This is a genomic window from Cytobacillus sp. FSL R7-0680 (genome assembly GCF_038009245.1).
Lineage (GTDB): Bacteria > Bacillota > Bacilli > Bacillales > Cytobacillaceae > Cytobacillus > Cytobacillus kochii.
The window spans coordinates 689,800-805,142 of record NZ_JBBPAO010000001.1; the positions used below are offsets into that span (position 1 = coordinate 689,800).

At 37.1% G+C, this 115,343-nt stretch carries 115 protein-coding genes and 1 other annotated feature (1 of these 116 running past the window's edge); of the genes, 105 read left to right on the forward strand and 10 right to left on the reverse strand.

All coding sequences use genetic code 11. The features are described from left to right. Positions 1–187: 187 nt before the first annotated feature. From coxB to MKY26_RS03625, 7 genes are all read left to right on the forward strand, one after another. Positions 188–1,246: a cytochrome c oxidase subunit II gene (coxB, locus tag MKY26_RS03595; RefSeq protein ID WP_095369654.1), complete on the forward strand. Its 1,059-nt coding sequence runs from the start codon at positions 188–190 to the stop codon at positions 1,244–1,246. Between the two features lie 34 nt (positions 1,247–1,280). After that, a complete protein-coding gene (gene ctaD, locus MKY26_RS03600; RefSeq protein WP_322909201.1) occupies positions 1,281–3,146 on the forward strand; it encodes a cytochrome c oxidase subunit I in 1,866 nt (621 codons plus the stop codon). Continuing rightward, on the forward strand, positions 3,146–3,775 hold the full coding sequence (locus MKY26_RS03605) for a cytochrome (ubi)quinol oxidase subunit III (protein ID WP_095369652.1): 630 nt from the start codon (positions 3,146–3,148) through the stop codon (positions 3,773–3,775). The genes ctaD and MKY26_RS03605 overlap by 1 nt, the downstream gene beginning before the upstream one ends. A gap of 3 nt (positions 3,776–3,778) precedes the next feature. Further along, positions 3,779–4,111 (forward strand): cytochrome c oxidase subunit IVB, encoded by a 333-nt coding sequence (gene ctaF / locus MKY26_RS03610; protein WP_095369651.1) that lies wholly within the window; start codon positions 3,779–3,781, stop codon positions 4,109–4,111. 268 nt (positions 4,112–4,379) lie between these two features. After that, entirely contained in the window at positions 4,380–5,282 is a 903-nt protein-coding gene (ctaG, locus tag MKY26_RS03615; RefSeq protein WP_095369650.1) for a cytochrome c oxidase assembly factor CtaG, read from the forward strand. A gap of 184 nt (positions 5,283–5,466) precedes the next feature. Next, complete coding sequence (locus tag MKY26_RS03620; protein WP_095369649.1) at positions 5,467–5,934, forward strand: DUF420 domain-containing protein; 468 nt, start codon at positions 5,467–5,469, stop codon at positions 5,932–5,934. A 309-nt stretch (positions 5,935–6,243) separates the two neighbouring features. Next, entirely contained in the window at positions 6,244–6,573 is a 330-nt protein-coding gene (locus MKY26_RS03625; protein WP_095369648.1) for a hypothetical protein, read from the forward strand. A gap of 26 nt (positions 6,574–6,599) precedes the next feature. Here MKY26_RS03625 and MKY26_RS03630 read toward each other — a convergent pair whose 3' ends face one another. Then, a complete protein-coding gene (locus tag MKY26_RS03630; RefSeq protein ID WP_095369647.1) occupies positions 6,600–6,959 on the reverse strand; it encodes a YugN family protein in 360 nt (119 codons plus the stop codon). A gap of 495 nt (positions 6,960–7,454) precedes the next feature. On the opposite strand from MKY26_RS03630, the gene MKY26_RS03635 reads away from it, so the two are divergent. Beyond that, positions 7,455–8,537: a CAP domain-containing protein gene (locus MKY26_RS03635; RefSeq protein WP_307314618.1), complete on the forward strand. Its 1,083-nt coding sequence runs from the start codon at positions 7,455–7,457 to the stop codon at positions 8,535–8,537. Between the two features lie 46 nt (positions 8,538–8,583). Here MKY26_RS03635 and MKY26_RS03640 read toward each other — a convergent pair whose 3' ends face one another. After that, positions 8,584–9,072 carry a PaaI family thioesterase gene (locus MKY26_RS03640; RefSeq protein WP_095369645.1) on the reverse strand — a complete coding sequence of 163 codons (489 nt, stop codon included), beginning with the start codon at positions 9,070–9,072 and terminating at the stop codon, positions 8,584–8,586. A 202-nt stretch (positions 9,073–9,274) separates the two neighbouring features. Here MKY26_RS03640 and MKY26_RS03645 point away from each other — a divergent pair, with 202 nt between their 5' ends. From MKY26_RS03645 to MKY26_RS03665, 5 genes are all read left to right on the forward strand, one after another. Continuing rightward, a complete protein-coding gene (locus tag MKY26_RS03645) occupies positions 9,275–9,679 on the forward strand; it encodes a YlbD family protein (RefSeq protein ID WP_095369644.1) in 405 nt (134 codons plus the stop codon). A 15-nt stretch (positions 9,680–9,694) separates the two neighbouring features. Next, a complete protein-coding gene (locus tag MKY26_RS03650) occupies positions 9,695–9,934 on the forward strand; it encodes a YlbE-like family protein (RefSeq protein ID WP_191812444.1) in 240 nt (79 codons plus the stop codon). 89 nt (positions 9,935–10,023) lie between these two features. Then, the gene (locus MKY26_RS03655; RefSeq protein WP_095369643.1) at positions 10,024–10,455 is read left to right on the forward strand and encodes a hypothetical protein; all 432 of its coding nucleotides are present in this window, start codon (positions 10,024–10,026) and stop codon (positions 10,453–10,455) included. 65 nt (positions 10,456–10,520) lie between these two features. After that, entirely contained in the window at positions 10,521–10,961 is a 441-nt protein-coding gene (locus tag MKY26_RS03660) for a YlbF family regulator (protein ID WP_095369642.1), read from the forward strand. Positions 10,962–11,083: 122 nt separating this feature from the next. After that, positions 11,084–11,359, forward strand: coding sequence for a YlbG family protein (locus MKY26_RS03665; protein ID WP_095369641.1), 276 nt, complete (start codon positions 11,084–11,086; stop codon positions 11,357–11,359). A 50-nt stretch (positions 11,360–11,409) separates the two neighbouring features. Here the strand turns inward: MKY26_RS03665 and MKY26_RS03670 are convergent, their stop codons facing one another. Next, on the reverse strand, positions 11,410–11,799 hold the full coding sequence (locus MKY26_RS03670; protein WP_095369640.1) for a DUF7147 family protein: 390 nt from the start codon (positions 11,797–11,799) through the stop codon (positions 11,410–11,412). A 131-nt stretch (positions 11,800–11,930) separates the two neighbouring features. Between MKY26_RS03670 and MKY26_RS03675 the strand changes: the two genes are divergently transcribed. From MKY26_RS03675 to coaD, 3 genes are all read left to right on the forward strand, one after another. Further along, positions 11,931–13,271 carry a hypothetical protein gene (locus tag MKY26_RS03675; protein WP_341092129.1) on the forward strand — a complete coding sequence of 447 codons (1,341 nt, stop codon included), beginning with the start codon at positions 11,931–11,933 and terminating at the stop codon, positions 13,269–13,271. A 398-nt stretch (positions 13,272–13,669) separates the two neighbouring features. Continuing rightward, positions 13,670–14,233, forward strand: a complete 564-nt coding sequence (rsmD, locus tag MKY26_RS03680) for a 16S rRNA (guanine(966)-N(2))-methyltransferase RsmD (protein ID WP_095369638.1) — start codon at positions 13,670–13,672, stop codon at positions 14,231–14,233. A 23-nt stretch (positions 14,234–14,256) separates the two neighbouring features. Next, complete coding sequence (coaD, locus tag MKY26_RS03685; RefSeq protein WP_322909204.1) at positions 14,257–14,739, forward strand: pantetheine-phosphate adenylyltransferase; 483 nt, start codon at positions 14,257–14,259, stop codon at positions 14,737–14,739. Positions 14,740–14,810: 71 nt separating this feature from the next. Here coaD and ylbJ read toward each other — a convergent pair whose 3' ends face one another. Next, on the reverse strand, positions 14,811–16,025 hold the full coding sequence (ylbJ, locus tag MKY26_RS03690; protein ID WP_322909205.1) for a sporulation integral membrane protein YlbJ: 1,215 nt from the start codon (positions 16,023–16,025) through the stop codon (positions 14,811–14,813). Between the two features lie 312 nt (positions 16,026–16,337). Here ylbJ and MKY26_RS03695 point away from each other — a divergent pair, with 312 nt between their 5' ends. From MKY26_RS03695 to MKY26_RS03705, 3 genes are all read left to right on the forward strand, one after another. Further along, positions 16,338–17,126 (forward strand): patatin-like phospholipase family protein, encoded by a 789-nt coding sequence (locus MKY26_RS03695; protein WP_322909206.1) that lies wholly within the window; start codon positions 16,338–16,340, stop codon positions 17,124–17,126. Further along, a complete protein-coding gene (locus tag MKY26_RS03700; RefSeq protein WP_340974422.1) occupies positions 17,123–18,142 on the forward strand; it encodes a SepM family pheromone-processing serine protease in 1,020 nt (339 codons plus the stop codon). Before MKY26_RS03695 ends, MKY26_RS03700 begins: the two co-directional genes overlap by 4 nt. Positions 18,143–18,315: 173 nt before the next feature. Then, positions 18,316–18,549, forward strand: coding sequence for a hypothetical protein (locus MKY26_RS03705; protein WP_095369633.1), 234 nt, complete (start codon positions 18,316–18,318; stop codon positions 18,547–18,549). Positions 18,550–18,638: 89 nt separating this feature from the next. Here MKY26_RS03705 and MKY26_RS03710 read toward each other — a convergent pair whose 3' ends face one another. Further along, complete coding sequence (locus MKY26_RS03710) at positions 18,639–19,853, reverse strand: nucleotidyltransferase (RefSeq protein ID WP_307314596.1); 1,215 nt, start codon at positions 19,851–19,853, stop codon at positions 18,639–18,641. Positions 19,854–20,083: 230 nt separating this feature from the next. On the opposite strand from MKY26_RS03710, the gene MKY26_RS03715 reads away from it, so the two are divergent. The 4 genes from MKY26_RS03715 to MKY26_RS03730 all read left to right on the forward strand — a co-directional run bounded on the left by MKY26_RS03715 (position 20,084) and on the right by MKY26_RS03730 (position 22,704). After that, on the forward strand, positions 20,084–20,605 hold the full coding sequence (locus tag MKY26_RS03715; protein ID WP_095369632.1) for a YceD family protein: 522 nt from the start codon (positions 20,084–20,086) through the stop codon (positions 20,603–20,605). Positions 20,606–20,754: 149 nt separating this feature from the next. Next, positions 20,755–20,928: a 50S ribosomal protein L32 gene (gene rpmF / locus MKY26_RS03720; protein ID WP_095369631.1), complete on the forward strand. Its 174-nt coding sequence runs from the start codon at positions 20,755–20,757 to the stop codon at positions 20,926–20,928. Positions 20,929–21,265: 337 nt separating this feature from the next. Continuing rightward, complete coding sequence (locus tag MKY26_RS03725) at positions 21,266–22,027, forward strand: enoyl-CoA hydratase/isomerase family protein (protein ID WP_307314590.1); 762 nt, start codon at positions 21,266–21,268, stop codon at positions 22,025–22,027. Between the two features lie 92 nt (positions 22,028–22,119). Next, a complete protein-coding gene (locus tag MKY26_RS03730; protein ID WP_095369629.1) occupies positions 22,120–22,704 on the forward strand; it encodes an RsfA family transcriptional regulator in 585 nt (194 codons plus the stop codon). Positions 22,705–22,816: 112 nt separating this feature from the next. Here the strand turns inward: MKY26_RS03730 and MKY26_RS03735 are convergent, their stop codons facing one another. Then, positions 22,817–23,302 carry an N-acetyltransferase gene (locus tag MKY26_RS03735; protein ID WP_095369628.1) on the reverse strand — a complete coding sequence of 162 codons (486 nt, stop codon included), beginning with the start codon at positions 23,300–23,302 and terminating at the stop codon, positions 22,817–22,819. A 264-nt stretch (positions 23,303–23,566) separates the two neighbouring features. On the opposite strand from MKY26_RS03735, the gene MKY26_RS03740 reads away from it, so the two are divergent. From MKY26_RS03740 to MKY26_RS03750, 3 genes are read left to right on the forward strand one after another with little or no spacing between them, the layout of a single operon-like run. Beyond that, positions 23,567–24,913 carry an acetyl-CoA carboxylase biotin carboxylase subunit gene (locus tag MKY26_RS03740; RefSeq protein ID WP_095369627.1) on the forward strand — a complete coding sequence of 449 codons (1,347 nt, stop codon included), beginning with the start codon at positions 23,567–23,569 and terminating at the stop codon, positions 24,911–24,913. A 23-nt stretch (positions 24,914–24,936) separates the two neighbouring features. Continuing rightward, positions 24,937–25,149, forward strand: a complete 213-nt coding sequence (locus MKY26_RS03745; RefSeq protein WP_095369626.1) for a biotin/lipoyl-binding carrier protein — start codon at positions 24,937–24,939, stop codon at positions 25,147–25,149. Positions 25,150–25,162: 13 nt separating this feature from the next. Further along, entirely contained in the window at positions 25,163–26,704 is a 1,542-nt protein-coding gene (locus MKY26_RS03750; RefSeq protein WP_341092134.1) for an acyl-CoA carboxylase subunit beta, read from the forward strand. A gap of 87 nt (positions 26,705–26,791) precedes the next feature. Here the strand turns inward: MKY26_RS03750 and MKY26_RS03755 are convergent, their stop codons facing one another. Continuing rightward, entirely contained in the window at positions 26,792–27,238 is a 447-nt protein-coding gene (locus MKY26_RS03755) for a PH domain-containing protein (protein WP_095369625.1), read from the reverse strand. A gap of 287 nt (positions 27,239–27,525) precedes the next feature. Here MKY26_RS03755 and MKY26_RS03760 point away from each other — a divergent pair, with 287 nt between their 5' ends. The 44 genes from MKY26_RS03760 to pyrE all read left to right on the forward strand — a co-directional run bounded on the left by MKY26_RS03760 (position 27,526) and on the right by pyrE (position 75,153). After that, positions 27,526–28,440 (forward strand): 2-dehydropantoate 2-reductase, encoded by a 915-nt coding sequence (locus tag MKY26_RS03760; protein ID WP_341055233.1) that lies wholly within the window; start codon positions 27,526–27,528, stop codon positions 28,438–28,440. After that, positions 28,437–28,826 (forward strand): DUF3397 domain-containing protein, encoded by a 390-nt coding sequence (locus MKY26_RS03765; RefSeq protein WP_095369623.1) that lies wholly within the window; start codon positions 28,437–28,439, stop codon positions 28,824–28,826. The genes MKY26_RS03760 and MKY26_RS03765 overlap by 4 nt, the downstream gene beginning before the upstream one ends. Positions 28,827–28,991: 165 nt before the next feature. Then, on the forward strand, positions 28,992–30,626 hold the full coding sequence (bshC, locus tag MKY26_RS03770) for a bacillithiol biosynthesis cysteine-adding enzyme BshC (protein ID WP_341092138.1): 1,635 nt from the start codon (positions 28,992–28,994) through the stop codon (positions 30,624–30,626). Between the two features lie 393 nt (positions 30,627–31,019). Beyond that, positions 31,020–31,451 (forward strand): division/cell wall cluster transcriptional repressor MraZ, encoded by a 432-nt coding sequence (mraZ, locus tag MKY26_RS03775; RefSeq protein ID WP_095373480.1) that lies wholly within the window; start codon positions 31,020–31,022, stop codon positions 31,449–31,451. A gap of 72 nt (positions 31,452–31,523) precedes the next feature. After that, complete coding sequence (rsmH, locus tag MKY26_RS03780; RefSeq protein WP_341092141.1) at positions 31,524–32,456, forward strand: 16S rRNA (cytosine(1402)-N(4))-methyltransferase RsmH; 933 nt, start codon at positions 31,524–31,526, stop codon at positions 32,454–32,456. A gap of 30 nt (positions 32,457–32,486) precedes the next feature. Then, complete coding sequence (gene ftsL / locus MKY26_RS03785; RefSeq protein ID WP_095369620.1) at positions 32,487–32,849, forward strand: cell division protein FtsL; 363 nt, start codon at positions 32,487–32,489, stop codon at positions 32,847–32,849. Further along, complete coding sequence (locus MKY26_RS03790; RefSeq protein WP_095369619.1) at positions 32,849–35,086, forward strand: penicillin-binding protein; 2,238 nt, start codon at positions 32,849–32,851, stop codon at positions 35,084–35,086. Before ftsL ends, MKY26_RS03790 begins: the two co-directional genes overlap by 1 nt. An 86-nt stretch (positions 35,087–35,172) precedes the next feature. Continuing rightward, complete coding sequence (locus tag MKY26_RS03795; RefSeq protein WP_095369618.1) at positions 35,173–37,119, forward strand: stage V sporulation protein D; 1,947 nt, start codon at positions 35,173–35,175, stop codon at positions 37,117–37,119. Positions 37,120–37,424: 305 nt separating this feature from the next. Further along, a complete protein-coding gene (locus MKY26_RS03800) occupies positions 37,425–38,903 on the forward strand; it encodes a UDP-N-acetylmuramoyl-L-alanyl-D-glutamate--2,6-diaminopimelate ligase (protein ID WP_307314562.1) in 1,479 nt (492 codons plus the stop codon). Between the two features lie 113 nt (positions 38,904–39,016). Continuing rightward, positions 39,017–39,991: a phospho-N-acetylmuramoyl-pentapeptide-transferase gene (mraY, locus tag MKY26_RS03805; protein WP_095369616.1), complete on the forward strand. Its 975-nt coding sequence runs from the start codon at positions 39,017–39,019 to the stop codon at positions 39,989–39,991. Next, positions 39,991–41,343 (forward strand): UDP-N-acetylmuramoyl-L-alanine--D-glutamate ligase, encoded by a 1,353-nt coding sequence (gene murD / locus MKY26_RS03810; protein ID WP_340974450.1) that lies wholly within the window; start codon positions 39,991–39,993, stop codon positions 41,341–41,343. The genes mraY and murD overlap by 1 nt, the downstream gene beginning before the upstream one ends. A gap of 110 nt (positions 41,344–41,453) precedes the next feature. Further along, entirely contained in the window at positions 41,454–42,554 is a 1,101-nt protein-coding gene (spoVE, locus tag MKY26_RS03815; protein ID WP_095369615.1) for a stage V sporulation protein E, read from the forward strand. 276 nt (positions 42,555–42,830) lie between these two features. Continuing rightward, positions 42,831–43,928 carry an undecaprenyldiphospho-muramoylpentapeptide beta-N-acetylglucosaminyltransferase gene (murG, locus tag MKY26_RS03820; RefSeq protein ID WP_095369614.1) on the forward strand — a complete coding sequence of 366 codons (1,098 nt, stop codon included), beginning with the start codon at positions 42,831–42,833 and terminating at the stop codon, positions 43,926–43,928. Positions 43,929–43,993: 65 nt separating this feature from the next. Beyond that, positions 43,994–44,902 carry a UDP-N-acetylmuramate dehydrogenase gene (gene murB / locus MKY26_RS03825; protein ID WP_341092145.1) on the forward strand — a complete coding sequence of 303 codons (909 nt, stop codon included), beginning with the start codon at positions 43,994–43,996 and terminating at the stop codon, positions 44,900–44,902. Between the two features lie 159 nt (positions 44,903–45,061). Then, complete coding sequence (locus tag MKY26_RS03830) at positions 45,062–45,865, forward strand: cell division protein FtsQ/DivIB (protein WP_341092147.1); 804 nt, start codon at positions 45,062–45,064, stop codon at positions 45,863–45,865. Beyond that, positions 45,831–46,544, forward strand: a complete 714-nt coding sequence (locus MKY26_RS03835) for a DUF881 domain-containing protein (RefSeq protein WP_095373479.1) — start codon at positions 45,831–45,833, stop codon at positions 46,542–46,544. Before MKY26_RS03830 ends, MKY26_RS03835 begins: the two co-directional genes overlap by 35 nt. Before the next feature lie 57 nt (positions 46,545–46,601). Continuing rightward, complete coding sequence (locus MKY26_RS03840; protein ID WP_307314552.1) at positions 46,602–47,333, forward strand: DUF881 domain-containing protein; 732 nt, start codon at positions 46,602–46,604, stop codon at positions 47,331–47,333. Beyond that, complete coding sequence (locus MKY26_RS03845) at positions 47,333–47,695, forward strand: small basic family protein (protein ID WP_095369611.1); 363 nt, start codon at positions 47,333–47,335, stop codon at positions 47,693–47,695. Before MKY26_RS03840 ends, MKY26_RS03845 begins: the two co-directional genes overlap by 1 nt. A 148-nt stretch (positions 47,696–47,843) precedes the next feature. Then, positions 47,844–49,127, forward strand: coding sequence for a cell division protein FtsA (gene ftsA / locus MKY26_RS03850; RefSeq protein ID WP_095369610.1), 1,284 nt, complete (start codon positions 47,844–47,846; stop codon positions 49,125–49,127). Positions 49,128–49,283: 156 nt separating this feature from the next. Further along, positions 49,284–50,450, forward strand: a complete 1,167-nt coding sequence (gene ftsZ, locus MKY26_RS03855; RefSeq protein ID WP_095369609.1) for a cell division protein FtsZ — start codon at positions 49,284–49,286, stop codon at positions 50,448–50,450. A gap of 370 nt (positions 50,451–50,820) precedes the next feature. Next, positions 50,821–51,741, forward strand: a complete 921-nt coding sequence (spoIIGA, locus tag MKY26_RS03860) for a sigma-E processing peptidase SpoIIGA (protein ID WP_095369608.1) — start codon at positions 50,821–50,823, stop codon at positions 51,739–51,741. A 38-nt stretch (positions 51,742–51,779) separates the two neighbouring features. Beyond that, positions 51,780–52,499: an RNA polymerase sporulation sigma factor SigE gene (sigE, locus tag MKY26_RS03865; protein WP_095369607.1), complete on the forward strand. Its 720-nt coding sequence runs from the start codon at positions 51,780–51,782 to the stop codon at positions 52,497–52,499. 145 nt (positions 52,500–52,644) lie between these two features. Then, positions 52,645–53,424 (forward strand): RNA polymerase sporulation sigma factor SigG, encoded by a 780-nt coding sequence (sigG, locus tag MKY26_RS03870; protein ID WP_095369606.1) that lies wholly within the window; start codon positions 52,645–52,647, stop codon positions 53,422–53,424. A 354-nt stretch (positions 53,425–53,778) separates the two neighbouring features. Beyond that, positions 53,779–54,057, forward strand: a complete 279-nt coding sequence (locus MKY26_RS03875; protein ID WP_341092150.1) for a YlmC/YmxH family sporulation protein — start codon at positions 53,779–53,781, stop codon at positions 54,055–54,057. Positions 54,058–54,116: 59 nt separating this feature from the next. Continuing rightward, on the forward strand, positions 54,117–54,935 hold the full coding sequence (gene pgeF, locus MKY26_RS03880; RefSeq protein WP_341092152.1) for a peptidoglycan editing factor PgeF: 819 nt from the start codon (positions 54,117–54,119) through the stop codon (positions 54,933–54,935). A 4-nt stretch (positions 54,936–54,939) separates the two neighbouring features. After that, entirely contained in the window at positions 54,940–55,617 is a 678-nt protein-coding gene (locus MKY26_RS03885; RefSeq protein ID WP_095369603.1) for a YggS family pyridoxal phosphate-dependent enzyme, read from the forward strand. A gap of 15 nt (positions 55,618–55,632) precedes the next feature. Continuing rightward, on the forward strand, positions 55,633–56,124 hold the full coding sequence (locus MKY26_RS03890; protein WP_095369602.1) for a cell division protein SepF: 492 nt from the start codon (positions 55,633–55,635) through the stop codon (positions 56,122–56,124). Between the two features lie 7 nt (positions 56,125–56,131). Further along, on the forward strand, positions 56,132–56,398 hold the full coding sequence (locus tag MKY26_RS03895) for a YggT family protein (RefSeq protein ID WP_095369601.1): 267 nt from the start codon (positions 56,132–56,134) through the stop codon (positions 56,396–56,398). A 177-nt stretch (positions 56,399–56,575) separates the two neighbouring features. Further along, positions 56,576–57,352 carry a YlmH family RNA-binding protein gene (locus MKY26_RS03900; RefSeq protein ID WP_341092155.1) on the forward strand — a complete coding sequence of 259 codons (777 nt, stop codon included), beginning with the start codon at positions 56,576–56,578 and terminating at the stop codon, positions 57,350–57,352. A 144-nt stretch (positions 57,353–57,496) separates the two neighbouring features. Next, positions 57,497–58,012 carry a DivIVA domain-containing protein gene (locus MKY26_RS03905; protein WP_095369599.1) on the forward strand — a complete coding sequence of 172 codons (516 nt, stop codon included), beginning with the start codon at positions 57,497–57,499 and terminating at the stop codon, positions 58,010–58,012. Positions 58,013–58,086: 74 nt separating this feature from the next. Further along, positions 58,087–58,338 (forward strand) — a binding site (T-box leader). A gap of 97 nt (positions 58,339–58,435) precedes the next feature. Further along, positions 58,436–61,207 carry an isoleucine--tRNA ligase gene (ileS, locus tag MKY26_RS03910; RefSeq protein ID WP_095369598.1) on the forward strand — a complete coding sequence of 924 codons (2,772 nt, stop codon included), beginning with the start codon at positions 58,436–58,438 and terminating at the stop codon, positions 61,205–61,207. Positions 61,208–61,542: 335 nt separating this feature from the next. Next, a complete protein-coding gene (locus MKY26_RS03915; RefSeq protein ID WP_224938549.1) occupies positions 61,543–61,836 on the forward strand; it encodes a hypothetical protein in 294 nt (97 codons plus the stop codon). 88 nt (positions 61,837–61,924) lie between these two features. Further along, positions 61,925–62,410: a signal peptidase II gene (lspA, locus tag MKY26_RS03920; RefSeq protein ID WP_095369597.1), complete on the forward strand. Its 486-nt coding sequence runs from the start codon at positions 61,925–61,927 to the stop codon at positions 62,408–62,410. Then, positions 62,391–63,296 carry an RluA family pseudouridine synthase gene (locus MKY26_RS03925; protein WP_328199043.1) on the forward strand — a complete coding sequence of 302 codons (906 nt, stop codon included), beginning with the start codon at positions 62,391–62,393 and terminating at the stop codon, positions 63,294–63,296. Before lspA ends, MKY26_RS03925 begins: the two co-directional genes overlap by 20 nt. Before the next feature lie 186 nt (positions 63,297–63,482). Continuing rightward, complete coding sequence (pyrR, locus tag MKY26_RS03930; RefSeq protein WP_095369595.1) at positions 63,483–64,025, forward strand: bifunctional pyr operon transcriptional regulator/uracil phosphoribosyltransferase PyrR; 543 nt, start codon at positions 63,483–63,485, stop codon at positions 64,023–64,025. 131 nt (positions 64,026–64,156) lie between these two features. Further along, the gene (locus tag MKY26_RS03935) at positions 64,157–65,434 is read left to right on the forward strand and encodes a uracil-xanthine permease family protein (protein WP_095369594.1); all 1,278 of its coding nucleotides are present in this window, start codon (positions 64,157–64,159) and stop codon (positions 65,432–65,434) included. Between the two features lie 203 nt (positions 65,435–65,637). Next, entirely contained in the window at positions 65,638–66,573 is a 936-nt protein-coding gene (locus MKY26_RS03940; protein ID WP_341050699.1) for an aspartate carbamoyltransferase catalytic subunit, read from the forward strand. Further along, a complete protein-coding gene (locus MKY26_RS03945) occupies positions 66,536–67,822 on the forward strand; it encodes a dihydroorotase (protein ID WP_341092157.1) in 1,287 nt (428 codons plus the stop codon). The genes MKY26_RS03940 and MKY26_RS03945 overlap by 38 nt, the downstream gene beginning before the upstream one ends. Next, positions 67,819–68,907 carry a carbamoyl phosphate synthase small subunit gene (locus MKY26_RS03950; RefSeq protein WP_095369591.1) on the forward strand — a complete coding sequence of 363 codons (1,089 nt, stop codon included), beginning with the start codon at positions 67,819–67,821 and terminating at the stop codon, positions 68,905–68,907. Before MKY26_RS03945 ends, MKY26_RS03950 begins: the two co-directional genes overlap by 4 nt. Next, positions 68,904–72,122: a carbamoyl-phosphate synthase large subunit gene (gene carB / locus MKY26_RS03955; protein ID WP_341092160.1), complete on the forward strand. Its 3,219-nt coding sequence runs from the start codon at positions 68,904–68,906 to the stop codon at positions 72,120–72,122. The genes MKY26_RS03950 and carB overlap by 4 nt, the downstream gene beginning before the upstream one ends. Next, positions 72,119–72,898: a dihydroorotate dehydrogenase electron transfer subunit gene (locus tag MKY26_RS03960; protein ID WP_095369589.1), complete on the forward strand. Its 780-nt coding sequence runs from the start codon at positions 72,119–72,121 to the stop codon at positions 72,896–72,898. Before carB ends, MKY26_RS03960 begins: the two co-directional genes overlap by 4 nt. Further along, positions 72,895–73,836, forward strand: a complete 942-nt coding sequence (locus tag MKY26_RS03965) for a dihydroorotate dehydrogenase (RefSeq protein WP_095369588.1) — start codon at positions 72,895–72,897, stop codon at positions 73,834–73,836. Before MKY26_RS03960 ends, MKY26_RS03965 begins: the two co-directional genes overlap by 4 nt. Further along, positions 73,808–74,524 carry an orotidine-5'-phosphate decarboxylase gene (gene pyrF / locus MKY26_RS03970; RefSeq protein WP_095369587.1) on the forward strand — a complete coding sequence of 239 codons (717 nt, stop codon included), beginning with the start codon at positions 73,808–73,810 and terminating at the stop codon, positions 74,522–74,524. The genes MKY26_RS03965 and pyrF overlap by 29 nt, the downstream gene beginning before the upstream one ends. Further along, positions 74,521–75,153: an orotate phosphoribosyltransferase gene (pyrE, locus tag MKY26_RS03975; protein ID WP_341092164.1), complete on the forward strand. Its 633-nt coding sequence runs from the start codon at positions 74,521–74,523 to the stop codon at positions 75,151–75,153. Before pyrF ends, pyrE begins: the two co-directional genes overlap by 4 nt. Before the next feature lie 82 nt (positions 75,154–75,235). On the opposite strand, the gene MKY26_RS03980 is transcribed toward pyrE, so the two are convergent. Further along, the gene (locus MKY26_RS03980) at positions 75,236–76,336 is read right to left on the reverse strand and encodes a LuxR C-terminal-related transcriptional regulator (RefSeq protein WP_322909213.1); all 1,101 of its coding nucleotides are present in this window, start codon (positions 76,334–76,336) and stop codon (positions 75,236–75,238) included. A 169-nt stretch (positions 76,337–76,505) separates the two neighbouring features. Here MKY26_RS03980 and MKY26_RS03985 point away from each other — a divergent pair, with 169 nt between their 5' ends. Beyond that, on the forward strand, positions 76,506–77,261 hold the full coding sequence (locus tag MKY26_RS03985) for an SDR family NAD(P)-dependent oxidoreductase (protein WP_328199056.1): 756 nt from the start codon (positions 76,506–76,508) through the stop codon (positions 77,259–77,261). A 22-nt stretch (positions 77,262–77,283) separates the two neighbouring features. Then, positions 77,284–78,027: an SDR family NAD(P)-dependent oxidoreductase gene (locus MKY26_RS03990; protein ID WP_322909215.1), complete on the forward strand. Its 744-nt coding sequence runs from the start codon at positions 77,284–77,286 to the stop codon at positions 78,025–78,027. 72 nt (positions 78,028–78,099) lie between these two features. Here MKY26_RS03990 and MKY26_RS03995 read toward each other — a convergent pair whose 3' ends face one another. Further along, the gene (locus MKY26_RS03995; protein WP_307314503.1) at positions 78,100–79,812 is read right to left on the reverse strand and encodes an Rqc2 family fibronectin-binding protein; all 1,713 of its coding nucleotides are present in this window, start codon (positions 79,810–79,812) and stop codon (positions 78,100–78,102) included. Positions 79,813–80,093: 281 nt separating this feature from the next. Here MKY26_RS03995 and MKY26_RS04000 point away from each other — a divergent pair, with 281 nt between their 5' ends. The 17 genes from MKY26_RS04000 to spoVM all read left to right on the forward strand — a co-directional run bounded on the left by MKY26_RS04000 (position 80,094) and on the right by spoVM (position 97,997). Beyond that, entirely contained in the window at positions 80,094–82,772 is a 2,679-nt protein-coding gene (locus MKY26_RS04000; RefSeq protein ID WP_307314500.1) for a cation-translocating P-type ATPase, read from the forward strand. Positions 82,773–82,939: 167 nt separating this feature from the next. Beyond that, on the forward strand, positions 82,940–83,812 hold the full coding sequence (locus tag MKY26_RS04005) for a YicC/YloC family endoribonuclease (protein WP_224938566.1): 873 nt from the start codon (positions 82,940–82,942) through the stop codon (positions 83,810–83,812). 59 nt (positions 83,813–83,871) lie between these two features. After that, entirely contained in the window at positions 83,872–84,135 is a 264-nt protein-coding gene (gene remA, locus MKY26_RS04010) for an extracellular matrix/biofilm regulator RemA (RefSeq protein ID WP_095369581.1), read from the forward strand. A 9-nt stretch (positions 84,136–84,144) separates the two neighbouring features. Beyond that, the gene (gene gmk / locus MKY26_RS04015; protein ID WP_095369580.1) at positions 84,145–84,759 is read left to right on the forward strand and encodes a guanylate kinase; all 615 of its coding nucleotides are present in this window, start codon (positions 84,145–84,147) and stop codon (positions 84,757–84,759) included. A 1-nt stretch (position 84,760) separates the two neighbouring features. Then, complete coding sequence (rpoZ, locus tag MKY26_RS04020) at positions 84,761–84,985, forward strand: DNA-directed RNA polymerase subunit omega (protein ID WP_095369579.1); 225 nt, start codon at positions 84,761–84,763, stop codon at positions 84,983–84,985. Positions 84,986–85,143: 158 nt separating this feature from the next. Further along, the gene (gene coaBC, locus MKY26_RS04025) at positions 85,144–86,352 is read left to right on the forward strand and encodes a bifunctional phosphopantothenoylcysteine decarboxylase/phosphopantothenate--cysteine ligase CoaBC (protein WP_341092168.1); all 1,209 of its coding nucleotides are present in this window, start codon (positions 85,144–85,146) and stop codon (positions 86,350–86,352) included. Then, positions 86,349–88,757, forward strand: coding sequence for a primosomal protein N' (priA, locus tag MKY26_RS04030; RefSeq protein WP_341092170.1), 2,409 nt, complete (start codon positions 86,349–86,351; stop codon positions 88,755–88,757). Before coaBC ends, priA begins: the two co-directional genes overlap by 4 nt. 112 nt (positions 88,758–88,869) lie before the next feature. Further along, positions 88,870–89,355: a peptide deformylase gene (def, locus tag MKY26_RS04035; protein ID WP_095369576.1), complete on the forward strand. Its 486-nt coding sequence runs from the start codon at positions 88,870–88,872 to the stop codon at positions 89,353–89,355. Continuing rightward, the gene (gene fmt / locus MKY26_RS04040; protein ID WP_322909219.1) at positions 89,352–90,302 is read left to right on the forward strand and encodes a methionyl-tRNA formyltransferase; all 951 of its coding nucleotides are present in this window, start codon (positions 89,352–89,354) and stop codon (positions 90,300–90,302) included. Before def ends, fmt begins: the two co-directional genes overlap by 4 nt. Then, the gene (gene rsmB / locus MKY26_RS04045) at positions 90,299–91,651 is read left to right on the forward strand and encodes a 16S rRNA (cytosine(967)-C(5))-methyltransferase RsmB (protein WP_322909220.1); all 1,353 of its coding nucleotides are present in this window, start codon (positions 90,299–90,301) and stop codon (positions 91,649–91,651) included. Before fmt ends, rsmB begins: the two co-directional genes overlap by 4 nt. A 4-nt stretch (positions 91,652–91,655) precedes the next feature. After that, positions 91,656–92,741, forward strand: coding sequence for a 23S rRNA (adenine(2503)-C(2))-methyltransferase RlmN (gene rlmN, locus MKY26_RS04050; protein ID WP_095369573.1), 1,086 nt, complete (start codon positions 91,656–91,658; stop codon positions 92,739–92,741). Positions 92,742–92,745: 4 nt separating this feature from the next. Continuing rightward, positions 92,746–93,495, forward strand: coding sequence for a Stp1/IreP family PP2C-type Ser/Thr phosphatase (locus MKY26_RS04055; RefSeq protein WP_095369572.1), 750 nt, complete (start codon positions 92,746–92,748; stop codon positions 93,493–93,495). A 9-nt stretch (positions 93,496–93,504) separates the two neighbouring features. Continuing rightward, positions 93,505–95,496 carry a Stk1 family PASTA domain-containing Ser/Thr kinase gene (gene pknB / locus MKY26_RS04060; protein WP_307314487.1) on the forward strand — a complete coding sequence of 664 codons (1,992 nt, stop codon included), beginning with the start codon at positions 93,505–93,507 and terminating at the stop codon, positions 95,494–95,496. A 15-nt stretch (positions 95,497–95,511) separates the two neighbouring features. Next, a complete protein-coding gene (rsgA, locus tag MKY26_RS04065; protein WP_341092172.1) occupies positions 95,512–96,396 on the forward strand; it encodes a ribosome small subunit-dependent GTPase A in 885 nt (294 codons plus the stop codon). Between the two features lie 3 nt (positions 96,397–96,399). After that, positions 96,400–97,044 carry a ribulose-phosphate 3-epimerase gene (rpe, locus tag MKY26_RS04070; RefSeq protein WP_224938574.1) on the forward strand — a complete coding sequence of 215 codons (645 nt, stop codon included), beginning with the start codon at positions 96,400–96,402 and terminating at the stop codon, positions 97,042–97,044. A gap of 128 nt (positions 97,045–97,172) precedes the next feature. Continuing rightward, positions 97,173–97,826, forward strand: coding sequence for a thiamine diphosphokinase (locus MKY26_RS04075; RefSeq protein ID WP_341092175.1), 654 nt, complete (start codon positions 97,173–97,175; stop codon positions 97,824–97,826). A 90-nt stretch (positions 97,827–97,916) separates the two neighbouring features. Next, entirely contained in the window at positions 97,917–97,997 is an 81-nt protein-coding gene (gene spoVM, locus MKY26_RS04080) for a stage V sporulation protein SpoVM (RefSeq protein ID WP_095369568.1), read from the forward strand. Between the two features lie 83 nt (positions 97,998–98,080). Here spoVM and rpmB read toward each other — a convergent pair whose 3' ends face one another. Further along, on the reverse strand, positions 98,081–98,269 hold the full coding sequence (gene rpmB, locus MKY26_RS04085) for a 50S ribosomal protein L28 (protein ID WP_095369567.1): 189 nt from the start codon (positions 98,267–98,269) through the stop codon (positions 98,081–98,083). Positions 98,270–98,675: 406 nt separating this feature from the next. On the opposite strand from rpmB, the gene MKY26_RS04090 reads away from it, so the two are divergent. The 16 genes from MKY26_RS04090 to MKY26_RS04165 form a co-directional block, all read left to right on the forward strand. Further along, positions 98,676–99,038: an Asp23/Gls24 family envelope stress response protein gene (locus MKY26_RS04090; RefSeq protein ID WP_095369566.1), complete on the forward strand. Its 363-nt coding sequence runs from the start codon at positions 98,676–98,678 to the stop codon at positions 99,036–99,038. A gap of 16 nt (positions 99,039–99,054) precedes the next feature. Next, positions 99,055–100,740 (forward strand): DAK2 domain-containing protein, encoded by a 1,686-nt coding sequence (locus MKY26_RS04095; RefSeq protein ID WP_341092177.1) that lies wholly within the window; start codon positions 99,055–99,057, stop codon positions 100,738–100,740. A 252-nt stretch (positions 100,741–100,992) separates the two neighbouring features. After that, on the forward strand, positions 100,993–103,032 hold the full coding sequence (gene recG, locus MKY26_RS04100) for an ATP-dependent DNA helicase RecG (RefSeq protein ID WP_341092179.1): 2,040 nt from the start codon (positions 100,993–100,995) through the stop codon (positions 103,030–103,032). Positions 103,033–103,240: 208 nt separating this feature from the next. Next, positions 103,241–103,798 carry a transcription factor FapR gene (gene fapR / locus MKY26_RS04105; protein WP_095369563.1) on the forward strand — a complete coding sequence of 186 codons (558 nt, stop codon included), beginning with the start codon at positions 103,241–103,243 and terminating at the stop codon, positions 103,796–103,798. A gap of 32 nt (positions 103,799–103,830) precedes the next feature. Next, the gene (gene plsX / locus MKY26_RS04110; RefSeq protein WP_095369562.1) at positions 103,831–104,820 is read left to right on the forward strand and encodes a phosphate acyltransferase PlsX; all 990 of its coding nucleotides are present in this window, start codon (positions 103,831–103,833) and stop codon (positions 104,818–104,820) included. 15 nt (positions 104,821–104,835) lie between these two features. Next, on the forward strand, positions 104,836–105,783 hold the full coding sequence (gene fabD / locus MKY26_RS04115; RefSeq protein WP_095369561.1) for an ACP S-malonyltransferase: 948 nt from the start codon (positions 104,836–104,838) through the stop codon (positions 105,781–105,783). Further along, entirely contained in the window at positions 105,780–106,523 is a 744-nt protein-coding gene (gene fabG, locus MKY26_RS04120; RefSeq protein WP_095369560.1) for a 3-oxoacyl-[acyl-carrier-protein] reductase, read from the forward strand. Before fabD ends, fabG begins: the two co-directional genes overlap by 4 nt. Positions 106,524–106,655: 132 nt before the next feature. After that, entirely contained in the window at positions 106,656–106,889 is a 234-nt protein-coding gene (locus tag MKY26_RS04125) for an acyl carrier protein (protein ID WP_095369559.1), read from the forward strand. A gap of 357 nt (positions 106,890–107,246) precedes the next feature. Beyond that, positions 107,247–107,984, forward strand: a complete 738-nt coding sequence (gene rnc / locus MKY26_RS04130) for a ribonuclease III (protein ID WP_095369558.1) — start codon at positions 107,247–107,249, stop codon at positions 107,982–107,984. Between the two features lie 47 nt (positions 107,985–108,031). Beyond that, positions 108,032–111,598, forward strand: coding sequence for a chromosome segregation protein SMC (gene smc / locus MKY26_RS04135; protein ID WP_340974512.1), 3,567 nt, complete (start codon positions 108,032–108,034; stop codon positions 111,596–111,598). Between the two features lie 88 nt (positions 111,599–111,686). After that, positions 111,687–112,673, forward strand: a complete 987-nt coding sequence (ftsY, locus tag MKY26_RS04140; RefSeq protein ID WP_095369556.1) for a signal recognition particle-docking protein FtsY — start codon at positions 111,687–111,689, stop codon at positions 112,671–112,673. A 210-nt stretch (positions 112,674–112,883) separates the two neighbouring features. Beyond that, positions 112,884–113,213 carry a putative DNA-binding protein gene (locus MKY26_RS04145; RefSeq protein ID WP_095369555.1) on the forward strand — a complete coding sequence of 110 codons (330 nt, stop codon included), beginning with the start codon at positions 112,884–112,886 and terminating at the stop codon, positions 113,211–113,213. A 12-nt stretch (positions 113,214–113,225) separates the two neighbouring features. Beyond that, on the forward strand, positions 113,226–114,578 hold the full coding sequence (gene ffh / locus MKY26_RS04150) for a signal recognition particle protein (protein ID WP_095369554.1): 1,353 nt from the start codon (positions 113,226–113,228) through the stop codon (positions 114,576–114,578). A 96-nt stretch (positions 114,579–114,674) separates the two neighbouring features. After that, positions 114,675–114,947 (forward strand): 30S ribosomal protein S16, encoded by a 273-nt coding sequence (rpsP, locus tag MKY26_RS04155; protein WP_095369553.1) that lies wholly within the window; start codon positions 114,675–114,677, stop codon positions 114,945–114,947. A gap of 14 nt (positions 114,948–114,961) precedes the next feature. Continuing rightward, positions 114,962–115,189 (forward strand): KH domain-containing protein, encoded by a 228-nt coding sequence (locus MKY26_RS04160; protein WP_095373476.1) that lies wholly within the window; start codon positions 114,962–114,964, stop codon positions 115,187–115,189. Between the two features lie 114 nt (positions 115,190–115,303). Then, positions 115,304–115,343, forward strand: the start of a protein-coding gene (locus MKY26_RS04165; RefSeq protein ID WP_095369552.1) for a YlqD family protein. It continues 347 nt past the right edge of the window; only the first 40 of its 387 coding nucleotides appear in the window; its start codon is at positions 115,304–115,306; the stop codon falls past the right edge of the window.

Here is a 115,343-nt window from a genome sequence, read left to right on the forward strand (position 1 = left end):
TAAGATAGGAATACCTTTTCCAAAGTTTGTAACAATATGATTAGAAGTATGTGTTGGGCTTTACTTAATTTTACTGGTGGGTAGCTCATTTTTCATTTGTTGGGAGATTCTCTCTTGTTGAGAGATTTATCCATATTAAGTTTTAGCACTCAAAGAAATTTTCACGAAAGAGGGGTATGAATAAGCTATGAAAAGGCTTGCAAAAGGGCGTCTGCTATTTATGTTAGCTGTAACGACGTTATTTCTAGCCGGCTGTGGTGAGCCATTTATATCGGCACTACAACCAGCGGGTGAAGTTGCGCAAACACAATATGACCTTATGCTATTGAGTACATTCATTATGGTTGGTGTCATTATTGTCGTGACAGTCATTTTCCTTATCGTACTGTTTAAGTTTCGTCGTAAAGACGATAAGATTCCTAAACAAGTTGAAGGAAGTCACAAATTAGAGATTATCTGGACTGTTATACCAATTTTATTACTTCTAGTTTTAGCTGTACCGACTGTTGCAGCTACGTTTGACTTAGCTGATGTTTCTCCTATGGAAGATAAGAATGAAGAGGGGAAAACGGATGTAACGGTGGTAAATGTTAAAGCGAATCTTTATTGGTGGGAGTTCGAATATCCGAATCAAGGTATTGTAACTAGCCAGGAGCTAGTAGTTCCTACTGACGAAAAAGTATATTTCAATCTACTATCAACAGATGTGAAACATTCATTCTGGATTCCAGCTGCTGGTGGTAAGCTTGATACCAATACTGAAAATACGAATAAGTTTTGGTTAGAATTTGATAGTAAAAAAGCTGATGAAGTAGGTAATATTTTTTATGGGAAATGTGCTGAGCTTTGCGGACCATCACATGCATTAATGGACTTTAAAGTAAAAGCTATTTCAAAAGATGATTTTGATGCTTGGGCTGAAGACTTGGCTTCTATGGAAGAAGCAGCTCAACCTGAAACTGCGTCTGCAGAACAAGGGCAAGAAATCTTTAATCAAAGCTGTATTGGGTGTCATGCAGTTACACCTACAGGAGCAAATGCTGTTGGTCCTAACTTGACAACTTTTGGTGACCGTACGCATATAGCTGGATACTTAGAGCATACAGAAGAGAATCTGAAAGCTTGGATAAAAGATCCAGAAGAATTTAAGCCTGGAAATAAAATGACAGGTCAGTATGGTGACCTTTCAGATGAAGAAATCGATGCATTAACAGATTACTTAATGGGCCTTAAAGTTGAGGATTGATAAGGCGATTTGCGTTTAAGAAGGAGGTAAAATTGTGAGTACCTATGCTCAGAAAAAAGGTGTTGGCGCCGTTTTATGGGATTACTTAACAACTGTTGACCATAAAAAAATCGCCATCCTTTATCTAATTGCTGGTGGATTTTTCTTCCTAGTCGGTGGACTAGAGGCAATGTTTATCCGTATCCAGCTAGCCGTACCAGGCAATGATTTTGTAAGTGCTGGAGTATACAATGAAATACTCACTATGCACGGTACAACAATGATTTTCTTGGCAGCGATGCCGTTGATATTCGCATTTATGAATGCGGTTATGCCACTACAAATTGGGGCACGTGATGTTGCATTCCCTTTCCTTAACTCTTTAGGGTTCTGGTTGTTTTTCTTTGGTGGTGTATTTCTAAACCTTTCATGGTTTTTAGGAGGAGCTCCTGATGCTGGTTGGACTTCTTATGCGTCCCTTTCACTTGCGTCAGAAGGTCACGGGATAGATTTTTACGTACTAGGATTACAAATCTCAGGTGCGGGTACATTAATAGGGGGAATTAACTTCCTTGTAACGATTATTAATATGCGTGCACCAGGAATGACTTATATGCGTATGCCATTATTTACATGGACAACGTTTGTAACGTCAGCATTAATACTATTTGCATTCCCTCCATTAACTGTGGCACTTTTCTTAATGCTTTTTGATCGTTTATTTGGAGGAAATTTCTTTAACCCAGATATGGGTGGTAACACAATTATTTGGGAGCATTTATTCTGGATCTTTGGACACCCAGAAGTTTATATCTTAGTATTACCAGCTTTTGGTATCTTTTCGGAAATCTTTGCGATTTTCTCAAGAAAAAGATTGTTTGGTTATTCATCAATGGTGTTCGCTACTGTGTTAATCGGGTTTTTAGGTTTCATGGTATGGGCTCACCATATGTTTACAACTGGATTAGGTCCGATCGCTAATGCCATTTTCTCTGTGGCGACAATGGCAATCGCTGTTCCGACGGGGATTAAAATATTTAACTGGCTCTTTACAATGTGGGGCGGTAGCATTAAATTTACAACCCCAATGTTGTATGCTATTGCGTTTATACCAACCTTTACAATGGGTGGAGTAACAGGTGTTATGCTTGCGTCAGCTGCACAGGATTATCAGTACCATGATAGTTACTTTGTTGTTGCTCACTTCCATTATGTTATCGTTGGTGGAGTTGTCTTCGCATTACTTGGCGGTTTACATCTATATTGGCCGAAGATGTTTGGCACAATGTTGAATGAAGCCCTTGGAAAAGTAACATTCTGGTTATTTTTAATTGGGTTCCATTTAACCTTCTTTATTCAACATTTCTTAGGTTTAATGGGGATGCCGCGTCGTATCTTTACGTTTAACGAAGGTCAAGGGTTTGAAACTGCGAACTTGGTAAGTACTGTTGGTGCCTTCTTTATGGCGGTAGCAACAATCGTATTATTAATTAATGTGGTTATGACCATTGCGAAGAATAAAAAAGTTGGTGGCGATCCATGGGGTGACGGACGTACACTTGAATGGGCAATACCATCACCACCACCGTTTTATAACTTTAAACAGCTTCCGCTTGTACGTGGGTTAGATGCTTACTGGATTGAGAAAATGGAAGGTAATAAAGAGATGACTCCTGCTGAGCCAATAGGTGACATCCATATGCCTAACAATTCATTTGTTCCATTTGTTATTTCAGTAGGATTGTTTATCGCGGCATTTGGTGCAATGTACCATAATGAACATTCATGGGGCATCCCAGTACTTATTATCGGCATGTTGGTTGTCTTTGGTTCTATGTTCTTTAGATCAGTGAAAGATGACCACGGATATCATATTCATAAAGAGGAATTAATGGATGATGATAAAGGGGGTAAGGCATAATGAAGGCAGATGAAAAATTCACATATGAAACATGGCCTGCAGCGCCTGAAAAGCAAACCCTCGACGGAAAGAATAAATTTTTAGGTTTCTGGCTATTTCTTGGTGGTGAAACTGTTTTATTTGCGACTTTATTTGCGACTTATTTAGCATTAAAGGATCGTGTACCAAACAGTGACCATTATTTAGCAAAAGACCTTTTTGAAATACCATTAGTGTTTGTTATGACAATGTTGTTATTAACAAGCTCACTAACAAGTGTTTATGCAATGTACCATATGAAGAATTTCAACTTCAAAAAAATGCAGTTATGGTTAGGCATTACCGTATTACTCGGTTTAGCTTTCCTTGGTTTAGAAGTTTATGAATTCAACCATTATGTACATGAATACCATCATACTTTTACAAGTTCAGCATTTGGTACAGCTTTCTACACACTTGTAGGCTTCCATGGTGGTCACGTTGCATTTGGTCTTGCATGGATCATTACATTAATGGTACGTAATGCAAAACGTGGATTAGACCTTTATACAGCACCAAAGTTTTATGTTGCAAGTTTATACTGGCACTTTATTGATGTTGTATGGGTGTTTATCTTTACGGTTGTATATTTAATGGGAATGGTGGGATAACTGATGGCAAATGAAGAATTAAACTCAGGTAACCCAAAAGTTGACATTGAATATCGTCGCAGAAAAAGCGCAGAGGAAATGAGATATCAGGTTGTTTCATTTGCAATGATGATCTTTTTAACATTTGTGGCTTTCATTGCTGTTGGCTATGATATTTCCGGATGGTTTACCATTCCGTTTATCTTAGTACTAGCAATCGTTCAAGTAGGCTTCCAACTATATTATTTCATGCATATGAGCCATAAAGGACATGAAGCTCCTGCATTGTTCCTGTATTCAGGTGTCTTTGTAGCTTTCATTACTCTGCTGGCATTCATGACAATTATTTGGTGGTAAAATGAAAAACGGCTGATAAATTTCAGTCGTTTTTTTGTGGGTTAAAAATGGTTAAAATAGATTGCTAATTAATTCATGTAATAGATGAATAACAAAATTGAGCTACAATTCTTAAAAATTTATGACAGTTACAACAATCAAGGTAAGATGTTGACACCGATTCCATAAAGTGGGTTGCCACGGTCTTTAAGACAAGCGTATAATAGACATTGATATCAGAAACAATAATGATGGCCTGTAGTATTACATAAAATGAGGTGACGTAAGAATGCCACTTAGTATTTTTGGATTTAGAGCATTATGGAGTCCGTATTTTCTTCTAGCATTGGTCTTGTTGTTAATTTTGTATTTTTTAGTGACCGTTAAGTTTCGCCACCGTTTTGCAAACAGTGAACCATTACATAAGAAAGAAGCGCTATTCTTTTCAAGTGCAATCTTAGTCTTATATCTGATTAAGGGATCTCCGCTTGATCTAATGGGACATTTGATGTTTTATGCACATATGATTCAAATGGGTGTACTCTATTTAGTTGTGCCAATCTTGTTTATTTACGGAATTCCTAAATGGATGTGGCGTTCCTTTATTGCCTTACCAATCATAAAACCATTGTTTCGCTTTTTTACAAAACCATTAATTGCTTTAATCTTTTTTAATGGCTTATTTTCTTTTTACCATATCCCATTGATTTTTGATGTAATTAAAGTAGATATGACTTTGCATACAGTTTATACAATCATCTTATTTCTCTTTGCTATATGTATGTGGTGGCCACTTATCACGCCGTTACCTGAGCAGCAAAGAATAAGTGGGCTAAAAAAAGTCGGTTATATTTTTGCAGATGGTATTCTATTAACACCTGCTTGTGCACTGATCATATTTGCAGACGCACCGATGTATGCAACGTATTCTGATCCACATGCATGGGGACAAGCATTAGCTCTCTGTGTTCCTACAGGAACCCTCGCAGGATTAAATTTAAGTGGGCCAGAAATGTTTAATAGTATGTCTCTACTGCATGATCAGCAGTTAGGCGGCGTTATTATGAAAATTATACAGGAAATTGTTTATGGATATGTTTTGGCTCTTGTATTTTTTGAATGGTATCGCAAAGAACAGTCAGAGGAGAAAGAAGCTGAAAATCAGCTCATGAACCCAAGAACAGTGGAATAAATCTCGAGCCTACCTAGCTACTAAGGTAGGCTCCATTTTTGAACAATTAAAGAACTTTTACGAAAACCATTCAATCATGATTGAAAAAGAAGGAATACTTTTATAAAATGAGCATAGCTTCTTCATGTAATTATATGAAGAATAAAGTACATATAGGAAGTTTGATAAGAGAAAGGAAGTTACTATGGAGCATTCATTGCCTGTCTTACCAACAATCAGTACAACCTTTATCGTGTTAAGTGCCATTATGGTGGCAATTGGTTGGGTTCAAATTAGTAAGAGAAAAATTGACGCACATAAAAAATCGATGACATTAGCTGGCATTTTTGCCATCATATTCTTTATTATTTATGCTAGTCGAACAATCTTTATCGGAAATACATCATTTGGTGGCCCTGATGATATAAAAATTTATTATACCCTTTTTCTTGTCTTTCATATTACATTGGCCACATCAGGAGCGGTACTTGGAATCATTAACTTGTATACGGGATATAAGAATAAGTTAAAGCTTCATAGAAAGATCGGTCCCTTTACAAGTATTATTTGGTTTGCTACTGCCATTACGGGGGTAGCCGTTTATTTACTACTATATGTTTTTTATCATGGCGGAGAAACAACATCATTAATCAAAGCGATATTCGGATTCTAAAAAGTCCAAAGTCATGTAAGTCCGAGCTTATTCGAGTGCTAGTATCATTCGAATAGGTTCGGACTTTTTTTGCTTGCTTGTATTTCCATGTCAATACTTGACACAGTAATACATAAAACTGTAAATGAAGAAAGAATAAATGAGAATAAAGTAAGTAAGACCATCAAATAGTAAGAAACAAGAAGTTTTTAGGTTACTGTCTAAAGAGTACTTTTTGTAAACATAGCAGAACAAAATGAGATCAAACTGCATTTACTATAATATCCTTTACTTAATAAGGTTGAATCCAGAAATGAATGGATGATGCAATTGGAAAAGCGAGATGTGGAAAAACAAAAAGTACGCAAATTTATCATTTCATCCATTGTAGAATCCAATATACGCTATCTTCAAATGGATGGTGCAGAGGAAAAGGTAAGGTTAATTAGAAGAAGTAGTGAAGATATTATTACGCGATTAGATGATCAGGTGATAATTGAAGTAAGATTAAGTATTAGACCTTATAAAGAAGTATTAACAGATTTGATGATTTTACAAAAACAAATTATTGAAGATATTCGATTATTGACTGGACTTCGCGTTGGTAAGGTGGTTTTGAAAATAGAGCATTGCTCTATCGACTCGATAGAAAAAACGTGAAGATTTGTTCTTCACGTTTTTTTTGCTTACTTAAGTATTTGTTCTAAATCATTATTAATGTCTGTTAGGATCTTTTCAGATTGCTTAACAAGTGATTGTGGAAAGTGTTCGCCATCCCCATATTCTACTCCATGAGGATAATAATGTTTGCCTAATAAAGGAGTAAGTAATTGAATCGTCGCCTTTCTAGCGCCAACGTCCCCTTCGACTGCATGTCCAAATACACGAAGATAGTAGATTCCTTCTTTTAATTCAAATTTTCGATCGTATGTAACTCTTTCATAATCCCACTGTCCTGCACGTACTAACTGATAAGAATCCATTAGGTCATCTAGTCGCTTTAGTTCAACTTGCTTGTTTTCTAAACCCGTATTTTCAAGCTTCATAATAATCAATCCCTCCTGAAAAAAACAATTGGTAAACAGAACCAATATTGAATCATCTCAAATTTAATAATAGTTGAAAAATGGACAAGTTGCAATCTTTTTCAAATGGATCATTATATTCACCTAACACTAGTATTCCCAACATCCTTCATATATGTATAATGAAAAAATTAGTGAAAAGAATGATACATATAGAGGTTAATGATATAAAGTTCATTTCCATGTATAATAAGATGTATAAACCTTTAAATCGAGATTTTTAAACAATTTAAATTAGCTTCTTTATTGAAGCGTACCTTATAGTTGTTGTAAAGGTTTTCTTAATTCATAAACAACTTGCTATTATCCATTTCTATGTGATGATATACTATATTTAAACATATGTTATAAAAAATACTTTTTCGTGTATTGGAAAGATTGGGAGTTATGTGATTCTTAACGATACTCATGTTTATGACATGGATATAATAGAAGTGTCCGGGTTTAAAAGAAGTCATGGGAGGTGCAAGTTCTCTGAAGAGTGTATTACGCGTATTTGTACTGATATTGGCTCTTACCGTTATATGGTTATACTTAGATTTTAGTAGTGAAGATCAACTGCTGTTGAGTGATGAGGGTACAGAAGTTGCTCAAGATGAGACGATAGGTAATCAACAGGATGAAGAGTCAATGGTTGCTGAGATGCCTGAAGAAGGGTTGCTTACTTTAATGGGGTCAAAAGCTTCGGATATAAAGAAAGAGTTTGGTGAACCGGAACGGATTGATCCTACACTTCAAGGCTATGAATGGTGGATTTATCCGAATGGCAACCATGAATATATACAAGTCGGTATATGGGAAGGGAAAGTTATTTCCATATTTGCCACAGGTGAAGAAGTGGATGTTACCCCTTTTAAAATAGGACAACCATCAGGAGAAATTTATTCTTCGTTATATGCAGAAACAAATATAGAAATTGAATTCGAAGGTAGTGTTTATCGCTTTGAGTTATCAGAAGCGGACATGAATATGAGACCAATTATTAGAATTGGCGATTATTATGCATTACTTTATTTAGATAAATTTACAGGTACGCTTTCTAGTGTACGTTTTCTAAATGATGAGTCTTTCGTGATGTTAAGGCCTTATGAATTAGTTTATAGGGGCGAGTTATTTGTCGTAAATGATATAGAAGAAGAGGAAGAAGCCGCTATCAATCGAGGAATGGAGCAGCAGATTATTGATATTACAAACGTAATGAGAGAAAGATATAATGTGAATGAGCTTAGCTTAGATGAGCAGACCCAAGAAGTAGCATATAACCACAGTGTGGATATGTATGAAAGTGAAGCCTTTTCGCATACGTCGGATGAATATGGTGAACTGTCAGATCGCCTAAAAGCGGGCGAGGTTGCTTATCTATCTGCTGGTGAAAATATCGCTGCTAATTATGTAGATGCACCTTCAGTAATGGAGGGATGGTTAAATAGTAGTGCGCATCGTGAAACTTTATTGAACGAACAATTTACTCACATTGGTGTAGGTGTTCATAAGAAGCACTTTACACAAAACTTTATTGAAAAATGGGAACAAGAATAAAGACGTGGCATACTCATTGTATGATGAGTGCACGTCTTTTTTTTGTTCACTTTCCAATAACAAAAAAGTTAGAGGAAGCAGTTGCAACCTTCTTACCGTCGTCTCTTTCAACGACTGCAGAGAGGACCATCATACGACTTCCTTTATGAGTGATTGTTGCATGACAAGTAAGGTTGTTGCCTTTAATTGCAGCTAAATAATGAATGTTTAATTGTGTAGTCACTGCCACCTTATCTAACGGAGCTGCTTCATTGCTTAGAGTACCCATTGCAGTATCAATGAGTGTAGCAATCATACCTCCGTGAACAATACCAAGCGGATTATAAAGTAGAGGTGTAATAGGGATGGAAATTGTAACAGCATCATCTTCTAACTGTTCTTCTACATTCATAAATGCTTCAATATATGAACGATTAGCCCCATTTTGCTCTCTTTCTAAACTATCCACAATACTATCGATTAACGCTAAATCTTTGTCATTAGTCTCGGCAATAATTTGTGAAAACTTTTGAAGTAAGAAATCTTTCTTTGTCATAATTTGTGAAACTCCTTGTTATATCATTAACTTTAAGCATAAACCGTTTTCATCCTCATTCCAATAAAATGAAGTTTTGTATATGTGCTTATCTTTATCGTAACAGAAACCTAACCAATAGAAATATAGAAATTTATCACTATTATGGAGGTGCACTCATACAATAAAGTAGGCATTTGTAACGAAAACGAGGTGAATAATAGTGGCACAGAAACAATTGCACCCAACTGTGGAACGGTTTAAGTCTTATGTGAAAAAGAATCCATCAGTACTAAAAGAAGTGAGGTCCGGCAAAAAGTCGATGCAGCAATTGTATGAAGAATGGTACCTATTGGAAGATGATGAGCAAGATGTGCGTGATCAGAAGAGTGATTCTTCCGAAACCACTACTGAAAACAAACAAGATTGGATCAATCAAGTGATGGGAACTGTAAAAAACATGGATGTTAATCAAGTACAAGGTTATATTACAAATATGAGCCAGGCTCTCGGAGCAATTCAAGGGGTGTTATCACAATTTCAAGGAGGAGCTACATCCTCTAAAAGCTCTACTAAATCAAATTCAATTGCTCAAAAGCCAAATCCATTTGCATTTAAAAAAGATTAAAGAAGGTGAAAATCTTTGCGTAAAGATATAAGAGAGTATATTCAACAAAATGAAGAATTAAAAAAGTTCGTTAGAGAACAGCCACAGTGGTATCGAACGTTATCGCGAAACCCAACAGAAATACAGAAATTAGAAGTTGCGTCTTTACATTATCATAAAAAAACAATTCCTCATCATGTAGAAAAGTTTTCTAATGGGGTTCAGATGGCATCTATGATGATGAGCATGTTTCAAGCAATGAACAGTCAATCATAAATGGTCTTCTTCGCTTAGGAAGAAGGCTATTTTTTATGAGTAATTATTATGTAAAAGCAAATAATACATAATAAAAAGGGTTGATGAGCTTGCAGAAAATATATCAATACTTCTCGCTTTGTATTTTATTCATCTTATTAGTAGCTTGCACCAAAGATATTCCAGAGCCAGAAACAAATAGCATACTAGCTCCTGTTAAGGGGCTTGAAATTAGAGAATCTATTCCGGTAACAACGGCCATGGCAAAAGGGCCACAAGATTTCTTCGTCAAGCATTTAGTGGAAGGTAACGATGTATTTATTGAATGTATTGTTGATGGGATAACATTTAGAGAAGATCGACAAGGGGTGAAGGGAAAGTTTATTGTTTATGTTGATGGGGAGAAAACAGAAGAAATCAACCGCGCAGCTTTCAAAATAAAAGGGTTGTCACAAGGGAAACATCATATCAAACTAGAAGTAGTGAGTAGTGATCCCGCGCTTTACTTTTTGACAAAAGAATTTATCGTACAAGTGGAATAATTCTTCTCAGTACTTTAGATTTTAGGTATTCCATGATATGATGAAAAGTGGAGGTGAGCTTCCAGATGCTTGCTACTTTAGAAAGATTAGAGATATTGGACGTAGCCGATGAGATTGTCACGATGATTGTCAAGTCTGAGGAAGCTACTCAATACAAGCAATGCCTCAAGGAGATGCAATCAAATCCTGAAACTCAGGAAAAGATTCGTCAATTTGTTGAAATGAAAGATCTTTATGAGGATGTACAACGATTTGGTAAGTATCATCCTGATTATAAAAGAGTTACGATGTCTATACGTCAGTTAAAGAGAGAAATGGATATGGATCCGTATGTTGCAGCGTATAGGCAATCGGAAACAGAGTTACAGAGTTTGCTTGACGAAATTAGCGTCATTATAAGTCACTCTGTGTCTCAACATATTAAAGTCCCAACAGGTAACCCATTTTTTGATAATGCTTGTTCGGGTGGTTGTGGATCAGGCGGAGCATGTAGCTGTTCTGCTTAACAGTGCGGTCATGACCGCACTGTTTTTTTAAAAGATAGAGAATGAAAAAATCAATCACATTGTAAAAATAATGAAATATATGCTAGACTAATAACAATCATTTGAACAAAAGGGGAAGTATTATGCTTGGAGAGAGGCAAGGTTTAATTGTTTGGCTTTATTCATTAAAGCAAGCGAAAATGTTACGTCGCTTTGGGAACGTTCATTTTGTATCGAAACGGTTAAAGTACGTAGTTGTTTATTGTAACATGGAGGATATCGACGCTTTAACTGAAAAGATTAGTTCATATTCGTTTGTTAAAAAAGTTGAACCTTCATACAAACCTTTTTTAAAAACTGAATTTGAAAACGCAAAACCAGATAAAGCAAAAGAGTATGATTATAAGATGGGCATTTAACAACTTAAACAAACCTAGGCACATATAGTAAATATAGTGCCTAGGTTTGTTTAAGTTAGTGCAGGTAAATAGTGATTTAACCTGAAAATAGCGATTAAATGTTGAAAATATAAGTCTTTCTCAGAGAAAAGTGTCGAAGGTTTCACATTGAATTGGATGAGTTCTTTATTTAACTCTTTCGCTGTATCCGCAAATAATTGAAAGCGTTTATTAGGTTTGATTGTATGATTTGGCACGCCTTCTCTGCATATATATATAGGTTGGAATTTACCTTCAGCAGGTGGGTTTAATATCACGATAAGTGAACTCATCGCCTTATCATTTATGGTTGTATGTAAAACCATCATATGTTTAAGGCGGTCATCATTCCTTTTCGCTATCTCTATCAATTCATAAATGTCAGAAAACCCTTCTCCGAGTTCAATAAATCTTTGAATCATATTTGTTCTCCTTTTATGTTTAATCAACACTTCCCTACTTTATCATTTTTTTTTATTGATTAGAAGGATATTCGGTGTTTATATATAATTAGGTACAATTATCTCTTGAATGAGTAGTAAGGGAGCACAAGATGAAAAAGGTCATTTCTATTCTTTTTGTTATCATTATTCTCTGTATATTTTTTAACCAATGGGACCAATTCATAACAGATGAGCAAACTGTCAATGCACAAGAAAGTGCACAAACAAATGTTACCATTCATTCAGATGAAAAATCTGTGCAAATCTTTCAAACGATTTCTAGTTTATCTGACAAATCCATTTACGAAATAATCGTACCGGAGAAAGCTTCAAATTGGACATGTACATATAATGATAAAGATGAGTGTAAGAGAGTTTGGCGAGCTGAAAATATAATTGAAACTAAAGGTAGTCAGTTACATATTACCTATAGTTTGCCTCTAAATAAAAAGACTAACACTTTGATTCGTGATTGGTTATTTCAATTAAAGGGTGTCACTATAGATCATGTGGAATTAAAAATCATTGAATCTCACCATCGAAATGGAAAGTGGCTGGCTGGTATTCCTTTATCTGGGTTCGTAAAAGAGGATCTAATAGATTATTACTTCTTTTCTGGTAAGACCAACAATCCGGCACTGCTTTGGTATAATGAAGAAATAAACACCGAGCGAAACGAAACGCAGTATTCGTACTATGGTAATCACTATCCTGAGATCAAAGAACTGATACAAAAACATGAAGAAAAGGTAAAAGAAGCAAATTTTTTAAGTATCATTACAACTAATCAGTTGAAAAGTGGTCTATTTGGAGGCATTCTCATTTTACCTAGTGGAGAATTATTAGAAAGAGAATTAGTAGACGCTCTCTATTTCCATTCTATTGAAAGTGAAGAAATAGAATGGTTATTGGATTTGTTAACCTCATTTATTATTGATGAAAATCCTCGGTTTGATTTAAGTATGTATGCTTTTAACGAACTAAAAGAAAAGCTAACTTCAAGTGAGTTGGAACAGCTTGTTGCCAATATTTCCGACTTGGATGAAAGTTTCGTACCAGAAGATATGGATGAGATACTTTATCAAATAACGGGAAAACAAACGAACTTCTTTGCTGAATTATTAAGGAATAAACAACCGGTTTCTTTAGAATTATATACAATGAAAGATTATCATTGGAATAATAAAAAATTAACTGTGAAAGTAATTGAAATTGATGGAATAGAGTGGGTACCTCTACAAAAGACAATGTCATTCCTCGAGTTTGAAACAGAGCGTTTATCTGAAACGGAATGGGCAATCTTTAATGACAAAGATGTTTATCGTCTATATTCAGACCAGTCGATTTTTATAAGAAACGAAGAGGTTTTTGGCTTGTTAGAACATCCACTGAAAAAGATGAATGGAGAGTATTATTTAGAAAAAAATGGCTCCAGTCTATTTTTCATATAAACTTCAGAGAAGAGGGTAATAAAGTTTATTTTGACATGTAAAAGGAAAGCATATGTGGAATGATAGAATCATTCCTATTTGAATGAGTTCACCGTCGATAAAAATAAAAAAATCCCTGTAGCAAAAACCTACAGGGTCCTTCCAACCATCTAATAGGCAGAAGGTAAAGGGAGAGGAGAAACCGGAGGAAGAACTTATGGGGAAACGTAAGTCTTCTCCGCGGTTGGCAACAACATCGTTTAGATGCTGTTAATTTCATTATCTCCATATAAGACATTGTTATACATTTTTATTCGACATCTCTTGAAATACTTAGGAGAATATGAGTTTGTTTCCTATAAAAAGTATGGTAGGATGATGAAGAAAAATTGAATTTAGAATAAGTGGTGAGTAGTAGTATGCGGGTAGTATCTGGTCAATATAAAGGAATGCAACTTAAAGCCGTTCCTGGCAAATCAACAAGACCAACAACTGATAAAGTAAAAGAAGCAATCTTTAATATGATAGGACCCTATTTTGATGGTGGCATTGCACTTGATTTGTTCGCTGGAAGTGGCGGCCTTGGGATTGAGTCATTAAGTAGAGGTGTAGAAAAAGCGATTTTCGTTGATCGTGATAGCAAAGCAATACATACAGTACATGAAAATTTACGAATTTGTAAAATCGAAGAAGACGTTGAAGTTTATAGAAATGACGCAGAAAGAGCTTTAAAAGCCATTATGAAAAGGGAGTTGCAATTTGATTATATCTTCCTTGATCCACCTTACAAAAAGCAGCAACTCGTTAAATTGTTAGAAATCATTAGTCAACAGAGGTTACTAAAGCAAAGTGGCATTATAATGTGTGAACATAGCTCGGATATACAATTACCCACATTATGCGGGGACTTAGAACAAGTAAAGTATGAAAGCTATGGTATCATTGCTGTTTCCATTTATCGTTATATTGTACCTAATGAATAAATTAGAAAGCAGGGGGAATAAAAATGAGCGGGATTGCCGTATGCCCAGGAAGTTTTGATCCAATTACTTTTGGCCATTTAGATATTATTAAAAGGGGAGCAAAAGTATTTGATGAAATACATGTCGTGCTACTTAATAATTCTTCTAAGAATCCACTCTTTTCTGTTGAAGAAAGAATTCATTTAATTGAAGAAGTGACGAAAGACATTCCTAATGTCAAGGTTGGGACTTTTCAAGGTTTATTAGTGGATTATGCAAAAAGTGTAAATGCAAAAGCAATCATTCGCGGTCTAAGGGCAGTATCTGACTTTGAATATGAGATGCAAATCACATCGATGAATCGCGTATTAAATGATGAGATTGAAACATTCTTTGTTATGACGAATAATCAATATTCCTTCTTGAGCTCAAGTATCGTAAAAGAAGTGGCAAAATATCAAGGAGATATTTCTGACCTCGTTCCAGCTGAGGTACAAGATGCGCTACATAAAAAATTCGCTAAGTAAAATAAAGAGGCAGATCAACTCAGGGAGTGTCTGCCTTTTTTTATACAATCTTTTAGTTTTAAGGTCGTGTACTAATGGGAAAGAAAATGCCTACGATAGTAGATGAAAATATATAAAATAAGAGAAAATAAAGTAATGAGAGGTCCAAGTGTTATCATGTAATCATATATGGTAAAGGCTTCGCCTTGAAAAACGGGTATGGCGTTAGATGGTTGCTCAAATGACACACGGTCGTAGAGTAAATGCCAAAAAAGGTAGGCGTAAAAAGCAGCAATAAATGAATGAATAATACGAGCGATGAAAAATGGCTTAAAACGAATATCGGATTGAGCGATAATGCTTGCGACTTGTGATTGAACACTAAATCCACAGAAGGCCAAGATAGCACTGGCGATCATTACTTTTTGTAGCAACGGAACATGATCGACTTGAGCAGTCATCTGATTTCCTTGAGTCAGTTCAAATATGCCAGAAAATAATGCTTTACTAAAATCAGGGGAGATTTGGAAAATAGATAATAATAAACCGAGCCCATGAGCGAAAAAGTCTGTAATGCCGATGTGGAATAATAATTTATTTATGACCGAAAATAAAATAATAAAGCCACCGATCATTAATAAAGTATGAATAGAAGATATTACAGCATCACCAACAAGTTTTCCTAATGGACGCTGTTCTTGTAATCTTGTTTCATGTAAGACATTAAATGCTTCCTTAAATGAAAATTTTCGCGCGGGGGGCGTCGCTATCTTAGTGTTCTTCTTTTCTTCCTTTCGTCCGTAAAACCGCATGATTAAACCTACAGTTAAATTACCAAGATAATGGGCTAAAGCAAGGATAATCCCTAATTTTGTATTATGAAAGAAACCAACAGACACTGCGCCAAAAATAAACAAGGGATTGGAACAGTTAGAGAAGGAAACAAGTCGCTCTGCTTCCAGACGTGATATTTGTTTCTCTTGTCTTAATCTTACAGTGAACTTTGCTCCAGCTGGATAACCAGATGCCATTCCCATGGCTAACACAAAGCCACCTACACCTGGAACTCTGAATAGTGGTCGCATGAGTGGTTCTAATAGTACACCAATAAATTTTACTACACCAAAACCGATTAAAACCTCGGCTATAATAAAAAACGGTAAAAGTGAAGGAAAAACAATCTCCCACCACATTTCGAGGCCCCTTCTCGATGCATCAACGGATTCTTGTGGATATAATATAAGTGAAACGGCGATTAATGATGCCGAAAGTGCAAGCATGAATGTTTTTAACTTTGAACGTGACACGAACGAGCCTCCCTTATGTAATACGGCTGGAACACAATGTAAGCATGTCCTTCTTCTATTGAATATACGACGACAGATGAAAAATTAGACCATTGATTTCAAAATGACATTTACTTACTATTGATGAATCTTCATTTTAAAAAGATTCGAACTTTACAAAAAAAGTATGGAAATATCTGAAAATGAAATCATTCGTCTGTTAACTAAAGCAACTATTTATACATAAGATAATAAATAGTATTTGGTTGTTTGATATCAATACATTAAAGAAGAAAGACAATCATTTTATGAAAGGGATTGGAGGGAAAGATTTTGGTTCGACCAAAAATAGGTCTTGCTCTCGGATCTGGTGGTGCGCGTGGGTTTGCACATCTTGGTGTAATAAAAGCGCTTGTGGATGAAGATATACCAATTGACATGATTGCAGGGAGCAGTATGGGGGCAATGGTAGGCTGCTTTTACGCTACAGGAATAGATATTGAAACATTATATAAATTTTCCACTGTTTTTAAAAGAAAGTATTATTTAGATTTTACGGTCCCTAGAATGGGATTTGTCGCTGGTAATCGAGTGAAGGAATTCATCCGTGTATTCACACAAGACAAGAAAATAGAAGATTTAAAAATTCCTGTTTCTGTAGTCGCAACTGACATCCAGAAGGGAGAAAAGGTTATTTTTCAAGACGGGCCAATAGCAGAAGCTGTTAGAGCAAGTATATCTATTCCTGGTATTTTTGTACCTGAAAAGGTTGAAGGACGGCTACTAGTTGATGGAGGGGTTATTGACCGTGTGCCTGTTTCAGTTGTAAAAGATATGGGCGCAGATATTATTATTGCTGTTGATGTCTCAAGAGTAAATGTTCAGACAGAGATACACTCCATTTATGATGTTATTATGCAGAGCCTAGATATTTTACAAATGGAGAATGTGATTAACCGTGAAATAGCATCCAATGTGATGATTCGACCAAGTGTAGAGATGTATAGTTCAAAAGCTTTTACAAATATAAATGAAATAATTAAGATAGGAGAAGAGGAAGCGCTCAAATATATCGACACAATAAAAGAAATTATCAAAAATTGGAAGGAGCCAAATGAATGAAAAGAAAAATTTGGGCTCGCTCCTTCTTCGTCTTAGCATTACTCGTCCTTGTTACTTCTTTTATACAACTTCCTTATTATGTCTCAAAGCCAGGTATGGCGAAAGAATTAGAACCAATCATTGAAGTTGAGAATGGTGACAGCGCTACAGGTAGTTTCATGCTTACGACTATAAGAATGGGCAAAGCTAATATTTATACCTATTTATGGGCAAAATGGCAAAAATATCAACATATTTATCCTATCGAGGATATCCGAAGAGATGATGAAACAGATAGAGAATATCAGTTAAGGCAATTATACTTAATGGATAACTCCAAGCAGTCAGCCATAGAAGTGGCATATCAACATGCTGGATTAGATGTGAATTACAATTATCAAGGCGTGTATGTACTTAATATTATGGAAGGTATGCCAGCAGAAGGGAAACTTGAAGCATCAGATAGGGTAACAAAAGTAGATGGAAAATCTTTTCAATCTTCGGAGCAATTCATTGATATGGTTTCATCAAAATCGGAAGGTGATAGCATATCCCTTACGTTTGAAAGAAATGGGGAACAAAGAGAAACCGATATCGAACTAGAGAAAATTGCTGCGACTGGGAAGGCTGGTGTGGGCATTACTTTAGTGGATGATAAAGAGATATCAGTAGATCCAGAAGTGGCGATTGATACAAGTGAAATTGGAGGTCCATCAGCTGGCTTTATGTTTTCATTAGAAATTTATAATCAGTTAGTTGAGGGAGATTTAACAAAGGATTATGAAATCGCTGGAACTGGCACAATCTCACCAGATGGCACAGTAGGGCGCATCGGTGGAATAGATCAAAAAATTGTGGCTGCAGATAATGCCGGCGCAGACATTTTCTTTGCACCGAATGAGAATAATAGTAATAAGTCAAACTACAAAGAAGCTGTTAAAACAGCTAAAGATATTGGTACTGATATGAAAATCATCCCAATTGACACTTTTGCTGATGCCGTGAAGTACTTAGAAGGGCTAGAAAATAAATCATAGATCCAAGGACCTGTCGTGTGGGGCATGTAATGTATAAACGGAGAGATTCTGCTCAATCATCAGAATTTCTCCGTTTTTTTTATGAGATTTATTTCTGCTTAGTTATAAGTAACACCAAATTATACAATCTATGTAAATTTATTCGAATTCTATTGCCTAGGTGTACAAGTAGTGTGAAGAATGAAGAGGAGAAGGACCTAGCTCGGTCAACTAGAAATAGCCAATCAAAGGAATTTATATGTACATCTGGAGTGGAAAACTTCAAGATAGATAAGCAAAACGGTCTTGCGCGTCCATCCAGAATTAAAATGATAAAGATAGCAGAACAAAAGGGAAAAGTGCGTCTATCCGTAGTGAAAAAAGCCAAGATAGCAGTCACAATCGAATTTCGCGTCCATCCAGATTAAAAAAATGAGAGATAGACGAGCAAAAGCAGTTTTATTCGACCATCTCTCAAACATTGTTTTTCGCAGTAAACATTCGGCACGTATCTATATCATTTGTCATAAATGATTGGTGGTTGGCTAAAGTCAAGTTTTAAAAGCTCCTGCTGTTGTGGAGAATTAGCTGCAAGCGCATATATTCTAGTTGCTTTAAGATCTAGTGCTAATGACTCTCGATTTTTGTCTGAGACCTTAGAAATGAGAGGAAGCTTAAACTCGCCTTTATATTTATTTAAGTAAACCCTTCCTTTTTTGGACATACCAAGGAGGCGAAGGTATGGTGCTTGTTTTAAATGTGACATAGATTGTTTACCTGCATTGATAAGTATATATAAACAAATTCTCTGGATGCGTGTCCAAGTATATCGTTTTGTTTTCACTGCTTCCATAAATGTTTGAAAAGAAGTTGAAGTCTTGCTCGCTTCGATTAAACGGAATTCGATTCCTTCTTCAACCTCATAAATTTCTCTAAGTTGAGCAGGTGACGAACTGAGCAAGCGGTATTGTAGCATAGGCCAATACAGTTCCCAATGATGCAGAACTCCAAACTTTTTATAATACGAATGCAAGGCTTCATATGAGGTTCTCGGCATATATTTAAAAGTTTCTTCTATATTTGCTTCTTGAGAAAATATCTTTTTTCTTATGCTAGTTGCACTTGCTATGGTTGATGAGTTAAAGTCTTCATCATGGTACTCGGCATTCTTTCTTGCGATGGTTGTTGGCTCCATTTTCGCATTTTGTTGCTTTATAGCTTTTATGTATTGGAAGCCAAGAATATTATTTGGTTTAGTTAGGTCCACTATTTCTTCATCGATGGTCAATTGTTGGAAAGCAAGAGATGCAGATTTAGGATAACTATAGCCTTCTTTACTATAATTTCTAATCAGTTGGTTATACTCCTTTTCATGTTGATGTAACTGACGATAAGTTGATAAAAAGGGCTGTATACTACCTTGCTCACTACCAAATGATAAATATTGACACAGAGTGGCATCGAGTATTGAAATGGCTCCATTTGCAAATATATCTGCTTGAGATGTCGCAAATGAAAAAGGAAGTTCAAAAACAAGGTCACAACCACCAGCCAATGCCATTTCAGCCCGTGCCCATTTTGATACGATTGCCGGCTCTCCTCTTTGCAGGAAATTACCACTCATCACACAAATCACCACGTCTGCACCTGTTTCTTTTTTTGCTTGCTCTACTTGATAGGCATGCCCATTATGAAAAGGATTATATTCAACGACAATACCAACAGCTTTCATCTGTTAACCACTCCTTCTTAAATCTTAATTATAAATGAAGAAATAAAATTTCACTAATGCTTACATAAATCGACGATAAAGGTTTGCAAATTGAACAAAATTGGTTACAATACTAAGAGAAAATGAGATAAATGAATCTCTTTTCAATAACCTTCTGACTGTAAAGAAAAAATATTGACAAATAATTATATGAAAGCTATAATTACCTTTGTTGCCTTGGGGTGATTTATATGAAATGGACTTTAAGTCAGTTACAGAAATATCGAAGCAAGGACTTCTCTTTTGATGAAATCGTCAATGTTGATGAAGTAATCAAAATGGATGCTGAAATCAGAGATGCATCACCAATGAGAATTACTGGTCGAGCAGATATTGATTCTGAGAAAGTGATTGTCCATTTTAAAATGGAAGGTCATTTGATTCTCCCTTGTTCTCGCACATTAGTTGACGTTAAATATCCAATTAGTGTGGAAACAATTGAAACATTCCTCTTGAAAGCTAGTGATTATGAAACTGAAGAGGAAGTTCATCAAGTGCAAGGTGATGTAATAGACATGATGCCTATTATACATGAACTGCTTGTGCTTGAGGTCCCTATGCAAGTATTCTGCGATGATAGCGGTGAAGAGGGCGCTCCTCAATCAGGAAAAGATTGGGAGGTCATTTCCGAGCAAGAGAAAACGGAAAAGATTGATCCACGTCTTGCTGGACTTGCTCAGCTACTTAATCAAAAGGATTCTTCTGATTCATAACTGGAAGAAAACAGTGAAAGCTGGTCTTAATAATTTTTTCTTCATAGTGTATGTTCAAAATATAGAGAGGTCTTTTCTACTCTATTTTATTAATAGAAGTTAATCCTCAAGTTTGAACGACTCTAAATCTCTATAAGGAGGTGGGAATAATGGCTGTACCTTTTAGAAGAACATCTAAAACTGCAAAAAGACAACGTCGTACCCATTTTAAATTACAGGTTCCTGGTATGGTAGAATGCCCAAATTGTGGTGAAATGAAACTTTCACACCGCGTTTGTAAAGCTTGTGGAACTTACAAAGGAAAAGAAGTTGTAAACAACTAATTTTTCATATGACAAAACGCTGGAGCAATAAAAGCTTCAGCGTTTTTTCTATTGTCAATTTAGCTGGCAAAAGTAGATAGGTTATGCAGTGGAGTATTCTTGAGCACCCGTAATCACCTATTACGCATCTACAACTTGAGAACTAGAGCGAGAAAGAACTGCATTTCGAAGTGGAATCTTATTAGGCTGAATCAGTAGGAATAATGGATTTAAACCCGTCAAACATAAAAATGATAATGAAAAACCAAGGTATAAGCCCAATGGACCTAAATGCTTTGCAAAACGGATTCCTAATTTTTTTAGTTAAATTATACTTTTTAAAGGAGATTTGATGATAATGAGCAGTTATTCAATACATAAAGAAGAAAATTTGCTTGTATTCACGATTACTAGAGAACATAAGAGAAATGCCATTAATTATGAGGTAATGGATGGCCTACTTAAAGTAATTAAAATGACTAAACAAGAAGCAAATATAAAAGGGTTGGTCATCACTGGAGAAGGAGAGAGTGCTTTTTGCTCTGGTGGTGACTTATCCGCTTTTCAAAATTTGATCACTGCAGAAGATGCCTATAACATGCTATCTAAAATGTCAAAGATTTTATATAAGCTCACTACACTCAACAAGCCGACAATTGCCCTTATTAATGGAACTGCAGTAGGTGGTGGTTGTGAACTAGCTACAGCATGTGATTTCCGCATCGCTAAAAAAGGAACGAAAATGGGCTTTATTCAAGGTACTTTAGCCATTACTACAGGTTGGGGCGGAGGTAGCCTATTGTTAGAGAAGTTGGAGAACGAAGTCGCTTTAAAGTTACTGATGGAAGCTAGGCCACTCCCGGCAGAAGACTTGTATAATAAAGGTTTTATTCATGCTATTTATGATCAAGTGAGTATGGAAGTAGTGCAACAATTCTTTGCCAACATTAATAGAATTCATACAAATGTTTTATCTGCCTATAAAGAGATCCTTGTTCGTAAGTGGAAGGTCACACAATTAGAAAAAAGAATGGAAGAAGAAGTTCGCACTTGCTCGACACTTTGGAGTATGGAAAGTCATCATCAAGCGGTAAATAAATTTTTAACAAAAAATAAGTAAATAAAGAAAACGAGTGAATATCCCATGTTTAAGTCTATCTTTTCTAGTATAAGCATAAGATGAAATAAAAACACTACTAGGAGGGGTTAGGGATGTCTTCTACTCGTCAAGATGCGTGGTCACAAGATGAAGATGTTTTGCTAGCTGAAGTCGTTCTTCGCCAGATAAGAGGGGGAGGAACACAACTTCAAGCATTTGAAGAAGTGGGTAAAAAGCTATCAAGAACAGGTGCTGCGTGTGGGTTTCGTTGGAACTCTTATGTAAGAAAGCAATATAAGAAAGCGATAGATGTAGCAAAGAAACAACGGAAAGAATTAAAGAACCGTAAAAAAGACCCAGAACTAACATCATTGGTTGTTGAAGAGGTGGCAAAAGATAAACATGTTTCAACAAGCCACCCGCAATTAAGCTTTAATGAAATTGTAGAGAGCCTTAAATCTGTATTTGAACAAGCGGAAAACGCCAATTCTGCTGAAAAAAACTCATTATCTCAGTATGAGGGGAAAATTATTTCTTTAGAAAAACAAACATTTTATTTAGCTGCTGAAAATGAAAGGTTATTAAAAGAAATACAAACATTGGAGCAGGATTATAAGGCGCTTGTAGAAATAATGGAGAAGGCAAGAAAAATGGTTGTACTAAAAACGGACGATCGCGAAAAGAATGTTCGTGTTTAGTTTCTATCCTACAATTTATTGATACTATTTATACTTAAATTTCCTTATCCATTTTTATTTTAAATTATAAACATAAAAGAGCACTCCATCCTAATGGAGTGCCTATTTATGTTTATTCGTCTTCTTTTAAAGATTCCTTTACCATACCTTCGGGAAACCATAGAACAGGATTTTCCCCTAAATCCCTATCCATATCATATTGGGCTGAAGTGAAGCCCATCTTTTCCCAGAATTCCTTTGACTTAATTCTTGTGTTTGTCTTAATAGGTAGGTTAAAGCTCTTGGCGAAGTTAACAAGTGCTGTTCCATAACCTTTTGATTGATAATCCTTCAATACTTCAAGCTTCCAAAGTTCTAAATAATCATGAGAAGGTTGGAAGTAACGGTCGAATTTAGCTTCTACTTTATAAAGACTCATGCGGGCAACCAGTAGGTCCCCAAAGTAAATGCCATAAAAAGGCGATTGGCTTCCGTTTTCTATTATATTGCCTTCGAGATCCTCGAGCATTGATAATTCTTGAAGACCATATTCTTTAAACTTTTTAAAATCTTCTAAGGTTCTGTAATTTACTTTTAGTCTTTCAACTTTATAGCTCATGATTCATCCCCCTAAAACACCTATGTAATTTATTGAATGCGCTTACTCTATATCATTATATAACAATATTAAGAAAATTTCTTTAGTAAACTGTCATTCTTTTATCATTCAAGACATAAAAATGTATTGTTCAAAAATAAACGTAAGCGTTTTCAATAAAAAAGAAGGAAAAAGAGCGAACCTTGTAGAAATAGGGAATATTGCGATAAATTAATTTTATTTGCATTTGGTTAATGTAACAACGAACGAAGGGAGAATAAATGATTGCAGAAAATTTTAATTGCCAATAGAGGAGAAATTGCCTTAAGAATTATTAAAACTTGTAAAGCACTGGGGATCGAAACGGTAGCAATATACTCAGAGGCAGATGAAGGGATGCCTTTTGTTATTGAGGCAGATCAAGCATTTTTAATTGGACCACCACCGGTCAATCAATCTTATTTAAATGTTGAGAAAATCATTCAAATAGCTTTAGCAGAGAAAGTTGATGCCATTCATCCAGGCTATGGTTTCTTATCGGAAAATGCAGAATTTGCTAGAAGAATTCATGCAGCAGGTATTATCTTTATCGGTCCAAACCCTGACACAATTGAAAAAATGGGAGATAAGATTATATCTAGGCAAACGATGGAAAAAGCGGGTGTACCTATTGTGCCCGGTAGCAATAGTGGTGTTGTAACAGTTGAAGCTGCTCTGGCTTTAGCTGAAACATATGGTTACCCTATTATGCTTAAGGCAAGTGGGGGCGGTGGTGGAATCGGTATGGTGCGCTGTGAAACTGAGCAAGCGCTCAAAAATGCCTTCTCCTCGACAAAATCAAGAGCGAAAGCATATTTTGGCAGTGATGAAGTATTTGTAGAAAAGTGTATAGAGGGTAGTCGTCATATTGAGGTACAAATATTTGGTGATGATAAGGGACAAATTGTTAGCTTATTTGAAAGAGATTGTTCTATTCAAAGAAGGCATCAGAAAGTCATTGAGGAATCGCCTAGCCCTTCTCTTTCAATGAAAACGAGGGATAAGATGCTTGAGACTGCTATTAAAGCAGGAGAGGCAGTAGGTTATAAAAATGCTGGTACCGTTGAATTTATCGTCGATGCGGATGAGAATTTCTACTTCCTTGAAATGAATACACGTCTCCAAGTCGAGCATCCTGTCACAGAACAAATCACCGGGATTGACCTTGTAGAATGGCAAATTGATATTGCTAAAGGAAATGAACTTCCCCTTAAGCAAAGTGAAATCAAATCAGTTGGACATGCGATGGAGTTCCGCCTGTATGCGGAAGACCCCGTTACATTTATGCCTTCACCTGGTACGATTAGTAAACTAAAATGGGGAAACCTTGATGGTATCCGTATTGATTATGGCTATGTTGAAGGTTCTAAAGTAACTCCGTTTTACGATCCAATGATAGCGAAATGTATTATAAATGGCGAGAATCGAGAGGAAACATTACAAAAGGCAGCACAATTTTTTAATGATCTAGAAATTTCTGGTATTAAAACGAATGCTCCGTTGTTTGTAGAAATTTTAGCTGATCAAGATTTTAGTAAAGGTAAATATACAACTGATTTTTTGAAAAATAAATCTTTAATAAAAAAACAGTAATACCATCCAAGGAGGAAAAGAAAATGAAAGAAATCGTAGCAAATATGGCAGGTACAGTTCTTAATGTGTTAGTTGCAAATGGTGATGAAATTACTGCAGGGCAGGAAGTGCTTGTCTTAGAAAGTATGAAAATGGAAATCCCTGTTGAGAGCAATGAAGGCGGTAAAGTAGCTGAATTAAAAGTTAATATCGGTGATTTTGTAAATGAAGGCGATTCTTTATTAGTTTTAGAATAAGGAGAGATAAATCATGACAACGATACAAACATTAACAGACGATTTAAAAGAGAGACGAAAGAAAATTGAAGCAGGTGGTGCACCTAAATACCACGAAAAGCTTGAAGGCCAAAATAAATTATTTGCACGAAAGCGTTTGGAACTATTATTGGATGATGGTTTTTACGAAGAAGATGGTAAGTTTGCTAACTGTAGTGAAGAAGGATTGCCAGCTGATGGAGTCATCACGGGAGTAGGAAAGATTAATGGGCGCACAGTTTGTGTGATGGCGAATGATTCTACTATTAAAGCAGGTTCATGGGGAGCTAGAACAGTTGAAAAGATTATTCGAATTCAAGAAACAGCTGAAAAACTTAAAGCTCCATTGCTTTATTTAGTAGATTCAGCCGGTGCAAGAATAACTGATCAATTAGATATGTTTCCAAACCGTAGAGGTGCTGGGAGAATTTTTCATAATCAAGTAAAACTTTCAGGTGTTGTACCACAAGTTTGTTTACTATTTGGACCATCTGCAGCAGGCGGCGCGTATATTCCCGCATTTTGTGATATTGTCATTATGGTAGACGGGAATGCTTCTATGTATTTAGGATCACCAAGAATGGCGGAAAAAGTGATTGGGGAAAAGGTTTCCTTAGAAGAAATGGGCGGAGCAAGAATGCATTGTTCTGTTAGTGGTTGTGGCGATTACTTAGCATACAGTGAAGAAGAAGCGATTACGGTTGCACAAAACTATTTATCTTATTTTCCGGGGAATTTTCAAGAGTTACCTCCAACTAAAGAACCTGTAGCGCCTAAAGCTGGTAAGTCTTTAGAAGAGATCATTCCTGTGAATCAAAATGCCCCATTTGATATGTATGAATGTATTGAACAACTAGTTGATGAGAATAGTTTTTTTGAAATGAAGAAATTATTCGCTGCTGAACTTATTACTGGAATAGCGAGAATAGATGGAAAGCCAGTCGGGATTATAGCGAATCAGCCAAAGGTTAAGGGTGGCGTTCTTTTTGTTGACTCGGCTGATAAAGCAGCAAAGTTTATCTCACTATGTGATGCTTATCATATTCCGTTGTTATTTCTAGCGGATGTTCCAGGGTTTATGATTGGCACAAAAGTAGAAAAAGCAGGTATTATTAGACATGGTGCGAAGTTAATTGCTGCAATGAGTTCCGCGACAGTACCGAAGATTTCAGTTATTGTCAGGAAAGCTTACGGTGCGGGATTGTATGCGATGGCGGGACCTGCTTTTGAACCGGATTGCTGTATTGCCTTACCAACTGCTCAAATAGCCGTTATGGGACCTGAGGCTGCAGTTAATGCTGTTTATTCTAATAAGATTAATGAAATTGAAGATATGAAAGAGCGCATTGCGTATGTACAAGAAAAACAAAAAGAATATAAGGAAACAATTGATATTTATAAATTGGCATCGGAACTCATTATAGATGATATTATCGCTCCAGGCGAGCTTAGAAGTGCCCTTATTAACCGCTTTGAGTTATACGCAACAAAAGATATACCAATCGTTTCTAGAAAACACCCAGTAAATCCAGTTTAAAGACCCTACCCTGACCTTTCTTAGGAGAGTAATCAGGGTTTTTTCTTTTATAGATATTTATTGATTGAATTTCTGGAAATGTACAATCTACCAATTGATCTTATCGGTGCTAATGTTTAAGTTTTGCTTTCTCAGTTGATTGATAAACTCAGTTTTGTTTTTAGGTGAAATGGCAATTGTTTTGAACTTCCCATAATTAATTTCAAGTTTATCAATAGACAAAGCAGGATCTGTAAACGGGTTTTTCGTTTCCGTAACGCTGTGTATTTCAGCTAACTTGATTGTCCACCTAAAAGGGCCATATTGAATAGTAAGAACATCGCTTTTAATTGTATACCCTGTCTTAAACCAAATCCACAGCAGACATAATCCAATGAGCGATAAAGTAGAGATTTTTATCCATTGTTTATCTAGGAACGATGGGCTTATCCAAACACCGAAGTTTGGAAAGAAGATGGGTGGAATAATAAAAAACAATGCACATAACCAATAGATTATTGACAACCATAAATCTTTCTTTGATGGAAAATACATATCATCATTTCCTTTCGTTATTATGCATACGCTTTTCTTGTTTAATCGGTTTCGTAAATGTTGAAAAATTCACAAGTATGTTCGTATTACCTCATATCATTATTTATTTTAAAAGTGAAACGAATGTACTCTTTTAGATCTATATTGTTTATTTGCATGTAGAATTTTTAGTAATAATTATGTTATACCTAGTCAAACAAAAAAGAAAAATAGATGAAACTTTCAAGAAAAAAAGAATCGTCTCACCTTTCAATAGCGAAATTTGCTAAAATGAGACTAAATACATTGTGAGTGAAGTGATAATGATGAAAATTGGGATTATTGGTGGAGGTTCTATCGGACTATTATATGCCTTCTATTTAAATAAACAACATGAGGTTACTCTTTATGTGCGTTCAGATGAGCAAAAGGACATTATCTCCTTAGAAGGTATCTTTTTAAATACGAAAGAAAATCGGAGGAATGAACGTATTCATGTTGAATATATACATAATTGGAAAGGGCAAGATGAGATTACCTTTGTTGCTGTAAAAGAATATCACCTTGACACACTCCTTGCCACTCTTAGCATACATACAAAAACGTTATTTATCTTCCTGCAAAATGGTATGGGTCATTTAGAAAAGCTCGAACGGTTAAAAAATCAACAAGTCTATATTGGTACAGTTGAACATGGTGCACTAAAGGTAAATAAAAATGAAGTGAATCATACGGGGTTAGGAGTAACAAAGCTTGCTCCTTTAACGGAAAATGCTGAACCCATCCAACTTTCAAATGTAATGGCTAATAGCGAAGATTTTCCATTCATGCTTTATCAGAACTATGAGGACATCATGCTGAAAAAATTAGTTGCAAATGCTGTGATTAACCCTTTAACAGCCATTTTAAAGATTCGAAATGGTTTACTAATTGAAGACCCATCTTATTTTAAAGTATTTAAAATCTTATTTACAGAAGTAACAGCTGCGCTTTCAATTAAAGATAGTCAAGAGATCGAAGCATATGTTGTATCAATTTGTAGGAAGACTGCTCATAATCAATCATCTATGTTTAAAGATATTGTTGAAGGCAGGAAAACAGAAGTTGATGCAATTGTTGGTTACTGTCTTACCCAAGCAAATAAAAATCAAGAAAGTGTACCATTATTAACATCTTGTTATTTTATGATCAAGGGGATGGAGAAAAAGGGGGAGAAAGATTGAGTGTATTTTTATCCTCGATGATTGCGACATTTATTACTATACCATTTCTAGGGTATTTACTCGTTTTTATCATTTGTAAACAAGTGACGAAAAAGCATAAGAAATCTGTACATCTAGCTCTTGATTTTAGCACATTGCTGCTCATTCTCTCTGTCCATTTTATGATTGCTTCAATTTGGAATCGCTCATACATTTGGTTGATTTTTCTTTTCCTTATTAGTACTGCTATACTTTATCTATTGTATTATTGGCGGGTTAAGCAAGAAATAGATTACGGTAAATTGTTCAAAGGATATTGGCGCATTAATTTTTTGTTTTTTCTCACTGCTTACTGTGTTTTAATAGCAATTGGTATTTTTAACAGAATTAGTCATTTGATGTTTTAAAAAAGACTCTTTAGTTGGCTAAGGAAATATATTATCATTATGAATGATGAAATCAAAAGAAGTTAAAATCTAGCCCATCATAAGCAAAGTTTTTTTCTTTTCTTTTCTGACAATGCTATACTCATAAAGATACTTGGAAAATGTGTTTAGAAAGGAAGTTCATAGATGGAGATTTTGCATCTCACAATACCGGCCACTAATCGGTTTGCAACAGAGTATACTGCTCAAGATGAGAAAATTCAGCCATACTTCCACTACCGTTATAATCATATTAGTGATTTAAAGAGACGTATAGAAGAACTTGGTCAGAGAAATTTTTCACGAGATAAGCTAGTAAGTCATATAAGTGATTTCATGAATGGCTTTCCAACATCTGAGAAGGTACAAGAATCTCTTAAAAAGCTAAATGATGATAAAAGTGTAGTTGTTATTGGAGGGCAGCAGGCAGGTATAATGACTGGACCTCTTTATTCCATACATAAAGTCATTTCTATCATTGCCTTTGCTAAGGAAAAAGAGCGGGAATTAAATATTCCTGTTGTACCTGTTTTTTGGATTGCTGGTGAGGATCATGATTATCAAGAGGTAAACCATATTTATCGTTATGAAAACAACCAAATGAAAAAGCTGGTTTATCCAGAATCACCGAATGATAAAAAGATGGTATCAAATATCGCTATTGATTCAGATGTTTGTATCAAGTGGGTTGACGACATCATTGAGTCATTTGGTGAAACCGCATTTACAAAAGATATTATGTCATTCATTCATAAGGCTATAGAACAATCGAAAACATATGTAGACATATTTGCTCATTTAATTATGGGGATGTTTAAAGAACATGGTCTTTTATTGGTTGATTCAGGTAATGCGCAATTAAGACAATTGGAAAAGGGCATATTAGCTGAGCAAATCAAAGCTGCGACAAAAATGACAACAGCTGTGCTTGAAAATCAACAGAGATTACAAGCTGATGGTTATGCAAAAATGCTAGAAATTAGTGAAAATGCTGCTAATCTCTTCTATTATGATGAAGTTTTTAAAGAGAGAATCCTACTTGATTACAATCATCAAACCCAATGTTTTGTGAATACAGATGCTAAAATAAGCTTCACATTAGAAGAAATGTTAACGATGGCTGAAACAACACCCGAGAAACTGAGTAATAATGTTGTTACAAGACCTTTAACACAGGAATTACTTTTCCCCACATTAGCGTTTATTGCTGGACCAGGGGAAATCGCGTACTGGGCTGAACTGCAAAAAGTGTTTGAGCAGTTCTCTTTAAAAATGCCGCCACTTGTTCCGCGCTTGAATTTTACGATTTTAGAGAGAGCAATTGAATCGGAAATGACAGAGCTTGGATTACAATTAGAAGACGTATTAATGTATGGTACTGAAGAACGAAAGAATCAATTTCTTCAATCAGTCCAAAGTAAAGAACGAGATGAAATCTTAAGCGAATTACAAGCGAAAATTGAAGAATCTTACAAACAGTTGTTAGCTTATACTTCAGAGAAAGAAAAGGGTATGTACCCACTCGTAGAAAAAAATCAAGCACTTGTACAAAAGCAAATTGCATTTATACAAACTAAATTTAAACAATCGACTGAGCAAAAATATACAAAAATACTCTCGAAATTTGATCGTATCCAATCTTCCGTAAAACCAGACGGTATCCCACAAGAAAGGGTTTGGAATGGACTTTATTTTATCAATAAGTATGGTTTATCATTCTTCTCCCGGATTCTCGATCATGAACTACCTTTTGATGGTACGCATAAAGTGATGAAGGTATAAAGCAAAAGACTTAAATACTTCTCAATATTAGAGGAGGATTTAAGTCTTTTTTTGTGCACAAAGTAAAATAATAGGCACATAAAAGGGGGAGAGGTTTAGGCTAGCCAAACGACAAGGGAAGATTTTGTAGTTGTCCGTAAGAATATGTCTTTGTCGATTTTTAAAATGTGTGACTAACGAATCTTCTTCTTTTGACAATTCTCTTTCAGCTTAATTCAAAATGAAATGGATAAGGTAAAAAAAGCAAATATTTTTGTAAAAAGATAGCGAAAGAAAAATATTTGAAAAATAAAAAAACAGCAGGAATTTATTGGACGTGAGCGAATCATTTAAAATAGTGGAGGAAAGTGGGGGAATGTGGTACATTTGTGTTAGAAAGTGGGTGAAGCGGGTATGTTTATGGGAGAATACCATCATAATGTTGATACAAAGGGCCGCTTAATCGTACCTGCTAAATTTCGTGAGAACTTAGGAGAGACATTTGTATTAACACGAGGTTTGGATCAATGTTTATTTGGTTATCCCTTAACAGAATGGAAAGAGCTTGAAGAGAAACTTAAAGCTTTACCCATGACAAAAAAGGACGCCCGCGCTTTTACCCGATTTTTCTTCTCGGGTGCAACAGAATGTGAAATTGACAAACAAGGACGAGTAAATATCGCTTCCCCACTAATGCAATATGCAAAATTAGATAAAGAATGTGTCGTATTAGGTGTTTCCAACCGAATTGAGATTTGGAGTAGAAGCCTTTGGGAAGAATATTTTGCAGAGTCAGAAGAATCTTTTGCTGAAATTGCAGAAAATATGATTGGCTTTGATATTTAAACAAGGCCTAACCCGAATGAATACATAAGGGGACTTTTACACACAATTACAGGTTGGGAAGGATGAGCAACAATGTTTAATCATACAACAGTACTTTTAAAAGAGACCGTAGATGGACTAAATGTGAAAAAAAATGGGATATACGTGGATTGTACTTTAGGTGGAGCTGGGCATAGTGAATATTTATTATCACAGCTCTCAAGTGAAGGAAGATTATTCTCTTTTGACCAAGATGAAACGGCAATTGAGAATGCGAAGGAGAAACTTGCTAAGTACAGTGGGCAAGTGACACTGGTAAAAAGTAATTTTAGTCATTTAAAGGAAGAATTGAATGCAAGAGGGATTTCTGAAGTGGATGGTATTTTGTATGACCTAGGTGTTTCATCTCCTCAATTGGATACACCGGAAAGAGGTTTTAGTTATCATCATGACGCTCCGCTCGATATGAGAATGGATAAGCAAGCGGAGGTTTCAGCCTATGATGTTGTCAACCATTGGTCATATAACGAACTTGTGAAAATCTTTTTTAAATATGGTGAAGAAAAATTTTCTAAACAAATTGCAAGAAAAATTGAGTTAGCAAGAGAAAAAGCGCCGATAAAAACAACAGGTGAATTAGTAGATTTGATCAAGGAAGGCATACCTGCCCCAGCTAGAAGAAAAGGGGGTCATCCAGCTAAGCGGATTTTCCAAGCGATACGCATTGCTGTTAATGATGAATTAGGGGTATTCGAGCAGTCATTAGAGCAAGCGATGGGCTTGCTAAAAAGTGGTGGGAGAGTGAGTGTTATTACATTCCACTCGTTAGAGGATCGTATTTGTAAAGCGGCTTTTAAAGAGGCCAGCTCAACACCAGATCTACCACCGGGACTGCCGGTTATTCCTGATGAATATCAACCTAAGATGAAATTAGTGAACAGAAAACCTATTATTCCATCTGAAGAGGAGTTATCCCATAATAATCGATCTCGTTCAGCTAAACTCAGGATTATAGAAAAAATATAAAATAAAAGATACACACTCAGGAGGGGAAATATGGAGAATGTAGCTCGTAAACTACAGCAAGAACAACATGTATCTAATCAGCCGGCTCAAGCGCCAAAAAAGAAAATAAAAGATCGTAAATCATTGCTCTCGCCTGGAGAAAAAATAATGGGTATCGTATTTGCGGGTGCAGTTTTCTTTGGCGCCACAACAATTATTTCAAATCAAGCAGGTTTATATGAAGTAAATGCGGAAATTCAAGACACGCAAAAAGCAATCACTGAACAACAGAGTGTGAATAGTGATTTAAAAATGCAAATCGAGGAATTAAGTCGTCCAGACCGTGTAAAACAAGCAGCTGAAAAATCTGGCTTTGAAATGAATGAATCTCCTAAGGTTGTTGGTGGTGAGTAATGTATAAGAAGCAAAGAAATATGAATGTTGGAGCAGCGATATTGTTTATGATATTCAGTCTGCTCTTTTTTGTCTTGCTTTTCCGGTTTATCTCTATTCAAGTGTCTGGTGAAGCGGGTGGTAAAGTCATTGCTGCACAAGCTGAACAGTTGTACCAAGGTTCAACAACCATTGAATCTAAACGTGGGACAATTTACGATCGTAATGGCAATGTCATTGCTGAGGATAGTACAGCTTACACTTTAGTTGCCGTCTTATCAGAAAAAATGACCAAGAATAAAGATAATCCGAAACATGTGGTTGAACCAGATGAGACGGCAAAGCAATTAGCTGAAGTCATTGATATGGAAGAGTCTGAAATCTACGAAAGATTAACAATCAATGAGAGGCGAGGCAAGGATGAACAGTTATTCCAAGTGGAATTCGGCCGTGCAGGTCAAAAATTAACAGTTAGTCAAAAGAAGAAAATAGAAGAGTTAGAGTTGCCAGGTATTGTTTTTCAACCGCAAACCATCCGTTTTTACCCTAATGGAACTTTTGCCTCGCATCTTATCGGGTATGTTGATTCCGTAGAAGGTGAAGATGGAAAACTCGAAGACAAAGGAATTATGGGCTTAGAGAAGAGCTTGAATGATTTAATGTTAGGGGAAGATGGCAAGTTTTCTTATGAAAAAGATATTTGGGGATACTTATTACCAAATGGTGAAGAAGTCGTAGAAAAAGCAGAAGACGGAAATGATGTATATTTAACAATAGATAATAAAATTCAAATCTTTTTAGAAGAAGCAATGAGCAAAGTAAGTGAAAAGTATGACCCAGAAAAGATGGTCGCCGTTGTCGCTGACCCGAAAACAGGCGAAATTCTTGCGATGAGCCAACGACCTACATTTAATCCAGAAACACGGGAAGGCATTGACCAAACATGGCGTAATCTCGCTATTGAGGATTCGTTTGAACCAGGTTCAACAATGAAAGCTTTTACGTTAGCAGCGGCAATTGAGGAAGGGGTATTTACACCTAATGCAACCTTCGAATCTGGTACGTATAAAGTTACGGAAAAATCTCCACCAGTAAGAGACCATAATAATGGACAAGGATGGGGTTCAATTACGTATTTAGAAGGCATTCAACGTTCTTCTAATGTAGCGATAGCGAAAATGGTAAAAGATCAACTAGGCTATGAAACATATCGAGAATACTTGACGAAATTTGGTTTTGAAGAACCAACCGGAATTGATTTACCTAATGAAGCTGGAGGGAAAATCGTTTACGAATGGCCATTTGAAAAAGTAACAACGGCTTATGGTCAAGGAACCGCTATTACACCCATTCAACAAATACAAGCGGCGACTGCTATTGCTAGTAATGGGTCTATGAAGCAGCCTCATGTAATAAGTGAAATAATTAACCCAAACAATGATAAAGTGGTAAAAGAAGCAAAAGAAGAGATTAAGGGTCAACCGATTTCTGAGAATACAGCCAAGGAAGTTAGAAAGGTATTGGAAACGGTTGTCTCTTCTGAGAATGGGACAGGCCATAACCATTATCAAATTGATGGCTACAAAGTAGCTGGTAAAACAGGAACAGCACAAATACCCAAAGAGGGTGGTGGCTATATTACAGGGCGAGAAAATTATGTGTTCTCCTTTTTAGGAATGGCACCTGCTGAAGACCCTGAATTACTAGTATATGTGGCTGTTCAGCAACCGGAGCTCGAAAATACAGAAACAGGCAGCGATCCTGTTTCAGAAATTTTTAAACCGGTTATGAAGAATAGCTTAAGTTATTTAAGTATTGAACCTACTGACTACGATAAACTTCAAGTGAGTAAAGGATTGAATTTTGAAGGAAAATCTGTTGAAGAAGCGAAGAAGTCATTGGAGAAAAATGGTATGCAGCCAATTATTATCGGTGAGGGTAAAAAGGTTGTAGAACAATCACCAGGCGCTACAGAAAGTGTGTTAGAAGGTGAAAAGGTTATTCTTAAAACGGATGGGAAGCTTACTGTTCCAGACTTAACTGGTTGGTCGATGAGAGATGTGATGAAGTTCGTTAAGCTATCTAATCTTAAGCTTAACAGTGTGGGCAACGGTTTTGCTGTCAAGCAAAATCTAGCTCCAGGAAGCGCTATAAAAGAGAATGAATACTTAATCGTAGATTTTCAACAAAGTGGAAAGAAAACCTCTACTAATGAGGGAGAAGAACTGAAAGATGATAAAAGTGCGAGCGAACAGTAGAAGTTAAAGACGAGCTTCTGTTCTAAAAATAATGTACAAGCATAAAATGGAACGAGCCAGATAAAAAAGGAGGGTTCGTTCCATTTATGCGTGTATCTAATGTAACCGTTCGAAAAAGATTAATTGCTGCATTATTTATTGGGTTATTTGTTTTTTTAATTATTGATGTTCGCTTGGGCTATGTCCAATTTTTTATAGGAAATGTTCTCACAGATGGAGCCAAAGAATTATGGAGTAGGAATATCCCTTTTGAGCCTGAAAGAGGGGAAATTGTTGATCGGAACGGAGTCGCTTTAGCAACCAATGTAAGTGCTCCAACGGTTTACGTCGTCCCGAGACAAATTACCGAGCCTGACGATGCTGCTGAAAAGTTAGCCGCTACGCTTAATTTATCTAAAGAAAAAGTATTTGAAGAAATTACAGAGAAACAATCGAGTGTAAGAATTACTGGTGGCAGAAAAATCACCCATGAAAAAGCAAAAGAAGTAAGGTCATTAAATATAGATGGTGTATATATCGGTGAGGATTCTAAAAGGCATTATCCGTTTGGTGATTATCTATCCCATGTGCTCGGTTTTGCTGGCGTTGATAATCAAGGGTTGATGGGTCTAGAATTATACTACGATAAAGAACTAAGTGGAGAAAAAGGATCGGTTAAGTTTTATGCAAATGCAAAAGGACAGAGAATGAATGATATGGCTGATGATTATCAAGCACCCGTTGACGGTGATACATTAAAGTTAACTGTTGATACAAAAGTACAAACAATTATTGAAAGAGAACTTGACAATGCAGAGGCTAAGTATAATCCAGATGGATTAATAGCGATTGCGATGGATCCGAATACAGGAGAAATTCTCGGAATGTCTAGTAGACCGACATTTGATCCTGCAAATTTTCGTAATGTATCTGCAGATGTGTATAATCGTAATTTACCTATTTGGAGCTCCTACGAACCAGGATCAACTTTTAAAATTATTACATTGGCAGCCGCATTGGAAGAGGGGAAAGTTGATCTAGATCATGATCATTTTCACGATCCAGGTTATGTAGAAGTAGGCGGAGCCAAGCTTCGCTGTTGGAAAAAAGGTGGACATGGTTCACAAACCTATTTAGAAGTGGTACAAAATTCTTGTAACCCAGGTTTTGTTAATCTTGGTGAACGGTTAGGAAAAGACACTTTATTTAAATATATTCATGATTTTGGTTTTGGAGAAAAAACGGGGATTGACTTACAAGGGGAATCTACAGGAATACTATTTAACTTAGATAAAGTAGGACCAGTAGAGCAAGCGACAACGGCATTTGGTCAAGGGGTATCAGTCACACCCATTCAGCAAGTTGCCGCCATTTCTGCAGCTATAAACGGTGGAACATTGTATACACCATATATTGCTAAAGAAATCGTGGATTCTAAAACAGGCGATGTCCTAAAACAAGTCACACCTGAAGCGAAACGAAAGGTAATATCAAAAGAGACATCAACTGAGATTCGCAGAGCATTAGAAACCGTAGTTGCTCAAGGGTCAGGTAAGAATGCATTTGTTGAAGGGTATAGAGTAGGAGGTAAGACAGGAACAGCCCAGAAGGCTCAAGGTGGTAAATATCTAGAAAACAACCATATTGTTTCCTTTATTGGCTTTGCACCAGCTGACGACCCTGAGATTGTCGTTTATACAGCTGTTGATAATCCGAAAGGCACGGTCCAATTTGGTGGTGTTGTAGCTGCTCCGATTGTTGGTAACATTATTGGTGATAGCTTACGAGCTATGGGAGTTGAACCTAGGAAAGATCAAGTAGAAAAAGAGTATGCTTGGCCAGATACACCGCTTTTAGAAGTACCTGATTTAGTAGGTATAACAAAATTGGAGTTAGGTGAGATGATGATTAACCTTCAAATTGAAGCTAGTGGACAAGGAGATACAGTTGTAAAACAATCGCCTCTTCCTGGTACAAAAATCAAAGAAGGTTCCACCATACGCCTCTATTTCAACGATGAACAGCATGATGACACTGAGGAAGGCGGCGATTAAAAGCCGCCTTTTTCTAAGTTTATGATTATAATCAATCAGCATATGTAACAAAGGAGCTAGAGGTTGAGTCCAATAATTAGTAGGGTTTAAATAGCGTATAATGGATGATAAGAAGGCTTTTGGCGGATCAAGTGCTATTATTTTTTTAGAAAAAACCGTTTAAACGAGGCAATTATAAGAAACTCATAGAAAATTATCGCTGAATCATGTAAAATATTATACGCCTATCATCTTTAACGCATAGGTTAGACAAAATGATCGTAAAAATGTTTTATGAGAAGTTTGTATGAGAGGAATGGAGTTTTATGAAATTACATACGTTGCTACAAAAGTTGCAACCTTATCTTCAATATAATGATGTAGACAATATTGAAATTCAATCAATTGAAAATGATAACCGTAAAGTAGAAGAAGGTAGCTTATTTGTTTGTATAAAAGGCTACACAGTTGATGGTCATGACTTTGCTGCTTCAGCTGTCGAAAAAGGAGCAGTAGCCGTTATTTCTGAGAAAGAGCTCTCCTTAAAGGTACCCGTGATTGTTGTGAAGAGTACAAGAAGAGCACTATCTTTACTCTCAGATGCCTTTTACGGGCAGCCAAGTCAACAGTTACACTTAATAGGTGTGACAGGTACAAATGGGAAAACAACGACAACACATATCATTGATAAAATTTTATCAGATGCTGGTCAAAAAACGGGTCTGATGGGCACAATGTATACTAAAATTGGTCAGCAAAAATATGAAATTAAAAACACTACGCCTGAGAGTCTTACTTTACAGAGAACATTTAAACAAATGAAAGATACTGGCGTCACATCAGCAGTGATGGAAGTGTCATCTCATTCATTAGATGAAGGTAGAGTACATGGTTGTGATTTTGATGTAGCTGTATTTACAAATTTAACGCAAGACCACCTAGATTACCACCATACTATGGATGAATATCGTCGTGCTAAAGGCCTTCTGTTCGCACAACTGGGGAATGCCTATCATTATGATCGACCGAAATATGCTGTTTTGAACGTAGATGATCCAGCGTCATATGATTATGAAAAATCAACTTCCGCATATATACTAACGTATGGAATTGATCGAGATGCGGACTTTCGGGCAAGAAATATAGAAATGAATGCTTCTGGCACCACATTTGAATTAGACAGTCCAATCGGAACCTATTCTCTTCATATTCAGTTAATAGGAAAATTTAGTGTATATAATGTATTGGCAAGTATTGCTGCAGCTTTTGCTTCTAATATTTCTATGGAGCAAATTATCCAGTCTGTTGAAAGTGTAGCTGGCGTTGCAGGGAGATTCGAAACGGTAGATGCTCATCAAGATTTCACCGTTATTGTAGATTACTCTCATACGCCAGATAGTTTAGAGAATGCATTAAAAACAGTGCAACAATTAGCAAAGAAAAGAATCTTTACAGTTGTCGGTTGTGGAGGAGATAGAGATCGTACGAAAAGGCCTTTAATGGCTCAAATTACTTGTAAACATAGTACTGATGCTATATTTACATCTGATAATCCCCGTACCGAGGACCCTGAAAGTATTTTGAAAGATATGGAAGCTGGTGTGAAGAACGAATCTTATGTTTCAATTATTGATCGAAAAGAGGCTATACAATATGCAGTGAATCAGGCAGAACCTGGGGATTGTATACTAATAGCAGGTAAAGGTCATGAAACATATCAAATAATTGGTCATGAGCATTTTGATTTTGATGATCGATTAGTAGCGAAGGAAGCCATTGAAAAAAAGAAAACAAGTAGCAAGTGACTAAAAAAATAACATGATCATGAATGATTGAAAGGTTTAGAATATATGATAAAACGATTAAGAAAAAAACAAGTAAAACAATTCTCAATACCCGTTAAAGGTTGTGAACAATAATGATGGAGCAAGTGATATTATTTACAATAATCCTAGGTTTCTTAATTACCGTACTCATTTCTCCGTTGTTCATACCTTTTTTAAGGAGACTTAAATTCGGTCAAAGCATAAGAGAAGAAGGACCAAAATCCCACCAGAAGAAAACAGGAACGCCTACAATGGGTGGCTTAATGATTCTATTTTCAATTACATTAAGTACGCTCATTATGACTGCTAAATTCCAAGGACCGACAAGTACCACTTATTTGCTGCTTCTCGTTACTTTAGGTTTTGGTTTATTAGGATTCTTAGATGATTTTATTAAAGTAGTGATGAAAAGAAACTTAGGTTTAACTTCATTGCAAAAACTAATCGGACAGATTATTATTTCAATAATATTCTTCTTCGTATTAAAGCAAACCGGTTTTAGTACAGAAGTAGCGATTCCTTTAACCGATTTTTCCATTGATTTAGGATGGGGCTATGCCTTATTTATTATTTTTTGGCTCGTTGGGTTTTCAAATGCTGTGAACTTAACAGACGGGTTAGATGGATTGGTAAGTGGGACAGCAGCAATCGCATTTGGTGCATTTGCCGTCCTAGCTTGGAGTCAATCATTATTTGAAGTATCAGTGTTTTCAGTAGCAGTTGTTGGTGCACTTCTTGGATTTCTTGTATTCAATGCACATCCAGCCAAAGTTTTTATGGGTGATACAGGATCACTTGCATTGGGTGGAGCAATTGCAGCGATTGCCATCATGACAAAGTTTGAACTAATCTTACTAATCATAGGCTTCGTATTTGTTATTGAAACATTATCAGTGATTATTCAAGTAGCTTCTTTCAAGACAACAGGTAAACGTGTATTTAAAATGAGCCCATTACATCATCACTACGAGCTTGTAGGGTGGTCAGAGTGGCGCGTTGTTGTGACATTTTGGACAGTAGGTCTTCTTTGTGCCATTCTCGGAATCTATGTAGAGGTGTGGATGTAATGAAAACAGTGAATCATTATCATCATAAAAAAATACTCGTGTTAGGACTTGCTAAAAGTGGTGTCGGTGCGGCATCTCTACTACATAAGTTAGGTGCTTTTGTAACGGTAAATGACTATAAACCTCTAGATGAAAATCCGGAGGCCCAAAGCTTATTACAGCAAGGTATTACCGTAATTTGTGGAAGCCACCCAGTCGACTTGCTTGATGAAGGGTTTGAATATGTGGTAAAAAACCCTGGCATTCCATATAGCAACCCTATTGTCCAAGGGGCGATTGATAGAGGGTTACCGGTTATTACGGAAGTAGAACTGGCTTATCAAATATCCCAAGCTCCATTTGTTGCTATTACTGGTACAAATGGGAAAACAACAACGACAACGCTCATTAATGAAATTTTTCAGGCTGCTAATAAGTCTTCGCTTATTGCTGGTAACATCGGAAAGGTATCTTCTATCGTTGCGGAAAACGCGAAGAAGGAAGATACAATTATTATTGAGTTGTCTTCTTTTCAATTAATGGGAATTGAAGCATTTCGCCCGAAAATTGCTATTTTAACCAATCTTTATGAAGCACATATTGATTATCATGGCACAATGAAAGAATATATCAGTGCAAAAGCGAATATCACAAAAAACCAAACGGAGGAAGATTACTTCATTGTAAATGCTGATCAAGAAGCAGTGATGGAAGTAGCTGCCCATTCAAAAGCAACAATTATCCCGTTTTCTACCACTGGAGAATTGGAAAAAGGTGGATATATCAAAGACGGCATCATTTACTTTAATGAGGAAGCAATTATATCTATTACCGATATTGTTCTCCCGGGGGCACATAACTTAGAAAACATTCTATCAAGTATCATTGCTGCGAAATTGTCCGGTATTAATAATGAAGCCATCTATCAAGTTTTAACGACTTTTCAAGGAGTAGCGCACCGTCTACAATTCGTTGGCGAAAAGAATAAAAGGCGTTTTTATAATGATTCAAAGGCAACAAATATTTTAGCGACAACGAAAGCTTTAGCTGCCTTTGATCAGCCGATTGTTCTTCTAGCTGGCGGTCTTGATCGTGGTAATGCCTTTGATGAGCTTATACCAGCACTTACAAATGTAAAAGCCGTCGTAACTTTCGGTGAGACGGCTGAAAAAATTGACGCTGCTGCTGCTCGTGCAGGGATAAAAAGCATCGTACATGCCAATAATGTGGAAGATGCTGTGCCACTGGCTTTTGACCTTTCAAAAGAAGGAGATATTATCTTACTTTCGCCCGCGTGTGCAAGTTGGGATCAATATAAAACTTTTGAAGTAAGAGGAGACATTTTTATAGAAGCGGTGCATAAGCTTAAGTAAAGGGCTTGTCTGCCGGTTCAAATGATCCTATTCCTTTAGCTAAGCTTGATTTTGTTCGGTAGAGGAAACTGCAAACAGCCCTAAAACTTGCATTTAGAGGTGTGTTGACTTTGCCAACTAAAAAAGCCACTCCAGATATGATATTAATTATTGTTACGCTCATGCTCTTAGCTGTTGGACTAACGATGGTTTATAGTGCCAGTGCCATTTGGGCAGATTACAAGTTTGATGACGCTTTTTTCTTCGCGAAAAGGCAGTTACTATTTGCAGTTGTGGGTTTAGTAGCCATGTTCTTTCTTATGAATGTCGATTATTGGACATGGAGAACATGGGCAAAAGTCATCATCATTGTTTGTTTTGTGTTGCTATTATTAGTATTAATACCTGGTATAGGAAATGTTAGAAATGGATCAAGAAGTTGGATAGGGGTTGGTGCATTCTCTATTCAACCTTCCGAGTTTATGAAACTAGCGATGATTGCTTTTCTCGCTAAGTTCCTTTCCGAAAAACAGAAACTCATTACCTCATTTAAGAAGGGGTTAGTACCTTCATTAGGTCTAGTATTTCTTGCTTTCGGCTTAATCATGTTACAGCCTGATTTAGGCACGGGAACTGTAATGGTAGGGACTTGTATTGTAATGATATTCGTGTCAGGTGCAAGAATTAAACATTTCGCATTTTTAGGTTTAATCGGTATAGGAGGCTTTGTTGCTTTAGTGCTCTCTGCTCCTTATCGAATCAAAAGAATTACTTCCTTCTTAGATCCTTGGCAGGACCCTTTAGGAAGTGGATTTCAAATTATACAATCTCTTTATGCAATTGGTCCAGGTGGATTATTCGGTTTAGGTTTAGGAGAAAGCAGACAGAAATTCTTCTATTTACCAGAACCACAAACAGATTTTATTTTTGCTATATTATCTGAGGAATTAGGTTTTATAGGGGGCACATTCGTGATTTTACTCTTCGCTCTTCTTTTATGGAGAGGAATTAGAGTAGCGCTTGGTGCACCAGATTTATATGGTAGTTTTTTGGCAGTAGGAATTATCGCCATGGTTGCCATACAAGTAATGATTAATATTGGAGTAGTCACTGGTTTAATGCCAGTAACTGGGATCACTTTACCATTCTTAAGTTATGGAGGTTCTTCATTGACCCTTATGTTAATGGCAATTGGTGTGCTACTTAATATTAGTCGGTATTCTCGTTATTAATGAAACCCATTTTAGGGTTTCTTTTTTTGCTGATAGGAAAATCGCAAATTAAAAAAGAATATATAGTTAAAGCTTCAATTATGTGGTATTACTTGGTTTAATTTGTTAGTGTAGAACATTCATTTATTTCAAAAGGGAAAGAGATTTTCCAAATTCATTACATTTGCATGACATTGTAGGTTATCATTTCTTCCTTTCAGTGCAAATATAGTAGAATAGGATAAAGTAAGACTAGTAAACAGTAAGGAAACTAACAGCTTTGTTTGAGGTGAAAGCATGAAAATTGCATTAAGTGGTGGTGGCACAGGTGGACATATTTACCCTGCGCTTGCCTTAATTCGAGAAATTCAAAAGCAAGATAAAAACGCAGAATTCTTATACATAGGTACTAAAAATGGGCTAGAGGCATCGATTGTTCCTCGTGCTAATATACCTTTTCAGTCAATTGAAATTTCAGGATTTAAAAGAAGCTTATCTTTAGATAATGTGAAAACGATTTGGCGGTTCTTAAAAGGTGTTCAAGAAAGTAAAAAAATGTTGAAGGAATTTCAGCCAGATGTCGTAATTGGTACAGGTGGTTATGTATGTGGGCCAGTTGTATACGCTGGTGCCAAGTTGGGGGTTCCAACAATCATTCATGAACAAAATAGTGTACCTGGTTTAACAAATAAGTTCCTTAGTAAATATGTTGATAAAGTAGCTGTATGCTTTGATGAAGCTGTGGCAAGCTTTCCTAAAGGAAAGGTAGTTATGACGGGTAATCCCAGAGCAACAGAAGTGCTTGGACAAAATGCCATTAATGGTAAATTATCTGTGGGTCTAGATCCAGCTAAACCATCTGTTTTGATTTTCGGTGGTAGTAGGGGAGCAAGGCCGATTAATGATGCCGTGTTAAAAACATTTACACAGTTAGCATCTAGGCCGTATGAAGTATTATATATCACCGGTGAGGTCCATTATGAAAGTGTAAAGAAAGAGGCTGAATTGGCTGGAAATCCCGAAAATATCAAAATCAAGCCTTTTATTCATAATATGCCAGAAGTATTAGCGGGAACGGACCTTGCTGTAACAAGAGCAGGGGCAACAACCCTAGCTGAATTAACGTCATTAGGCATCCCAAGTATATTAATACCAAGCCCATATGTTACGAATAATCATCAAGAAAAGAACGCGAGAGCATTAAGCGACCATGGCGCAGCAGAATTACTCCTAGAAGGAGATTTGAGTGCGAATAAATTAATTGAATCGATTGACCGGATTTTATTAGATGAGGACAAAATTGTCGCAATGAAATCTGCTGCAAAGAAGATAGGCGTCCCAGATGCAGCCGATCGGTTATATAATGTCATGAAAAAATTAATGAAAGACAAGTAGTAATGTAGCCCATTCTTGATGGTATTAGCATAATATAGAATGACGATACAGAGAGGGCGGATGTTATGCAGAGCGTATTTAGTAAGTTGAAAAACGCTATAAATGGAACGGTGAAAGAAAAAGAACCGCTTGCTTATCATACAACGATGAAAATCGGTGGACCTGCCGATATTTTTATTGAACCTAGGACAATAGAAGATTTGCGTAAAGCGATGGATGTTATTGTCTCGGATAAAATGAAATGGACTGTCATAGGAAGAGGCTCTAATTTATTAGTAGCTGATGATGGCATTGAGGGAGTAGTTATTAAATTCGGTAAAGGCTTTGCCCACCTCGAACTAGAACAGGAACTCCTAAGGGTCGGTGCAGGATACCCCCTTGTAGCATTAGCTACAAAAGTGAGTAAACAAGGGTATGCAGGGCTAGAATTTGCAAGTGGAATTCCTGGTTCTGTTGGTGGAGCAGTCTTTATGAACGCAGGTGCACATCAATCGGATATCGCAACTATTCTTGAGAAAGCGTATATCCTTTTTCCGAATGGTGAAATGCACTGGTTAACAAACGAAGAAATGAAATTTTCGTATCGTACGTCTATTTTACAAAAAGAACGACCTGGCATTGTTGTTGAAGCGATTTTTCGCTTAGTGCAAGGAGAGAAAGAAGCGATTATTGATAGGATGTTACGTAATAAGGCTTATCGAAAAGAAACACAACCATGGGATTCCCCTTGTGCAGGGAGTATTTTTAGAAATCCACTACCACATCATGCTGGTCAGCTGATTGAAGCAGTTGGTTTAAAGGGACATTCACTGGGAGGCGCCCAAATCTCGCCAATGCACGGGAATTTTATCGTGAATAGTAATCAGGCAACTGCTGAAGATGTTTTGGGTCTGATTCAACATGCGAAGGATACGGTATTAGCAGAGAAGGGCATAGCATTGCAAACAGAAGTTGAAATAATTGGGCGTAAGTAGCGAAAAAGACCAACTTCCATTCCAATTATTGTGATATAATCATTCAATAGAATGATGATAAGTGAATAAAGATTTAGGTATATTATCTCATTATGTTAATATATTAGTTTAATTAACCGAAAATAAGGATATATGCTGTGAGTAACGATGTACGAGGTGATGATGCTGGAACAAGGAAAAATAGTATCCATAGAAGATAGAATTCCTAAATTAAAACAGCAGAGAAAAAAGAAAACGAACCGTAGACTCATTTTCCTACTTATTTTCTTTTTATTTCTGATTGCCTTAGTAGTTTATTTCCAGTCACCGTTGAGCAATATAAAAGCAATTAAAGTATCAGGTAACACTGTCTTCAGCAATGAAACGATTGTAGATCAAAGTGGATTAACTGAAGATATGAATATATGGAAAGTTGATGAAGCTGAGATTGAGCAAGTGCTTTTAAAACTACCAGAAATGAAAGAGGTAAAAGTAGCAACTGAGTTTCCAAATACAGTCGTTATTTCGGTGAAAGAACATAAACGAGTAGCTTATATTATGGAAGGTGAGGATTATATACCCGTTCTTGAAAACGGTAAAACTCTCTCAGTAAAAGGTGAAAGTGAGTTCCCAGCCAGTGCACCTATTTTATTTCAATTTTCTGAAGGAAATGTGTTAGAGAAGATGATTGCGTCTCTTGGTCAATTACCAGAAGAAGTTCGTAATTCAATTTCAGAAATACACGCGACACCTAAAGAAACAGATAAAGAGGCAATTACGCTATACATGAATGATGGGTATGAAGTAATCGCTACATTAGCTACCTTTGTCGATAAAATGTCTCATTACCCGGCAATTGTCGCTCAACTTGATCCCGAAGTAAAAGGAATTATTGATTTGGAAGTGGGCTCTTACTTTAAGCCTTATGGCGAAGGGGGAGCTAATGAGAATGAAAAAGAACAAGAAGAGGAAGTTGAAGAATAATCAGGTTATCTTTTCACTTGTTTTCATTGGATTAGGTTTTCTAATTGCTTATTCCTTTCAATTGGCGAAAGATACAAAGGGTGACAGTAGTATAACGAGTAACCAGTGGGAGAGGGATCAGCAATTAAGACGTGAATTGATTGATTTGGAAGAAAAAAATCTTAGCCTTCAACAAGAATTGTACAAGTCACAAGATGCTCTGCAAAAAATAGAAAAAGAATTCTCTCAAGATGAGCAAGTATATAGTAATCTTGCCGAGGATGCCGATAAATATCGAATGTATTTGGGCAAAGTCAAAGTGAGTGGCCCTGGTGTAAATGTCACTCTCTTGGACGGGGAATACAATCCTCAAGCCGATTCAGCGAATAATTACATCGTACATGAACATCATGTGTTTCAAGTTATTAATGAGTTATACATTGCCGGTGCTTCAGCTGTCGCCATTAATGGTCAGCGCTTAACGCATTCCTCTTATATTGTCTGTAACGGACCAGTCATTGAAGTGGACGGGAAGCAACACCCAGCCCCATTTGTTATATCTGCGATTGGAGATGCGGATGTTCTCACATCGGCACTAAATATTGCTGGCGGTGTTAAAGACTTACTTGTCAATGAAAATATTCAGTTTTCATTAGAGAGTAAATCAGAAATCATAATGGACCCGATAATTGGTAGTTAGTGCTTTTTCTATCATGATAGGTATAATAATTGATGGAAAAAGAAGATAGGTGAAACGATGAACAAAAAGCAATGGGGTTTTACGATAATTACAGTCTTAATTGGTGTCATGCTAGCCATTCAGTTTAAAACGGTCAAGAATACAGATGTAAGAGATACAAGAGATACATGGCAATTGCGGGAAGATCTGCAAAATGAGGAAGCATTACGGCTTGAGTTGCTAGAGGAAATCAGATCACAAGAAGAAAAAATAGCGCAATATGAAAATAATATAGCTGCTAATAAGGAAGAGATTCTGAGAACAACATTGGATGAGCTCAAAACAGAAGTAGGGTTGACAGAAAAATCAGGTCCAGGTTTGATTTTAACGATACAACCTATTGCTGAGGAATTGATTATCGGCTCACAAGTGGGCAAGGTCACACCCGATTTATTGAAGAGGTTATTAAATGAACTCAACCGTTATGGTGCGAAAGAAGTAGCAATCGGTGGTCATCGGGTAATCAACTCTACTGTGATAAGAGATATTAATAATATAACTAAAATAGATGGTTATTCTATTCAGGCCTTACCGTTAGAATTGAGGGTTATTGTAGAAAATGAGCAGGATGCGGAACAAATGTATAAAAGAATGCAAGTTTCTAAATCTATAGAAGACTTTTTTATAGAAAATTTAACACTCGATATACAACTAGCGGAAAATGAGATTACTGTACCAGCCTACAATGAACCAATTCAAATGACTGATATGAAGGAGGCAGGCAAGAAGAGCGAAGGAGGACATTCATAATGTGGCTACCCATCTTAGGTTTATTTATCGGGTTGTTTATCGGGTTTATGACAGATTTTCAAATTCCTGATGAATACGCCAATTACTTATCAATCGCTATTCTTGCTGCACTTGATACACTTTTTGGTGGTATTAGAGCCCATTTACAAGATGTGTATAGTGAAAAGATCTTTGTATCCGGATTTTTCTTTAATATTATGCTTGCAGCAGGTCTTGCTTTTCTAGGGGTTCATCTTGGTGTAGACTTATATTTAGCAGCTGTATTTGCCTTCGGTGTGAGGTTATTTCAAAACATCGCTGTTATTCGAAGGATTTTATTAGCCAGGTGGACAAGTAAGAATGAAAATTTAGAAAAAAATTGATTTTAAAAAAGGGAATAGTTTAGTTTTGACGAATAATTTTATTAATATCAAATTTGGTTTATCAGTTTAATATATAAAGGTTTTATAATGAAAACTGCAAGAGTAAGTAACTAAAAAAGTAGACTCGCAAAAAGGGAGGTGCCACAGAATGAACAGCAATGAAATATATGTCAGCCTTGACATCGGTACATCCAGTGTAAAAGTAATCATTGGTGAGATGGTCAATGATTCTTTAAACATTATTGGTGTTGGCAATGTAGCTTCCGAAGGATTAAGAAAGGGCTCCATTGTTGATATAGATGAAACCGTTCATTCTATTAGAAGAGCAATTGAACAAGCTGAAAGAATGATTGGCATGGAGATTAGAAGAGTGATAGTAGGTATCACTGGTAACCATGTTATGCTTCAGCCTTCTCACGGTGTAGTCGCCGTGTCAAGTGAAAATAAGGAAATCTCAGATGATGATGTAGCGCGTGTGATGGATGCTGCCCAAGTGGTATCAGTGCCACCTGAGAGAGAAATTATTGATGTTATTCCAAGGCAATTTATTGTAGATGGATTAGATGAAATCAATGATCCAAGAGGTATGATTGGTGTAAGGTTAGAAATGGAAGGTACCATCATAACCGGATCTAAAACTTTATTACATAATACGCTTAGATGCGTTGAACGCGCAGGCCTAGAAATTATGGATATTACCCTTCAGCCGTTAGCAGCAGGTGCTTTCGCCTTATCGAAAGATGAGAAAAACTTAGGTGTGGCACTCGTTGATATAGGTGGTGGTTCAACAACGATTGCTATTTTTGAAAATGGGGTACTAAAGGATACAAGTGTATTGCCTGTTGGAGGAGAACATATCACTAAAGACTTATCGATTGGTTTACGAACTTCAACTGAAGATGCTGAAAAAATTAAGATAAAACATGGGTATGCTTTTTATGATCATGCTTCAGAGGAAGAGGTATTTAGTGTACCAATTATCGGCAGTGATCAACATCAGCAATTTAATCAGCTAGAAATAGCAGATATTATTGAAGCAAGAATGGAAGAAACCTTTGATCTTATTCAACATGAGATAAGAAGGCTAGGGGCATCAGACCTTCCAGGTGGTTATGTCTTATGTGGAGGGGTTGCAAATACGCAAGGGGTATTAGAACTTGCTCAAGTGGTCTTCCAGAATAGAGTGAGAATAGCCGTACCTGATTATATTGGGGTTAGAGAACCACAATATTGTACAGCAGTTGGCTTAATACAGTTTGCATATAAAAATGCAAAGATACAAGGAAAGAACATGGAGGCAATTGTCGATCAGCCTGAAGCAAATGAAAAGAGAACACAAAAGCAAACACAGCCGAAGAAAAGCACAGAAAAAGAGCCGGAACAAAAAGTGACATCAAGAGTTAAAAAGTTCCTTGGATACTTTTTCGAGTAGCAAAACAAAACATTGTATTGTAATAGATTAATAGCAAGGCAGATTGTAAATTTACAGTAGATGTGAGTTAGCTATTAAACAGTTAATCATCAAGATAAATGAGCGAATCGAAAAAAAGGTGTTCTTAGGAATATCGACGAATTAGGAGGATTTGTCATGTTGGAATTTGATACGAATTTAGATTCATTAGCAACGATAAAAGTAATTGGAGTTGGTGGCGGAGGAAATAACGCCGTTAACCGCATGATTGAGCATGGTGTACAAGGTGTTGAATTTATTGCAGTGAATACAGATGCTCAAGCGCTAAACCTATCCAAAGCCGAAGTGAAGATGCAAATTGGTGGTAAATTGACAAGAGGGCTCGGTGCAGGTGCCAATCCAGAAGTAGGAAAAAAGGCAGCTGAAGAAAGTAAAGAGCAAGTAGAAGAAGCATTAAAAGGTGCAGATATGGTATTTGTTACTGCTGGAATGGGCGGAGGAACAGGTACAGGTGCTGCTCCTGTTATAGCTCAAATCGCACGTGATTTAGGCGCTTTAACAGTGGGTGTTGTGACAAGACCTTTTACATTTGAAGGTCGTAAACGTTCTACTCAAGCAGCTGGTGGAATAGCTTCTATGAAAGATGCTGTCGATACATTGATTGTTATCCCTAATGATCGTTTATTAGAAATTGTAGATAAAAGTACACCGATGCTTGAAGCATTCCGTGAAGCAGATAATGTTCTTCGCCAAGGTGTTCAAGGTATTTCAGATTTGATTGCCACACCTGGTTTGATTAACTTGGACTTCGCTGATGTAAAAACAATTATGTCCAATAAAGGTTCTGCACTTATGGGAATCGGATTAGCTGCAGGAGAAAATCGAGCAGCAGAAGCTGCCAAGAAGGCCATCTCTTCTCCATTATTAGAAAAGTCTATTGATGGTGCGCAAGGGGTTCTAATGAATATTACAGGCGGATCAAACTTAAGCTTGTATGAAGTACAAGAAGCAGCAGATATTGTTGCATCAGCATCAGATCAAGATGTTAATATGATCTTTGGTTCTGTTATCAATGAGGATTTGAAGGATGAGATTGTTGTAACAGTTATCGCGACTGGCTTCAATGAAGAAGTTATTCAAACAAAGCCTTCAAAGCCTGCATTCGGCCAGAATAAAGGAAATGTTGGTGTCGGATCACAGGTGCAAAAGCGTGAAACGTATCGTGAACGTGAGCGGGAAGAAGCTGCCACACATGAGCAGCCATCAAGGAATACAGCAAAGGAACATCCAGAAGATACATTAGATATCCCAACATTTTTAAGAAACCGTAACCGCAGAAGATAATTCAATTTGTGTAAGAAAGCCAATGTCCTTAAGTTTAAGGACATTGGCTTTTTTTTGTTTTAAAAGAAGAATGCCCCACAAATATATGTACGATTAGTAAAATACTATTCTATATTTATGTTAATCAAAGATAAGAACTCTCTAAAAAGTTAGTAACATTAAAAACTTCCCCATTTTCGTCATTTTCCCCACGTGAGACAGACCGCAAAAAACTGACAAAAAAAGAAAAGAATAGTGAAAATTTCTGCTGTTTTACCAACAGAAAGTGACATCTTTATCTTGATGAATAGGCTATACTTTTTTTAGCACATCAATAAGACAGCCACCCATAAGAATATACATTGTTAGTTTTAGGGGGGAAGAAGGCAGATTGGCCATTTATTTAGATATTATTTGGGCATTAAATTTGTTGTTTGATAGTCTTCTCCTATATTTAACGTCTATTCTTCTGAAAATCGAAGTTAAATTATGGAGAATAGCCACAGGAGGTTTGGTAGGCTCAATAATAATCTTATTATCCATTACACCGATTCATGCATACTCCAGTCATCCAATAGGTAAGTGGTTATTTTCTATTTTCATGGTTTTTATTGTATTTGGTTTTAGAAGATTAACTTTTTTTATTAAAGCGTTAAGTACATTTTATGCAGTAACCTTTTTAATTGGTGGTAGTTTAATTGCTGTTCATTATTTTATTCAATTTGATTTAGATCTAACATCAACCGTGATGCTTGCATCCGTAAAGGGCTTTGGTGACCCTATTAGCTGGCTATTCGTATTATTAGGTTTCCCTATTGCCTGGCATTTTTCAAAGAAAAATTATGATTCTATTGAAATGACCAAGATCAATTATGAGTCGAATGTAAATGTGCAAATTCAACTAAAAGGCGAAACCTATGAGTTCCAAGGTCTAATAGATAGTGGTAATCAGCTTTACGATCCATTAACAAGAGTACCTGTGATGATTGTTTCGATTGACCAGCATAAAGAGTCTTTTCCAGAAGCGATTACAACAATGGCAAAAGATCCAGATGGTGCGATAGAAGGCAGGTGGGAAATCCCGAACGATTGGATGTCAGTTGTCCGAGTGATCCCTGCAAAGGTGGTCGGTAACGATAATCAAATGCGACTTGCCCTCAAACCAGAGAAGATTACTTTGGTTAAAGATAATGAAGTCATTGCAGTGGATAAAGGGTTAATTTCATTTACTATGCAAAAATTGTCCCCAGAGAATCGCTTTCAATGTATTGTACATCCAAAAATGTTAACAGGTGCAAAGAAGGTTAGTTAAAGTGCATGAGAAATAAACCATTATAGGGAGGAGAAAGAGTGCGTAAACTTAAATTTCGCTTATCATATTATTGGTATAAGCTTTTAATGAAATTAGGTTTAAAGACAGATGAAATATATTATATAGGTGGTAGCGAAGCTCTTCCCCCGCCACTTAGTAAAGAAGAAGAAGCAATATTGTTAAACAAGCTTCCTAAAGGAGACCAAGCAGCAAGGTCAATTTTAATTGAACGGAATTTGCGTTTAGTAGTGTATATTGCCCGCAAGTTTGAGAATACAGGCATTAATATTGAAGATCTCATTAGTATAGGAACAATTGGCTTAATAAAGGCAGTTAATACTTTTAATCCGGAGAAAAAAATCAAACTGGCTACATATGCCTCACGATGTATTGAAAATGAGATATTAATGTATTTACGTAGAAATAACAAAATTCGCTCGGAAGTTTCGTTTGATGAACCACTTAATATTGATTGGGATGGGAATGAATTATTATTATCAGATGTTCTTGGCACAGAGGAAGATATAATCACTAAGGATTTAGAAGCAAATGTCGATAAAAAGCTCTTAATCAAAGCACTTCATCAATTATCTGATAGAGAAAAACAGATCATGGAATTGCGTTTTGGACTTGGTGAGGATGAGGAAAAAACACAAAAAGATGTTGCTGATATGCTTGGGATTTCTCAATCCTATATTTCAAGATTAGAAAAAAGAATCATTAAACGTTTGAAAAAAGAATTCAATAAAATGGTGTAAAAAAATTTTTTTCGTCGTTGAAATATCTGTTAAATAAAGGATATTTCTTTTTTTTGCAATTTATGCGCATTTTTCTTGTGCATATTTTTCCTTCTCGCGGAGATACTGATTTTTGTACAGCAGCTCCTGTGAGGAGGGAATGGGATTGACTCGAAATAAAGTAGAAATTTGCGGAGTAGATACATCAAAGCTTCCAGTACTAAAGAACGAAGAAATGAGAGCACTCTTCAAGCAAATGCATAATGGAGATACATCAGCAAGGGAGAGCCTAGTAAATGGGAACCTCCGACTCGTTTTAAGTGTCATTCAACGGTTTAATAATAGGGGTGAATTTGTTGATGACTTATTTCAAGTTGGCTGTATCGGTCTTATGAAATCTATTGATAATTTTGATTTAAGCCAAAATGTAAAATTCTCCACTTATGCTGTTCCTATGATTATTGGAGAAATCCGTAGATATTTACGCGATAATAATCCAATAAGGGTATCTCGTTCCTTACGTGATATCGCCTATAAAGCCTTGCAGGTAAGAGAACGCCTAATGAGTAAAACTTCAAAAGAACCAACAGCTGAAGAGATTGCGAAAGAGTTGGATATTCCGCATGAAGAAATTGTTTTCGCCCTTGATGCAATACAAGATCCTGTATCACTTTTTGAGCCTATTTATAATGACGGCGGCGACCCAATCTTTGTAATGGATCAACTCAGTGATGAAAAGAATAAGGATATTCAATGGGTGGAAGAACTTGCACTAAAAGAAGGCATGAGACGCCTGAATGATCGAGAAAAAATGATATTACGCAAAAGGTTTTTTCAAGGAAAAACACAAATGGAAGTTGCTGAAGAAATTGGTATTTCTCAGGCTCAGGTCTCACGCTTAGAAAAAGCAGCTATTAAACAAATGAATAAAAATATTCAAAGCTAATATGCCAGGAGAGTTTGACACAAATGTGTTAAGCTCTTTTTTTATATAGATGTGAGTGCTAATCCAAAAAAGATCCTTCTGTTAGAGCTTGCATAGCATAAGAGGAAATGTAAGAAATCTCATAGAAAATACACACAAATAGGTAAAACTGGATACAAATATTTGTTTTATATAAACGGACAAAAGCAGAAGAACTATTACGCAAAAAAGTAGGATACACCTACAATAAATGCTTGCTTGACAAATATTATAAGTAAACATCTTGAGATCCACTTAGTCTCAAATCACACCAAATATGAACTCGGTATTTTTAATCTTTCTCAACATATATTGTATTAAAAGGAGGCGTTTAAAATGATGAGGATCTCAAGCTTTCAAATGAAAGATGTTATTAATGTTGCAGATGGTAAGAAGTTAGGATTTATTAGTGATATTGAAATCGATGTAGCAACTGGGAAAATAGACTGTATTTTCATTAGTCAACAAAACAAAATGCTTCCTTTTTTTAATAAGCTGGAGGATATTGTGATTGAATGGGGCGATATTTTAAAGATTGGGGAGGACGTGATCCTTGTCCGTTTTCCTCATCAATATCAATTAAATGAACCAAAAGAAGAATATAGCAATCGATAGTTATAGCTGTAAACCTGAATCGCAATATGGTAAACTAAAGAAAAAAATGGGGAAAGTGTATGGAGCCATTTCAATTAACGAATGAAAAATATTTGATTATAAAACATTGGTTTGAAAAATATGGACTTACCTGTGGGTTTACAACTAAAAATGATGGGTATAGTGACAAAGCTTACACATCGCAAAACTTTGGCTTTCATGTAGGTGACCAACAAGTGCATGTTATTCAAAATCGAATAGCATTAGCACAAGAATTACAATTTCCGTTAGAGAATTGGGTGGGAGCAGAACAAACTCATGGTGTTCATATTGAATATGTTCAAACTAAAGATAGAGGTAAGGGCGCAAAAGAGTATGATACAGCATTTGCTGCTACAGACGCCTTGTTTACAGATGAAAAAGATTTATTATTAACCATGTGTTACGCAGACTGTATTCCCCTATATTTCTTTCATCCAAAGAGTCAGCATATGGCTGTTGCTCATGCAGGGTGGAAAGGGACGGTCTTTGAAATCGCTAAAAATGCGATTGATGCCTTCCGTGAAAAAGGAATTCATCCACAAGAGGTCGAAGTTGTTATAGGCCCGGGTATATGTCGTTCTTGTTATATTGTAGATAATTATGTAATTAACAAAGTGAACGATTGCCTAGGAGAAATAGCTCCTAGTGTATATAATGAAATAGCTAAAGGTCAATATCAATTAGATTTAAAACGATGTAATCAGCTCATATTGCAGAAATATGGTGTTTTACGAGATAATATTCATACTACTGAATATTGTACAAGCTGTCATGAATCCTTGTTTTTTTCACACCGAAGAGATGACGGAAAAACGGGTAGATTGATGAGCTTTATTGGTTTGCGTGAGGAGGAATAGCATCTTGAATGTACAAACAAACCTAGAGAATATACAGGAAAATATACAAGCTGTTTGTGAGAAAGTTAATCGTTCTAGTGATGAAGTGAAAATTATCGCTGTGACAAAATATGTATCAACAGAAAGAGCGCAGGAGGCAATTGCAGCGGGGGTTAATAACCTTGGGGAAAATCGCGATGAAGGCCTATTAGAAAAACAAGCTGTCATTAAAAATGGGGCTGTTTGGCATTATATCGGAAGCTTACAATCTAGAAAAGTAAAAAATATCATCAATAAAGTGGATTATATCCATTCATTAGATCGCATATCTCTTGCAAAAGAGATTGAAAAGCGAGCGAATAAACCAATTAAATGCTTTGTACAAGTTAATGTGTCTGGAGAAGATTCGAAGCAAGGGTTATCCAAAGAAGAAATCATTCCTTTTGTTAAATCACTGTCAGATTTTAAACAAATAGAAGTAGTTGGTCTTATGACAATGGCACCATTTACAAGTGATGAGACAGTATTAAGAAATTGTTTTCGAAATTTGAAGTTGATTCAGAAAGAAGTATTATCCCTTCAATTATCTCATGCACCGTGTAAAGAATTATCAATGGGGATGTCCAATGATTATCAAATTGCTATTGAAGAAGGGGCAACAATGGTCCGTATAGGAACGGCTTTAGTTGGAAAAGAAAAGTAAGGAGGCTAGGTGCAGGTGAGTATAAAATCAAAGTTTAAATCATATTTCTTTTTAGATGACGAAGAAGACAACTATGAGACAAGAGAAGATGATTACGCTAATAGTAGGGATCGTAAAGAAGAGCAAGAAACAACCTCTGTGCGGACTTCTCAAAGGCAGCACGCTGCAACAAAACAAAATGTCGTAAGTTTACAATCCGTCCAAGGACAAGGCGGTCAGCAAAAATCATCAAAAGTTGTCCTTGTGGAGCCACGGGTCTATGCTGAAGCTCAAGAAATTGCTGATCAATTGAAGAATAGAAAAGCAGTTGTGGTTAATCTCCAAAGAATTGATAAAAGCCAGGCAAAGCGCATTGTTGATTTTTTAAGTGGAACTGTGTATGCCATTGGTGGAGATATACAAAAAATTGGAATGGACATCTTTTTATGTACACCTGAAAACGTTGAAGTATCTGGGAATATTTCACAAATGATTCAGGAACATGAAGAAGAAAACTCGAGGTGGTAAATTAAATATGGCAACTTTATTTTCGATTATTATAACAGCCGTGGAGATTTATTCATGGGCATTGATTATATACATACTCATGTCATGGTTTCCGAATGCAAGAGAATCTAGTATTGGGCAAATGTTAACAAAAATTTGTGAACCATTTCTTGAACCATTTAGACGTGTCATTCCGCCAATTGGTGGGATGTTAGATATTTCGCCGATTGTAGCAATATTAGTATTAAATTTAGCTACATCCGGAATAAGACAAATATTTTTTTGGATGATGTAAAAAATACGAGCTAATGCTTAGCTCGTATTTTGTTTTTATCAATAACAAATCATCGGATTCTAAGACAGTTGTAAAACAAATAAAAAAATAAATGTTATACTATTATACAATTGTAAACATAGGGGTAAGCGAGAAATTAGGCTTTTCTTGCCTAACCAGTTTTAAAGGAGTAAGCTAATGTCAAATATATATCAACATTTTCGTATGGAAGAGAGAGAGTTTATTGATCAAGTGTTAAGTTGGCGACAAACGGTTGAACAAACGTATGCGCCTAAGCTTACAGATTTTCTCGATCCAAGGGAACAAGATATTTTACACACCATCATTGGTTCTCAAAGTGATGTGCGCGTCCAATTTGACGGTGGACATAGAAACGCTGAAAGAAAACGCGCGCTTATTTTTCCTGATTATTTTATACCGGAAATGGACGATTTTCGCTTAGAGTTATACCAAGTAAATTATCCGCATAAATTCGTATTAATCGAGCATCCCCAAGTACTTGGAAGCCTGATGTCACTCGGATTGAAAAGAAGTAAATTTGGAGATATTTTGTTTGAAGGTCATACGATACAAGTAATTGTCTCTAAGGAAGTATCCTCTTATATTTCTATGCAATTAGAATCTGTTGGGAAAGCTTCTGTTCAACTTGAAGAAAAGCCATTTTCATCTGTTATCGATGCAAAAGAGCAGTGGCAAGAAAAAGTTTTTACAATGTCATCCTTAAGACTTGATACGCTTATTGCATCGATTTATAATTTTTCTAGACAAAAGGCGCAACAACTCATTTCTGCAAAAAAAGTAAAAGTAAATTGGGCAATGAAAGAAAATGTAGCATTCGATTGCCGTGAGAGTGATACAATTTCAGTAAGAGGCTATGGGCGCTGTATGGTTATTGCGATAGAGGGAAAAACGAAGAAAGAAAAATGGAAAGTAGTTGTCGGTATACAAAAATAATCTTTTTTAGCTATAATGATTATAGTGTTTTACCGATATAAAATTGAAAGTGTATCGAATTTTATGCAGGAATCTGCAAGAAACTGTCGAATTACATGTTAACAAATGTACATAATTTGACCAACTGATCTAGGAGGTGGCCTTATGCCATTAACACCATTAGATATTCATAACAAAGAGTTCAGCAAAGGTTTTCGTGGATATGATGAAGATGAAGTAAATGAGTTTTTAGATCAAGTGATTAAAGACTATGAAATCATTATTCGTGAGAAGAAGGAATTAGAAGAGCGTTTAAACGACTTAAATGAAAGAGTCGGACATTTTAATACGATTGAAGAGACGTTAAATAAGTCGATTGTTGTTGCACAAGAAGCTGGCGAAGAAGTGAAGCGAAACGCACAGAAAGAGGCAAAGTTAATTATTCGGGAAGCGGAGAAAAACGCCGATAGGATTGTGAATGAATCATTATCTAAAGCAAGGAAGATTGCGCTAGATATAGAAGATTTGAAAAAGCAATCGAAAGTATTTAGAAATCGTTTTAAAATGTTAATTGAAGCCCAATTAGATATGCTTCAGAATGATGACTGGGACCACTTAATGGAATATGAGCTAGATACAACAGAATTAAAGTCTACAAAAGAAGAAGAGTCTAGAGTATAAGATACTTTTATCTTATAAGATGTACGACGACTTGACGAAGTTGTATCCTATCGCATATAATCTAGAAAAAACATGATAAAACGATGACAGGGATAGTAGCATTCTATCTTACTTAAAAGAGTGGATTTCCACTTCAGCGATTCAGGGAAGGTGAAAGCCTGATATTAAGGAGAAGAATTTGAACATCACCCTTGAGTTCCTTACTTGAGCTAAAAAGTTAGAGTAAGGCGTAGACGTTCACGTTACGAATTGATTTTTGAGCGGATAGGAAATTTCTCTATCTACAAGGGTGGTACCGCGGGAATATATAACCTCTCGTCCCTTTTTTGGGATGAGGGGTTTTTTGTGTTTTTTCCGAGTACCTTATGTATGAACGCTACTTTGGTCATAATGTTATGTAGTATGTTGAGGAGGAAATGAGCTATGGATTACAAAGATACTTTATTAATGCCTAAAACAGATTTCCCAATGAGAGGAAATCTGCCAAAAAGAGAACCTGAAATGCAAACAGAATGGAATGAACAAGATATTTATGCAAAAGTGCTTGAGCGCACGAAAAATCAACCGTTGTTTGTCCTGCATGACGGTCCTCCTTATGCGAATGGCGATCTTCATATCGGACATGCGTTAAATAAAATTTTAAAAGACTTCATTAACCGCTATAAGTCAATGAGTGGTTACCATGCACCATATGTACCTGGTTGGGATACGCATGGATTACCCATTGAACAAGCGTTAACGAATAAAGGTGTAAAACGTAAAGAAATGACGGTAGCAGAATTCCGTAAGCTTTGTGAAGAATATGCGTACGGTCAAATCGAAAATCAACGTGAACAATTCATGCGATTAGGTGTTCGGGGAGATTGGGAAAATCCCTATATTACATTAAAACCTGCCTATGAGGCCCAACAAATCAAAGTTTTTGGTGAGATGGCGAAGAAAGGTTATATCTATAAAGGGAAGAAACCTGTATACTGGTCACCATCATCTGAGTCTGCATTAGCTGAAGCTGAGATTGAATATAAAGATAAGCAATCCGCTTCCATTTATGTAGGATTTAAAGTGAAAGATGGCAAAGATGTTTTAACTGATGACGTACGTATTGTTATTTGGACAACTACTCCTTGGACAATGCCAGCTAACTTAGGTATTTCTGTCCACCCGAAACTAAAATATGTTGTCGTTGAAGTGGATAACGAAAAATATTTAGTAGCTGAAGACCTGCTAGCGGCTGTATCAGAAGAGATTGGCTGGGAAAATCCTAAGGTCGTTCAAACCATTCAAGGTAGTGACTTAGAATATGTGACTGCTGAACATCCATTATATGGCCGTGATTCACTTGTTATGCTAGGTGACCATGTAACTACAGACGCTGGTACTGGTTGTGTTCATACGGCTCCAGGACATGGTGAAGACGACTTTTACATCGGATCTAAATATGGTTTAGATGTATTATGTCCAGTAGATGATAAAGGGGTAATGACAGAAGAAGCGCCTGGCTTTGAAGGTCTTTTCTATGATAAGGCGAATAAACCAATCACTGAAAAATTAGAAGAAGTTGGCGCGTTATTGAAGCTTTCTTTTATCAAGCATTCTTATCCGCATGATTGGCGCACAAAAAAACCAGTTATTTTCCGTGCAACGGCTCAATGGTTTGCGTCAATTAAAGATTTTAGACAGGAATTATTGCAAGCAATTAATGATACAACATTTACACCAGCATGGGGCGAAACAAGGCTTTATAATATGGTTCGTGATCGTGGCGATTGGTGTATTTCTAGACAGCGCGCATGGGGTGTGCCAATTCCTGTATTCTATGCAGAAAATGGAGAAGAGATTATTACAGACGAAACCATTAATCATGTATCCAACCTATTTAGAGAGCACGGTTCTAATGTGTGGTTTGAAAAAGAGGCAAAGGAATTATTGCCTGAAGGATTTACTCATCCAGGTAGCCCAAATGGAGTATTTACAAAAGAAACTGATATTATGGATGTGTGGTTTGATTCCGGTTCTTCGCATCAAGCTGTATTGCTAGAACGTGAAGATTTACAAAGACCAGCAGACCTTTATCTAGAAGGATCTGATCAATATAGAGGTTGGTTTAACTCATCATTATCAACAGGTGTCGCTGTAACTGGTAAAGCGCCATATAAAGGCATCTTAAGTCACGGCTTTGTTTTAGATGGTGAAGGTAGAAAAATGAGTAAATCAATTGGTAATGTCATTGTACCTTCAAAAGTGATGAACCAATTAGGTGCAGATATTTTAAGACTTTGGGTTGCATCAGTTGATTACCAAGCAGATGTAAGAGTATCTGATCCAATCTTAAAACAAGTAGCAGAAGTTTACCGTAAAATTAGAAACACTTTCCGCTTCTTATTAGGAAACTTAGCTGATTTTGATCCAGCAGTACATCGAGTTTCTTATGATGATTTACGTGAAGTCGATCAGTTTATGTTAGTGAAGTTAAATAAACTAATCGAAACATCGCTTCAATCATATGAGAACTATGAATTTGCAGGTATTTACCATGCTGTGAATAATTTCTGCACATTAGACTTAAGTTCGTTCTATTTAGACTTTGCGAAAGATGTATTGTACATTGAAGCGCAAGATCAACATGATCGTCGTGCGATTCAAACAGTGCTTTATGATAGCTTAGTTGCCCTTACTAAGCTTGTATCACCGATTCTTTCTCATACAGCTGATGAAGTTTGGCGTCACATTCCAAATGTGGAAGAGATGAGTGTTCAATTGACTGATATGCCGTCAGTAGAAACTTTTGCCAATGCGGAAGAATTAACGGCAAAATGGACAGCATTCATGAAATTAAGAAATCATGTCCTAAAAGCTCTAGAAGAAGCACGAAATGAAAAAGTAATCGGTAAATCATTGACAGCAAAAGTAACGTTGTATGTCGATAACGAAACCAATTCATTACTTGATTCTATTTCAGAAAGCCTACCACAACTCTTTATCGTTTCTGCATTTGAAGTGGCAGGCAGCTTAGAACAAGCACCAAATGAAGCACATAAATTTGACAATGTAGCAATCCTAGTTTCCAAAGCTGAAGGCGAAACATGTGAACGTTGTTGGACTGTCACACCAGAAGTAGGGGAAGTAGATGAATTTTCAACACTTTGCCCACGTTGTGCTACTGTCGTAAAAGAAAACTATAGCCATTTGAGCTAAGTGGCAGTAGGTTAAAAAGTACTACCATATTTTTGGCCCGGACTAACCGTTCGGGTCTTTTTCTAATTATATAAAAAGGATTAATGAAGATAGAAAATGAAGTAAAGCTAAAAATGATTTTTACCATAAAGCAAGTACGTTAGTGCATGGTTTTTATAATGTCTCGGCTTTTCACACTTTCCATTTTAATCCTTCATGATAATGAGTAAAAACTAATAAAATTTTCCTCAACCTGCAAAACTTGTTCAGCTTGTAAAATCTTTAGAGGCGTTCAAAATTAGCCAGTTGCTCATAATAACTTTATGAACAATCTTGTAGGATGAAGGGGGATTTTTTTGAACAATCAACCACATGTTATTCCACTAATTGAAGAGCTTCGTAATACGAGACAAGAGTTACTTGAGAGGTTAATGCAAAGTAATCTTCACCCCTTTATAAATGAAATGATATTAGATGAACTATATGATGTTGAAAAGGCAATTGAGAAGTATGAAAATGGCCAATTCGGCACATGTGAAATTTCTGGTGAGTTTTTGCCAGAGGATTTATTAACATTAATCCCTACGCTGAAAACAATGGACGATTGTCAGTCTCTTAAAAGGTTCTATCGTAAAGCCCTATATGATTAAAACGATCGCTTAAAGAGCAAAGCTACCGTTTTTTATGGGTTTATGCTAAAATGCAAAGGTATACAAATGAATATTGGAGGTTGCCTTTGTGTTTTTCTACATAATCGCTTTATTGATTATTGCTTTTGATCAATGGACTAAATGGTTAATTGTCAAGAATTTTACGCTTGGTGAAAGTATTACTGTCATTGAAGATTTTCTGTATATTACTTCCCATCGGAACACAGGTGCAGCCTGGGGAATATTAGAAGGTCAAATGTGGTTCTTTTATTTGATTACTGTTATTGTCATCATCGGAATCATTTATTATATGCAAACACATGCGAAGGGAAAATGGCTTCTTCAGCTCTCATTAGCACTTATATTAGGTGGTGCAATTGGAAACTTTATTGATCGTCTTTGGCGAAAAGAAGTGGTTGATTTTATTCATACTTTCCCGTTCGGATATAACTTCCCGATATTTAATGTTGCGGACTCCTCTCTATGTGTAGGTGTCGTGTTGTTATTAATACAGATGATACGAGAGGAAAGAGAAGTGAAAAAGGAGAAAGCAAATGAGCAAAGTGGAACATAATGTCACCGATAATCAAGCGGGTGATCGAATTGATAAGGTGCTGGCTAATCTGAATGCAGAATGGTCAAGAACACAAGTGCAAGAATGGATAAAAGCAGGACATGTGCTTGTCAATGGTAATAAAGTGAAAACAAATTATAAAGTAGTAAATGAAGACCATCTTGATATTATTATTCCTGATCCAGAGCCATTAGATGTAGTTGCTGAGGATATGGATTTGGATATTTACTATGAAGATAGTGATGTTTTAGTTGTCAATAAACCGAGGGGAATGGTTGTACACCCTGCGGTTGGACATGGAACAGGTACATTGGTAAACGGATTATTGGCACATTGTAAAGACTTATCAGGTATAAATGGGGTTATGAGACCAGGTATTGTCCATCGCATTGATAAGGACACTTCCGGCCTTCTGATGGTTGCTAAAAATGATCTTGCCCATGAGAAGTTAGTAGAGCAACTAGTTAATAAGACGGTGACGAGAAAATACAAAGCGATTGTTCACGGCGTTGTCAATCATGATCATGGCACAATTGATGCGCCAATTGGCAGAGATACGAAAGATCGTCAAAGTATGACGGTTGTGGATGGTGGCAAACATGCTGTAACGCATTTTAATGTTATCGATCGTTTTAAAGATTTTACTTTGATAGAATGTCAGCTCGAAACGGGAAGAACGCATCAAATCCGTGTTCACATGAAATATATTGGCTTTCCATTAGCTGGCGATCCGAAATATGGACCGCGAAAAACGCTTGAATTCGGAGGACAAGTGCTTCATGCAGGTGTGTTAGGATTTAATCATCCAAGAACAGATGAGTACCTTGAATTTACGGCACCATTGCCAGCTGATTTTAAACAGCTAATTGCTATGTTGGAAAAATAATTGTTGACACATAAGTTGAAGTGTTATAAGATGAATTCAGTTAAATAAGTCCTTTAAGAACAGTCCCGTGAGGCTGGGAAGGAAACGGTATGAACATACGGTTGTTGTATGTTCAAATAAAGTACAATCGTTTACCCTCTCATCCTTAGGTGAGAGGGTTTTTTAGTATAAAATGAGGTGAAAAAGATGTCACAAAAAGCCATTGTACTGGACGAACAAGCGATAAGAAGAGCACTGACAAGAATAGCTCATGAAATGATTGAAAAGAATAAGGGCATAGAGGATTGTGTGCTTATTGGAATTAAGACAAGAGGAATTTATATTGCTAATCGCTTAGCAAAACGAATAGAAGAAATTGAAGGTGCCAAGGTTTCGGTTGGTGAAATTGACATTACGCTATATAGAGATGACTTATCAAAGAAGACAGCTAATCAAGAACCACTTGTTAAGGGTTCAAATATCCCGATTGATATTAACGATAAGAAAGTGATTGTCATTGATGACGTCCTTTATACTGGAAGAACGGTAAGAGCAGCATTAGATGCTTTAATTGATATAGGTAGACCTTCAGCTATTCAATTGGGTGTGCTTGTCGATCGTGGTCATAGAGAATTACCGATTAGAGCCGATTATGTGGGGAAAAATATTCCAACTTCAAGTTCAGAAAAAATAGTTGTCGAACTAAATGAAATTGATCAAACAGATCAAGTTAGTATTTTTGAAAAATAAATGAGCCCTTTTTAAATGCAGTCCAGAGAGGCTGACAAAGGGGGAAGTAATAGACTGCTCCTGTCTATGCTTACCAACCCTCTTTGTCCGCAGGCAAAGAGGGTTTTATATTAAAGGGGAGAAATACCACCATGAATAAACCAGTATTAGACATACATGATAAACCAACGCCAGTACATTGGCTCACTCTCAGTTTACAGCATTTATTCGCCATGTTTGGTGCAACCATCTTAGTACCATACTTAGTAGGATTAAGTCCGGCCATTGCACTAATCTCAAGTGGTATCGGCACACTTGCTTTCCTAATGATTACAAAATGGAAAGTACCTGCTTATCTAGGTTCGTCGTTCGCATTTATTATCCCTATACAGACGGCACAGCTCGAAGGTGGACCTGGTGCTGCTATGATAGGGAGCTTTATGGCAGGTCTCGTTTATGGGATTGTCGCTCTTATTATTAAGCAAGCAGGTTATCGTTGGATTTTAAAATTATTACCACCAATTGTTACAGGACCTGTTATTATCGTTATTGGACTTGCGTTATCAGGAACAGCAATAGACATGGCCATGAACAACCCCGTAACAGGAGAATATAGCATGCTTCACTTCTCGGCAGCTTTAATTACACTTGCTGCTACAGTAGTTATCTCAGTATATGGAAAAGGTATGTTTGGAATGATTCCGATTCTTGCTGGTATAATTATCGGTTATGTATATTCACTCATGATTGGTATTGTTGACTTCTCGGTTGTTGCAAAAGCTGCATGGTTTGAAATGCCTGAATTTATCTTTCCTGTAATGGATTATGATGTCAGAATTACTCTTGATCTTGCTCTATTGATGATTCCAGTAGCTGTTGTCACTCTTTCTGAACATATCGGTCATCAACTTGTACTCGGAAAAGTCGTTGGCAAAGACTATATTAAAGACCCAGGCTTACATCGCTCAATCTTAGGTGATGGGATGGGAACCATGTTATCAGCTCTTATTGGTGGGCCACCGAAAACAACGTATGGAGAAAATATCGGTGTACTTGCGATCACCAAAATTTACAGTGTTTATGTAATTGCAGGCGCAGCAGTGATTGCCATCGTCTTCGGTTTTGTCGGAAAAGTAACAGCTTTAATAAGTTCAATACCGACACCTGTTATGGGCGGTGTTTCAATCCTTCTATTCGGTATCATAGCTTCTTCAGGGTTAAGGATGCTTGTAGATAATAAAGTGGACTTTGGTAATAACCGTAACTTAGCTATCGCCTCTGTTATCCTAGTATTAGGAATTGGCGGCGCGCATTTACAACTTTGGGTATTCAACTTAGAGGGAATGGCGATTGCTGCAATTGCTGGGGTTATACTCAACTTAGTCTTACCGGGTAAACCGGATGTAGATGAAAATATGTTTGAAAACTAATTACGCCTTTTAAAAGGAATCCAGAGAGGTTCATAAGGGTGTTGAAGAGCTCAGTTCAAAGTGGGAAGAAAAATCCCACCTTTGTACACTCATGTTTATTCGACACCTTGACTTGTTTTTGTCAAGGTGTTTTTTAATAGCAAAGCAAAGAAGTCAAGGTTGATCAAGCTTTACGTTTCAATAAAAAAAGGAGGCTGTCTTTTATGGAACATTGTCTCACTACAACTGATCTAACAATAGACGAAATTCAAGGGATTTTAGCCGATGCAGAGCATTTTATTAACGGTAAAATGTGGAAACCTAAAAACAAAGTTTTTATCGCTAATCTCTTTTTTGAAAACAGTACAAGAACAAAGTGTAGCTTTGAAGTAGCTGAAAGAAGATTGGGCTTAGATATTATTCCATTTGAAGTGAGTACTTCTAGTGTGTCAAAGGGTGAAACGCTCTATGACACAGTAAAGACGCTTGAAGCAATTGGTGTTCAACTAGCTGTCATCAGGCATAATGAGAATTGTTATTTTGATCAACTGATTGGGAAAACCAATAGTGCGATTATTAATGCAGGCGATGGATGTGGCCATCATCCAACACAGTCTTTGCTTGACTTACTAACGATCAAACAAGAATTCGCTAGCTTTAAAGGGTTAAAGGTAGCCATCGTTGGTGACTTACGTCATAGCCGTGTTGCCAGGTCAAATGCAGAGAGCTTAAATCGGTTAGGTGCGAACGTAATTTTCTCAGGACCAGAAATATGGTTCGATCAAGACATGGCACAACATGGACAATATGTGTCTATCGATAAAGCGGTCAAAGAAGCTGATGTTATCATGCTGCTTAGGGTACAGCATGAACGTCATGAAGGTGGTAGATGGGACGCTGAAAAATACCATAAAGCATTTGGGTTAACACTTGAACGGGAGAAAATGATGAAAAAGGGCAGCATTATTATGCACCCTGCACCAGTTAACCGCGGCGTAGAGATTGCAGACAGTCTAGTTGAGTGTGGACGGTCAAGAATTTTCAAACAAATGCAAAATGGTGTATTTATTAGAATGGCGGTATTAAAAAGAATAATTGAACAATTTGAAAGGGGAGAGCGTAATGGGAATCATCATCAAAAATGGTCAATTGCTTACTAATGAAGGGGACTTACTTCAACAGGATGTGTTAATTAATGATGGGAAGATTGAAGAAATCGGTGAATCCATCGTAGTAAATGATCATGAGGTCATTGATGCAACAGGTCAACTTGTAACAGCAGGATTTGTCGACCTTCATGTCCATTTGCGCGAACCGGGTGGTGAACATAAAGAAACAATTGCAACTGGTACACAGGCAGCGGCACGAGGCGGATTTACTACAATTGCTGCAATGCCTAATACAAGACCTGTACCAGATAGTAAGGAACAAATGGAGACACTACATAAAAGAATCACTGAAACAGGCGTAGTAGAAGTATTACCATATGCATCTATCACTATAAGAGAAGCTGGAGTCGAACTAACAGATTTTGCAGCACTTAAAGAAGCAGGGGCCTTCGCTTTTACTGATGACGGGGTTGGCGTACAGTCAGCTGATATGATGTATTCAGCCATGAAGAAAGCAGCTGAAGTAGATATGGCAATTGTCGCTCATTGCGAGGAAAATACACTAATTCATAAAGGAGCTGTTCATGAAGGGAAGTTTTCAAAAGCACAAGGTATAAATGGTATCCCTTCAGTATGTGAATCTGTGCATATTGCAAGAGACGTGCTATTAGCAGAGGCAGCAAATTGCCATTATCATGTTTGTCATATTAGCACAAAAGAATCGGTTCGGGTGGTAAGAGATGCCAAAAGGGCAGGTATTAAAGTAACGGCAGAAGTGACACCACACCACTTATTATTATCAGAAGAAGATATCCCTGGTCTTGATACAAACTATAAGATGAATCCTCCACTTAGAGGCAAAGACGATCAAGAAGCGCTGTTAGAGGGTCTACTAGATGGTACAATCGATTTTATCGCAACTGACCATGCCCCGCATGCAGCAGAAGAGAAGGCTGAAGGGATGACATTATCACCATTCGGTATTGTAGGATTGGAGACAGCTTTTCCACTTCTTTATACGAACTTTGTTAAGAAAGGTATTTTCACACTAAAGCAACTCATCGATTTCTTAACAAGAAAACCAGCTGAATCTTTCTCTTTAAATAGAGGACTATTACAAAAAGGAAGCAGGGCGGATATTGTATTGCTTGATTTAGAAAAGGAAGAAGCAATTGATCCTGATACCTTCTTATCAAAAGGTAAAAATACACCGTTTGCTGGTTGGAAGTGTAAAGGTTGGCCAACAACGACAATTGTTGCTGGAAAGGTAGTCTTTAAAAAGGGGAGTGTAACAGCGTGAAAAGACAATTAATTTTAGAAGATGGCACAGTATTTATTGGTGAAGGCTTTGGTAGTGGTAAACAAACGATGGGTGAAGTCGTGTTTAATACAGGCATGACAGGATACCAAGAAGTGTTATCTGACCCTTCATATTGTGGACAAATCGTTACTTTAACTTACCCGTTAATAGGTAATTATGGTATTAACCGTGATGACTTTGAATCCATTCATCCAGCTATCAGTGGCTTCATTGTGAAAGAAGCAGCGGAATATCCCTCAAATTTTCGTCATCAACAATCGCTTGCTGAGTACTTTTCTATGAAAGACATTCCAGGCATCGCTGGGATTGATACGAGAAAATTAACAAGAATCATCCGTAAAGCAGGAACTTTAAAAGGGACGATTTGTAGCATGGAAGAAAATGTTGCCGAGATATTAGAAAAAATGAAAGCAACCAAACTGCGAGTCGATCAAGTAAAACAAGTATCAACAAAAACGCCTTACCCATCACCAGGGCGTGGCAGAAGAGTAGTATTAGTTGATTTTGGTATGAAACACGGGATTTTAAGAGAATTGAATAAAAGAGATTGTGACGTCATTGTTGTTCCATACAACACGACTGCACAAGAAATCTTAAATTTAAGTCCTGATGGCATCATGTTATCAAATGGCCCTGGGGATCCAAAAGATGTGCCACAAGCAATTGAGATGGTTAGAGAGATTCTTGGGAAAGTTCCACTGTTCGGCATTTGTCTTGGACATCAAATCTTTGCGCTCGCTTGCGGGGCCAATACGGAAAAGATGAAATTTGGTCATCGTGGATCGAACCATCCTGTAAAGGAATTGGCTACAGGTAAGATTGCGATCACTTCACAAAACCACGGCTACTCTGTAGATGAAGCATCGATTACACAGACAGACCTTGAAATAACACATATTGCTTTAAATGATGGCACGGTTGAAGGGTTAAAGCATAAAGTGCACCCTGCTTTCACTGTACAGTATCATCCAGAAGCTTCACCCGGACCTGAAGATGCCAACGGACTTTTTGAACAGTTTTTAACACTAATAGAAATGAACAGACAGGAAGGTGTTTATCAATGACAAAGCGTACAGACATAAAAAGCATACTTGTAATTGGATCAGGACCGATTGTCATTGGGCAAGCAGCAGAATTTGACTACGCGGGTACACAAGCTTGTATCGCTCTAAAAGAAGAAGGATATCGAGTCATTCTCGTTAATTCGAATCCAGCAACGATCATGACAGATACAGAGATTGCTGATGCAGTCTATATCGAACCTTTAACACTTGAGTTTGTGAGTAAAATTATTAGGAAAGAACGTCCAGATGCGCTCGTGCCAACATTAGGTGGTCAGACTGGTTTAAACTTGGCGGTTGAATTGGCCAAATCAGGCGTATTAGAAGAATGTAATGTCGAGATATTAGGTACGAAACTTTCGGCTATTGAACAAGCAGAAGATCGCGACTTATTCCGTACATTAATGAATGAGCTCGGTGAACCAGTACCAGATAGTGAAATTATTCACACGCTAGAAGAGGCCAAACAATTTGTTGAAATTGTTGGTTACCCAGTCATCGTCAGACCTGCTTTCACACTAGGTGGAACAGGTGGAGGTATTTGCCACGACGAAGAAGAACTAAATGAAATTGTTATAAGCGGTTTGAAAAACAGCCCGGTGACGCAATGTTTGTTAGAGAAAAGTATTGCTGGTTTTAAAGAAATAGAATACGAGGTTATGAGAGATTCAAATGATAATGCCATCGTTGTTTGTAACATGGAGAACATTGATCCTGTAGGCGTCCATACTGGTGACAGCATTGTCGTCGCGCCGAGCCAAACGTTAAGTGATCGTGAATATCAAATGTTAAGAAACGCTTCGCTCAAAATTATTAGAGCACTCGGCATTGAAGGGGGCTGTAACGTACAATTAGCCCTTGACCCTTACAGTTTCCATTACTACATTATTGAAGTAAACCCGAGGGTTAGCCGTTCTTCTGCCTTAGCCTCTAAAGCAACTGGCTACCCGATCGCGAAGTTGGCAGCGAAAATCGCTGTCGGATTAACTTTGGATGAAATGATGAACCCGGTAACAGGGAAAACTTATGCCAGCTTTGAACCAGCATTGGACTATGTCGTTACCAAAATTCCTCGCTGGCCCTTTGATAAATTTGAATCGGCTAACCGTTCATTAGGGACACAAATGAAAGCAACTGGGGAAGTCATGGCGATTGGTCGAAACTTTGAAGAATCGATTTTAAAAGCTGTCCGATCACTAGAAGCAAATGTTCATCATCTCGCATTACAAAATGGAGACGAAATAGATGATGCCCTTTTACAAAAGCGGATTCGTAAAGCAGGCGACGAACGATTATTCTATATCGGAGAAGCATTAAGGCGCGGTGTCACCATTGAAACCATTCATGAATGGAGCCAAATTGATTTGTTTTTCTTATACAAATTCAATAAAATTGTTAAGCTGGAAGATCAATTAGCGGCGAATATTGGTGATCTAGAAATCTTGCAGGCAGCAAAAAAACTAGGGTTTGCTGATACAACAATTGCACAAATATGGTCAATGGAAGAAAGAGAAGTCTATGAAAAGAGAAAAAATGCGGGCATTACACCAGTTTATAAAATGGTCGATACTTGTGCAGCTGAATTTGAGTCGGAAACACCTTATTATTACGGAGCATATGAAGATGAGAACGAATCTGTTGTAACAGATAGAAAAAGCGTGCTCGTATTAGGGTCTGGTCCGATTAGAATTGGTCAAGGGGTAGAATTCGATTATTCCACTGTCCACGCCGTTTGGGCAATTAAAGAGGCAGGATATGAAGCGATCATCATTAACAACAATCCAGAAACCGTGTCAACTGACTTCAGTATTTCGGATAAGCTCTACTTCGAACCTTTAACAATAGAAGACGTCATGCATATCATCGACCTTGAACGTCCTGAAGGGGTTGTCGTTCAGTTCGGTGGCCAAACGGCGATCAATTTAGCGGCAGGACTTGTTGAACGAGGAGTGAAAATCTTAGGAACCTCACTTGAAAATCTTGATCGTGCAGAAGACCGCGACAAGTTTGAACATGCATTGCACAAATTAGACATTCCGATGCCAGAAGGAAAAACAGCATTATCGGTTGAAGAAGCAGTGGAGATCGCGACTGATATCGGCTATCCAGTTCTAGTCAGACCATCTTATGTACTAGGTGGTCGCGCGATGGAAATCGTCTACAAAGAAGAAGAACTCCTGCTGTACATGAAGAATGCTGTAAAAGTAAATCCTGAACATCCGGTATTAATCGATCGTTACTTAACTGGTAAAGAAATCGAAGTGGATGCGATTAGTGATGGAGAAACGGTAGTGATTCCTGGGATTATGGAACATATCGAACGAGCTGGCGTACACTCAGGTGATTCAATTGCTGTCTATCCTCCGCAAAATGTTAGCCAAAGCATTCAGGCGAAGCTGGTTGATTATACCGAGAGATTGGCAAAAGGGCTTGGCATTATCGGATTGTTAAATATCCAATATGTCATCTCAAAAGGTGAAGTCTATGTGCTAGAAGTGAACCCTCGCTCAAGTAGAACGGTACCTTTCTTAAGTAAAATTACAAATGTACCAATGGCAAAAATTGCAACAAAGGTTATTTTAGGAGAAACATTACAAAGTCAAGGGTATGAAAATGGTTTAGTGCCGGAGAAAGCCGGCGTATACGTTAAAGTACCGGTATTTTCTTTCGCGAAACTGAGGAGAGTTGACATTACGCTTGGACCAGAAATGAAATCAACTGGTGAAGTGATGGGCAAAGATCAAACGCTTGAGAAAGCATTATATAAAGGATTAGTTGCTTCAGGTATGAAAATTTATCCATATGGCACGGTTTTAATGACTGTAGCAGATAAAGATAAGGAAGAAGCTTTGAGTCTAGCAAAACGCTTTGCCTCTATCGGTTATAGATTGATGGCAACCAGTGGAACGGCAGAATATCTTCAAAGTGCGGGTATACCGGTTGATATTACGAATAAAATTGGCACAGATGAACCAAATTTACTTGATGTCATCCGAAACGGTCAAGCGCAAATTGTTATAAACACCTTAACAAAAGGGAAGCAGCCAGCAAGAGATGGTTTTAGAATTCGTAGAGAATCGGTTGAAAATGGGGTCCCATGTTTAACATCCTTAGATACAGCAGATGCCATTCTCCAAGTAATTGAATCGATGACTTTCTCTGCTGATGCAATGAATAATTTAGAAGAAAAAGCAGTACAGGAGGCGGTTTTCTTATGATCAAACAAGAATTATGTCAAGTGATTGATCAAACAGAAATCGCAACAAATATTTATGAGCTCACCGTAAAAGGTGAGCTTGTTCATGAAATGAAAGAGCCAGGACAATTTGTTCATTTGAAAGTGAATAGTGGTCTTTCACCGCTTCTAAGAAGGCCCATCTCGATTGCAAATATCAATCAAGACGAACAGACTTTCACGATGATCTATCGTGCAGAAGGAAAAGGTACACGCTTGTTAGCAACGTTACAACAAGGCGACCTTCTTGATGTATTAGGTCCGCTTGGTCACGGATTTCCTGTAGAGGAGACGGACGCTTCTGATACGGCATTGCTTGTCGGTGGCGGTATTGGAGTCCCCCCGCTATATGAACTTTCGCAAAGACTAACTGCCAATGGTGTAAAAGTTATTCATGTCCTCGGGCATCAAACAAAGAATGCTGTTTTTTATGAAGAAGAGTTTAAACAATTAGGTCCTACTTTTATCGCGACTGCTGATGGTAGTTACGCTTATTCAGGATTTGTCACAGATATTATTAAGAATGAAAATATAACGTTCGATGTTTTGTATACTTGTGGGCCAACGCCCATGCTCCGAGCACTTGAACAAGAATATAGACATAAAAAAGTATTTTTATCATTAGAAGAGAGAATGGGTTGTGGAATCGGTGCTTGCTTTGCCTGTGTATGCCATACAGCAGAAGATCCCACAGGCGTGTCTTATAAAAAGGTTTGTAGCGATGGGCCAGTCTTTAAGGCAGGGGAGGTTGTCATATGAGCGCTTTGAATATTAGTTTACCAGGGCTTGAGTTGAAAAACCCAATAATGCCGGCATCTGGTTGCTTCGGTTTCGGTAGAGAATATAGTGACTTGTTTGATTTAAGTCAGCTCGGTGCGATTATGATTAAGGCAACAACGAAAGATGCAAGATTCGGTAATCCCACACCAAGGGTAGCGGAAACATCTGCCGGAATGCTGAATGCGATCGGCCTGCAAAACCCAGGATTGACGAAAGTCGTAGAGGAAGAATTACCGTGGCTTTCGCAGTTTGATGTACCAATCATAGCTAATGTCGCCGGTTCAATGGAAGAAGATTATATCGAGGTGGCAAAAGAAATTTCGCAAGCGCCGAATGTCCATGCACTTGAATTAAATATTTCATGTCCCAATGTGAAAACAGGTGGTATTGCTTTTGGAACCGTGCCAGAAATTGCGCAATCATTAACGAAGAAGGTAAAGGAAGTATCAGCTGTTCCTGTATACGTGAAACTCTCGCCGAATGTCACAAATATCGTTGAAATGGCAAAGGCTGTTGAACAAGGTGGTGCTGACGGATTAACGATGATCAATACTCTTGTTGGTATGAGAATTGATATAAGGACCGGTAAACCAGTAATCGCCAACAAAACGGGTGGTCTTTCTGGGCCGGCCATTAAACCAGTTGCTATTCGCATGATTCATGAGGTAAGCCAACAAGTAGCGATTCCAATCATCGGCATGGGGGGCGTGGAATCAGCTGAAGATGTGATTGAATATTTTTATGCCGGGGCGAGCGCCGTCGCAGTGGGAACGATGAACTTTGTTGATCCATTTATCTGCCCAAAAATCATAGCAGAGTTGCCAGAACTTATTCATTCTTTAGGATTTGATCATATTTCTGAATGTACCGGAAGGAGCTGGAAAACAGTTGAAAAACTCACTCATCATCGCGCTTGATTTTGCTAACCGTCAACAAGTGGAAGATTTTCTCAAACCTTTCACAAATGAGCAATTATTCTTAAAGGTTGGAATGGAGTTATATTATCAAGAAGGTCCACAAATTGTGGAACGATTAAAAGCTGAAGGCCACCAAGTTTTCCTTGATTTGAAACTGCATGATATTCCGAATACAGTCAAAAGTGCCATGAAAGGACTTGCTCGTCTCGGTTGTGATCTCGTGAATGTCCATGCAGCTGGTGGTATAGAGATGATGCGGGCAGCTGTTGAAGGACTTGAGGAAGGGAAAGTGCAAGGAAAGGAACGGGCAAAGCTTATTGCTGTTACGCAATTAACGAGCACATCTAGGCAGCAAATGAATAGTGAACAGTTAATCCCTGTTTCTTTAAATGAATCTGTGTTGCATTATAGCCAAATAACAAAGCAAGCAGGCTTAGATGGTGTGGTTTGTTCGCCTTTTGAAGCCAAACAAATTGCCAAGAAGGTGGGCGCTGATTTTTTGACCGTGACACCAGGAATAAGAATGGAGACTGACGACAAGCAAGATCAAAAAAGAGTGGCAACACCTGATTTTGCCAGAGCTGAAGGTGTTTCAGCAATCGTCGTAGGGCGATCCATTACTAGAGCATCTAATTCCCTTGCTGCCTATTATCAAATCAAGAATCTTTGGGAGGGTATTTCCGTATGAAAAAACAAATAGCAGAAAGTTTATTAACTATTAAAGCAGTCGCACTAAATCCTAAAGATCCTTTTACGTGGTCATCTGGTCTTAAATCACCAATCTACTGTGATAATCGTTTAACATTAGCTTATCCTAAAGTAAGAAATGAACTTGCGCAAGGGCTCCAAGCACTTATTGAGGAACATTATGCAGACGTTGAGGTGATTGCTGGGACAGCGACTGCAGGCATTCCACATGCTGCATGGGTAAGTGATCGGATGAATTTACCGATGTGCTATGTTCGGTCAAAGGCGAAAGCTCACGGTAAAGGCAAACAAATTGAAGGGAAAGCGGAGAAAGGGCAAAAAGTTGTCGTCGTCGAAGATTTAATTTCGACAGGTGGCAGTGTGATCAACGCTGTCGAAGCACTAAGAGAGGCAGGGTGTGAAGTTCTAGGGGTTGTCGCTATTTTTACTTATCAATTAGCAAAAGGCGAAGAGTTACTTCAGGCAGCAAATGTTTCCGTTCACACACTTTCCGATTTTGAATCATTAAAAGAAGTTGCAAAGAATCAAGGGACAATCGAGGCATCCGATTTTGCAGTATTAACTGAATGGAGAAAAGACCCGCAAGCATGGGGGAAAGCATTTGCATAAATAAGTGGCGGCGAAAAGTTAGCAATAGCAAACTTTTCGCTTAGCCTATCTAACAGTATACAGTTTTATCAGTAAAGAGGAATTAATGTAATAATCCCGATTGAAAAGCAATCGCCACAACTTGTGTGCGATTTTTTGCTTTTAGTTTAGTCATTAATTGACTGACATAATCTCTCACCGTATGCTCGCTTAAATAGAGCATGGAGGCTATGGTTTTATTATCATGACCATCAGCTAGTAGGATGAGAATAGAATGCTCCCTTTGGGTAAGATGAATGGAGGATTGGATCCTATCATTTCCACTTTTTCGAGAAAAGAATAAACCCAATAATATACCTACTTCATTGATATAATCTAACTCTTCTTTACTATATTCAAACGCCTCTCCCTTTTGGTCAAAAGTTAACCAGCCATATAATTGTTCTTCACATAAAATGGGAAGAAAGATAATCGAAGATAAGCCGAATAATTCAATATGTTCTTGTCTAATTAATTGCTTAGGGTCTTTTAAGAAAATTGGTTTCTTTGTAGAGAAGACTGAGAAATTCTCTCCTAATTGACCTTTCATACTCTGTACTTTGATAACTTCTGTTCCGACTGCACCATAAAATTCATTGGACCACGGAATATAACCATAAAAAACACAGCGTTTAAACCCAAACCAATCTTCACATTTTTTTAGGATATCGGGGAGTTCCGTCTTCGATGAACGAATTAATAATTGACTTAATTTAGTTAAGGGTTCTCTATGAGGTATTTGCTTCTCTTTTTTTGCTATTTGCTGATATGTTTTCAGTAAATCTGATTGTAAGTTAAATAAAAACATGATAAACCCATCGTTCTTATGAATTTTTTCTTTCTTTAATAAGGTTGTTACCGCTTTTTGTAGAATCAATGAAAACAAATATAATCGTTCAGTGGATAGAATGGATATTTGCGCATAAAGCCAATCTATTAACTGATTATGAATGTCTTCCTCCATTTCTCCCATTTGTATATGGTGAAACCATTCTGTAAAGGAACGGAGTAGCAGTGTAACCGCCTCAAAATGCTCTTCGTCAGAAATCCCCTCGACATTGAGGTAGATCCGGATATTTTCTTCTAAGTTTTGCCTATATGTTTTCATAAAGAATATAAATTCCTGCAATGTAACTTCTTCAAAACGATCATGAGATTGAGCCATGAAATTCCCCCTATATATGACTGTAAAATAGCTACTCATAAACAGTATCTTATAGGATAGCGCTAAAAAGTTAAAGTTTGTATCATTGTAGATGTGGGGTTAACAATGAATGAATTGTTGATAAGTAAGGATATTCATGTAAATATGACAGCAGAGAAGGGATAAGATTATGAGATTAAATGAAAAAGTGGCTGTTATTACTGGTGGTGGCACGGGGATTGGGAAAGAAACGGCACTTCTTTTTGCACAAGAAGGAGCAAAAGTTATTCTGACAGATATTCATGAAACGTCTGGTCAAGGTACCGTCGAAGAAATCAAGGCAAATGGTGGGGAAGCAATATTTGTTCGCCATGATGTAAGTAATGAAAATGATTGGCGTAAGGTCGCTGATGAGGCGATAAAAGCTTATAACCAAGTAGATATTCTCTTCAATAATGCAGGGATTTATCTTATTAAACCACTAGCTGAAATTGAGCTAGTGGAATGGAATAAATTAATGGCTATTAATGTAGGGGGTGTGTTTTTAGGAATGAAGCATATTATGCCATTAATGGCGGAGCGGCAGAAAGGTTCTGTGATTAACGCTTCTTCTATTGCTGGCTTAGTTGGCTCTCCAGGCCATGTTTTATATGGTGCAAGTAAAGGTGCTGTACGTGTCATGACTAAGGACGCTGCCATTGAATATGCTCCAATGGGTGTTAGAGTAAATTCTATCCATCCAGGGTATATTGATACTGGCATGGCTGATTATGCTTCAGAACAGACTGGTCAGTCAAAAGATGCACTAGGAAAGAACCTATTTCCACTCGGTTATTTAGGTAAAGTAAAAGATGTAGCTAATACAGTGCTCTTTTTAGCTTCAGACGATTCAGCATACACTACAGGGGCAGAGTTTGTCATTGATGGTGGAGCGACAGCAAGATAATGAAAAGAAAGAGGAGATTAAAATGAAATTACAAGATAAAGTAGCAATCGTAACAGGTGGAGCAAGTGGTATTGGTGAAGCAGTTGTCAAAGAATATGTAAAAGAAGGTGCAAAGGTTGTCATAGCTGATTTCTCTGACAAGGGACAAGCTCTTTCTGATACTTTGAATAAAGAAGGATATGAGACTTTATTTGTTAAAACAGATGTATCAAAAGAAGAAGATGTGAAAAATGTCGTTGCACAGACAGTTAATCAGTTTGGAAAGTTGGATATCATGTATGCCAATGCGGGGATTGCTAGTGACGGGCCAGCAGCTGAATTAGATTATGATAAATGGAAAAAAACGATTGATATTAATCTTTCTGGTGTGTTTCTATCAGATAAATACGCAATCGAACAATTCCAAAAACAAGGAAGCGGCGGTGTAATAGTGAATGCAGGATCTATTCATAGCTTTGTCTCACTGCCTAATATACCAGCATACTCATCTGCAAAAGGTGGCGTGAAACTGTTAACACAAAACTTATGTACGGCATATGCGAAAGAAAATATCCGTGTAAATGCGGTTTGTCCGGGATACATTGATACGCCTTTATTATCGGAATTAGAATCAGATGTGAAGAATCACCTGGCCTCCCTTCACCCACAAGGTAGACTTGGAAAACCAGAAGAAATTGCTAAAGCTGTTTTATTCTTATCAAGTGATGATGCGAGCTTTGTAAATGGTACAACCTTATTAGTAGATGGTGGTTATACAGCACAGTAACTTTTAACTAATAAAAAACCCAATTGGATGGAGCGCCTGGTAGAGTAAGGCGTTCATCTCAATTGGGTTTTGTTATTTCTTTTTACTAAGTGAAATGACTTTTTCTTCATCAGGGGTGACAAAGATTGTTTGTTGTTGATCATAAATGACAAACCCGGGCTTAGCACCACTCGGCTTTTTCACATTACGTACCTTTGTGTAATCGACGGGTACACTACTTGAGTTACGCGCTTTACTAAAATAAGCAGCTAAACAAGCAGCTTCTTGTATAACTTCATTACTTGGCGCTTTATCTCTAATGACCACATGTGACCCAGGGATATCTTTTGTATGGAGCCAGATGTCGTCTTTTGCAGCTAACTTATTCGTCAAGTAATCATTTTGTTTATTGTTCTTACCAACAATGATTTCTGTCCCATCGCTAGCGACAAAATAATCCAGGATAGGTTTGGCATTGACCGGCTTTTTCTGTTTTTTTTGTCTTTCACGTAAGTAACCGCCTTCAATAAGTTCCTCCCGTATTTCTTCAATATCTTTCGGTGAAGCGGCTTGTATTTGTTGTAAAAGATGATCGAAGTAGTTAACTTCTTCATAGGCTTGATCTATTTGTTCTTGTACAACTTGTTTAGCGTGTTTAGCTTTTTGATATTTCTTAAAGTATATCTGTGCATTTTGCGAAGGTGTTTTTTGTGTATCTAGAGGGATAAGCACATTGCTGTTATTTTCATCATAATAATTGTTCACTTCAATCTCATCCATCCCTCTTTGAATGGCGTACATATGAGCTGTAATTAATTCACCGTACAATTGAAATTGCTCGGCGTTTTTTGCTTCTTGCATGGTTAGTTTTAATTTCTCTATCTTTTTTGTGTTTTTTTCTTTTTCATTGCTAATAAATTTTTCCAAGTCATTGCCTTGTTGTTTGACGCGATCTCTTTCTGCTTTGCCGAAATAATAGCGGTCAAGCATTAGACTTAAGCTCTCAAAATGACGCTGCTCTCCCTGAATATGATCTAACTGGAGGAAATAAAAAGTCTCTTTATGTTCATTTATTGTAATGGTCGGTTGAACTTCTTTGTTTTTTATTTTATCCATTGTCTTAATAAAGGCAGCAGGTATTGTTGTACGGTTGGCTAATCCAGATTGGAATACAACTTCTTTTGCAAGTAGGGGAGAAAACCCGCTGTAATGTTGCACAAGTTGTTTATCTAACTTCCCACTATTAAAGTCCATTCTTCGTAATACATCCGTCTCATCAGCTTCTAATGGGTTGGCTTTATTTTGAGCCGGAGGAGCCACATAAAGTTGACCCGGAAGCAGGGCACGATGACTATTTACCGCATAAGATACATGCTTGATACAATCTAAGATCATGTTTCGTTCTTGATCGACCAATGTAATATTACTGTGACGTCCCATGATTTCGACGATGAGCCTCTTATATGAGATATCGCCAATTTCATTACGACCTTTAACGTTAAATACTATGATACGATCTAGGTCCATTTGTTGAATATCTTCTAATATATATCCCTCTAAATGTTTTCTTAAAAGCATGCAGAACATCGGTGGAATACTGGGGTTATCATATGCTTCATTTGTTAATTGTACGCGTGCATAGCTTGGATGCGCAGACAATAGTAATTTATGATTTTTTCCGTTAGCTCTAATTACTAAGATGATTTCATTTTTATATGGTTGGTGAACTTTATTAATTCGACCACCTTTAAGAGTAGCTTGTAGCTCCTCTACCATCGCTTTTGTAAATAATCCATCAAATGACATCTCTAACATCCTTTTCTACGCTCTTAGTTATCCGAAAGGCGTCTCTTTACTTTATGGAAGCTATTTTCCCATAAACAAATGGTTTTTAAAAGCTTTCTGTTTATGTAAAATACATTCTTTCTCATAATAGCATAGCATTTTTTAGGACGAGACTGAATAAGCTTTCATGAGAGCCTTAAAAATAGGACAGCTCTCCATCGAGATAGTAGGGGAAGCAGGACGGTTCGCATGTAGTAGATGCGAATTCTCTTAAAATGAAAAGGAGGAAGTGTGATGTCCGAATGAAATACCATGAGATGGAAGCGAGAGAGGTTGAAGACACGTTAAACACAAATAGGCATGAAGGCATGTCTGAAGAAGATGCGCAAAAAAGATTGGAGCAATTTGGATATAACGAATTAGCAGAAGGAGAAAAGCAATCCGCTTTACTCTTATTTTTTAGTCAATTCAAAGACTTTATGACTTTAATTCTATTAGTAGCCACATTGATATCTGGGCTACTGGGTGAATATATTGATGCAATCGCCATTATTGCGATTGTGCTTATCAACGGAGTATTAGGTTTTTTTCAGGAACGAAAAGCAGAGAAGTCATTAAGTGCGCTAAAAGAATTATCCACACCTCATGCAACAGTATTACGTGATGGAGAATGGAAGAAAATCCCCTCAAAAGAAGTCGTTGTTGGTGACTTATTGAAGTTCTCCTCCGGTGATAGAATTGGGGCGGATATCCGCTTAATCGAGTGCAATAACTTAGAAATAGAAGAATCGGCCTTAACAGGTGAATCATTACCGGTGCAAAAAACAGTCGCAGCAATTAAGCAAGATAACCCCGGAATCGGCGATATGGAAAATATGGGATTTATGGGTACGATCGTAACGAAGGGTAGCGGAGTGGGGGTTGTCATTGGCACAGGAATGAAAACAGCGATGGGACAAATCGCTGATATGATTCAAAGTGCGGAAACGATGACAACACCGCTGCAAAGAAGGTTGGAACAATTAGGGAAAATTCTCATTGTTGTCGCACTATTCTTAACGGTTCTTGTCGTAGGTATCGGTGTGCTACAAGGACAAGAATTATATACGATGTTCTTAACAGGGGTATCGTTAGCTGTAGCAGCTATACCAGAGGGATTACCGGCGATAGTCACTGTGGCCTTATCGCTAGGAGTCCAACGCATGATTAAACAAAAGGCGATTGTCAGAAAGCTCCCAGCAGTAGAAACATTAGGCTGTGCTTCTGTCATATGCTCCGATAAAACGGGAACCCTGACTCAGAACAAAATGACTGTCACCCATTTATGGAGTGGTGGGAACACATGGCAAGTAGATGGCATTGGCTATACACCAAAAGGAGATTTTTATCGCAGTGAAAAACGTATAGATCCGAAAAATGAAAAAACATTACAACAATTATTGATGTTTGGTATGCTTTGTAATCATGCTGAAATTCATAAGAAAAATAAAGAATTTGTCATTGACGGTGATCCAACAGAAGGTGCATTGTTAGTCGCTGGGATGAAAGCAGGATATAGTCGCCCCTCTTTATTAAATCAATATGAAATTCTCGAGGAATTTCCTTTTGATTCAACTAGAAAAATGATGAGTATTGTGTTAAGGGATGCCAGTGGCAGAAGATTTGTTGTCTGTAAAGGAGCACCGGATGTGTTGGCGCAGAACTGTGAGAGTATCCTGTGGGAAAATCGTAAGCAAGCAATGACCCAAGAGATGCATAGATCAGTTAATGAGGCAATTCACGGTTTAGCCTCCCAAGCACTAAGAACAATTGCAATAGGATATAAGGAATTGACTAATGAGGGCAGAATAACATCAGAAAAAGATGCAGAAAATCGATTGACGTTTATAGGTTTACAAGGAATGATTGATCCACCAAGGACAGAGGTACGAGCTGCGGTTAAAGAATGTAAAGAAGCAGGAATTAAGACAGTGATGATTACAGGCGACCATATTACAACTGCTCAAGCAATTGCTAAACAATTAGGTATTCTTAATAAGTCAACAAAAGTAATGGAAGGAAAAACATTAGCTACATTGAGTACAGAAGAGTTAGAAGATGTAGTGGATGATGTATCTGTGTTTGCGCGCGTATCACCGGAACATAAACTAAAGATTGTTAAAGCTCTGCAAAATCGCGGTCATATTGTAGCTATGACAGGGGACGGAATCAATGATGCGCCAGCTATCAAAGCTGCCGATATTGGCATTGCGATGGGCATTACTGGTACGGATGTAGCAAAAGAAGCATCTTCTCTTATTTTACTTGATGACAACTTTGCAACCATTAAATCAGCAATAAAAGAAGGGCGAAATATTTACGATAATATTAGAAAGTTTGTAAGGTATTTACTTGCATCTAATGTTGGCGAAATACTGGTTATGCTATTTGCAATGATTTTAGCGCTACCTCTGCCGCTAGTACCTATACAAATACTTTGGGTGAATTTAGTAACAGATGGCCTGCCGGCGATGGCGTTAGGTTTAGACCGACCAGAAGGTAATGTCATGAAGCGAGAGCCGCGAAATCCTAAAGAAGGCATTTTTTCAAGAGGGCTTGGCTGGAAGGTTATTTCAAGAGGTTTTTTAATTGGTGGAGTAACCTTACTTGCGTTTATGCTCACATATAAAGGCGATCCTAGTGAGCTCGCATATGCGCAAACCGTCGCTTTTGCGACATTAGTCCTTGCTCAATTAATTCATGTGTTTGATTGTCGAAGTGAAAAATCAGTTTTTGCTCGAAATCCATTCGGTAATATGTATCTTGTCTGGGCGGTTATTTCTTCGGTTTTACTTATGCTGATTGTTTTATATTGGCCGCCATTGCAACAAATTTTCCACACAGTACCAATCGCTGGTCGTGATTGGTTAATGATTGTTGGCTTATCAGCTGTCCCAACATTTTTGCTTGGCTTCACATATTTGGCAAGAAAATCGAAGTGAAATATGGTATAATCCTTTAGGTAGTAGAGTGAAACTCTATTACCTTTTGGTTTTTTAAAGAAAACTACATAATATATGAGTGTAAGAAAAGGTATGGTTAGTGCCAAATTTGTATAAGAAAGTTGTAGGTACTTCCCGCAAACGGCGAAAGGAAGTGTGGTTAAACGATGGTAGCGAGTATGACAGGGTATGGACAGGGTAAAAGGCAAACTGACACCTTCTCTATCACGATTGAAGTAAAAACGGTTAATCATCGTTTTACAGAATATTTCCTGCGCATTCCAAAGCAATTTCTCAAGCTGGAAGATAAAATAAAAAAAACGCTTAATCAATATATTAAGCGTGGTAGAATAGAAGTCTATGCAACCATAGAACAAACGGGATCGAAACAAAAGAAGATACGTGTGGATTGGGATTTGTTAGACGAATTTTATCGTTCAATGACAGAAGTGAAAGAAAAATATAAGTTAAGTAGTGAGCCTGGGCTAAAAGATTTACTTAATGAAGATGTGTTTGCTATTGTGGAAGTGGATGAAGAAGACGAATGGCTAGATGAGCTGATTCTTGAAGCGACAAATGAAGCTGGTAAAGAGCTGCAAATGATGCGGTTAGCTGAAGGTAAGGAGCTAGAGAAGGATCTTTTTAAACAGCTCGGTTTACTAACTGAATGTCTTAACCGCTTATATGACCTAGCCCCTAACGTGGTAAAGCAATACGAAGACCGTTTGCGAAAGCGAATGGAAGAATATGCTGATGGTCATATTGATGAATCAAGAATTATTACAGAGGTGGCAATTTTTGCAGATAAGGCCGATATCAATGAAGAATTGACACGACTCGCATCACATCGTAATCAATTTCAATTGACCCTTTCCTTGGAAGATGCAATTGGCAGGAAGCTTGATTTCATGATTCAAGAGATGAATCGCGAAGTCAATACAATCGGTTCAAAAGCGAATGATTCTACCATTGCTGGAGAAGTAGTTGAGATGAAAGGTCTATTAGAAAAGATGAAAGAACAAGTACAAAATATTGAATAAAGCGGTTTAGAAACGCGTGATAAAGGTCAAAATAGTTAACTGATGACGGGGGGACGCATATGTCAATAAAATTAATTAATATTGGCTTCGGAAACATTGTTTCTGCCAATAGAATCATATCAATAGTGAGTCCGGAATCGGCACCAATTAAGAGAATTATTCAGGATGCAAGAGACCGTGGTGTACTGATAGATGCAACATATGGCCGTAGAACGAGAGCAGTCATTGTCATGGATAGTGATCATGTCATTTTATCTGCTGTTCAGCCGGAAACAGTAGCTGCACGACTGAATGACCGCGATGATGTTATCGATGAAGGGTAGGATTTTCTAATGAAGGAAAAAGGTTTATTAATAGTACTCTCAGGTCCATCTGGTGTAGGAAAAGGAACAGTGAGAAAAGAGATTTTCTCGCAGCCTGATACGGCATTTGAATACTCTATTTCTATGACAACAAGAAAACCGAGACAAGGTGAAGTTGATGGAGTAGATTATTTCTTTAAATCTCGTGAAGAATTTGAAACATTAATAGAGCAAGATAAATTATTGGAGTATGCTGAGTTTGTTGGCAACTATTATGGAACCCCTGTTGATTATGTGAAACAAACGTTAAACGAGGGCAAGGATGTATTTTTAGAAATAGAAGTACAAGGTGCAAAGCAAGTGCGTGAGAAGTTTCCTGATGGCTTGTTTATCTTCCTAGTTCCACCTAGTTTATCTGAATTGAAAAATCGTATTGTTACACGAGGCACAGAAACAGAAGATATAATTAATAATCGTTTAAGTGCAGCTAAAGAAGAAATTGAAATGATGAAATTATATGATTATGTTGTAGAAAATGATCAAGTGGAAAACGCTTGTGACAGAATTAATGCGATTGTAGTGGCAGAACATTGCCGTCGCACTCGCGTTGAACCTAGATATTTGAAAATGTTGGAGGCTGAATAATATGTTAAATCCATCAATTGATTCATTGATGACAAAAATTGATTCAAAATACTCTCTTGTGTCTGTGGCTGCTAAAAGAGCACGGAAATTACAAAATAATGAAGAGCAATATCGTTTAGAAAAATATGTATCACATAAAAATGTGGGTAAAGCGTTAGAAGAGATTAATGCAAACGAACTATTTTATCGCTTAGGTGATACAACGCATGAAGGGGAAAAAAGGTAAAATACACATATATGAAAAAATAACAACCTGTATGGAGGTTGTTATTTTTGTTCATAGCCATAATATTTATAAAAAACAAGAAGAGATAGATGAAAAAGTGAGCGAAATTATTCATAATAAAAGAAAAATAACCTTTTGAATATTGGGGGTTTGTATAGATGTTGAATGGTAAAAAAATCCTGTTGTGTGTAACCGGTGGTATTGCGGTTTATAAAGCTGTAGCTTTAACAAGTAAGTTAACGCAAGCGGGAGCTTGTGTGAAAGTAATGATGAGCGATTCAGCTAGACAATTTGTGTCACCATTAACTTTTCAAGTGATGTCACGTAATGAAGTATATTTTGATACCTTCGATGAAAAGGACGCTAGTAAGATTGCTCATATTGATTTAGCAGACTGGGCAGATTTGATATTGATTGCACCAGCAACTGCGAATATTATTGGTAAGCTTGCAAATGGCCTCGCAGATGATATGATTTCTACAACATTGTTAGCACACACATCGCCGGTATGGGTTGCACCAGCGATGAATGTCAATATGTACAATCATCCTGCAGTGATAAAAAATATTGATACACTTCATCAGTTTGGTTATCAATTTATTGAACCGAGTGAAGGCTATCTAGCATGTGGTTATGTTGGAAAAGGTAGATTAGAAGAACCGGAAAAGATTGTGGAGCATATGAATCATTTTTTCAATCAAAAGGAACCGTTGTTAAAAGGGAAAAAGTTATTGATCTCAGCAGGGCCGACAAGAGAAAAAATTGATCCTGTTCGTTATTTAACCAATCATTCGAGTGGTAAGATGGGCTATGCGATTGCAGAAGTCGCAGCGAAACTTGGTGCGGATGTGACATTAGTATCAGGTCCTGTCCATATTTCTCCACCTCATGGTGTAAAAGTGATACAAGTTGAAAGTGCGGAAGAAATGTATGAAGAAATGATTGCGCGTTTTGCTGATGCTCATATTGTGATAAAAACGGCTGCTGTAGCAGATTATCGGCCTAAATATACTTATGATCAGAAAGTGAAAAAGAATGATGGTGATCAACAATTGGAATTAGAAAGAACTAAAGATATTTTAATGGCACTTGGTAAAAGAAAAAACAATCAAGTGTTGGTGGGTTTTGCGGCAGAAACAAATAATGTGGATGTATATGCGAGAGGAAAGCTGAAAAAGAAAAATGCTGATATGATTGTAGCCAATGATGTAACAAGTGCGGGTGCCGGATTTGGAACAGATACGAATGTTGTTACTCTCTATAAACGAGATGGGACTAAAACAGATCTCCCGTTGATGTCAAAACATGACGTAGCAGAAAGCATTTTAAAAGAAGCGCTTTATTTATATGAGGATGAGGGGAAATGATTGCTGAGGTCATTGTTGATGTACCGGCTAAGCAAACAGATCGACCTTTTGATTATGTTATTCCGCAATCACTTGAGACGGTCATTCAAATTGGGATGCGAGTCGTTGTCCCATTTGGGCCAAGGAGAATTCAAGGTTTTGTCATTGGGATCAAACCTCAGTCCACGCTTAATAAATTAAAAAAAATCATTGAGCCGTTAGATTTAACACCTGTATTATCTGAATCGCTCATTTCATTAGGAAATTGGCTATCAGAAGAAACTTTAAGTTATCGGATCTCTGCTTATCAAGCGATGTTACCAGCAGCACTTAAAGCAAAATATCAAAAAAAATTACAAGTTTCAACTGAAAACAAACAGTTGTTGCCGCAAACCTTACAAGGCTTATTTACTAACCAAGATAGCATCCTGTGGGAAGAAGCGAAAGAAACAGGCTATTTATCATTGTTACAGCAAGAAGTAACGAAAGGTCATATTCTAATTATTTATGAAGTGAAAGATAAAATAAAAAAGAAAAAACGCCTCGCCATTAGAAGCGCTCTTTCAACAGAGGAATTAAAGACTTATCAATCGTCTCTTACCCCACGGGCACAAAAACAACATGACGTGATTAATTACTTTATCGAAAATAAAGATTGGATATTCTTAACTGACTTAACGGCAACACTACAAATATCGAATGCCGTTGTAAAAGAACTAGTGAAAAAAGAAGTATTAGAGGAGAGCGAACGTGAAATTTATCGTGATCCTTATGAAAATCGTTATTTTGCACGAACAGAACCATTACTGTTAACATATGAGCAACAAGAAGCCATCGATCCAATCCATGATCGCATCGCAAAATCCCTTCATGAAGTGTTTTTATTGTATGGCGTAACAGGGAGTGGGAAAACAGAAGTTTACTTACAGTCGATACAGAAAGTACTAGAGAGAGGTCAAGAAGCGATTTGTTTAGTGCCAGAGATTTCACTTACCCCACAAATGGTTCATCGTTTCAAAGGAAGATTTGGGAATCAAGTAGCTGTGATGCATAGTGGATTATCTGCTGGTGAGAAGTATGATGAATGGCGAAAAGTTCAGCGGGGAGAAGTGAAAGTCGTTGTTGGAGCGCGATCAGCTGTATTTGCTCCGTTTGAAAACCTCGGTCTCATCATTATAGATGAGGAACATGAGACAAGTTATAAACAAGAGGAAAACCCAAAATACCATGCAAAAGATGTAGCAATAAAACGAGGGAAGCAAGGGAGTTTCCCCGTTATTTTAGGTAGCGCTACACCTTCACTCGAATCATTTGCTCGTGCTAAAAAAGGTGTATACACTTTGTTAAGTTTGCCGAAGAGGATGAATAATCAAGATTTACCACATGTGGATATTGTAGATATGCGTGAAGAGCTAAGAAGTGGAAATCGCTCAATGTTTTCTTCATCCTTATTAGAAAAGCTTCAATTACGTCTAGAAAAAAAAGAGCAGACTGTCCTTTTCTTAAATAAACGTGGATATTCTTCTTTTGTCATGTGTCGTGATTGTGGCTATGTTGTTAATTGTCCGAACTGTGATATTTCACTAACTTATCATCGCCACCAGCAGCAAATGAAATGTCATTATTGTGGATATGAGGATCATGTCCCCTCTGTTTGTCCAGAATGCCAGAGTGATCATATTCGTTATTTTGGCACAGGGACACAAAAGGTAGAAGAAGAACTCCATAAAGTATTGCCTGAAGCGAGAGTTATTCGTATGGATGTGGATACAACGAGTAAAAAAGGCTCTCATGAGCGACTGCTTAATGAGTTCCAAAAAGGCCATGCAGATATTCTACTTGGGACCCAAATGATTGCCAAAGGACTCGATTTTCCAAATATAACGCTTGTCGGTGTATTATCAGCTGATACAATGCTTCATTTGCCAGATTTTCGGTCATCAGAAAAAACGTTTCAGTTATTGACGCAAGTGAGTGGAAGAGCAGGGCGTCATCAATTACCAGGAGAAGTGGTCATTCAAACATACAGTCCTGAACATTATAGTATTGAGTTAGCAGCTGAACAAAATTACGACCAGTTTTACGAGCGCGAAATGATGATCAGAAAAGGTTTAAAGTACCCACCTTTTTATTTTATTACACTTATTACGGTCAGTCACGAGCAATTGATGAAAGCGTTAGATGTCACAGAAAAAATTACCACATTTCTGACTAGTCGCTTAACTAAAAGCGCCCTCTGTCTTGGTCCGGTCGCATCACCTATTCCACGAATCAACAATAGATATCGCTACCAATGTTTGATAAAATACAAACGGGAGCCAGAGTTAAATCAATCATTAAGAAAGATATTAGATCAATATCAGCAAGAAGTGACTTCGACTTCTTTGAAAATATCTGTGGATGTTAATCCATTTATTCTGATGTAAAGAAAAATAACTAAAAAAGGTTATAGATAGAGAAAATCGTCGAGAATGGTAATAATTTTAGTCTAGCTATGGCTGCCTGTTGAATGAGAAGATGTTATGGAGGATTTATATTTTGAGTGTTAAACAAATAGTGATGTACCCTAATACAATTTTAGAAGAAAAATGTACACCGGTAACGGTTTTTGATAAAAAATTAGTAAGGCTATTAAATGATATGTATGATACAATGATTGAATTTGATGGTGTAGGACTAGCTGCTCCTCAAATAGGTCTCAATAAGAGAATAGCGATTGTAGATATTGAAGATGAACATGGCACGATTGAGATGATAAATCCCGAAGTAATCGAAACATCAGGTGAACAAACAGATCCAGAAGGCTGTTTGAGCTTTCCCGGTATTTATGGTGATGTCACACGACCGTCATTTGTGAAAATAAAAGCATTCAATCGAAAGGGTAAGCCATATGAGTTCGCAGCAGAAGGTTTTCTTGCTAGAGCCATTTTACATGAGATTGATCATTTGGATGGAATCCTATTCACCACTAAAGTTAGCAGATATATAGAGGCAGAAGAGTTAGAGAGGTTGGATGAAGAATGACGAAAATTGTATTTATGGGAACACCGGATTTTTCAGTTCCGGTATTACGAAGTGTTATTCAAGCAGGTTATGAAGTCATTGCAGTTGTTACACAACCTGACCGGCCAGTGGGAAGGAAAAAGGTGTTAACTCCACCACCAGTAAAGGTGGAAGCACAAAAACATGGTATTCCAGTGCTACAGCCTGAGAAAGTTAAAAATAAAGAGGACTTGCAAGCTGTTTTAAATCTAGAGCCTGAACTTATTATCACGGCTGCATTCGGGCAAATTCTCCCTAAGCAATTGTTAGATGCACCTAAATATGGTTGCATTAACGTACATGCTTCATTATTGCCAGAATTAAGAGGTGGAGCACCGATTCATTACAGCATCATCCAAGGGAAAGAAAAGACTGGTATTACGATTATGTATATGGCTGAAAAATTGGATGCAGGCGATATTTTAACACAGGTAGAAGTCGAAATCGCTAAGGATGATACTGTTGGTAGCTTACATGATAAATTAAGTGAAGCTGGTAGCAAACTATTGCTAGAAACATTACCACCATTATTAAAAGGTGATTTGCTTCCGAAACAACAAGATGAAAATTTAGCAACATTTGCATACAATATTAAGCGTGAAGAAGAAAAAATTCAGTGGAGTAAACCAGCATTAGAAATTTATAACCATATTAGAGGGATGAATCCTTGGCCAGTTGCTTATACGACTTTGTCTGATGCAGTTATGAAAGTGTGGGCTTCTGTGATCATTGAATCAAAATCAAATCAAGTGCCTGGAACGATTGTCGGATTAGAAGAGGATGGCATCAATGTCTCCACCGGCGATGGTCAGATATTGAAGCTAACGGAGATTCAGCCATCAGGTAAAAAACGCATGAAAGCGAAAGATTACCTGCGCGGCGCAGGTGCCCATCTTCAAGTTGGCATGAAGTTAGGGGACAATCGATGAAAAAACAAAGAAAGAAAAATGTAAGAGAAGTTGCGATGGATTTGTTAGATGCAATTGAAAAGAACCAATCGTATAGTAATCTCCTGTTAAACCATGCTATTAATCAAAATCATTTAGAACAAAAAGATATTGGTTTGCTGACAGAACTGGTTTATGGGACGTTACAACGTAAAATGACATTAGATTATTATTTACAGCCCTATATAAAAAAACCAAATAAAGTGGAGTCTTGGGTAAAGCAATTATTAAGGATCACGGTTTATCAAATGGTTCACTTAAATAAAATTCCTGATCATGCGGCATTAAATGAAGCCGTAGAAATAGCAAAAAATAAAGGCCATAAAGGCATTGCTTCTTTTGTGAATGGGATATTACGAAATGTACAAAGAACTGGGATTAGACAAGTGGAAGAGATCAAAGATCCTATTCAAAGAATTTCAATAGCAACAAGTCACCCAGAATGGCTCGTTGCTAGATGGGTGGATCAATTTGGGATAGAAACAACGGAGGAAATGTGTAAGCTTAATTTACAAGCTCCGACTCAAACAGCGCGTGTAAATATTACGAAGGCTACGACAGAAGAAGTGATTACATTATTAGAAGAGGAAGGATATGCCGTGAAACGGAGTGAATGGGTTTCAGAAGCCATTCATGCTCTTCGAGGAAATCTTGCCAAGTCTTCAGCATTCAAAAATGGACTTATCACAATACAAGATGAAAGTTCAATGTTAGCTTGCTTGGCCCTAAATCCTCAAAAGAATGAAAAGATCCTTGATGCTTGTGCAGCTCCAGGTGGGAAAACGTCTCATATAGCTGAAGCGATGTCGGGGAGTGGAGAGGTTATAGCGATAGATCTCCATGAGCATAAAGTTAAGCTTATTGCACAAACAGCAGACAGATTAGGATTAGAGAATATTGATACTCTTGCTCTCGATAGTAGACAAGTTCAAGATCATTTCCCGCAAGAGTCGTTTGATCGTATTTTGCTAGACGCGCCGTGCTCAGGTTTAGGTGTGATGCGTAGAAAACCTGATATGAAATACACAAAAAAAGAAGATGATTTATCACGCCTGCAGTCCATTCAATTGGATTTATTAAATGCCATCACCCCATTATTAAAAAAAGGTGGTATGCTAGTGTATAGTACATGCACTGTTGATGAATCTGAAAACCATCAAGTCATTTCACGTTTTTTAAGTGACCATAAAGAATTTGTTGGAGACTCAACACTTAAGGCAAGGCTACCACAAGCGTTACAAACGTTTGTGAATGATTTTGAAATACAAGTATTACCGCAATATATTGGTTCAGACGGGTTTTATATCGCTTGTCTGAGAAAGAAGGTGTAATCACATGGAAAGAAGTGCAACAAAGAAAAATACAGAAACGAATCATCAACCATCCATTTATTCATTACAATTAGACGAACTAAAGGACTGGTTAAAAGAAAATAATGAAAAAGCATTCCGCGCAAGTCAAATTTTTGATTGGTTATATACAAAAAGAGTAACAAACTTCGATGATATGACAAATTTATCAAAAAGTTTGCGAGAAAAGCTCGATGCTTCATTTACTTTAACAACATTAAAAACGATTATTCAGCAACAATCTACTGATGGCACGATTAAATTTTTATTTGAGTTACACGATGGCTATTCAATTGAGACGGTTTTAATGCGTCATGAATACGGTAATTCTGTTTGTGTTACAACACAGGTAGGGTGTCGTATTGGTTGTACATTTTGTGCCTCGACTTTAGGGGGATTAAAACGTCATCTAGAAGCAGGAGAAATCGTTGCTCAAGTCGTAAAAGTACAACAAGCATTAGATGAAACAGATGAAAGAGTAAGCTCTGTTGTCATTATGGGTATTGGGGAACCGTTTGATAATTATGATCAAATGATGTCTTTCTTGAAAATTATTAATCATGATGATGGCTTGAATATTGGTGCTAGACATATCACTGTATCTACAAGCGGTATCATCCCGAAAATCTATAAATTTGCTGATGAAAATATGCAAATCAATTTTGCTGTCAGCTTGCATGCCCCTAATAATGATATAAGAGGAAGATTAATGCCAATCAACCGCGCTTATAAATTGCCTGATTTAATGGAAGCTATTCATTATTATGTGAACAAGACAGGTAGACGTGTAAGTTTTGAATATGGTTTATTTGGAGGAGTCAATGATCAAGTAGAGCATGCAGAAGAGCTTGCTGATCTCGTAAAAGGATTGAAGTGTCATATTAACTTAATCCCAGTCAATTACGTACCTGAGAGAGACTATGTAAGAACTCCTAGAGAGCAGATTTTTCAATTTGAAAAGGCTTTGAAAAATCGTGGGGTTAATGTGACCATCCGTAGAGAACAAGGTCATGATATTGATGCAGCATGTGGACAACTTCGTGCAAAGGAGAGAAAAGAAGAAACGAGGTGACAGTATGAAGGCTGTTTTTATGACTGATGTAGGGAAACTTCGTCAGCGAAATGAAGATAATGGTGGCATTTTTACAAACGCCAGTGGTGATCGCTTAGCTATTGTAGCTGATGGTATGGGCGGTCACCGAGCTGGTGATGTAGCTAGTGAAATGGCCAAGGAAAAGCTAAAATCTATGTGGCTGCTTGCACCAAAGATTGAAACCGCGGACCAAGCAGAAAAGTGGTTGCATGACCATATTAATGAAACCAATAAGGCTATATATGCTCACAGTAAAGAAGTAACTGAATGTGAAGGTATGGGTACGACCGTTGTTGCTGCTATTTGTACTAGTCGATTTGCTACGATTGTAAACGTAGGTGATAGCCGGTGTTATATTAGAAATGAAGCGGGTTTTCAGCAGCTAACTGACGACCATTCCCTTGTTAATGAACTGCTTCGGTCAGGGCAAATTACAAAAGAGGATGCTGAAAATCATCCGATGAAAAATTTAGTGTTACGTGTGCTCGGTACGGAAGAAGATGTAAACCAAGATATTAAAACAATTATTTTTGAGGAAGATGATAGACTATTGCTATGCTCTGATGGTTTGTCAAACAAAGTTTCAGAACAAGAGATGGAATCGATTATAAATGGAAATGACTCATTAGAGGAGAAAGCTACTGAGTTGATTAAAAGAGCAAATGAAAATGGAGGGGAAGATAATATTACCCTCGTAATCATCGAGTATGCAGATGATTGTGAGAGAGGGTGATAAACGTTGATGATTGGTAAGCGTATAAACGGCCGTTATAAAATTTTGGAAATGGTCGGTGGAGGCGGCATGGCCAACGTTTATTTAGCTCATGATATGATTCTAGATCGAAACGTGGCATTAAAGATGTTGCGTCTAGACTTCGCTGAAGATGATGAGTTTATTAAACGATTTCACCGTGAAGCTCAATCAGCTACAAGCCTAACTCACCAAAATATTGTGACGATTTATGATGTTGGAGAAGAAGATACCCTATATTACATCGTCATGGAATATGTTGACGGTCAAACATTAAAACAATACATACAAAAAAACGGGCCTGTCCCTTTGGAAACAGCGATTGATATTATGAAACAGCTGACATCAGCTATTTCTCACGCCCATCAAAACCAGATTATTCATCGTGATATTAAACCACATAATATCTTAATTGATCATGAAGGCAAGATAAAAATTACTGATTTTGGAATTGCAATGGCTCTAAGTGCAACTAGCATTACCCAGACGAATTCCGTATTAGGGTCGGTTCATTATTTATCACCAGAACAAGCAAGAGGCGGTATGGCAAACCGTAAATCAGATATATATTCATTAGGGATTGTCATGTTTGAGCTGTTAACTGGAAGATTACCGTTTTCAGGAGAATCAGCTGTTTCTATTGCATTGAAACACTTGCAATCAGAAACGCCTTCCTTAAGAAGATGGAACCCAGATATACCACAAAGTGTTGAAAATATCGTATTGAAGGCAACAGCAAAGGACCCTTTCCATCGCTATAATAGTGCCGATGAAATGGAAGAAGACCTCTCTACATCTTTGAATGAAGAGAGGATGAACGAAAGAAAGTTTACTGTACCTGATGACGATGATGCTACAAAAGCAATTCCGATCATTACTGCAGATAAAATGTACCATCCTACTGACGAAACGATTATTCATAAAATTGAAGAAAAAAATGAAGATAGTCCTGTACCTATTGTAAAAAAGGAAAGTCCAAAAAAAGAAAAAGAAGATACGAAAAAGAAGAAAAAACGAAAAAAAGGTCCAATGATCCTTATATCTACTTTTGTTCTATTAGTTGTGCTATTTGTTCTTTCCGTCACTGTTTTACCTGAGATGCTTTCACCTGATGATGTTACTGTACCAGATGTATCAAATATGAGCGTTGATGACGCGAAAACATTGTTACAAGAAGAAGGATTTACGATTGGTGAAGAAATCGAACAAAACAATGATGAAGTGAAAGCAGGGGAAGTTATAAGAACCGAACCGAGAGCAGGGAGGACACAGAAAGAAGGAACAGCAGTAAATATTTATGAAAGTATCGGTAAAGAACGCTATTCAATGGAGGATTTTACTGGTCGCCCATATAGTGATATAGAAGAGTTACTAAAAGAAGAGGGTTTCCAATCTATCCAATCAGAAGAAGAATTTAGTGAGGAAGCAAAGGGAACAATTCTAGAACAGAATATTGATCCCGGAGAAGAAGTGATTCCCCAAGAAGAAGAGCTCATCTTTGTCGTCAGCAAAGGGGAGGAACCGATAGAATTAAAAGATTTAACCGGTTATAATGATAAGGCCCTAGCAGAATACGAAGCATCTAGTGGATTAACAATTGAAGTAGCTGGAGAAGAGCATCATGCTGAGATTGCTCAAGGTGAGGTCATTCGGCAGGAACCTGGAGCTGGAGCATCTTTAAATGACGGGGACACAGTAAAAGTTTATCTATCAAGTGGGCCGGAACAAGTTCCTGTAGAAGTGAAAAGAGAAGTGAATGTACCGTATAAGCCAAATCCTGATAATGTCGGACAACCTCAAGAAGTACAAATCTTTATAGAAGATATGGACAACAATATTGATGAGCCATTTAATACGATTCATATTACTGAAGATCGAGTTATTTCCTTTTCACTGCAAATACAACCAGGAGAAACCGCTTCTTACCAAATTATGAGGGATGGACAAATGATTATTCAAGAAAATGTTCCGTATGAACAGTGATGTAGGAGGACTACTATGCCAGAAGGCAAAATCATAAAAGCTTTAAGTGGCTTTTATTATGTTTTGAACAAGGATAAAGAAATCATCCAATGTCGTGGACGTGGTGTCTTTCGTAAAAATAAAATAACTCCATTAGTCGGAGATGAAGTACACTATCAAGCAGAAAATGATAAAGAAGGGTATATTTTAGAAGTGAAAAAGCGTAAAAATGAACTTATTCGCCCACCTATAGCGAATGTAGATCAAGCTTTTCTCATTTTCTCAAGTGTTGAACCTACCTTTAGTACAGCGTTATTAGATCGTTTTCTTGTCCTGGTAGAATCGAATCATATTACGCCTATTATTTGTATCACTAAGATGGATTTGGCAAGTAAAGAGGAACAAGAAACACTAGCTGTATATGCTGATAACTATCGAAAAGCAGGCTATAAAGTTGTTTTGACTTCGTCCGAAACGGCGGAAGGGATTGAGGATCTTTATCCTTTCATTACGGGAGAAATATCCGTATTTGCTGGTCAATCAGGTGTTGGTAAATCTTCACTTTTAAATGTATTACGTCCTGATTTGCAATTAAAAACAGACGATATATCCTCTCATTTAGGGAGAGGAAAACATACAACAAGACATGTGGAGCTCATTGAGATTAATGGTGGACTTGTTGCTGATACACCGGGTTTTAGCTCTTTAGAGTTTACTGAAATTGAGCAAGAGGACTTACAAAATTATTTCCCTGACATCCAAGAACTAAGCAGCTCATGTAAATTCAGAGGTTGCATGCATTTGAAGGAACCTAAATGTGCAGTTAAACAAGCTATAGAATCTGGAGATTTGCCAAGTTATCGCTATGAGCATTATATTACTTTTATAGACGAAATAAGAGACAGAAAGCCGAGGTATTAACGCATGGTAAAAATTGCACCATCGATTTTATCTGCAGATTTTTCTAAATTAGGAGAAGAAATTCTTGATGTCGAACGTGGGGGAGCGGATTATATTCATGTAGATGTGATGGATGGTCACTTTGTTCCTAACATTACGATTGGTCCGTTAATTGTTGAAGCCATTAGACCGATAACGAACCTACCATTAGATGTTCATCTTATGATAGAAAACCCTGATCAATATATTCCAAGCTTCGCCTCAGCAGGAGCAGATATTATTACTGTTCATGCTGAGGCGTGTAAACACCTTCATCGTACAATACATCTCATTAAATCCTTGGGTGTTAAAGCAGGAGTTGTGATTAACCCAGCGACACCTGTCGAAGCGATTAAGCATGTGATAACTGATGTTGATATGGTGTTATTGATGACTGTGAACCCTGGCTTTGGTGGACAATCATTCATTGAAAATGTTTTACCTAAAATTGCTGAAGTAAAAGAATGGAGTAAAACATCTAACCCCTCTCTCGAAATCGAAGTGGATGGTGGGGTAAATGAGGAGACTGCAAAAAAATGCATTGCTGCAGGAGCGAATGTTTTAGTAGCAGGCTCTGCCGTTTATAATAAACAAGACCGTAAAGAAGCAATCGCTAGACTGCGGAATTGACCTGAAAAAGCTGATTTTAAGATTATACTTAGAGTCAGCTTTTCTTATGTTTCTTGCATTTTACGATAGTTAACAATTAAAAGAATAGTTCATAACCTAAAAGGATAGGAAAAGTGGAGGGCGTAGAGATGAAAATCAATATATTAGCAGGGGGACCACAACAGTATCTACCCAATCTCAATGACTATTGTTTTGATGAAGTATTATGGATAGGTGTTGACCGTGGCGCCTATACATTAATTAAAAAGGGAATCGCAATTGATTATGCATTTGGAGATTTTGATTCAGTTGATGAAAGTCAGTACAGTATGATTAAGCAGCATGTTCCTCATCTACAAAGGGTAAAACCGGAAAAGGATGAAACGGATATGGAACTAGCACTTTTATGGGCGATCGAACAAAAGCCAGAAGAAATTACGGTATTTGGAGCCACAGGTGGGAGATTAGATCATTTTTTTGCTAATACTCAACTGTTAATTCAACCACTTCTAAATGACATTCTAGTACCTATTCGTTTAGTTGATAAACAAAATCAAATTATGGTTAAAAAGAGCGGCCATTATCAAATTGCTAAGGAATCATCTTATCCATATATATCTTTTATTCCGGTAACAGAAAACGTGAGGAACTTGACATTAACGGGATTCAAGTACCCATTAAGTAATCACCTCGTACCTTTAGGGTCAACTCTTTGTATAAGTAATGAACTTATTGATGATAATGGTACTTTTTCTTTTGATAAAGGCATATTAATGGTGATAAGAAGTAAGGATGAAAAATAACTAATATTGATTCCTTTGTTCTAATATGAATAAAAAGAAGTAGTGCGTACGTTTATTACTTAAGGTGTGAGACTTTGAGGAGGGACTTAAATGAGATTTTATACAATCAAGCTGCCTAAATTTTTGGGAGGCATTGTGAGGGCGATGCTAGGGACATTTAAAAAGGAGTAAAGAGTACAATCTTTTTTTCTAACTTCTTTAGTGCGAATATTGTATAAAAAAAGAGGGTACCAATACTGGTACCCTCTCATTCATTATACGCGTTCAACTTTACCTGATTTCAAAGCTCTTGCAGAAACCCATACACGTTTAGGTTTACCGTCTACAAGAATGCGTACTTTTTGTAGGTTAGCACCCCAAGTACGTTTGTTAGCATTCATCGCATGAGAACGAGCATTACCTGTTTTTGTTTTCTTTCCAGTAATTACACATTGGCGTGGCATCTATATTCCCTCCTTACTAAAACATGACATCATTATTTTCATGTTTCGATCACAATTGTCAGTTACATCTAACTTAATATGAAAGTAGCTCGCACTAATTTCATACTAAAAAGATACTTTAATAATTTATCATACAAACACCTACAATGCAATAGTTTGCCTCTATTCTATCAAGAAAAAAACCTTGACATATATGCTGTGAAAATACGTTATAATATGAAAGAGGTAAGTATGGCTTTTAAAATGCTTACATGTATAGTAAAATATTCTTTATGAAAAGTGTAGTACATGCGTCTATTCGTTCCATGGCTTCATCAAACAATGATTGTCATTCATTAGATATTCACAATGAAAACGAAGACTAGCTAAGAAGAAGCAGTAATTTACCAGAAGGGGGAACAACAAAATGTCCATCGAACTAAAGAATAACTACGGGCAAATTGATATCTCAAATGACGTAATTGCGACAATTGCAGGAGGAGCAGCAGTCGACTGCTATGGTATTGTTGGCATGGCCTCTAAACATCAAATAAAAGACGGCTTATCTGAAATCCTGCGTAAAGAAAACTTTACTAAAGGTGTCATCGTGCGTCAGGAAGAAGATGAAGTACATATCGACATGTATATTATTGTTAGCTACGGAACGAAAATTTCTGAAGTTGCTCATAATGTGCAATCCAAAGTTAAATACACTTTAGATCAAACAGTCGGTCTAAGTACTGAGTCTGTTAATATTTTTGTTCAAGGTGTTCGTGTAACGAACCCGTAATGAGGAGGAAAATTTCGTGTCAATTAAAGTTTTAGAAGGAAAACAATTTGCGAAAATGATTGTCCAAGGAGCTAATCATTTATCTACAAATGCGAATTATGTAGATGCATTGAATGTTTTCCCTGTTCCAGATGGTGATACTGGGACAAATATGAACTTGTCAATGACTTCTGGTGCAAAGGAAGTTAAAAATATAACAACCAATCATATTGGTAAAGTTGGGGTTGCTCTTTCAAAGGGTCTATTAATGGGCGCTCGTGGTAACTCTGGTGTAATTCTCTCTCAGCTTTTTCGTGGGTTCGCAAAGCATATTGAGCAGAAAGAAAGTGTAAATGGACTTGAATTTGCATCTGCATTTGAAGCGGGTGTAGAAACTGCTTATAAAGCGGTGATGAAACCTGTTGAAGGAACAATATTAACTGTTGCGAAAGATGCTGGAAACAAAGCAGTACAAGTAGCACAAACAGAAGATGATATTGTTCAAATTATGCAAGCAATCGTTAGTGAAGCTAAAGCTTCTCTTGAGCGTACACCAGAGCTACTACCAGTGTTAAAAGAAGTAGGGGTAGTTGATAGTGGTGGACAAGGTCTACTTTTTGTATATGAAGGCTTTCTAGCAGAATTAAAAGGAGAAGCATTACCTGACTCCAGTGCATCTCTTCCGAAAATGGAGGAGCTTGTAAGTGCGGAACATCATAAAAGTGTACAGAGCCATATGAATACAGAAGATATTGTATTCGGATACTGTACAGAATTTATGGTTAGATTTGAATCTGAGAAGTTAGCTACGAATCCATTCTCTGAAGACAAATTCCGTCAAGACTTAAGTCAATATGGTGATTCCCTACTTGTGATTGCTGATGAAAACCTTGTGAAGGTTCATATTCATTCTGAACAACCAGGGGATTGCTTATCCTATGGACAAAAGTACGGAAATCTTATTAATATGAAGATCGAGAATATGCGTTTGCAGCACACAAACATTCTTGACGAAGATGAAAAGGCTTCCGCATCACAAAATGATGCTAAAGTTCCCCAAGAAAAACGTGAATACGGAGTGATCACTGTTTCAATGGGAAGCGGAATTGCTGAGGTTTTCCGTAGTATTGGGGCGCATGTAGTAATTGAAGGCGGCCAAACAATGAATCCAAGCACAGAGGATATTGTCAAGGCGATTGAAGAAGTGAATGCAGAAAAAGTAATTATCTTACCAAATAATAAAAATATTATTATGGCTGCTGAACAGGCGTGTGAAGTATCAGAAACCGATGCCATTGTTGTTCCTTCCAAAACGGTTCCTCAAGGAATGAGTGCGCTACTTGCCTTTAATCCATCCGCGGAACTATCAGAGAATAAGGATTATATGTCTGAAGCGTTATCGCATGTGAAAACAGGTCAGATCACTTTCGCAGTCCGTGATACGAGTATCGATGGTCTTGAGATTGAAAAAGGCGACTTTATGGGGATTGAAGAAGGCAAAATAATCGTTAAAGATAAGGATAAGCTTCAATCTGCTAAAAGTTTAATTGACCAGATGATAGATGAAGATTCGGAAATTGTCACAATTATTCAAGGTGAAGATGCCTCAAAAGAAGATGTAGAAGTAATTCTTAACTATATAGAAGAGAAGTATGATGATGTCGAAGTAGAAGTGCACGACGGCAAACAACCATTATATGCATTTATCTTCTCGGTAGAATAAATAGAAGAGAATGACCATGGGTAGCTTCTTTTACACTGCTCCCGTGGTCTTTTTTCATCAAATGACTCACTGCCTTCTCCTACTTACTGCAATTGGAATTTGATATCGATGGTTAGGAGGGTAATTAGAGGTTAGTTATTTAATCATTTGGTTTATGAAACTATGCCTCTGTCTTCGCCTTAGTGCTCGCCAAAAGGGCGAGTTTTCTTTATTTCTCGTAAAGAAAGGCTGTTTTGAAAAGGAGGGTCAAGTATGTTAAGTGACAAAGTAGATCATATAAAGGGGTTGGGTCAATCTGCTGCAGATAATCTGAAAGATATGGGGATCACCACTGTAGGCGACTTGATTGAATACTTGCCTTTTCGTTATGAAGATTATCGTCTAAAAGATTTAAGTGAAATCAAACATGAAGAAAGAATTACAGTTGAGGGGAAAGTCCATTCACAGCCCACACTTAGTTTTTATGGACGTAAACGTTCGCGCTTAACATTTAGAGTTTTAGTCGATCACTACCTCATACAAGTAATTGCTTTTAATCAACCATATTTAAAAAAACAAATAGAATTAAATGATACAGTTACTATTACGGGAAAGTGGGACCAACATCGCCAAACGATTACACTAGGTAAACTCAGCAAAGGTGAGGTTACGCAAACGAATGCATTTGAACCTGTTTATGCCGTTAAAGGCAAAGTCACAGTGAAGTCTTTACGTCGCTATATTAAGCACGCACTTGATCAATACGGACACGATATAGTAGAAACACTACCTTCAGAATATATTGGGGCATATCGGTTGATGGCGCGTGAAAAAGCGATTCGTACATTACATTATCCTGATACTCCGGAAATGCTAAAGCAAGCAAGAAGAAGGTTAGTATATGAAGAGTTCTTTTATTTCCAATTAAAAATCCAAGCATTACGAAAAATAGAAAGAGAAAGTAGTGCAGGTGTGAACATTGATTATGATCTGCAACGCTTAAAGTCATTTATAGATACACTTCCATTTGAACTGACGGGTGCACAAAAAAGAGTTGTCAATGAAATTCTCTTTGATATGAAATCTAACTATCGTATGAATCGACTGCTTCAAGGTGATGTTGGATCAGGTAAAACAGCAGTTGCTGCTATTATGTTATTCGCTGCTAATAGTGCGGGTTATCAAGGTGCATTAATGGTACCAACAGAGATTTTAGCTGAACAACATGCAGAATCACTGGCTATGATGTTTGCGAATTATCCAATAAGGATTGAAAGATTAACAAGTTCAGTGAAGGGGAAAAAGAGAAGAGAACTACTTGCAGAATTAGAGGCTGGTAACATTGATATTGTTATTGGTACACATGCGCTTATTCAAACGGAAGTTGTTTTTAAAAAATTAGGACTTGTTATTACAGATGAACAACATCGCTTTGGTGTTGAGCAGCGTCGTGTATTAAGACAAAAGGGTGAAAACCCTAACGTGTTATTCATGACTGCGACGCCGATACCGAGAACTTTGGCCATAACCGCATTTGGCGAAATGGATGTATCCATCATTGATGAAATGCCAGCAGGTAGGAAAGTAATAGAAACGTATTGGGCAAAACTAGATATGTTAGAAAGGGTATTAGGCTTTATGGAGAAAGAATTGCGTGGAGGACAGCAAGCTTATGTGATTTGCCCACTCATTGAAGAATCAGAGAAACTTGATGTCCAAAATGCAATTGATGTCCACACTATTCTTATGCAATATTTTCAGGATAGGTATAAAGTTGGTTTAATGCACGGGCGTCTACACCCTGATGAGAAAGAAGATGTGATGAAGAAGTTTAGTGACAATCAGACGCAAGTACTAGTATCTACAACTGTGGTTGAGGTAGGTGTCAATGTACCGAATGCCACAATGATGCTCATCTACGATGCTGATCGTTTTGGGCTAGCTACGCTTCATCAATTAAGAGGAAGAGTTGGTAGAGGAGATAAACAGTCCTATTGTATATTACTAGCTGATCCTAAGTCAGAAGTTGGTAAAGAAAGAATGCGGATTATGACAGAAACGAATGATGGGTTTGTTTTAAGTGAGAAGGATTTAGAGCTACGTGGTCCAGGTGATTTTTTTGGTCGCAAGCAAAGTGGGCTTCCTGAATTCAAGGTAGCTGACATGGTGCATGATTACCGTGCGCTTGAAGTGGCAAGAAATGATGCTACTCAATTAATTCAGACAGATAGCTTTTGGTATGAAAAAAAATATCAAATATTGAGGGATTACTTAAGGGATAATGGTGTGCTTGAAGGTGAGAAGTTAGATTAATAAAAAGGGAATGAAAGGAGATATGCGGACTAGAAGCAGCTATCTATTTGAATAAATAGTTTGAGGTAAACATTGCCTAGATGCTCGCTAGTAAGCTTAAGACTTTAAAAGGTCAATAGTAGCAATAATTACTTCTTGCAATATAATAGCTATAATTATATACTACTATTAGTACCTAGTCTTAATTTTCTTGGACGGTGTATAAAAAATGAAAAGAAATAAAAAGCAACGACAATCATTGTTAGTAGAAACGATAAAAGAGAACCCATTCATTACGGATGAAGATTTAGCCGATAAGTTTTCTGTCAGTGTGCAGACGATTAGGCTTGATCGGTTAGAGCTCTCAATACCTGAATTGAGAGAAAGAATAAAAACAGTCGCTGAAAAAAATTTTGAGGACGAGGTTGTCGCGCTGCCTATTGAGGAAGTAATAGGGGAAATCATTGATATTGAGTTAGATAATGTAGCCATTTCTATATTCGATGTCAAAGAGGAGCACGTTTTTAAACGAAATCAAATTGCGCGTGGACATCACTTATTTGCTCAAGCAAACTCTTTAGCGGTCGCGGTTATTAATGATGACCTTGCCTTAACAGCGAAAGCAAATATTCACTTTACTCGCTCGGTAAAGCAAGGGGAACGAGTAGTATGTAAAGCGAAAGTGATAAGTATCGATAACGATCGGACAAAGATAGAGGTTATAAGTACCGTACATAATGAATGTGTTTTTAAAGGTGAGTTTGATATGTATCGCTCGCATCAATAAAAATATTAAATGAGACTAAAGGATGAATAGATGTGAAAATTGCCATAGATGCAATGGGTGGTGACAATGCACCAGAGGAAATTGTTCATGGTGCTATGAAGGCTGCGTTAGACTTCAATGATATTGAAATTACTTTAGTAGGTAATGAAGATGAGATTAGAAAATATTTGACATCAAATGATGACAGAATTCAAGTGCTTCATACGAACGAAATGATTTTGGGCACTGATGAACCTGTTCGCGCTGTAAGAAGAAAAAAACAAGCATCAATGGTGTTAGCTGCACAACTTGTTGCAGATGGTAAGGCTGATGCTTGTATATCTGCAGGTAATACTGGAGCCTTAATGGCTGCTGGATTATTTGTAGTTGGTAGAATTGAAGGGATTGAAAGACCAGCGCTAGCCCCTACTTTGCCAACCATAGGAGGAGAAGGTTTCTTACTTTTAGATGTAGGAGCAAATGTCGATGCTAAACCTGAGCATTTAACGCAGTATGCCTTGATGGGGGCGATTTATGCAGAGAAGGTAAGAGGAGTTAAGAACCCTAGAGTTGGTTTGTTGAATATTGGTACAGAGGAGAAAAAAGGAAGCGAACTAACAAAGGATACTTTTACTAAATTGCAACAAGCTGATATCAATTTTATTGGAAATGTTGAAGCGCGTGATTTACTAAATGGCGTAGCAGATGTGGTAGTGACCGATGGTTTTACTGGCAATATGGTATTAAAGACCATTGAAGGGACAGCGATGAGTCTGTTTAAAATGTTGAAAACGGCAATGACAAGTAATCTGAAATCAAAACTAGCTGCAGCAGTATTAAAGCCTGATCTGAAAGAGTTGAAAGGAAAAATGGACTACTCTGAATATGGTGGAGCAGCATTATTTGGACTAAAGGCACCAGTTATTAAAGCACATGGATCGTCTGATCGCAATGCTTTGTACAGTGCTGTAAAGCAGACAAGAATTATGGTAGAGCATGAAGTAGCTGAAAAAGTGAAAGCGTCGCTTGAAATTCAATCATAATGGGAGGCGGATAATATGGGGAAAATTGCATTTGTTTTTCCAGGACAAGGTTCACAAACTGTTGGAATGGGGAAATCACTAGCTGATGAGAATGAGAACGTTTTAAAATTATTTAAACAAGCTGATGAACGTTTAGGATACTCTCTTTCACAACTTATTTTCGAAGGCCCACAAGAACAGTTGACGCAAACGATGAATGCTCAACCGGCATTGTTAACAACAAGTATCGCGGTTTTGGAAGCATTCAAACAATCTGGCATCACAGCAGATTATGTTGCTGGCCATAGTTTAGGAGAATATTCAGCACTTGTTGCAGCAGAAGCCATTTCTTTTACTGACGGTGTTTATGCTGTTCATAAACGTGGTGAATTTATGGAAGATGCTGTTCCTAATGGAGAAGGGACAATGGCTGCAGTTCTTGGTATGGAAAGAGAAGCACTGCAAGCTATTACCGATAAGATTACTGAATCAGGTCATTCTGTACAATTAGCCAATTTGAATTCACCTGGACAAATTGTCATTTCCGGTACAAAACAAGGTGTAGAACTAGCTGGCGTAGAAGCAAAAATGGCAGGTGCGAAAAGAGTATTACCATTAGAAGTAAGCGGTCCCTTCCATTCGCAACTAATGAGACCAGCAGCTGATCGTCTATTAAGCGTATTAGATGAAATCAAATTACAGGATGCAAGTGTGCCAGTGATTGCGAATGTTTCAGCAACGCCAATCACTGCGTCTGGAGAAATCAAAGAAAAGCTATTGCAACAATTATATTCACCTGTTCTTTGGGAGGATACTGTAAGGAAGTTACTTGCTTTAGGTGTAGATACTTTTATTGAAATTGGACCTGGAAAGGTTTTATCAGGCCTTATCAAAAAGGTAGACCGTAATGTTCAACTTTTTGCTATCTCTGATAGTAAGTCCATTGAGTCAACTATCGAAGCCATAAAGGAGGCTGCAAAATGAAGTTATCAAATAAAATTGCAATTGTAACCGGTGCTTCTAGAGGGATTGGTAGGGAAATAGCTTTAGAGCTTGCCAGAGAAGGGGCAAAAGTAGCTGTCAATTATGCAGGTAGTGAGGCGAGAGCCAATGAAGTAGTTGATGAAATTAAATCATTAGGGTCAGAAGCATTTGCAATTCAATGTGATGTTTCTAATAGTGAATCAGTTACAAATATGATTAAAACGGTCATCGAACATTTTGGCCGTATTGATATTCTAGTGAATAATGCAGGCATTACAAAGGATAACCTATTGATGAGAATGAAGGAAGATGAATGGGACGCTGTCATCAATACCAATCTTAAGGGAGTATTTCTGTGCACGAAGGCTGTAACTAGACAAATGATGAAGCAGCGGAGCGGACGCATTATTAATATTTCCTCTATTGTTGGAACAACAGGAAATCCAGGCCAAGCAAATTACGTAGCTGCTAAATCTGGTGTCATCGGCTTAACTAAAACAACAGCCAAAGAATTAGCATCGAGAGGCATTACGGTTAATGCGATTGCACCTGGGTTTATTACGACAGAAATGACCGATGAATTAAATGCAGAAATTAAAGAGCAAATGCTTGCTAATATTCCACTGGCAACATTCGGAGAGCCAAAAGATATTGCAAAAGTAGTTAACTTCCTTGCTTCTGAAGATAGTAAGTATATGACTGGTCAAACTTTGCATGTTGATGGTGGTATGTATATGTAAACAGTAAGTCCTTTTTTAAAGGGTTTACATATAAATGAAAGATTTAAGATTACGTGATTGTTGCATTTACTAAAAACATCTTTCGTATTTATTAACTTTCATCTATAATATCTTGAGGGGAGGTGAACAAGCATGGCAGAAGTATTAGAACGTGTAACAAAAATCGTTGTTGATCGTCTTGGTGTTGATGAAGCAGAAGTAAAAGAAGAAGCGTCTTTCAAAGATGATCTTGGTGCTGATTCCCTAGATGTAGTTGAACTAGTAATGGAATTAGAAGATGAGTTTGATATGGAAATCTCTGACGATGATGCTGAAAAAATTGTAACAGTGGGTGACGCTGTAAATTACATAAAAGCAAAAAACTAATCGTTAGATAAGTATGAGTGAGGGATATCCCTCACTCAATCTTTCTATATAAATAGCAGTTAATGAGTCAGATGTCACTTTTGTGCTTATTGTCCGCCGTGACTTGAGTTAATCAGGTAGTGACGGACAGTAAGTACATCCAGATTTATCCTCATTAGCGCTTTAAACTTGGTTAAGAATTCTTTCTGCCAAGTTTCTTTGTGTTTTTATGTAAAATTGCTTAAACTAAGAGAGAATGATGTATATAAAAAGATAAGGTTTGTCATCAGTAATAAACCACGTCTAATAATGTAGACAAATATGTGTGGTTATCACCATTTAGGATAAATTTATTTAAGGTACAAGGTGGCTGTTAAAATGCGTAATTACAAAGAAAAAGAGAAAAGAAAACGTGCGGATGAAAAGAAGTTTAAAGAATTACAACAGGTATTATCTATTGAATTTAAAAACGAAAAATTATTAAGACAAGCTTTTACTCATTCTTCATATGTGAATGAGCATCGAAGAAAGCCTCATGAAGATAATGAACGACTCGAATTTTTAGGAGATGCGGTATTGGAATTAACAGTATCCAAATTTCTCTATATTAAATATCCGATGATGAGTGAAGGTGAATTAACAAAATTAAGAGCAGCGGTCGTGTGTGAACCTTCCTTGGTTGAATTTGCTAATGAAAGAGATTTTGGCCAATATGTTTTACTAGGCAAAGGAGAGGAAATGACTGGGGGGAGAATGCGTCCGGCACTATTAGCTGATGTCTTTGAAGCCTTTATTGGAGCACTATATTTAGACCAAGGGATTGATGTTGTTGTTTGCTTCTTAGAAAAATATGTTTTTCCTAAGATAGACTCTGGCGCATTTTCTCATGTAATGGATTTTAAAAGCCAATTACAAGAATTAGTGCAGAGAGATTCAGCGGGAATGATTGAATATAAGATTCTGCAGGAAAAGGGACCGGCTCATAATCGTGAATTTGAGTCAACTGTTTATCTAAACGGTGAAGAGCTTGGAACTGGTACAGGTCGTTCAAAAAAACAAGCGGAACAACATGCAGCGCAAATGGCATTAGAAGTACTTAAAAACCATGTGAACTAAATCTTTATAAAGGTGAAAAGGAGATTTAGTAAGGGAGGAGCAGAATTTTGTTTTTAAAGCAACTCGATATCGTCGGTTTTAAATCTTTTGCTGAACGAGTAACAGTTGATTTCGTTACTGGTGTAACTGCAGTTGTTGGCCCTAATGGAAGTGGTAAAAGTAATATTACGGATGCCATCCGTTGGGTATTAGGTGAACAATCAGCTAAATCGTTACGTGGCGTGAAAATGGGTGATGTTATTTTTGCAGGTAGTGATACACGCAAACCATTAAACTATGCAGAAGTTACTTTAACGCTAGATAATCATGATCAATTTTTACCACTTGACTACAGTGAAGTTAGTGTAACAAGAAGGGTTTTTCGTTCGGGAGATAGTGAATATTTAATTAATAAACAACCTTGTAGATTAAAGGATATTGTTGAGTTATTTATGGATTCGGGGCTAGGGAGAGAAGCATTTTCGATCATAAGCCAAGGAAGAGTAGAGGAAATTCTTAATAGTAAGCCGGAAGAAAGAAGAACGATTTTTGAAGAGGCTGCAGGTGTTTTAAAATATAAAACACGTAAAAAGAAGGCGGAAGTCAAACTAAGTGAAACAAAAGATAATCTAAACAGGGTAAACGATATTCTTCACGAATTAGAAACCCAAGTTGAACCATTGAAGATGCAAGCTTCTATTGCTAAAGATTATTTACAGCAGAAAGAGGAGCTTGAACAGTTTGAAGTCGGTTTAACAGTTTATGAAATAGAGGATTTGCATAAAAAATGGGAACAGCACTCGAATGATTTTGATCAACAGCAACAGCAAGAAATAGCCCTTTCAGCAGAGGTACAAACGAAAGAAGCGAAAATTGCTGAAGTACGAGACCGCACAGTCGCATTGGATGAATCAGTTAATGAATTACAAGAAGTACTCCTCCATGCGAGTGAAGCATTAGAAAAACTTGAAGGTCGTAAAGAAGTGCTTAAGGAAAGAAAGAAAAATGCTTCGCAAAACAAAGAACAGTTACAAAAAAACAAAGAAGTATTAACCATGCGTGTAGAGGAACTTAAAAAGTTAAGACAAGAACAAGATCAAAAAACGCTTGCTTTAAAGTCTGAGGCCTCTACTTATGAAAAACAACTTTCCGAGAAGTTAGAACAGTTGAAGTTATATAGCGTTGATATTGATGAACAAATTGAGAACTTAAAAAGTGAGTATATTGATCTTTTAAATACTGAAGCAGCAGCAAAGAATGAACAGCAGATGTTGCAAAAACAACTTACGCAACAAGCAACGCGTGAAGAAAAGTTGATTGGTGATAATAGTCGATATATTGAGGAAAGAGAAGTATTGCTCGAACGTAAAGCGGCGTTATTGCATGATCATGAGGCAGTTAAGGCACAGTTAGACAACCATATACACCAATATAGGCAAAAGCAAAAAGAATATGAAATGTTGCAACAAACCTATGAAAAGGATGAAAAGAAATACTATCAAGCCATTCAATTTCTACAACAAGCACAGTCTAGAAAAGAAATGTTGGAAGAGTTGAAAGAAGATTATTCCGGGTTTTTCCAAGGTGTGAAAGAAGTACTGAAAGAAAGAAACAATCGCCTTACTGGTATTGAAGGAGCAGTGGCGGAGTTAATTGAAGTTCCTAAAGAATATCAAACTGCAATGGAAGTTGCGTTAGGCGCGGCAATGCAGCATATCGTTGTGCAGACAGAAGCTGATGGGCGAAAAGCCATTCAATATTTAAAGAGCCAATCCTATGGTAGAGCGACTTTCTTGCCACTTGATGTATTAAAAAAGAAAACATTGAATGAAGCGCAATTAAAAATTGTGAAAGAACACGAAGCGTACATAGGGACAGCTGCTTCTTTACTGCAATATGATGCTAAATATGCTCCTGCTATTGAAAGCTTACTAGGCAACGTAATAATTGCCAGTGATTTAAAAGGAGCTAATACGCTAGCCAAGCTATTAGGGTATCGCGTACGAATAGTCACACTCGATGGTGATATCGTTAATCCTGGTGGCTCAATGACAGGCGGAGCGGTTAAACAGAATAAATCATCGATATTAAGTAGAAAAAATGAGCTGGATGATTTGAATGATAAAATCACTCATATGGATCAGCAAACAAAAGAACTTGAGGCACGTGTGAAGAAAATGAAGCAACAGTTCAAAGATGCTGAGCATATATTAGAAACGCTTAAGCAAAAGGGAGAACAATTACGCGAAGAAGAGCAAAGCCGTCTTGGTCTCCTTAAAGATATGGAGTATGAAGAGAAAAGAGTAAATGATCGCCTTTCTTTGTATGACCTGGATAAGGCACAATTTGTTGAAGAGAAAAGCCGCTTCGTCAATCGAGAAAACGAATTAACAGAAATACTGCGAAATTATGCTGAAGAAATTATCTCATTAGATAACCAAATTAAAGAATTAACGCAATTAAAGAATGTACAACAAACGTCAAAAGAAAGCTTACAAGAAGAGATAAACGAATTAAAGGTGCAATTTGCTTCTAAAAGTGAGCAACTAAAATCTGCACAAGATCGTTTGCGTTCAATCGTCTCAGAAAAAGCAGACACAGAAGAGAAATTACAACTCGTTATAGATGACTTGCATTTATTATCATCAGAAATGACCAATAATTCCTCAGGAGAACAACATCTCGAAGAAGAAGCAATGAGAAAGCGTGAAGATAAGAATCAAACGATTGAACTAATCGCTAAACGCAGAGAAGAAAGATTTTCATTGCAAACAGTACTTGAAGATATCGAAGTGGAGTTAAAAGAGTTAAAACGTCTTCATAAAGGAAGAGTAGAAGGATTAAAAGATCTTGAAGTGAAAATTAATCGATTAGACGTAGAGTTAGAGACCCGTTTAACACATTTGCGTGAAGAATATATGCTCTCTTATGAAGCAGCGAAAGAGGCATTCCCACTAAGTATTGATGTGGAAGATGCACGCAAAAAGGTAAAGTTAATCAAATTAGCAATAGATGAACTTGGCACGGTTAATTTAGGTGCCATTGATGAATATGAACGTGTTTCAGAACGTTACGAGTTTTTATTAGAACAGCAGAACGATTTACTAGCTGCAAAAGACACGCTTTTCCAAGTCATAGATGAGATGGATGTGGAAATGAAAAGGAGATTTCAAGAAACATTTGAAGGAATTCGTTTCCACTTTGAATCTGTTTTTCAATCATTATTTGGTGGGGGACGTGCAGATCTTAAGTTTACAAATCCTGAGGACTTATTAAATACTGGTATTGATATCGTCGCGCAACCACCAGGTAAAAAGCTGCAAAATTTAGGGCTTTTATCTGGTGGAGAAAGAGCTTTAACTGCGATTGCGTTATTATTTTCTATATTAAAAGTCCGGCCTGTCCCATTTTGTATATTAGATGAAGTAGAGGCAGCCTTAGATGAAGCTAATGTGCACCGCTATGCGAAGTACTTAAGAAACTATAGCCATGAAACACAGTTCATTGTGATTACTCACAGAAAAGGAACAATGGAGGAAGCGGATGTATTGTATGGTGTTACGATGCAAGAATCCGGCGTTTCAAAAATGGTATCTGTAAGGCTTGAAGAAACAAAAGAGATGGCGATGAGCTAACATAATGATAAGTCCCATTAGTAATTAGTTAGTGGGGCTTATCCTCATACATATTAATAGTAATTATTAGCAGATTGGAGTTATGAAAATGAGTTTTTTTAAGAGGTTGAAAGAAAAAATCACTTCACAAACGGATACTGTTACAGAGAAATTTAAAGACGGGTTATCAAAGACAAGAGATAATTTCTCTGGCAAAGTTAATGATTTAGTTGCAAGATATCGTAAAGTGGATGAAGATTTCTTCGAAGAATTAGAAGAAATTCTTATCCAAGCAGATGTTGGTTTTGATACTGTCATGACATTAGTAGAAGAATTAAAGATGGAAGTGAAAAGAAAAAATATTCAAGATCCGAAAGAGGTCCATGCAGTTATTTCTGAAAAATTAATTGATATTTATGAAAGAGCAGGCGAATCTTCTGCAGATTTAAATATTCAAGACGATGGTCTAACAGTTATGTTGTTTGTCGGCGTCAATGGTGTGGGGAAAACAACGACAATAGGAAAACTTGCTCATAAGCTAAAAGGGGAAGGAAAAAAGGTCATGTTAGCCGCAGGAGATACGTTCCGTGCTGGGGCAATTGAACAGCTTGAAGTATGGGGCGAAAGAGTCGGGGTTGAAGTAATTAAACAAGGGGCAGGATCTGACCCTGCTGCAGTGATGTTTGATGCTGTACAGGCAGCAAAGTCAAGAAAAGCAGATGTACTTATTTGTGATACAGCTGGTCGCCTGCAAAACAAAGTGAATTTAATGAAAGAACTTGAAAAAGTAAAACGTGTCATTGAACGAGAAGTACCAGGTGCACCTCATGAAGTTCTGTTAGCTTTAGATGCGACAACTGGGCAAAACGCAATGGTTCAAGCGAAAACGTTTAAAGAAGCGACAAATGTAACAGGTATTGTTTTAACGAAATTAGACGGAACAGCTAAAGGCGGCATCGTCTTGGCTATTCGAAATGAGTTGGAAATCCCAGTGAAATTAGTTGGTTTAGGTGAGAAAATGGATGATTTACAAACATTCAATGCAGAACAATATGTGTATGGATTATTTGCCGAAATGGTTGAAGCAGAAGAATAAGAATAAGAATAAGAACAAAGCTCATTGCTGAAGAATGCAATGAGCTTTACTTAATGTAATCGGTTATTTTAAAATGACGGAAGCTTGCTCACTAATATAGCTTATATATAAGTTGACACACTATAAAAGTCAGTCTATGCTTGACAATTCAGTGTGTGATAGGTAAACTTTACATTGTAAAGGCTTTTCACTTAACAAGGGGGTTTAGAGATGCTTGAAAAAACAACGAGAATGAATTATTTGTATGATTTCTATCAATCGTTGTTAACACCAAAACAAAGCAGCTATATGTCCCTTTATTATCTTGATGACTACTCCTTAGGTGAAATTGCAGAAGAGTATCACGTGAGCCGTCAGGCAGTTTATGATAACATAAAGCGTACAGAAGCGATGCTTGAGGAATACGAAGAGAAGTTATTATTGTTTCATAAATTTCAAGAGCGCGCTAAAATTATTGCAAAATTAAAGAGTAATTTTCAACCAGAAAGCTTAAAAGAACAATATGAAGCCTTGCTGGAAGAGCTTGAGAAATTAGATTAGGAGGCGGCGTGCATGGCATTTGAAGGTTTAGCCGACCGACTGCAGAATACAATTCAAAAAATCCGTGGAAAAGGAAAAGTAAGTGAAGCGGATGTAAAGGAAATGATGCGTGAAGTTCGCTTAGCATTACTTGAAGCCGATGTTAACTTTAAAGTAGTTAAACAATTCGTTAAAAAGGTAAGCGAACGTGCTGTCGGACAAGATGTAATGAAAAGTCTGACTCCAGGACAACAAGTCATCAAAATTGTTAAAGAAGAATTAACAGAGCTTATGGGCGGCGAACAAAGTAAAATCGCTGTTAGCAATCGTCCACCAACTGTTATTATGATGGTTGGGTTACAAGGGGCAGGTAAGACGACAACGACAGGAAAGCTTGCAAACTTATTAAGGAAGAAATATAACCGTAATCCAATGTTAGTGGCAGCTGATATTTATCGACCAGCGGCTATTAAGCAATTGGAGACATTGGGTAAGCAAATTAATATGCCTGTGTTTTCCTTAGGAGATCAAGTTAGTCCTGTTGAAATTGCCAAACAAGCCATTGCTAAAGCGAAGGAAGACCATCATGATTATGTGCTAATCGATACAGCTGGTCGTTTACATGTGGATGAAACCCTGATGACTGAGCTTAAAGATGTAAAGGACTTGACAAATCCAGACGAAATCTTCCTTGTAGTTGATGCAATGACGGGACAAGATGCTGTTAATGTAGCGTCTAGTTTTAACGAACAGCTCGGGCTCACTGGTGTGGTATTAACTAAATTAGATGGTGATACCCGTGGTGGAGCAGCACTATCTATTCGCTCAGTCACGGAAACACCGATTAAATTTATTGGACTTGGTGAGAAGTTAGATGCAATTGAAGCTTTTCATCCAGAGAGAATGGCCCAAAGAATTTTAGGTATGGGTGACGTGCTTTCACTTATTGAAAAGGCGCAAGCTAATGTAGATGAGGAAAAAGCGAAAGAGCTAGAAAAGAAAATGCGTACAGCTTCGTTCACGCTTGATGATTTTCTAGAGCAACTTGGTCAAGTGAAGACGATGGGGCCACTTGATGAATTATTAAAGATGATGCCTGGTGCAAACAAGGTAAAAGGGCTGAATAACTTAAAAATTGATGATAAACAAATTGCCCATGTTGAAGCCATTATTCAATCAATGACACAAGAAGAAAAAAGTCAGCCTGAGATCATTAATGCAGGTAGAAGAAAACGAATTGCAAAAGGTAGTGGGCGAACGGTCCCTGAGGTCAATCGCTTACTGAAGCAGTTTGAAGAAATGAAAAAAATGATGAAACAGATGTCAGGAATGCAACAAAAAGGGAAGAAAAAGGGCGGTTTAAAGCTTCCTTTTAACCCTTTTTAATAAAAAAATACTATGTAAAGAAAAAAACCTTTACAAACCAGGGTAGTATCTGATAATATACTATCTTGTGTGAAACTATTCGGAGGTGCTTTAAAAATGGCAGTAAAAATTCGTTTAAAACGTATGGGAGCTAAAAAATCTCCTTTCTATCGTATTGTAGTAGCTGATTCTCGTTCACCACGTGATGGACGTTTCATTGAAACAGTAGGAACTTATAATCCAGTTGCTCAACCAGCAAGTGTTGATATCAATGAAGAACTAGCGCTTAAATGGTTACAAGATGGTGCTAAACCGTCTGATACGGTTCGCAACTTATTCTCAAATGCTGGTATTATGGAAAAATTCCATAATGCAAAGCATGCAAAATAAGTGATTAACTTATGATCAAGGACCTTATCGAGACAATTGTGAAGCCCCTGGTTGATTTTCCTGAAGATATTCAAGTGAGTATTCGTGAAGAAAACCGAGCGGTGACCTATTTGCTTTCTGTCAACAAGAATGACATGGGGAAGGTAATTGGTAAGCAAGGGCGCATTGCAAAAGCGATAAGAACTGTTGTTTATGCAGCAGGTACTTCTCAAGAAAAAAAGATTTTCTTAGAAATTAAATAATCGATTCTATCGATATAGCTGAATAAACAAACATGAGAAAGGAGGGGAGACCCTCCTTTTTTCACCATTAAATAAAATTTTCACATTCTATTATTGAATGGAGGCTGGTTGATCTTGCAAATTATTCAAACGGTTACTGTGAAACAAGTTTTAA

Excerpts from the sequence above, each read along its gene's own strand:
- coxB (WP_095369654.1), top strand. The coding sequence starts at position 188 with ATGAAAAGGCTTGCAAAAGGGCGTCTGCTATTTATGTTAGCTGTAACG.
- MKY26_RS03605 (WP_095369652.1), top strand. The coding sequence starts at position 3,146 with ATGAAGGCAGATGAAAAATTCACATATGAAACATGGCCTGCAGCGCCT.
- ctaF (WP_095369651.1), top strand. The coding sequence starts at position 3,779 with ATGGCAAATGAAGAATTAAACTCAGGTAACCCAAAAGTTGACATTGAA.
- ctaG (WP_095369650.1), top strand. The coding sequence starts at position 4,380 with ATGCCACTTAGTATTTTTGGATTTAGAGCATTATGGAGTCCGTATTTT.
- MKY26_RS03620 (WP_095369649.1), top strand. The coding sequence starts at position 5,467 with ATGGAGCATTCATTGCCTGTCTTACCAACAATCAGTACAACCTTTATC.
- MKY26_RS03630 (WP_095369647.1), bottom strand. The coding sequence starts at position 6,959 with ATGAAGCTTGAAAATACGGGTTTAGAAAACAAGCAAGTTGAACTAAAG.
- MKY26_RS03635 (WP_307314618.1), top strand. The coding sequence starts at position 7,455 with ATGGGAGGTGCAAGTTCTCTGAAGAGTGTATTACGCGTATTTGTACTG.
- MKY26_RS03640 (WP_095369645.1), bottom strand. The coding sequence starts at position 9,072 with ATGACAAAGAAAGATTTCTTACTTCAAAAGTTTTCACAAATTATTGCC.
- MKY26_RS03660 (WP_095369642.1), top strand. The coding sequence starts at position 10,521 with ATGCTTGCTACTTTAGAAAGATTAGAGATATTGGACGTAGCCGATGAG.
- MKY26_RS03665 (WP_095369641.1), top strand. The coding sequence starts at position 11,084 with ATGCTTGGAGAGAGGCAAGGTTTAATTGTTTGGCTTTATTCATTAAAG.
- MKY26_RS03670 (WP_095369640.1), bottom strand. The coding sequence starts at position 11,799 with ATGATTCAAAGATTTATTGAACTCGGAGAAGGGTTTTCTGACATTTAT.
- MKY26_RS03675 (WP_341092129.1), top strand. The coding sequence starts at position 11,931 with ATGAAAAAGGTCATTTCTATTCTTTTTGTTATCATTATTCTCTGTATA.
- rsmD (WP_095369638.1), top strand. The coding sequence starts at position 13,670 with ATGCGGGTAGTATCTGGTCAATATAAAGGAATGCAACTTAAAGCCGTT.
- coaD (WP_322909204.1), top strand. The coding sequence starts at position 14,257 with ATGAGCGGGATTGCCGTATGCCCAGGAAGTTTTGATCCAATTACTTTT.
- MKY26_RS03700 (WP_340974422.1), top strand. The coding sequence starts at position 17,123 with ATGAAAAGAAAAATTTGGGCTCGCTCCTTCTTCGTCTTAGCATTACTC.
- MKY26_RS03710 (WP_307314596.1), bottom strand. The coding sequence starts at position 19,853 with ATGAAAGCTGTTGGTATTGTCGTTGAATATAATCCTTTTCATAATGGG.
- MKY26_RS03715 (WP_095369632.1), top strand. The coding sequence starts at position 20,084 with ATGAAATGGACTTTAAGTCAGTTACAGAAATATCGAAGCAAGGACTTC.
- rpmF (WP_095369631.1), top strand. The coding sequence starts at position 20,755 with ATGGCTGTACCTTTTAGAAGAACATCTAAAACTGCAAAAAGACAACGT.
- MKY26_RS03725 (WP_307314590.1), top strand. The coding sequence starts at position 21,266 with ATGAGCAGTTATTCAATACATAAAGAAGAAAATTTGCTTGTATTCACG.
- MKY26_RS03730 (WP_095369629.1), top strand. The coding sequence starts at position 22,120 with ATGTCTTCTACTCGTCAAGATGCGTGGTCACAAGATGAAGATGTTTTG.
- MKY26_RS03735 (WP_095369628.1), bottom strand. The coding sequence starts at position 23,302 with ATGAGCTATAAAGTTGAAAGACTAAAAGTAAATTACAGAACCTTAGAA.
- MKY26_RS03745 (WP_095369626.1), top strand. The coding sequence starts at position 24,937 with ATGAAAGAAATCGTAGCAAATATGGCAGGTACAGTTCTTAATGTGTTA.
- MKY26_RS03750 (WP_341092134.1), top strand. The coding sequence starts at position 25,163 with ATGACAACGATACAAACATTAACAGACGATTTAAAAGAGAGACGAAAG.
- MKY26_RS03755 (WP_095369625.1), bottom strand. The coding sequence starts at position 27,238 with ATGTATTTTCCATCAAAGAAAGATTTATGGTTGTCAATAATCTATTGG.
- bshC (WP_341092138.1), top strand. The coding sequence starts at position 28,992 with ATGGAGATTTTGCATCTCACAATACCGGCCACTAATCGGTTTGCAACA.
- mraZ (WP_095373480.1), top strand. The coding sequence starts at position 31,020 with ATGTTTATGGGAGAATACCATCATAATGTTGATACAAAGGGCCGCTTA.
- rsmH (WP_341092141.1), top strand. The coding sequence starts at position 31,524 with ATGTTTAATCATACAACAGTACTTTTAAAAGAGACCGTAGATGGACTA.
- ftsL (WP_095369620.1), top strand. The coding sequence starts at position 32,487 with ATGGAGAATGTAGCTCGTAAACTACAGCAAGAACAACATGTATCTAAT.
- MKY26_RS03790 (WP_095369619.1), top strand. The coding sequence starts at position 32,849 with ATGTATAAGAAGCAAAGAAATATGAATGTTGGAGCAGCGATATTGTTT.
- MKY26_RS03795 (WP_095369618.1), top strand. The coding sequence starts at position 35,173 with ATGCGTGTATCTAATGTAACCGTTCGAAAAAGATTAATTGCTGCATTA.
- MKY26_RS03800 (WP_307314562.1), top strand. The coding sequence starts at position 37,425 with ATGAAATTACATACGTTGCTACAAAAGTTGCAACCTTATCTTCAATAT.
- mraY (WP_095369616.1), top strand. The coding sequence starts at position 39,017 with ATGATGGAGCAAGTGATATTATTTACAATAATCCTAGGTTTCTTAATT.
- murD (WP_340974450.1), top strand. The coding sequence starts at position 39,991 with ATGAAAACAGTGAATCATTATCATCATAAAAAAATACTCGTGTTAGGA.
- murG (WP_095369614.1), top strand. The coding sequence starts at position 42,831 with ATGAAAATTGCATTAAGTGGTGGTGGCACAGGTGGACATATTTACCCT.
- murB (WP_341092145.1), top strand. The coding sequence starts at position 43,994 with ATGCAGAGCGTATTTAGTAAGTTGAAAAACGCTATAAATGGAACGGTG.
- MKY26_RS03830 (WP_341092147.1), top strand. The coding sequence starts at position 45,062 with ATGATGCTGGAACAAGGAAAAATAGTATCCATAGAAGATAGAATTCCT.
- MKY26_RS03835 (WP_095373479.1), top strand. The coding sequence starts at position 45,831 with ATGAAAAAGAACAAGAAGAGGAAGTTGAAGAATAATCAGGTTATCTTT.
- MKY26_RS03840 (WP_307314552.1), top strand. The coding sequence starts at position 46,602 with ATGAACAAAAAGCAATGGGGTTTTACGATAATTACAGTCTTAATTGGT.
- MKY26_RS03845 (WP_095369611.1), top strand. The coding sequence starts at position 47,333 with ATGTGGCTACCCATCTTAGGTTTATTTATCGGGTTGTTTATCGGGTTT.
- ftsA (WP_095369610.1), top strand. The coding sequence starts at position 47,844 with ATGAACAGCAATGAAATATATGTCAGCCTTGACATCGGTACATCCAGT.
- ftsZ (WP_095369609.1), top strand. The coding sequence starts at position 49,284 with ATGTTGGAATTTGATACGAATTTAGATTCATTAGCAACGATAAAAGTA.
- MKY26_RS03875 (WP_341092150.1), top strand. The coding sequence starts at position 53,779 with ATGATGAGGATCTCAAGCTTTCAAATGAAAGATGTTATTAATGTTGCA.
- pgeF (WP_341092152.1), top strand. The coding sequence starts at position 54,117 with ATGGAGCCATTTCAATTAACGAATGAAAAATATTTGATTATAAAACAT.
- MKY26_RS03895 (WP_095369601.1), top strand. The coding sequence starts at position 56,132 with ATGGCAACTTTATTTTCGATTATTATAACAGCCGTGGAGATTTATTCA.
- MKY26_RS03900 (WP_341092155.1), top strand. The coding sequence starts at position 56,576 with ATGTCAAATATATATCAACATTTTCGTATGGAAGAGAGAGAGTTTATT.
- MKY26_RS03905 (WP_095369599.1), top strand. The coding sequence starts at position 57,497 with ATGCCATTAACACCATTAGATATTCATAACAAAGAGTTCAGCAAAGGT.
- ileS (WP_095369598.1), top strand. The coding sequence starts at position 58,436 with ATGGATTACAAAGATACTTTATTAATGCCTAAAACAGATTTCCCAATG.
- MKY26_RS03925 (WP_328199043.1), top strand. The coding sequence starts at position 62,391 with ATGAGCAAAGTGGAACATAATGTCACCGATAATCAAGCGGGTGATCGA.
- pyrR (WP_095369595.1), top strand. The coding sequence starts at position 63,483 with ATGTCACAAAAAGCCATTGTACTGGACGAACAAGCGATAAGAAGAGCA.
- MKY26_RS03935 (WP_095369594.1), top strand. The coding sequence starts at position 64,157 with ATGAATAAACCAGTATTAGACATACATGATAAACCAACGCCAGTACAT.
- MKY26_RS03940 (WP_341050699.1), top strand. The coding sequence starts at position 65,638 with ATGGAACATTGTCTCACTACAACTGATCTAACAATAGACGAAATTCAA.
- MKY26_RS03945 (WP_341092157.1), top strand. The coding sequence starts at position 66,536 with ATGGGAATCATCATCAAAAATGGTCAATTGCTTACTAATGAAGGGGAC.
- carB (WP_341092160.1), top strand. The coding sequence starts at position 68,904 with ATGACAAAGCGTACAGACATAAAAAGCATACTTGTAATTGGATCAGGA.
- MKY26_RS03960 (WP_095369589.1), top strand. The coding sequence starts at position 72,119 with ATGATCAAACAAGAATTATGTCAAGTGATTGATCAAACAGAAATCGCA.
- MKY26_RS03965 (WP_095369588.1), top strand. The coding sequence starts at position 72,895 with ATGAGCGCTTTGAATATTAGTTTACCAGGGCTTGAGTTGAAAAACCCA.
- pyrE (WP_341092164.1), top strand. The coding sequence starts at position 74,521 with ATGAAAAAACAAATAGCAGAAAGTTTATTAACTATTAAAGCAGTCGCA.
- MKY26_RS03980 (WP_322909213.1), bottom strand. The coding sequence starts at position 76,336 with ATGGCTCAATCTCATGATCGTTTTGAAGAAGTTACATTGCAGGAATTT.
- MKY26_RS03985 (WP_328199056.1), top strand. The coding sequence starts at position 76,506 with ATGAGATTAAATGAAAAAGTGGCTGTTATTACTGGTGGTGGCACGGGG.
- MKY26_RS03990 (WP_322909215.1), top strand. The coding sequence starts at position 77,284 with ATGAAATTACAAGATAAAGTAGCAATCGTAACAGGTGGAGCAAGTGGT.
- MKY26_RS03995 (WP_307314503.1), bottom strand. The coding sequence starts at position 79,812 with ATGTCATTTGATGGATTATTTACAAAAGCGATGGTAGAGGAGCTACAA.
- MKY26_RS04000 (WP_307314500.1), top strand. The coding sequence starts at position 80,094 with ATGAAATACCATGAGATGGAAGCGAGAGAGGTTGAAGACACGTTAAAC.
- MKY26_RS04005 (WP_224938566.1), top strand. The coding sequence starts at position 82,940 with ATGGTAGCGAGTATGACAGGGTATGGACAGGGTAAAAGGCAAACTGAC.
- remA (WP_095369581.1), top strand. The coding sequence starts at position 83,872 with ATGTCAATAAAATTAATTAATATTGGCTTCGGAAACATTGTTTCTGCC.
- gmk (WP_095369580.1), top strand. The coding sequence starts at position 84,145 with ATGAAGGAAAAAGGTTTATTAATAGTACTCTCAGGTCCATCTGGTGTA.
- rpoZ (WP_095369579.1), top strand. The coding sequence starts at position 84,761 with ATGTTAAATCCATCAATTGATTCATTGATGACAAAAATTGATTCAAAA.
- coaBC (WP_341092168.1), top strand. The coding sequence starts at position 85,144 with ATGTTGAATGGTAAAAAAATCCTGTTGTGTGTAACCGGTGGTATTGCG.
- priA (WP_341092170.1), top strand. The coding sequence starts at position 86,349 with ATGATTGCTGAGGTCATTGTTGATGTACCGGCTAAGCAAACAGATCGA.
- fmt (WP_322909219.1), top strand. The coding sequence starts at position 89,352 with ATGACGAAAATTGTATTTATGGGAACACCGGATTTTTCAGTTCCGGTA.
- rsmB (WP_322909220.1), top strand. The coding sequence starts at position 90,299 with ATGAAAAAACAAAGAAAGAAAAATGTAAGAGAAGTTGCGATGGATTTG.
- rlmN (WP_095369573.1), top strand. The coding sequence starts at position 91,656 with ATGGAAAGAAGTGCAACAAAGAAAAATACAGAAACGAATCATCAACCA.
- MKY26_RS04055 (WP_095369572.1), top strand. The coding sequence starts at position 92,746 with ATGAAGGCTGTTTTTATGACTGATGTAGGGAAACTTCGTCAGCGAAAT.
- pknB (WP_307314487.1), top strand. The coding sequence starts at position 93,505 with ATGATTGGTAAGCGTATAAACGGCCGTTATAAAATTTTGGAAATGGTC.
- rsgA (WP_341092172.1), top strand. The coding sequence starts at position 95,512 with ATGCCAGAAGGCAAAATCATAAAAGCTTTAAGTGGCTTTTATTATGTT.
- rpe (WP_224938574.1), top strand. The coding sequence starts at position 96,400 with ATGGTAAAAATTGCACCATCGATTTTATCTGCAGATTTTTCTAAATTA.
- MKY26_RS04075 (WP_341092175.1), top strand. The coding sequence starts at position 97,173 with ATGAAAATCAATATATTAGCAGGGGGACCACAACAGTATCTACCCAAT.
- spoVM (WP_095369568.1), top strand. The coding sequence starts at position 97,917 with ATGAGATTTTATACAATCAAGCTGCCTAAATTTTTGGGAGGCATTGTG.
- rpmB (WP_095369567.1), bottom strand. The coding sequence starts at position 98,269 with ATGCCACGCCAATGTGTAATTACTGGAAAGAAAACAAAAACAGGTAAT.
- MKY26_RS04090 (WP_095369566.1), top strand. The coding sequence starts at position 98,676 with ATGTCCATCGAACTAAAGAATAACTACGGGCAAATTGATATCTCAAAT.
- recG (WP_341092179.1), top strand. The coding sequence starts at position 100,993 with ATGTTAAGTGACAAAGTAGATCATATAAAGGGGTTGGGTCAATCTGCT.
- fapR (WP_095369563.1), top strand. The coding sequence starts at position 103,241 with ATGAAAAGAAATAAAAAGCAACGACAATCATTGTTAGTAGAAACGATA.
- fabD (WP_095369561.1), top strand. The coding sequence starts at position 104,836 with ATGGGGAAAATTGCATTTGTTTTTCCAGGACAAGGTTCACAAACTGTT.
- fabG (WP_095369560.1), top strand. The coding sequence starts at position 105,780 with ATGAAGTTATCAAATAAAATTGCAATTGTAACCGGTGCTTCTAGAGGG.
- MKY26_RS04125 (WP_095369559.1), top strand. The coding sequence starts at position 106,656 with ATGGCAGAAGTATTAGAACGTGTAACAAAAATCGTTGTTGATCGTCTT.
- rnc (WP_095369558.1), top strand. The coding sequence starts at position 107,247 with ATGCGTAATTACAAAGAAAAAGAGAAAAGAAAACGTGCGGATGAAAAG.
- ftsY (WP_095369556.1), top strand. The coding sequence starts at position 111,687 with ATGAGTTTTTTTAAGAGGTTGAAAGAAAAAATCACTTCACAAACGGAT.
- MKY26_RS04145 (WP_095369555.1), top strand. The coding sequence starts at position 112,884 with ATGCTTGAAAAAACAACGAGAATGAATTATTTGTATGATTTCTATCAA.
- ffh (WP_095369554.1), top strand. The coding sequence starts at position 113,226 with ATGGCATTTGAAGGTTTAGCCGACCGACTGCAGAATACAATTCAAAAA.
- rpsP (WP_095369553.1), top strand. The coding sequence starts at position 114,675 with ATGGCAGTAAAAATTCGTTTAAAACGTATGGGAGCTAAAAAATCTCCT.